Source organism: Geothrix sp. PMB-07 (assembly GCF_030758935.1).
In the GTDB taxonomy this organism is placed as follows: Bacteria; Acidobacteriota; Holophagae; order Holophagales; family Holophagaceae; genus Geothrix.
On the sequence record NZ_CP132333.1, the window covers coordinates 2444913 to 2558550 of the forward strand.

Genomic DNA, 113638 nt, shown 5'->3' on the forward strand with positions numbered 1-113638 from the left:
CATCCGCATCGTCACCCGAAGGGAGGAGGCCATGTCCCACGCGGCCAAGGCCTTTCTCCAGCTCATCCGAACCACTGATTTCACCCGCAGCGCCGCTCCCCCCAGGAGGAAGAAACCATGAGTCCCCGCACCCTCTACGACAAGATCTGGGATGAACACCTCGTCGCCACGCGCACCGATGGCACCAGCCTGCTCTACATCGACCGGCACCTGGTCCATGAGGTCACCAGCCCCCAGGCCTTCGAGGGCTTGCGGGAAGCGAAGCGTTCACTCCGCCGACCCACGGCCATTCTCTCCGTGGCGGATCACAACGTGCCGACTCTCGACCGCGAGAAGGGCATCGCCGACGAGACCTGCCGCCTGCAGGTGGAGGCGCTGGAGAGCAACGTGAAGGCCTACGGCGTGCCCTACCTGCCCCTGCTGGATGAACGCCAAGGCATCGTCCACGTGGTGGGGCCCGAACAGGGCTTCACCCTGCCCGGCACAACCATCGTCTGCGGCGACAGCCACACCAGCACCCACGGCGCCTTCGGAGCCCTGGCCTTCGGCATCGGCACCAGCGAGGTGGAGCACGTCATGGCCACCCAGACCCTGCCCCAGCGCAAGTCGAAGAACCTGCGCGTGCGCTTCGAGGGAACCCTGCCTCCGGGCCTCGGCGCCAAGGATCTCGCCTTGGCCCTCATTGGCCGCATCGGAACCGCGGGCGGCACGGGCAGCGTCATCGAATTCACTGGCGATGCCGTACGCTCCCTCTCCATGGAGGGCCGCATGACCCTCTGCAACATGAGCATCGAAGCGGGCGCCCGGTCGGGCCTCATCGCCCCCGACGACACCACCTTCGCCTACCTGAAGGGTCGCCCACTCGCGCCCCAGGGTGAGCTGTGGGCGCAGGCCCTGGCCCACTGGCACACGCTGGTGTCGGATGCAGGCGCCCACTTCGATTCAGAAGTGACCATCGATGTCTCGAGCCTGGCCCCCCAAGTCACCTGGGGCACCAGTCCCCAATGGGTGACCGACATCAGTGGCCGCGTGCCCGACCCCGAAACCGCAGCGACAACCGAAGATCGGCAGGCCATCCAGCGGGCGCTGGAATACATGGATCTGAAACCCGGCACCCGGATCGCAGACATCCCCTTACAGGCCGTGTTCATCGGCTCCTGCACCAATGGGCGCATCGAGGATCTCCGCGAGGCCGCCGCCGTGGCCAGGGGCCGCAAGGTGGCCTCCGGCATCCGCGCACTGGTGGTGCCTGGCTCAGGCTTGGTCAAGCGGCAGGCCGAGGCCGAGGGGCTGGACCGCATCTTCCTCGAGGCGGGCTTCGAGTGGCGCCAGCCCGGCTGCAGCATGTGCCTGGGCATGAACGATGACCGGCTGGCCGAGGGCGTGCGCTGCGCCAGCACCAGCAACCGCAATTTCGAGGGCCGCCAGGGACGGGGTAGTCGCACCCACCTCGTGAGCCCCGGCATGGCCGCCGCCGCCGCGGTGACCGGCCACTTCACCGATGTCCGCAGCCTGATGGGAGTTTGAGATGGAGCCCTTCACCACCCTCACCGGCACCGCCGCACCCCTGCTCCGCGCCAACATCGACACCGACCTCATCATCCCCAAGCAGTTCCTGAAGACGCTGGTGCGTTCAGGCCTGGGCCGGAACCTCTTCCACGAAATCCGATACGACAATGCGGGTGTAGAGCGTCCGGACTTCGTGCTCAACCAAGCGCCCTACCGTGGCGCTTCCATCCTGCTTGCTGGTCCCAATTTCGGGTGCGGCTCCAGCCGTGAGCACGCGCCCTGGGCCCTGAAGGATTTCGGCATCCGCGCCATCCTGGCCCCCAGCTTCGCCGACATCTTCTTCAACAACTGCTTCGCCAATGGTCTGCTCCCCCTCATCCTCCCCATGGAAGCCATCGAGGCCCTCGCCGAAATCAAAGGCCCGCTCACCGTGGATCTACCAGCCCAGCAGGTGCGCGGGGGCGACCTCTGTTTCGCCTTTGCCATCGAGCCCGCCCGCAAGGCCGTGTTGCTGGAGGGCCTCGATGAGATCAAGCGCACCGAGGCCAACCTGGAGGACATCGCTGCCTATGAGTCCCGTCGCCGTCTAGAGGCGCCCTGGTTGGAGATCCAGGCCCACTAGGCTAAAGGGCGTGACCGCGGTCGAAGCCGAACGCCGCGCTATTCTGGGAGAACTGTTCCCTGGATGGTGCTGATGAAATCCATGACCGCTTTCGCCGAGATCGTCCGCCCCCTGGAGGCCGGACAGCTGCGGCTCACCCTTCGCAGTGTGAATTCGAAGACGCTGGACCTGAGCCTGCGGCTGCCGCCTGCCCTGTTCCCGTTGGAGGCGGGCCTTCGCGCGCGGGTTCGCGAGGCGGCCCAGCGCGGCAAGCTGGATCTGGGCATCGAGGTGCAGGACGAACCCTCGCTGGAACCGCGCATGAACCGGGCCCTGCTGCGGGCCGTGGCCAAGAGCTGGCAGGAGGATGCGGAATGGCTGCACCTGCCGCCGCTGACCGCCGAGGCTTTCTTCCGCCTACCTGGGGCCTTCCAGGCACCTGCCTCGGATCTGGCGGAACGGCTTGAAGGCCCTGTCCATGAGGCTCTGAGCACCTTGCTGGGGACCTGGAACGAAGGCCGCAACCGGGAGGCGGAGCGCCTCCGTCCCTTCTTCGCCGACGGACTGGCCCGGCTCCAGGCGCTGCGCGAAAAATTGAAGGCCGAGGCCGAAGCCCAATCCGCAGAGCTGCCCGGCCTCTATCGCCAGCGCATTGAACAGATTCTCGAGGAAGCCCGCCTCGCGGGGGCCCTTCCCGCGGAGCGGCTGCTGGCCGAAGCCGGAGTGTTGGCCGAGCGACAGGATGTGCGTGAGGAATTGATTCGTCTTGCCGCCCACCTCGAGGATTTCGCCGAGCGCCTCGCCAAGGGCCGCTTGGAAGGCAAGGCCGTGGACGTGTGGTGCCAGGAGGTGCTCCGCGAACTCAACACCACGGGCAGCAAGTGCAAGCGCATCGACATGACTCGCGCGGTCATGGAGGCGAAGGGTGTGCTGGACCAGATCCGCGAGCAGTCTGCCAATCTGGAATGAGGATTCGGGAGATCATCCCGGACAGCCTCGGAGGAACCATGCGCCTGCCGCTGCACCAGATCGACGCCTTCGCCTCGCGTCCCTTCGAGGGCAACCCCGCAGCCGTCATGCCCCTCGACGCGTGGCTGCCCGATGCGCTCCTGCAAAGCATCGCCGCGGAGAACAACCTGTCCGAGACCGCCTTCCTGGTGAAGGAATCCTCAGGCTGGCGGATTCGCTGGTTCACGCCCGCCAACGAGGTGGATCTGTGCGGCCACGCCACCCTGGCCAGCGCCTGGCTCGTCCTGAATGAATTGGAGCCGGGTTCAGCCCGGGTGACCTTCCAAAGCCAAAGCGGGGTTCTCACTGTGGATCGTCAGGGCGAAGCCCTTGTCCTGGACTTCCCTTCCAGGCCCGGGCGCCCCGCCCCGGAACGGGTAGACCAAGTCGCCGCAATCCTCGGCTGCCGTCCCTTGGAAGTCCGGCAGGCCCGAGACGTGCTGGCCGTGCTGGAGGATGAGACTGCCGTTCGCGCCGTGGCGCCCGACTACGAGGCCATGAAGGCCATCCCTGGCATGGGCCTCCTCATCACCGCCCCGGGCCGTGAACACGACTTCGTGTCCCGGTGCTTCTTCCCAGCCGATGGAATTCCCGAAGATCCGGTCACGGGCAGCGCTCACTGCACGCTGATTCCCTACTGGGCCGAGCGCCTTGGCAAGAACCGCCTGCGCGCATTCCAGGCCTCTCCACGGGGCGGTGAACTGACCTGCGAGTTGACCGGGGAGCGGGTTCGCATCGGAGGCCAAGCGGTCAAGGTGCTCGAAGGGCACTTCCTTCTCTGATGACGTTTCGCGTTCAATCGGGAGGGATGCACCGCGGAGGGTGGACGCAGATGGAATGGTGTGAATCCGCGGCTTCCATCGCTTTTCATGACGATCCTGCCCCATGAAATGGGGGCCATGGGTGCCAAGCCTGGACACAAGGGAAAGACGCTCAGACCCACCCATGCCATCTCCGCGGTCTCGGCAGCCGTGATGGATCTCTATCGCCGAAGGTGAATGGGGACGGAAATCCTCAAAGCTCCAGCGGCCCTCAAAGACCCAGGGGATCGTAAGGCAGGTCCATGGCCCCCTTCCACACACCGAAGAGTCGGGTGCGGGTCCAGTCGTCTGTTTGGGGCCTTAAGCGCCGCAGGCGACGGGACAGGAACCAGACGCTGCCGTCCTTCAGGCGCAATTCGTCATAACCGGCCAATCGCACCTTGGCCATGTCCTCGGGCGCGATGTGGCCCGGGAAGACCGCCCAGGCCCAGCGGCCCGAAGTCAGGCCCTGGGCCCACGCGTGGCTTTCCAGGAGGGCCGGATCAGAGACAACGGACAGCCCCGCGATGCCGCTCCGCCCGGCTGTGAACCCCTCGAAGCGCGTGAGGGTGTGATCCCGCCGGAGGAAGGGCCCGCTTCCGGGAATGCGCCACCGCGCGAGAAGCTGTGGCACGTCCTCGCGGCGCTGTTTGAAGCGGAGCTCAAGCGTGGCGGAATCGATGACCCGCAGGTCCGCACCCACACCAGCAGCTTCGCGGGCCAGGACCTCGCCCACGCGAGAAGCCTGGAGCTGGCTGCCATCCTGCAGGCGCCAGGGGGATCGCAGGGTCATGCGCCAGCGGCGACCGTGCCGCGAGGTCTGCAACGCCGTGAGCAACTGGCCGACCCAAGCCTCTGCCGCATCCTTCTCCAGCAGCGTGAGGTCGGACTGGTTGGCGAGAAAGGCTTCCAGGGCCGGACTCGCGGGAAGCAGTGCCTCCAACTGGGCGCTATCCTCGCCGAACTCGGGATTGGCCGGAACGAACAGCCCCTGCCCTGTTGCAAGAGGCACAGGCACGAGGGTGTCTTGATAGAGCACGAAGCCGCCCACCCCCAGCAGGACAGCCAGCAGGACGGCGGCGACGGCCAGGCGTGCTTTCATGGTCAGGCGCTCCGCAGAAGGTGGGCCACGGGTTCCATGCGGCGAAGGGCCTCTTCGATGTCAGTCAGTGCCAGATCGCGGTGGGGGATGAAGCGGATGGCCGAGCCCACGGGCAGCGTGCGCACACCCACGGATTCGAGCGCCGCGAGGGCCGCAGCGGCATCGGGCACCGGTACCAGCAGGATGTTGGTCTCAGGATGAGGGGCCTGAACGCCCAGATTCCGCAAGCCCTCGGCCAGGCGCTGGGTCTTGGCGTGGTCTTCGGAAAGGCGCGGCAGGTACTCCAGGGCCACGAGCCCTGCAGCGCCCATGACGCCGCCCTGGCGCACGCCGCCGCCCAGCATCTTACGCAGGCGCCGGGCCTCAAGGATCGCGGGCTTCGAGCCACCCAGCAGCGACCCCATCGGGGCGCCCAACCCCTTGCTCAGGCACACCTGTACGGTGTCCACGCCTTCCGTGAGCGCTGCGGGCGGCAGGCCCTGGGCCGTGGCCGCGTGCCAGAGCCGGGCCCCATCCAAATGCACCGCCAGCTTCGCCGCCTTGGCCGCTCCCACCAGGGCCCGGTGTTCGCTCCGTGGTGTCACGGTGCCGCCAGCGAAATTGTGGGTGTTTTCCAGACAGAGCAGCGTGGTGCGAAGGGTGTAGTACGGGCCCTGGGAACCGGCGGCCTTCGTCACCTGGGCTGCGGTGGGCCGACCCGGGCCGCCCTCCCAGGCCAAGGCTTCGGGCATGCCCCCCGCCAGCCAGGCGCCGGTGCCCAGCTCCGAACCCAGCACATGGGCCTGGGCGGGCGCCAGGAAACGGTCGCCTCGCTTCAGGTGCAGCATCAGGGCGATGAGGTTGCCCATGCAGCCCGAAGGCACCCAGAGGGCGGCCTCCATGCCCAGCAGATCGGCCACCCGCGCTTCCAGGCGGGCCAGGGTCGGATCCTGCTCCAGCACATCATCGCCCACTTCCGCAGCGGCCATGGCGGCACGCATCTCCGGGGAGGGCTGGGTCACGGTATCGGAGCGGAGATCGATGGATCGCATGGGGAGATTCAACCATGCATGGCACACTCTTGGCACAAGGAGCCTTGAATGAATCTGCTGCACGCCATCCTCCTGGGACTCATCCAGGGCCTGACGGAATTCCTGCCGGTGTCTTCGACGGCGCACCTCACTCTGGCGGAACACCTGATGTTCGGTGGCCGCCCCATGCCCCTGGCCTTTGATGTGCTGCTGCACGTGGGCACGCTCGTGGCCCTCATGATCTATTTCCGGCGCGAGCTCATCCAGGTGGCCATGGGCTGCTTCGGCCGTGATAAGGAGGGCCGCCGCCTGGCCATCTGGCTCTTCGTGGCCATGATCCCCACGGGCATCTTCGGCATGGCCACCCGTGGCATCAAGGAAGCTGCCAAGGAGCACCTGTGGGTCTACGGCATCGGCCTGCTCTGCACGGCCGTGCTGCTCTTCATCGCCAACCACCTCAGCCGCGCGCGGGCCAACCTCAACCAGGAGGATCTCGCCGGTCGTGACATCCAGGATCTGCGGGCGATGGATGCCCTTGCCGTGGGCACCATCCAGGGCATCGGCGGCGGGTTCGGCCTTTCGCGATCAGGCTCCACCATTTCCGTGGGCGTGTTCCGCGGCCTCAAGCTGCCGGCCTCGGCCCGCTTCAGCTTCCTGCTGGGCATGCCCACCATCGCCGCCGCGGCGGTGGTGGAACTGCGCGGTCTGCTGAAGCCCCTGCTCAAGCACCAGCCCCTGCCCGCGGACATGGCTTTCCCGGCGGGATCCGCCGCGCCGGTGCTGCTGTGCGTGGTGGGGGTCGTGGCTGCGGCCATCTCTGGCTACCTGGCCATTGGCCTGCTGGACCGCTTCACCCGCAAGCCCCGCCTGAACGGTTTCGCAGTCTACTGCCTCGGCGCGGGCCTGGTGATGCTGGCCCTGGGCCTGACCGGAGCCCTGAACCACCCTTAGAACGGACGCCTGCAGAACAAGATCATCCTGAGCTGTTGTCTCCGCTTTTCGCTGATTGATTCTTTCTTTTCGACGAGTTTGAACGGCGTGCTTGGTACGGGAGCCAACCTCTCGATCCCCGCCTGTTCCCGTTCGCCGGTGCCTCCCCTCCATTCGCCGATGGACGGGGCGATTCTCCTGAACCCATCCGTAAACTGTTGCCTTCTCCCCCGGAGGTCCTGGTGATCCAGCTCAACGAGGTCCACAAATCCTTCAGCGTGAAGGATCGCAAGACCCGCACGAACAAGCGCATCGACGCCGTGCGCGGCATCTCCCTGACGGTGAAGCCCGGGGAGATCTACGGCCTGCTCGGCCCCAACGGCGCCGGCAAATCCACCACGCTGCGGATGATTGCCAGCCTCATGGATCCTGATAGCGGCAGCATCCAGGTCTGCGGCCTGGACACCCGGCAGCAACCCGAGGCCGTGCGCGGCTGCCTGGGCTACCTCAGCACAGACATGGGCGTCTACAACCGCTTCACGCCCCGGGAACTGCTGCGCCTCTTCGGCGAGTTCCAGAGCGTGGATCCCCTCGTGGCCGAGCGGCGCGGCCTGCACCTGTTGGAGAAGCTCCAGCTGGCGGATTTCGCCGACGTCAAGATGGATGGCTTCTCCTCCGGTCAGAAGCAGAAGGTGAGCATCGCCCGAGCCCTGCTGCACGATCCCAAGGTCGTGATCTTCGACGAGCCCACCACGGGGCTGGACGTACTGACTGCCAAGACCGTGCTGGACCTGCTCCGCATCATGAAGGAGGAAGGCCGCACTGTGATCGTGTCCACCCACGTCATGCCCATGGTGGAAGACATCTGCGACCGAGTGGGCATCATCTTCGACGGCAAGCTGCACGGTGACGCCCCCCCGCACCAGATCCTCGAATCCCGACGCGCCAAAACCCTGGACGAAGTCTTCTTCCAACTTGCTGCTGAATCCGAAGGAGGCCACTGATGCGCGGCGCCCTGCTCATCGCCAAGAAGGAGTTCCTGGAGCTCTCCAAGGACCGGAAGACCCTGTTCATGGTCTTCGTGCTGCCCTTCTTCATCTATCCCGCCATCTTCACGATGATGTCCAAATTGGGCAAGCGAGACGAAGCCCAGAACCGCAACAAGGCCAGCCGGGTTTATCTCGTCGACCCTTCCAGCGCCCTGGCGCCCATGTTGAAGGCCGAGCCCAAGCTGTTCGAGCTGGTGGCCAAGCCGGAAGGCGATCTCAAGCAGGCCATCCGCGATCAGAGGCTGGAGATGGCCCTGGAGGTGGCGCCGGAAGCGGCCACCGCCCTGCAGAAGCACGAGACCTTCAGCGTCGCGGCCACCATGGATGAGAGCGAGCGCGCCTCGGAACTGGCCCTCAAGCGTCTCAAAGAAAAACTTGAACCCCAGAAGAAGGCCTGGGTGCTGAGTCGACTTCAAAGCCTGGGCGCTTCCACTCAGCTGGCCGAACCGCTGAAACTGGATGTGAAGAATGCGGCGGATGACGCCTTGGAGATGGGCAAGGTCATCGGCATGATACTGCCCTACATGCTGATGATCATGATGTACACGGGCGCCATGCAGCACGGCATCTACGCCACTGCCGGCGAGAAAGAGCGCAACACACTGCTCAGCCTCATGGCCACAAGGCTGCCCCGGATCCAGATCATCCTTGGCAAGCTGCTCTACATCTTCTGCATGGGCGTCATTTCCGCCCTGCTGAACCTCACGAGCATGGGCCTCTCGCTTTCCCTGATGGGCAGCGGCAGTGGCAGTGGCGGCCTCATGCAAGCCATGGGGACCATCGCCAACCCCATGACCCTGGGCCTCACCTTCTTGATCATGGTGCCCCTGGGCCTCTTCTTCGCGAACTTCATCCTGTTGATGGGTGTCCAGGCCAAGAACACCATCGAGGCGGGCACCTCCATAACCCCGGGCATCTTCCTGGTGATCATCCTGGGCATGTTCAGCTCGGCCCCCGGTGTGGACAAGATGGCCTTCCTGGCCTACGTGCCGGTGCTGAACGTTTGCATGACCCTCCGCAAGCTGTTCAGTCCACAGTTCAGCTGGCTGGAATACCTGGTGTCTTTCGGGATGACGGTGGGCCTGGCTGGCGTCATGACCCTGGTCTCCACCCGCATCCTCAACAAGGAAAAGGCCCTGTTCAAGATGTGATAAACGTCCCCGTCGCCATGCGGACCCGGATTTGCGGGAGAAACCCTGTCACTCTATAGTTTCTCAAAAGCATCCAGAGGATCCCGCATGGCGACGAAGGCCAAGACCGATACCGCACCCAAATCCGCCCCGGCGCCCGCCCAGTCCGCGCCGTCCCCGCTGGCCCTGGCTTTCAGCAAGGCTGTGAAGCTGGTGGATTCCGGCAAGCACGCCGAGGCCGCCACCGCCCTGGAAGCCCTGGCGAAGGATGCCGAGGCCGCCAGCGACTGGACCATGAAGCGCCGGGCGCAGGTCTACCTCTCCTTCACCGATGGCAAGCTGCATCCGGCCAAGGCGGCTGCCGCTGATCCCGTGACGGAAATCCAGGCCTGCCTCAACCGCAACGAGACCGAGGAAGCCCTCAAGCTCAGTGAGAAGGCCATCAAGAGCCACCCCACCATGGGTTCACTGCACTACCTCCGTGCCGTCGCCTTCGCCCAAGTCGAGAACGTCGAGGGCGCCGCCGAAAGCCTGAAGAAGGCCGTGGAACTCGATGGCGATTTCGTCTACCAGTGGCACATGGAGCCCGATTTCAACGCCATCCGCAAATCGCCCCTCTTCGCCTTCACCGAAGGCCGCTGAGCCAGGAACCCACCCGTGGCTGCGCAGGAAGGCCCCCAGGCTGGCCTCATCGGTGGCCTGAGCGCGGACCAGCCGCTTCGGGTGGCCGCCCTCGGGGGCGGCACCGGGCTGGCCGCCCTCCTGCGTGCCCTCAAGCGGGAAGCCGGGCGGGGCCGTGATCCCTGGAAGCTCACGGGCATCGTCACCGTGTCCGACAACGGCGGCTCTTCGGGCCGCCTGCGGGAGGAACTGGGTGGCCTTCCCCCCGGTGACCTGCGGAACTGCCTCTCGGCGCTGACGCTGGAGGATTCGGCCCTATCCGACCTGCTGAACTATCGGTTCCAAGGCGAAGGCAGCCTCGCAGGCCACTCCCTGGGCAACCTCATGCTATGGGCCCTGGCCGATCTCACCGGCGACTGGGTGCGGGCCATCCGCCAGCTCTCGGGCATTCTGGTGACCCAGGGACGCTTGTTCCCCTCGACAGTGGTGCCCGTCACCCTCTGCGCCGAGGATATGGAAGGCAAACGCTACGTGGGTGAGACATCCGTGGGCTCCTGCAAACCGCCCCTGGCCAAGCTCTGGCTGGAGCCCCAGGATGCCGATCCTCTGCCCGAAGCCGTGCTGGCCATCCTGCGCTCAGACCTCATCCTGCTGGCGCCGGGGAGCCTTTACACCTCCACCATCTCCAACCTGCTGCTGCAGGACCTTCAGGAAGCCATCGAATCCTCCGGTTCCCCCGTGGTCTACGTGGCCAACCTCATGACTGAGCCAGGCGAGACCTCCGGTCTGGATCTGGAAACCCATGTGGCCGCCATCTCCGCCTTTGGCCGAACCCGCATTTCCGCCATCATCGCCAACGCGGCCACCCTGCAGCCCGATATCCTGGCCAGGTACCGGGCCGAGGGCGGCGAGCCGCTGCTCACGGCAGCCCACCACATGCTGGGCATCCCGGTCTACCAGTTCCCCTTGCTGGATCCGGAAGAGCCCAAGGCCCGGCACCACCCCGACTTGCTGAACCACGCGATTCGGGAAGTGCTGCCCAACCTCTGAGGCCAAACCCACCCAGTCCATGCTCCTTTTCTTTGTTGGAAGGAAGGTTCCGGAATGGGCTACAGGAGCCCCGTTCCGGTGCCGATAAAACTCCCAGGGTGGTCCGGGCGATTGTATTTTTCTGAGTATCTGGCATTCAGGACAAGGATCGGGTTAGGCTTGATCTGATGGGAGGCGGCACTTGGCGCTGAGCGGCGATCTAGGCACCATGGGGTTGGAAGACATCTTCCAATGGCTTGCCGTGGGCAAAAAGACCGGCGTGCTGGAACTCAAGGGCCCCCTGCACACCAAGCGCGTGGCCTTCCACGAAGGACGCATCACCAGCATCTGGTCGTCCGATCCCCGCGAGTATTTGGGCCAGTATCTCCTCGCCTTCAACCGGATCACCGAGGAGCAGCTGCGCGATGCCCTGGCCACCCAGGAAGATGAGCAGCAGCTGCTCGGCCGCATTCTCATCAACCGGCAACTTGTGACGGAGGCCGAAATCCGCCGCATCGTTCAGCTGAAGGTCGAAGAGAGCATCTTCGACACCTTCCTCTGGAATGTGGGCAGCTTTGAATTCCACGATGGCGCGGCCTCGCACCAGAAATCCATGCTGCTGAGCCTCGATGTCACCGGCATCGTCCTTGAGGGCGCGCGGCGCCTGGACGACTGGAAGCGCATCCGCCGGGTCATCAAGGGCGGGGATGCGGTGCTTTCCGCCATATCGGAAGCCATTGCCGAACGCCTGCCCCTGGCCCCTGAGGACGCGGACATCCTCGCGCGGCTGGACGGCGCCAAACGCGTGGACCAGCTGGTCATCGACATGCGCTTGCCCGAGTATAAGATCAACAAGCTGCTCTTCGATCTCCACGAGAAGGGCCTCGTGCGCATCGTGAACGCGGGCGGCAACCTGGGCGAGAACCCCAGCCTCCAGCTCCAGCGGGCACGAGCCCTGGTGGAGAAGCAGAAGCTGCAGGAGGCCCAGGAGGAACTGCGCCGCATCCTCAAGGACCAGCCCCGCCACCTTGATGCCAACAAGATGATGGCGGTGGTTCAGGACATGCTCGAGGAGAAGAAGCTCGACCAGGACCTGGTGCCCGATCTGGCCGTGAGCCTCGATGAACTCATGACCACCAACCTGGGCCCCAACGAGGCTTTCCTCGCCAGCCGTGTGAACGGCCTCTGGACCATTCGCGACATCCTGTCCATCGCACCCTTCGAGCCCACCGAGTGCCTCGCCATCTTCTCCCGCCTGCTGAAGCGTGGGATTCTCAAGGCCTCGAAACCCGCCCAGGGAGGCGATCAGCCCATGGCTCCGCGCTGAACCCTCCCTTTTCCGGAGGTCTCATGCGCCTTGCCCCATCCATGCCTCTCGTGGCCCTGCTTCTGGTGGCCCTGCCCCTCGCTGCCGCGGCCCCGAAAAAGCCCACCGCCGCCCAGCTTCAGGCGCAGGTCAAACGGCTTACGGAGGAGCGGGACGAACTCAAGCTGCGGCTGGCCTCCACCGAGGAACTCCAGCAGGAAGTCGCCAGCGCCAAGAAAGCCAGGGAACTGGCCCAGTCGGAATGCGAAGCGGCCCGGAAGGAAAACGATCAGCTCCGTGCCGCCCTGAAGGAAAACCAGGGCGGCAGCGACACCATCCTCAGGGATCTGCAGGAATCCAAGCAGGCCGCCGAAACCGCCAAGGCCGAGGCGACCCGCCTGCGCTCAGAGAATGAGGCCCTCCAGCAGAAAGCGAACGCCGTTCCTGCGGAAGGCGACCTGGTGCAGTTGAGCGAGGACATCCTCCCGGCCCGGGCCATCAACCTCAACCGTGCCACCCCGAGGATCAAGTCCGGCAGCTTCCTGGGTGGGCGACCCAAGGGCGTGGTGGTGGTCCACGTCCTCGTTAGCGAAAAGGGCGACGTCCTCGCCGCCCGCCTCATCCAAGGCCTGCCCGGCGATTCCGCCGAGGCCAAGGAAGCCGGAGAGGCCTGCGTCGAAGCCGCCAAGCGCCTTGTCTTCGACCCCGCCACCTCCAAGGACGGCAAGACCAAGTTCAAGGTGTGGCAGGGGGTGGGGTTCTACCTGGACTAAACCAGGGGAGCGGTCGGCAAACCACACCCAACGACCGGCCCCACACCTGCCGACAAACCCAATCCCCGCTCACCACTGGCCACAACAAGCGCCAGGGACGAGCGGGGATGATCACATCACTTCAGCACCGGCCCAGGGCTGAAGCCCTGGGCCGATGAGGCATCCATCAAGGCAACTGCAGAACCACGCGGAAGCCGGCGTTGTTATTTAAAGCATCATTATGGTTGTAAGGCCCACGGAACTTGGACTGGGCCTGCCAAGGTGCGCCGGCCCAGGATCCACCCCGGTAGACACGACCCGCGGCACGGGGGGAATCCACCCAGGCCGAACCATTGACGGGAAGTGCAGGAATTCCAGGTCCAGATGCCGCGTAGTCGGCATGCCAGTCGTCCTGGCAAAGCTGCCAGATCAGGCCAGACATATCGTAGAGACCCCAGGCGTTGGGCAGCAGAGCACCAACAGGATGAATCGCCCCAGCACTGTTGCTGTTCGACCATACAAAGGTGTCCACCACCGACTGATCCGCGGGAACCCCCGTGTCATAGCTTCCGAAATAGAAGTTCGTGGTGGTTCCGGCTCGAGTGGCGTATTCAAACTCGGCATCCGTGGGCAGACGGAAGGTGCTTCCCGTCGGCTTGGCAGAAGCGGCCGCGTTCAGACTGTCCAAAAAGCCGGTGGTCGGCGCCGTGATGTCATCGAAAGACACGTTTGTCACGGGGAAGGTCGGGCCAACGAAATCCGACGGATTATTCCCACTCATCAGCGCACTCCATTGGGCCTGAGTCACGGGAACCTTGGCCACATAAAAAGCCTTGGCCAGGGTTACGGAATGCGGTGGCAACGCCACTGCCTCAGAACCGATAGTGGTCTCCGATTCACCCATCGTATACGTGCCGCCGGGCACCAAAACCATATCGATGGAGGTACTGCCCGCAGCCACTGTCAGGGTCGCAGCTGGATAGTTCGCCACAAGGGTGGCGGTGGCCGGATCACTGCCGGCGGCGCTCAGGGCCTGAGTCTGCACACGAACCAAGGGGTAGCGCTGCAGGTGGGCGGAACCCAGCGCGCCACCGAGACCGGGCTGGCTGAGATCGGTCACCGTCGCAGCGGTGATGGTGTAGGTGCCATCCTCCAGCCCATTGAAGGTCTGATTGGCGGTCAGGTGCTGATTGAAGCCATTGGGCCCCGTGACGGTCACATCGCCAGCCAAGGCGCCAAGCCCCGTGATGTTCACGGTGAGGTCGTTGCCCACGGTCACGGTGGCAGTAGGATGAGAGACTGCAGCATCTCCGGCCGCATTCGTCACCGTTAAGGTGAAGACAGTCGTGGTCGAAAGTGCGTTGGTGGAAAGAGGGGTGCCGTCTCCGACGATGGCGCCGAGGCCACTGACGGAACCGGTTCCACCCGTGAAATTGGCAATCAAGGTCGTGCTACCGGAAGGAACAACACGCGAGGCAGTGGCGCTGAAACTTGTGATGCTCGGGAGAGGCACCACAGCACTGGTGTGCGTTCCAGCGGTGGCGGCATCGCCGGCGGCGTTCGTCACCGTGCAGGACAGCACGACGGAACCGCTTGCAGGGGCAGTCCAGGTAATCGAGTTGGTGGTCGCACCGGCGGTGATCGTCGCTCCCCCGGTCTGACTCCAGGCATAGGTGCAACCCGACTGAGTAGGCACGGAAGCCGTCAGGCCTGTCTTGGAGGCCGTCACATTGGCAGGAGCCGTTACCGTAGGCTGGGTGGCAGCCGCCACCACAGCACTGGTGTGCGTTCCAGCGGTGGCAGCATCACCTGCAGAGTTCGTCACTGTGCAGGAGAGCACCACGGAACCACTTGCTGGGGCAGTCCAGGTGATCGAGTTAGTGGTCGCACCGGCCGTGATCGTCGCGCCGCCGGTCTGGGTCCAAGCGTAGGTGCAGCCTGTCTGGGCAGGCACGGATGCCGTCAAGCCCGTCTTGGAGGCCGTGACACTAGCCGGAGCAGTCACAACCGGCTGGGTGGCGGCCGCAACCACCGGAATGGTGGCGGTACCAGGCGTCGCGGAAACACCAGCCGAGTTGGTCACGGTGCAGGAGAGCGTCACGGAACCGCTCGCAGGCGCAGTCCAGGTAATTGAATTGGTCGTCGCGCCTGCAGTGATCGTTGCACCACCGGTCTGGGTCCAGGCGTAGGTGCAGCCAGCTTGCGTCGGCACAGAGGCCGTAAGCCCCGTCTTCCCGGCTGTTGCTTTGGCGGGAGCGGTCACCACCGGCGTGGTGGGCACAGCCACCGCCGCCAACACGGTGACCGTGGTTGTGGCCGTCTTGGTGGGATCATCCACGGAGGTGGCTGTGATGGTGACCGTTCCGGGCGTGGCGGGTGCCGTCCAGACATTGCCGGCGAAGCTGCCCGCGCTGGCAGACCAGGTTACGGTGTTGAGGGCGCCACCGGTCACAGTGCTGCTGAAAGTCTTCGTGGTGGAAACCGTCACGGAGGGCGCCGCTGGGGTGATGGCCCCCACGCTCACCACCTGAGGAGTCACCACGGCGGTGGTCGTGGCGGTGACATTGGCCGAGTTCGTCACGGTCAGGGTGAAGGTCTTCGCGCCTGCCCAGTTGGCCGTGATCGCTGCAGAGGGCACACCCGTGGCTGGGCAGGTCACGCCGTTGTCGATGGCCCCCGTTCCCGCGGTGTAGACAGGGGTAAGGGTGAAGGTGCTGCCGAAGGCCGGAGCCGCGGCACTGGCGGTCAGGCTGGTCGCCACAGGTGGGGGCACCACGGGAGTGGTGCTGCCACCACCGCCACCGCCTCCACCGCCGCAGGCCAGGGCCAGAATCAGGGCCGAAACCCCGAGGAATGCCTGTGCGAAACGCGAACGAAGGGTGGCTGGACCACTCCTGATGGACAAAGGTGGGGCGAGTACTGCCAGACTCATAAGTGTCTCCTTGACCTTGTGGATAACAGTGATGAAACCCTCGAGTTCGTGTCAAGAAGTGTTAATAAAATTAATAAATTATAGATGGCATGAAATTTCCTTGCATACCAATAAATCATTTGGAAGTATTTTGTAATTCATCGACCTAAAATGCTCTACGGCCGGATTTTAAGCCTCCGCCACCCGGCCAAGAATGCCGCCTCAAAAGAGGTTTCAGACGGCCAAGTCCCCATATCCCGACCCTGCCTCGAAACATGAATTCGCCCCTCATCCGGGGTCTGCCTCTCAGAATCTGCAATCCCCCCGCATTGACATGGACCGAGGTTCCTGAGGATTCTGACGCCAGACTCGAGGGAGGGCGGTTTTATGCTTGGGGCAAGATTGCGCAATTGGGGTTTCTGGGCTCAGGACAGGTTCCACGGCTCTCCCATTCGGCGGCACTGCCAGGACATCGAAACCCGCCTGAGGTCAGGCCAGCCTTCGACAGACCTCCTGGAAGGCATTCTCGGCTTCGCCGTCAAACACACACCGTTCTATGCACCCTGCAAGGGGTTCAGCTCACTGCAGGACTTTCCTGTCATCAACAAAAACACCATCAAAGGGCACTATGCAGACTTCAAGTCTGACGCTTTCCCCGGGGTCCACCTGCACAGCATGCACACCAGTGGGTCAACCGGAACCCCTTTCGAGGTGCTGCAGGATCCTGAGAAGCGGCGCCGTGTGCAGGCGGAGGTCATTGTTTTCGGGCAGAGGGCTGGCTACGAATTGGGAGATCGGTTCGTCTACACGCGCGTTTGGACGGACCTCAACCGCAAGTCCTGGAGTTCGGCCCTGCGGGACAACATGATCCCCTTCGACATTTCCTCCATGGAGGATTCGCGCCTGGAAACTCTGCGGACCCTTCTGAAGAAGAACAAGAACATCAAAAGCATGCTTGGCTATCCATCCACCTACGGGCCACTGGCCTGGTACCTCGAACGCATGGGGGATTCGCCAGACGCATTCCATTTGGAAACCATCATCGCCATTTCCGAAAAGCTCCCCACGCCGGTCCGGGAGTCCCTGCGGGCACGCTTCGGCTGCAAAGTGGTGGCCCGGTATTCCAACCAGGAAAACGGCATTCTCGCGCAGCAGTGCCTGGACCACGACGAGTACCACCTCAACACTGCGAGCTATGCCTTCGAGTTCCTGCAGCTGGATTCAGATCTTCCCGCGATGGTAGGTGAGCCTGCGCGCATGGTGGTCACCGACCTATTCAACCGAGCCATGCCGATGATTCGCTACGACACGGGAGACGTGGTGATCCGCCAAGCCTCATCCACCTGCGGGTGGGCGACTGAAACCCTGAGCGACATCGAGGGCCGCCGGGAGGATTTCATCTACGACACCCAGGATCGCCTTCTCTCTCCATCGGTACCGGGTCTGTACTTCTGGCGCTTCACTCAGCTGAAGCAGATCCAGTTCATTCAGGAAGGCAAGGGGCAATACCGGATCATGCTGAATGGGGCCAGCGAACATTACCGCGACCAGGAGTTCATCGACCTCGCCAAGGGGTTTCTGGGCCAGGATGCGGTTGTGTTCGTGACGCATGTCGATGAGATCCCCATGCTCGCCTCAGGGAAATTCAAGGCGATCATGAGCCGGTATACGCCCACCGCGGAGCCATCCACCCTGGCAACCTCGTCTAAGTAATCAAAGAAGGATCAGGTTCGCGCGCCAAATGGGGAGATTTCTCCCAAACCCCATTTTGCCTCATACCAGACCTTTTCCAGGCAGAGCCCGTGCGGCGGCGCGGTCGGCCCGGCCAGCCGCCTGTCTTTGGCCTGCAACAACCCGGCCAGCGAATCCGGTGACCGTCGACCTCGGCCCACATCCACCAACGTGCCGGCCATGATGCGCACCTGATGCATGAGGAAGCTGCTGCCTTCGAACACCAGATCAATACCACCTTCCACGTCCACCAGCCCAATGCCGTGGAGGCTGCGGATGGGTGTTTTCGCGACGCACTCGACACACCGGAAGCTGGAGAAATCATGTGTCCCGAGGAGAGGCTTGATCGCCAAGGCCATGGCATTCAAATTCAGAGGCATCGCCTGGTAGATGTGCCAGCGGAAGGCCGCTTGCAGCGGATCCGCTGCCGGTCCGAACCCGAGCCGATAGACATAGCGTTTGGCCACCGCATGCTGGCGGGGGAAAAAACCCGGTGCTGCGGGCCGTGCCTCCATGACCCGGATGTCATGGGGAAGATGGGCATTCAGGGCGGCCAGCAAACGGTAGGGCTCCCATACCCTGGTGACATGTATCAGAACACCCTGGGCCCTCGCGTGTACCCCGGCATCCGTCCGGCCGGTGCCTTGGGGCAGGGGCGCCTCTGGGTCCAGTCGGCGCAACGCCTCCCATAGCACCCCCTGTCCGCTGCGCAACGTGGACTGGACCTGCCAACCATGAAACCCCGCCCCGGCATAGGCGACGGTGAGGAAGAAGGGGATCGACATGCTCCCATCTTAGGATGACAAGGCCCTGTCTGGCCTTGGCCCCAGCGAACCGCCTTACACTCAAGTTCTACAAGGATCTGAGCCATCCATGGGACTTACAAACGAGATTTGACAGTGGTTTCCATGTTCCATGGTTCCTCAAACCCCCTACCTGTGGGAATCCGCCTTTTTTTATGAAAGAAAAACCCTTGACCACACTGGATCTGCGGCGTAGTTTCTTGGCAGTTTAGAAAGCACCAGGATTCATGGGCTTCTACCGGCCCCTTTGTCAGTAGGACCCTTTGGCGATCAGTGTTCGCACTCAGGGAATCCTTTATTTACCATCCACGGGGAACCAATCCCCCTTTTTTGGAGGTTTTCATGAACAAGGCTGAACTGGTCAGCTCCGTTGCCGATAAAGCCGGAATCACCAAGGCTCAGGCTGCTGCCGCACTGGATCAGGTGCTGGGCGGTATTGCTAACGCTCTGCGCACTGGCGACAAGGTCACTCTCGTGGGTTTCGGAACGTTCTCCGTGGCCAGCCGCGGCGCCCGTACGGGGCGCAACCCCCGCGATAACAAGCCCATCAAAATTGCCGCCAAAAAGGTGGCCAAGTTCAAACCCGGCAAGAAGCTCGCCGATGAAGTCAACGGCAAGGGCGGCAAAAAACGGAAGTAGCATTTAATTCATGATTTGATCGACAATTCATAGAAGAGAAGGGGCCCATTCCCGTGGGCTCCTTCTTTTGGTAAATGTCCCCATTTTTACTTTATGAGATAGGCCCAAGCCAACCCATCCAAGGATCATTTGGAGCGACTCTCCGCCCATTCACCCACGGTAAACCCCATGTTTCCTGGGCAGCGCGATCACAACCCGGGTGCAGTCCCCGATTCAGGGTCTTCTGCTAGCCTTCCGATGAAGGAGCATCCAACGAGGTTGCCATGTCCGACGAAGCCGGTCCGAAGAAGAGCCCCATGAAGCTGATCATCATCATCGTTGCAGCCCTGGTAGTCCTCGGCGGCGGCGGTGCCGGAGCGATGATGTTGATGAAGAAAAAGGCCGCCGCCAAGACCGCCGAGGAGGAGAAAACCAAGGTGGCCGAGGCGAAACCCCATGAGGAAGCCGCTTCGGAAACGCCTGCCCATGGGGGGGAGGATTCCGAGGACTGCGAAGACACCGGCGAGAAGCACGAAAGCGGCGGCCACGGGGGCCCGGAAGCCGCCCCCGTCATGGTGCTGACCCGCACCGTGAACCTCACCGGCCCGCGCCGCAACGCCTTCCTCCGCTGCGAACTGAACATCCTCTTCTGCGACAACGAACTGGGCAAGCTCGTCTCCGGCGACAAACCTTCCCCGGAGAAGAGCCTCATTCAGTCCATCGTGCTGGGAACGCTGTCCGGCAAGAGCGTGGAAGAAGCCACCGATGCCGAATCCCGCGAGGCCCTGCGCAAGGAGATGCGGGACAAACTGAACGAGCAGTTCAAGCCCCATCCGCCCAAGGCGGGGGAAAAGGAAGATCCCAAGCACAAAAAACCCAAGAAACCCATCAAGAGCGTGCTCATCGTGGATTGGGCCATCCAGCAGTAGGCGCCTCGGGTTCGGGGCCACTGGCATGGCCGTTGCGATGCCAATGGCCTGAGTCCATGCTTTGACAGGACCGGCGGGAGGAACATGGCCATCAAGCGGGGGGATCGCATCGAGAGTGACCGCGTGCTCAGTTTCGAGCAGGTGGTGGCCGAGGTCATGCCCTTCATTGACACGCCCCTGAAGCTGGAGATCCAGCTGGGCCAAGCCCGCATGACCATTCGCGACCTACTGGAGCTGGAGCCTGGCTCCCTGGTGGAGCTCAAGAAGAGCGCAGGAGAGCCCATGGATGTCCTCTGCAAGGAACGGGTCATCATCCGCGGAGAAGTGACTGTTCTGGAGGACAGCCTGGGCCTCCGCGTCACGGAGATCGTGGATTCCGATCGGAGGGTCTAGGCCGCAACCTATGGCATTCTGGGAGTTCCCATGAGTGCCCCCCGCCCCGACGTTCCGCCGCTCACGCCTCCGCTTGGTCTTTGCCTGGGCGGCATGGATCCGTCAGCCGGAGCGGGCCTGCTCCGCGATGTCCAGGCGCTGGCTGAATTGGGCTGCCAGCCCATGGCCGTGAGCTTGGCCGAAACCCTCCAAAATGGCCTGGGCTGCACCCGCATCGACCCTCCGGCCATGGATCCCATCACCCGGGTGGAGACTCTGGCACCGCATCTGGTCGGCCGCTGGGGCCTCAAGCTAAGCCTCTGCGCCATGGAGGCCGCCGCCTTCCGGCGCCTGTGTGCCACCCTCCGCCACTTGGCGCCGCCACGATGCATATGGGATCCCATCCTGGCGCCCAGCGCCGGGGTGGGCCTCCATGACGGGAGCGATCTCCGACGCATGGCCGCAGACCTCCTCCCCACCGGCCGCTGGGTGGTGAGTCCCAACCGGGGCGAAGCGGCGGCTTTCGCTGGATTGCCCCCGGAGGCCATACGGCATGCCTCGGTGGAAGCCCTCACCAACCCCTGGCTGGAGGTCGGCGCCGAAGCCGTCTGGCTCAAGGGTGGCCACGCCAGCGGAGACCAGGTGCAGGACGTCTGGGTCACCCAGCAAGGTGTCACGCTTCTTCCGCCATCCCCCAGGCTTTCTGGTGAGCGCCGAGGCACCGGCTGCCTCCTGTCCGCCACCTGGCTGGGACTGCGGCTGCTGGGGCGGGATGACCTTCAGGCCGCCGCCGAATCCGCTCATCGATTGAGGGAGCGGTGGGACCGGGCCTTCAGTCCGGGAGGCATCGGGCGGCCCATGTTCTCGCCAGCGCCTGTCCTCGTGGAGCCATCGTGACCGCACAGGAGGGACGGGGCTTTGTGCTGCGGGCCACCCAGGACTGTCCTTGGGCAGGCTGGGCCGGGTCCCGTTTCCTGGAGGAGGGCCTCGCCTCGGTCCACGCCGCCCCGGGCCGGGCCCTGGCCCGGCTCATGAACCTGGCCGCCCTGCTTCCTGGTGGCTTCGGGCTCATCTGGGACCATCCTCCAGCCTGGATGCAATCCCTGCCCCCGGAATCCCGCCAGGGCTGGTGGGAGGCCATCACGGCCATCCCGCACCTCACCCTGCATCTCGGCCCTGAAGCGGCCCAGGCCCTGCCCGGGGGCGCGTTCCGCGGCTGGGTGCACGCGCCAGACATGCCCGATGGCAACCTCGGTGAACACTGGCGTCAGGGCGTGCTGGGTTGGGTGCCCGCCACCGGAAAGACTTGGCAGCTTCCCGATCTGGGTGTGACGGCCGCGGGCGACGAGGTTCCCCCAGGTTGGCTCTGGGGCGAGGTATCGCTCGCCCTGGGTGCCCTGTCAACCTTGGGTTCGGGCGAGGCCCTGGTCGCGGCCATGTCCGAAGCCCAGGGCCTCGCCGAACGTGGCCTTGCCCAGCGCCTGTCCTCGGGCGCCTGGGTGGACCTGCCCTTCTCCCGTCGTGCCGTGGGCTGGCGGCTATCGCTGGTGGGAGGCGCTGAATTCCTGCGGGCCGGTGGCACCTGGCCCCAGGCCCTGGGCCAACTGCGGGCCCTCAAGGCTCTGCTCCAGGAACGCCTGCGCACACCGATCCATCTCGGCGCCTGCAGCTCCTTCCAGGTGGCAGCCCAGTTGGGACGCCAGGCCCTGCGCGAAGGCCTGCCCTGGCGGGCCAGCCTGCCCCTTCCGCCTGCACCTGGCGCCTTTACCCCTGGACTGGCGGCGGATCCCCGCGACCCTGTGCCCCTGGAAGCCCGGACCATGCAGCCGGCAGCTTGGTCGGCGACCCTGGATCACCCGCCGGTGGCTCTGCTGCGGGTGCCGGCGGTGCCCTCTGAAGCGGGCGCCCAGGCGCTGCTGGGCCAGATTCAGCCAGCTCCGGCCTGGCGTTGGTTGCCTCCAGACCTGCCCCCTCCCGGCCCCTTCGATCCCGATCGGCCCTGGACCTCCGCCGCTGCTTTCCCCTTCCCCGCCGATCCCGGCAACGGTGTCCAGCGCGGCCTCTTCGAGGACTTCGGCTGATAACCTCTAGGTGAGGAACTGCCATGTCTGCCGCCGAGCACCTTCAACAAAAAGCCAGAATCCGCCTGGCCCTGCTATCCATCGCAGCCGGAGCCGGGCTCCTGGGCCTCAAATACCTGTCCTTCGTCCTGTCAGGCTCTGTGGCTTTGAAATCCGATGCCATTGAAAGCATCGTCAACGTGGTGGCGGCGGTCTTCGCCCTGGGCGCCGTGATCTTCGCTGGTCGCCCCGCCGACAAGGAACACCCCTACGGCCACGGCAAAATCGAGCATTTCAGCGCTGCCTTCGAAGGTGGCCTCATCTCGCTCGCGGCGGTGTTCATTATCCTGGAGGGCGCCCGAGGCCTCATCTATGGCGTGGAACTGAAAGACCTGGGCAAGGGCCTTGCCGTGAACTTGTTCGCGGGCAGCCTCAACGGGCTGCTGGGCTGGTACATGCTCAAGCAGGGGCGGAAGACCCGGTCCCGGGCCCTGGAGGCGGACGGCCACCACATCCTGTCGGATTTCTGGACCACCATGGGCATCGCCCTGGGCCTCCTTGCCGTCAAGCTCACGGGCATCCACTGGCTGGACCCGCTCATGGCCCTGGCCGTCGGCCTGCTGCTGGCCCGCACCGGCTTCCGCCTCGTGAAGGAATCCTCTCAGGCCCTGCTCGACATGGAAGATCCAGACGTACTCCACAAGGTGCTCACCGCCATGAACGGAGTCCGCACCTGGGACATCCTCGCCGTCCACGAGATGCGCACCTTCCGCAGTGGCCGCTACACCCACGTGGACGTGCACATCGTCGTGCCGGAGTTCTACCCGGTGCGCCAGGCCCACGATCTCTGCGAAGGCTTCGGCGAAAAGGCCCTGGAGGCCGCGGCCATCGAAGGGGAAGTCCACACCCATGTGGATCCCTGCGGGCGCCTCTACTGCTCACGGTGCCCTGCAGAGCCCTGTTCCATCCGCGTGGCGCCTCGGTCCACGGATGCGACCTTCACCCTGGAAGAGGCCACGGCCGCAGGGCCTGCCTGACCTGCACCGACCCTAGGGTCTGTTTTCAAAGTGGGGTGTGGCCGCGCAAGGGGCGCCACCCAAGCGAGGCCAGGAAAGCGACGAAGGCGATAGAGGTGCTATCGACGAGGAGCTTGACGCAGCATCGCGCCGGGCGCCGCCCCTTGCCCTCCGGGACGTCGCCCAGCCGCACCCCTGGCTGCGTTGGCGGCCTCGAACGATGTCCCGCATCGCCCTTCGGCCCCCGCCTTGCCAGGCGCGCGGCTGGACGGCGTCGCGGCTCGCATCCACTTTGAAAACAGACCCTAGGCCGCCCCGGGATGCCTCAGGGCATCGATGGCTGTCATCAGGGCCTGGGCATCGCTGGCAGCGTGCAGGTTCTGGCGGAAGCCACTGCCGCCAGGCACCCCCTTGGTGAACCAGGCGCCGATCTTCTTGATTTTGTGCAGGGCTTCCCGGGGCTCCAGCAGATCCAGCAGGATCTGGAAGAGCCGCAGGGTGGCGTCGATGCGCATTTCCGTGGTCACGGCGAACTCGGGGTCCACGATCTGCCGGAAGAGGAAGGGATTGTAGAGGGCGCCCCGCCCGATCATCACGGCGGCACAGCCGGTCTGCTCCACCATGCGGAAGGCATCAGCAGATGTGTTCACATCGCCATTGCCGATGATGGGGTACGAGGTTCCCGCATCGACGGCGCGGGCGATGATACTCCAGTCGGCGTTGCCTTCGTACTGCTGGGCGCGAGTGCGGGGATGGATGGCCAGCGCCTGCACGCCCACGGCCTCGAACATGCGAAGGAAGTCGAGGAATTCGCCGCGTTCCTTCTGCGAGGCATCCCAACCGGCGCGCATCTTGACCGTCACCGGCACCTTCACGGCCTTCACCATGCCTGACACGCAGCGCTCAGCCAGGCGGATGTCGCGCAGCAGCGCCGATCCGGCGCCGCCCTTGGTGACGTTGCTGGCGGGACACCCCATGTTGAGATCCACCAAATCCGCACCCGCGGCCTCGCACAGCACCGCCCCCTCGGCCAGGGCCTCTGGGCGTCCGCCAGATATCTGCATGGAGAGCGGCCGCTCGCCCGTGGCGGCCATCATCCGTTCGGCCTTCACCGCGTGGCGGATCAGGGCCTCGCTGCTGATCATTTCCGACACCACCAGCCCCACCCCGCCCACCTCGCGGATGAATTTGCGGAAGGGCTGGTCGGTGATCTCGTGCAACGGGGCCATGACGAGGCGGTTGGGCACCTCGACGTCGCGGATTTGAAATGGCGTGTGGGGAAAGGTCATGGTTTGGTCCGACCTTCCAGTTTAACCGCTGGCCCGGATTCAGCCTGCTGCGAAATTCAAAGGGCCGGGTTCAGCGGTCCCGTCGCGCCAAACGGGATTCGTAGAGGCGAGCCAGGAATTCCATGAGCACCCACTCGGTTTCCCGGTGATCCCTTCGCAGCAGTCGGTTGAGGTGCATGTGGGCGAGGCTTCCCGCCAGGCTGGGCAGATCCACCTTCAGCTTCCCCTGATCAAAGGCCTCCCGGATTCGGCCTAGACCGGCGCGGTTTGGAGCCTCTGAGCTGGGGATCAGCGATTCCAATTCCTTTCGCCGTGGCCGGAAAGCGGCGCCGATCCGCACGGCCCCCTCGCCCGCATCACCGAATTCCTTCCGGAACGCTTCTCGGGAAGCCTGAGCCAGATCTCTGCGCGCCTTAAGGTCCAGGCCCAGTGAGCCCCAGATGGCGTCCACCTCCGCCAGGCCCGCCTTCCAGCGCGCCTCCAGAGAAACGCCCGCCACCAGGCGGTCCAGCACACGCCCGCTGTCCTCGTGGAACCACGCCTCCGCCAAAGAGAATCCCACCTCGCCACCGTAACGCTCCAGCTCCGGCATGAAGGTGTCCACTTGCCATTTCCAGAGCAGCCCCTGGCCGAGGCCTTCATCCAGGTGCCGGGCCAGACGGGGCAGCAGCTCCGTGGTGAGGCACAGCGGTCGGCCATGGAAGCGCAGGCGAACGTGATGATCCGGATCGCGGTAGCGGACGAAGTGCCAGCGATCCCAAATCGCCTCTTTGCCCGTTTCATGAAGGAAGGTCTCCAACTCGACCAGGAGCCGATCCGCGCTGGTTGGGCCGCAGTAGATTTTGAGGTAGAGCCATTCGGAGCCGGGGGCATGCACGCGAAGCGAGGTTGGCGCACCCAGCAGCGCCAGTGGAGCAGCCTGTGGCAGAGCTGGCTCCGTGGCCTCAAAAGGAATCACCAGCTCGTGGGCAAAGCCCCCTTCGGGTGCCGTGACCAGGGCCTGGTCCGGATCCGGAAAACACTCCGTGAGCGTGAAGGCCGACCGCCCCGAAACGAGATGATGCAAAGCCTCCACCCAGACCGCCTGATCCAGATCCACCAGCAGGCTGTTGTCCGCATCGGCCAGCACCACGAACCGGGGCAGGCCCCGCTGTTCTCTCAATCGCTGGAAAGCAACCCAGGCATTCTGCCCCGAGGCTGCCAAGGCCTGCGCCAATTCAGCCTTTTCAATCCGCCAGCGGGCCTTGCACATCACATGGCGACCACGGGTCACCCGCGGCAGGAAGGACAGCTCGTCCAGCGCACCCCAGGACCACCCGCCCGAACGCCCGTCCTGGTCCTGCAGATGAGCCAGGAATCGGTACACCGCTGGCCCATGGGCAAAGTTGTGGGCGGAAGACAGTCGCGGCACCACTTCACGCCGCAGGCTCGCGGAGGCCAGATGGATGCGATCACCTCTCACAGCCACCTGCAAGTCGGCGGGCCAAATGGTCTTGCCTGGCGCCACCCCCGGCGCCGCGAGAAATGGAATCTCATACTCGCGAAGCGAGGGCCGGGCCAGCACATTGCCCATGCGACCTTCGGGCACGTGGACCACTTCCGCAAACACCACCTCGGGGCGCAGGGCTTCTTCCTTCAGCAGGTGCTGGCAAAGCGAAGCCTTCAGATCCGCATCGCCGGAGGCGAAGCGCCCCAGCCACCGCGCGGCGGTGGGGCCCGAGTGGTGCTCCATCCAGAAGTGGAAATCGCCCTGGTCCAGGGCGGTCACGCTGTCAGCGCCCAGTACCGCCAGGGCTGCAAAGGAATGAGGGAACGGCTGAGGCCGGGGATTGGCCAACGCCTCGAGGTCCGCATCATCCAGCTCCCAGGCCTGAGAGCCCTGCCATTTGGGGAGACGTGCCAACAGGGCGCGATCCCGCTCCGTCAGTTGGCGCGGGCCCGCGAACCCCGGGAAGGCCAAGCCTTCGAGCAGGGGCGATTCCATCGGCGTTCCACCGTCAAACCCGATGCCGCTCTCCTCGTCCAGCACCTCCAGAAGCGGCATCCATCGGGCCTCATAGCGTTCCAGGAAGGCGGCGCGGAAGCGGTCCAAGGGCCCTTCCAGCGGGGCAGGTGTGAGTCGACGGAGCGTCTCTGCACCCTCCTCCAGAGCACGACGAACACCTGCCGAGAGCGCCAGCCCAGGGCCCGGACGGAAGAGGTCCACCTGAAGGACATCCCGCATGCCGGGTGGGAGTCCTGCGGCGACCAGCGGAGGGATCAGATCCAGGTAGCCCTCGGGATGGGCTCCGAGCGGTGCGACCTGAATGGCCTCCAGCGTGTGGTTGAGGGCCACCAAGGGTGTGGCCTGGATGGCGGTCTCTGGACGGGATTGAAGGATGGCGATCAGCCCAGCCAGAGGATCAGGGTGAGTCAACGCAGGCGCCAGATCTCCACACAGCAACTGGGAAGCGATCACCTGCTCCAGGAAGTCCCGGGCCTCGGCCTGATCGGCCCCAACCTGCCTGACGAGACCAGTACACAGATCGTCAAGGTGCGCACCTTCCTTTGCCTGGTGCAGCACTGAATCGAGGTGGGCCGTGGCCTCCACCGCTTCCAAATGGTACGTCCGGGCCTGGGCTCCGGCCTGCTGGCGGCGCTCCATGTACCGGTACCAGCCGCCGCGGGCATAAGCGCTCGTATTCGGTCGATAGGTCCGCGCACTGCGTACCTCAGGTTCCTGTTCGAGGCGAGCCACCAACTCTTCCAACACACCCCAATCCAGGCGCACCGATTTGCGAGATGCCCGCCAGGACCCCACGGCAAGGGAACTCACAGAACCCCAACGCCCCGTGGAAACACCCGCAAAAAGGCCAAAGGGCGTCGAGCGGCTGCTCAGCCGACTGAGGTACTTCAGCAGGGCGCGTTCCATATTCTGGGCCGCGGTGCGATCCAGGGAACCGTCCAGCCATGCATCAATCCTTGTCGCCAGATCCGGCGACGCCAGGGCCAGGGCTTCCCGCACCAGTGCATCCTGCGCCAGATCACGCAAGCGCTGACGGGTTGCCCCGCGGTCTCCTGCCGCCTCAGCCTCCGAAGGCGACGTATTTTTCTGGGTATAACGTTGAAGGAGCACGGCCTGCGGCAAGCCGGGGCTGCGGAGCACAAAAAAATCAGCAGTCTGGCAAGCGGGCCGGCGGGACATACAGGGGCTTCATCCTTGGATGCTGAAGCATAGCAAACCAAACATTCCTCATGTCTTGCGCGGCCAGGAAACCCTCGAACGGTATCAGAAATGGGGTTTAACGGTTGAAGGTGTGTTTAGATACCGTTCATGGAAAGAGCTTGGTTTTCAGCTTGGCAGGCCTCAAAACCAGTGTCGCGCCGCGTGGCGCTACCTGGGAGCCCCCGTGAACAGCAGCCTCTCCTTCCGCAAAGAATCCATTCAGCGCTCCAGCAGCGCCAGCGAGACCATGAACCGCGCCCTGCAGGCCCAGAATTCCGGGGCCACCCGTGAGCAGCGGCCCATCTCCATCACGGTTATTTCGACGCTCACCATCAAGTAGGCATGACCAATCAAGAATCGCTGCATTCGACATTGAACATGCCCCCACATCGGTGACGCCCTGGCTATCGTGGTTTCCGCTCGTCAAGAACTGGCGATCCATCGGGGTTTGTTACGCCCTTTGGGTGCTTTCGTTCCTATATGAGCATTTGACATCACATCACCTTGGACTGGCGTGGGTCTGGGCCTACTCACTTCTTTCTCCACTCGCACACATTGGTGCATTTGCCTTTCTTGCCCCACTTGCCTGGATTCTTCCACGTCGAATTTCTTCCCCTTGGAATTTCATCCTCGGGTTTGTTCTTTCGGTGATTGCTTGTGAACTGGTCTCAGCGCTTCTTCCGTACATCGATGCCTGGATGCTTTCCCATGGGGACCTTGAATTCAACCTCAGTAAGTTGGTGGGTCTCTACATCTCCTTCGTGGGTCCAACCATGATTCTGGTCGGTGGATTGGTCGCTTCCCGGGCTCATTCTGATGAGCTCCGGGAGGCATCCGAAGTGGAAGCCCAGATCGCCAAGAACCGATTGCTCCAAAGCCAGATCCATCCCCATGTGCTGTTCAATGCGCTCAATGGCCTGGCTGAACTCGTCTACAAGAACCCCAAGGCGGCTGAACGGGCCATCCGTCACCTATCCGACCTGCTCCGGCGCATCATGCGGGCCTCTGAGCACATGCGCCTGCCCCTGGGGGAAGAACGGAAAATCATCTCAGACTTCCTGGCATTGGAAGCCATTCGCCTGGAGGGCCGACTCCGGGTGGTTTGGGACTGGGACGAAGGGCTGGATGCCATCGAAGTGCCTCCTCTTCTTCTGCAGCCCTTGGTGGAGAACGCCATCAAACACGGCATTTCACCCAGCATTCCCGGTGGGGATCTGGTGCTTCGCGCCAGAGCTGAAGACGGCGTGATCCTGCTGGAAGTCTGGAATTCCGGCGAACCGTATCATGAGCACCAGTCGCCAAGTGGCATTGGTGTGAAGAACCTGTGTCTGCGGCTGGCTCTGCATTTCGGCAGCGGAGCTACCTTCTCGGTAGGCCCTTCGGATCACGGCACGCTCGCCTCCATCCGGCTTGAGGCGATGCAAGTAGAATGAGGCCATGAAAGCCCTCAAAGCCCTGGTGGTCGATGACGAGCCCCTCGCCCGGGAGCGGCTGTCGCGGCTGCTGCAGGAGGCTGGCTGCGACGTGATCGGCGAACTTGGAGATGGTTTGTCCCTTCTGCGCTGGCTGAAGGAGCCCCGCGCAGTCGATGTCATCTTCCTGGATATTCAGATGCCAGGGCCCAACGGCATGGAAGTCCTGGCAGAAGTGTCGGACTGCCCCCCGGTGGTGTTCGTCACGGCCCACGCCACCTATGCCGTCCGGGCCTTTGAACTCGCTGCGGTGGACTACCTGCTCAAGCCGGTTTTCGACGACCGCCTCGCCAAGTGTTTGCAGCGCCTTCAACAGCAGCTGGTCCGCCGTCTCAGCCCACTGGAGCTGAAAACCCTCCTCCCGCCCCCGACGAGGTTTCCGATCCGTGCCGGAGATGGAGAGGTTTTCATGGAGCTGGAGCTCATCACGCACTTCGAACTGGAGAATGAACGCGTCTGGGCCTGCCGGGGCCTGAACCGATACGTCACCCGCTGGAACACCCTGGCCGAAGTGGAACAGGCCTTCCCCGAGGACGGCATGATCCGGATCCAGCGCCACCTCCTGCTTCGCCCCCAGATGGTCAAAGGGATCCGCCCCACCAGCGTGGGACGCATCAAGGTCATGATCGCCCCCAAGGTGGAATTGACTGTGAGCCGCGCCATGACGCCACGGACCAGGGACTGCCTCCGTGCCCAGAACATCCCCATTTGAAAACAAAAGGCCGAAGGCCTAACCGTTCGGAGGTGAAAATGACACCGTTCGGCGGAATCAGGAACCAGAACTCCGCGCCACGCCTATGATTCCTGGATCTAGACCCTTGCCTCTCCTGCAGGCCGCGTCGAGATCCAGGAGCCATTGATGGGAACCCCCGTATTGAACACCTGTCCGGGCATCGGGGTTTCGCACACGCCAATAGTCAGAGGTGTCTCGCGTGGTTCGCAAAGCCAGCCGGATCCTTGTGCATGGAGGCCCAAGCCATGGGACCTCGCGGCATGAGCGGCAACAGCATCGACCGGCTGTCTCAGGCTGTTCTGCCGGAACGCGCACTCATGGCCGCCTTGGACCAGGCCTTTGAGGCCATCGCCCTGCTTGATGCGAAGGACGGAACCATTGTCCACTCCAATGCTGCCTTTGCCAGAACCTTCGGTGATTCCAGCCAGAAGGCCCCTCGTCAGCGCCTGCTGGATCTGTTCCAGCTGGACGAGGCGGGCCAGGTATTAACCACAGCCCTCCAACAGGCGCGCTCTGGCCAGACATGGATGGGTTGCACCCCACTGAAGACCCTCACGGGCAAGGCCATCCACTTCGAGGTGGCCCTGTCTCCCGTTCGCGGCGACGATGATGCCGTCCGGTCCTTGGTGGTGAGGCTCAGGGACCTCACCTTGGATGTGGAAACGAATCGTCACCTCCGCCTGGCCCAAAAAATGAACAGCCTCGGTGTCCTGGCCGGGGGCGTTGCCCACGACTTCAACAATTTGATCGGAGCCATTCTCAACACAGCCGAACAGATCGAGATGCAGGTCGAACCGGACAGTCCCGTGAGGCGGAAGCTCGAGACCATCCAACGGATCGGCGACCGGGCCAAGGGACTAACCTCGCAGATCCTGAACTTCAGCGGACACTCTGAGGGCAAATGGTCCCTCATCGACCTCTCCGACCTGATCATCGAAGTCACCAATGTGCTCAAGACCACTTTCCCTGAAAACGTGAAGGTGCGGACCGATCTGACCAAGGGGACCAAGATCTATGGCGATCCCTCCCAGTTGCACCAGGTCGTCTTGAACCTGGGCATCAATGCGAGCCAAGCCATGCAGCCCGCGGGCGGCATCCTTTCCATCCACCTCCAGCCAGCGGTCGAGAACCACGGCACCTCCCAGGGATCAACGGAACCCTGCGTGCTGTTGACCGTGGAGGATTCCGGCTGCGGCATGGATTCCCGCACCTTGGAACGAATCTTCGAACCCTTCTTCACCACCAAGGAAGCAGGCCATGGAACAGGCCTGGGCTTATCGGTGGTGTACGACATCGTCCATGCGCATGGCGGCAGCCTGCAAGTCTCTAGCAAACCCGGACAAGGGAGTTCCTTCCAGATCCTGCTTCCCCTCAATCATGGGAAGGTCAAGGTTTGGGCTAGTTGAGGCGGGCAATCGATCGAAATTGATCTGGCGCCTAAGGCACACACCCTGCGCGCCAAGCCACTCCTGCCAGATCGCCACCCCATCCTCGCTCCCCGCTGACACCGCCTTTGCAGCGACAGATTGGGCTCGGCGCGGCGCTTAACGCTCGCGGCATGCACCGCTACCCACTCATGCCTGATAGCCGCTCCATCCTCGCTCCCCGCTGACACCGCCTTTGCAGCGACAGATTGGGCTCGGCGCGGCGCTTAGCGCTCGCGGCCTGCGCCGCTACCCACTCATGCCTGATAGCCACCCCATCCTCGCTCCCAGCTGACACCGCCTTTGCAGCGACAGATTGGGCTCGGCTCGGCGCTTAACGCTCGCGGCCTGCACCGCTACCCACTCATGCCTGATAGCCGCCCCATCCTCGCTCCCATTTGACGCTGCCTTAGCAGCGTCAAATGGGGCTCGGCGCGGCTAACGCCGCGGGGGCGGCTCCTGTAGGTTGGCGAGGAACTCGTCGTTGGTTTTGGCTTTGCCGAGGCGATCCACAAGCAGCTCCATGCTTTCGCTGGGGCCGCTGGCGGTGAGGATCTTCCGCAGCACCCAAATCTTCGCGAGCTTGGCGGGTTCGATGAGCAGGTCCTCCTTGCGGGTGCCGGACTTCTGGATGTCCATGGCGGGGAAGATGCGCTTGTCGCTGAGCTTGCGGTCCAGCACGATCTCACTGTTGCCGGTGCCCTTGAACTCCTCGAAGATCACATCATCCATGCGGCTGCCGGTCTCGATGAGGGCCGTGGCGATGATGGTGAGGCTGCCGCCCGCCTCGATGTTGCGCGCTGCGCCGAAGAAGCGCTTCGGTCTTTGCAGAGCATTGCTGTCGACACCACCGGAAAGCACCTTGCCGCTGGGCGGCACCACGGTGTTGTAGGCGCGTCCCAACCGGGTGATCGAATCCAGCAGGATCACCACGTCCTTCTTGTGCTCGACCAGACGCTTGGCCTTCTCGATGACCATCTCGGCCACCTGCACGTGCCGGGTGGCGGGCTCGTCGAAGGTGCTCGATACCACTTCGCCCTTCACGCTGCGTTCCATGTCGGTGACTTCTTCCGGGCGCTCGTCGATGAGCAGCACGATGAGGAATACTTCCGGGTGGTTGGCGGTGATGGAATTGGCGATGTTCTGCAGGAGCACGGTCTTGCCCGTGCGCGGCGGCGCCACGATGAGGGCGCGCTGGCCCTTGCCCAGCGGCGTCATCAAATCCATGACGCGGGTGCTCAGCTCCTGCGCATCCCGCTCCATGCGGAGGTGATGCTTGGGATACAGCGGCACCAGGTCATCGAAATGGGCGCGCTCCTTGGCCGTGGCGGGCGGATCGAAATTCACCGCGTCCACGCGCAGCATGGCAAAGAACTTCTCGCCCTCTTTCGGCGCGCGGATCATGCCCGAGAGGGTGTCGCCCGTGCGCAGGTTGAACTTGCGGATCTGGCTGGGCGAGACGTAGATGTCCTCGGGCCCCGCGAGGTAGTTCTGATCAGGGCTTCGGAGGAAACCGAAGCCTTCCGGCAGCACCTCCAGCACGCCCTCGGAGAAGAACTGGCCTTCGCGTTCCGCCTGGGCCTGCAGCACCCTGAACACCAGTTCCTGCTTCCGCATGCCGAGCGGATTCTCGATCTGGAGTTCCTTCGCCAGCTCGGCAAGCCTGCCGATAGAAAATTCCTTGAGCTCTTGCAAACTCAAAACGGTCGGAGGCTGAGAAGGGGTGGCCATAGGTCACCTCAGGGGCTGGCGAGTCAGGAGTGGCTCGGGGATTCTGAAAGGATAGGTCAGTTTCGCTTATCGGCCAAATCCCGGAGCGGCTTCAGATATGAATTCGCGCACCCGGGCGACGAAGCGCTTGGGCGCTTCCACGGGGAAAGCGTGGCCGATGCCCTGGATCACTTCGAAGCGGCTGTGAGAAATCCGCCGTGCCGTTTCGAGGCACTTCCAGGGAGGGGTGAGCAGGTCCTCAGCGCCGCATAGAAGCAACAGGGGGGCTTCGATGCGGCCCAGGCGGTCGCGGATGTCCCATCCCTTCGTGCCCCTGATCTGGTGGAGATTCCCGTGCTGGGGCCGATCCGCCCCCGTCACCACCTGGTGGTAGGCCCTCAGAACGCCATGCCGCGCCTCCAGGAAGCTGTCGCCCCAGAGGAACGGCGCGACCGCATCGAATTGCATGAGAGGCCCTCCCACCTCCAGGCAGTGGGCCCAGTGTTCGGCCTTGAGATTCAGGGCGAAATCAAAGCAGGGCATGGCACTGGTGAGCACGGCGCCCGCGAAGGCATCCGGACGTCCGCTCAGCAGCTCCAGGCTCATGGCGCTGCCGTTGGAAAGGCCCACGAGCCATGGCCTCACCACGCCCAGGACTTGGAACAGCTCCCAAGCCTCCTCGGCCAGGAGCGCTGTGGCATAGGGCCCTTCCAGGGGCGCATCCGAGCGGCCCTGGCCCCGGCTGTCGAAGGTGAGCACGCGGAAGTGATCCGTGAGGCCCGGCAGAACGCCCGCCCACATGGTGGTATCGGAAAGCAGGCCGTTGAGCAGCACCATCCAGGGGCCTTCGGGGTTGCCCTGAACGCGGTAGTGCAGTTTGACGCCGGAGGCCAGCGTGGCGAAGGTGGGCTGGGCACGCATGTCAGGCCCTCAGTTCCGAGGGCTGATACTGCCGCTCGAAGCGCCAGGCATTCCCCGCCCATTGGATCACCGTGCAGCTGGCCTTCTTCACGTCCATGTCGCGGCCGGTGAGGTGAAAGATCAGATCACTGAGAAAGGGCTGATGGCTGATGAGGGCCAAAACGTCAGCAGCTCCCGCCTCAGCCACGAGTCCCCGCAGCCAGAGATCCGCCTGGGGAGGATGGCCTCCCGGCACCAGTTCCAGGCTGGTTTCCATGGGGAAGGCCCCCGCCGCCTCTTGTAGGCAGGTCATGGTCTCCGCAGCACGCCGGTACGGGCTGTTGAAGCCCCGCGTCGGCACCTGCCCCAGCGCCACCAGCCCCTTCATGGCCGCACGGGTTCGGAGCCAGCCCTCCTCGGTGAGGGCCCGGTCCATGTCCCTCTGCCCGGGCCTGGGGTCCTCGGCGATGCCGTGGCGGATGAGAAGCAGCGTCGTCATGCCTTGATGTTACCGCTGGCGGAATCAAACCGCCGCCCCATCGACGCAGCAATTTCCCTTGTGTTTCAAGGGCTTCCGCGCGATACTTTCCGTTTGGGCCCCTCCCGGCTGGCGCTGTTCGCCATGAAGAGACTGCCACTTCGGCACACTCACGCAGGGATAGCCCCGGGAGATACCAGTGAGTGATACGACCTTTGCAGCCCTAGGCTGCAGCGAAGCCCTGTTGGCCGCCCTGGCCAAGCGCGGCTTTGAAGCCCCCATGCCCGTCCAAGAACAGACCTTCAAGCCGGGTCTCGAGGGACGCGACCTGCTGGTGCAGAGCCGCACGGGCTCGGGCAAGACGCTGGCCTTCGGCCTGCCCCTGCTGCACCGGCTGACAGAAGCGCGCCATCCCCAGGCCCTGATCCTGGCCCCCACGCGCGAACTGGCACAGCAGGTGGGCGCCGAGCTGCACAGCCTCGTTCCCAAACTGCCCATCGCCTCCCTGGTGGGCGGCGTGGCCTATCCACCCCAGATCCGCTCGCTTCAACTGGGCGCCCAGGTCGTCGTCGGCACCCCCGGTCGCATCATGGATCACCTGGAGCGCGGCACGCTGGACCTTGGCAAGGTGAGCATGATCGTCCTCGACGAGTGCGATGAGATGCTCAACATGGGCTTCCTCGAGGATGTGGAGAAGATCCTCTCCAAGGTGCCCGCGGGACCCCAGACCTACCTGTTCTCCGCCACCCTGCCCGCCCCCATCGCCAAGCTGGCCAAGCGCTTCCTCAAGAACCCCGTCCAGATCTCACTGGCCGAGGCGGGTGAGCATGCCGTGCATGCGGACATCGCCCACACGCCCGTCCTGGTGCCCGACCATCAGCAGGTGCGCGCCCTGGTGAACATCCTCCTGAAGGATCAGCCCAGCGCCGCCCTCATCTTCACCAAGACCAAGGCCCAGACCGAGGAAGTGGCGGAAGAGCTCACCGTGTCGGGCCTGCCTGCGGCGTTCCTGCACGGCGACCTCGCCCAGGCCACCCGCACCCGCATCCTCGGCCAGTTCAAGGAAGGCAAGTTACGCTACCTGGTGGCCACGGATGTCGCCGCCCGCGGCCTCGACATCGGCGGTCTGCCCCTCGTCGTCCACATGGGCATCCCCACCCAGCTGGAGAGCTACATCCACCGCAGCGGCCGCACCGGCCGTGCCGGCGCCAAGGGCAGCAGCATGGCCCTGGTGGGTTGGAAGGAAAGCCGCATCCTCCTGGCCTGGAGCCGCCGCGGCGGCCTCACCCTCGATTGGCGTGCCGTGCCGACTCCAGCCGAAATCCGTGAAGCCCAGGCCGCCAAACTGCTGGATGGCATCCAGGGCTCCGCCAGTGCCGCCCTGCTCCACCAGGCCACCCAGATGCTGAAGGATGCCGATCCCGTGCGCCTCGTGGCGGGCCTCCTGGGCCTTGTCCAGGCCGATCAGGCCTCGGGATTCGACCTGCCCAATGAGCCGGAGAAAAAGCCCAAGTCCCGCTTTGATTCACCCCGAGAGCGCAAGGAAGGTGGCCCCCGCCCCCAGCGCACGTACGCCGAGCGCGCTGCCGCACGGGGAACGGATCGCCCGGATTCCGCCTTCTCCAAGACACGACCCGATGGCAGCTTCAAGCCCCGCAGCGAATTCGAGGACCGGCCCCGGCCCTACGCCAAGCCGACCAAGCCCCGCCCCGACAGCGCGGAACGGCCCCGGAAAACCTGGGAGGATCGCGCCGCCAAGCCTGAGGTGAAGGACACGCCGCGCCCCTGGAAGCCCAACAAACCCGCCGCCAAGCACGCGGAGGACAGGCCCGCAAAGACCTGGAAGAAGAAGTAGTCCAGACGTGCCTACTTCCAAAACGAAGGGCGCCTTTTGGCGCCCTTCGTTTTGGAGCAATCGACCCTCTCGATCCGTGCTAAACCGGCTCAGGCGTTGGGATCCGTGGCGTTCAGGTCCACGGGTTTGGGCTCTTCCACCTGCTTGGGTCGACCCCACACCTTGTTCTCCATGGGCTGGCTGGCAGCCTTGTCGCGGGCCTCCTTCACCTTTTGGATGGCCTCGGCATCGCTGCCGGATTTGGGTACCGTGCCGGGCTTGAAGGCCAGGTGCAGCACCCGGTCCGCCGTGGCGGAGGTCGCCAGCAGGCCCGTGTAGCGGTCGACGTCCGCCCACTCCATGCCCTCCGGCGCCTTGAATTCCTCCTTCTCGCCCGTGGTGGGAAGGGCCGCCTTCATGAAGTCGATCCAGATGGGCAGAGCCACCTTGGCCCCATCGGCGCCGCGGAAGATGGTCTTCTTCTCATCCAGGCCCACCCACACGCCGCAGACTACCTTCGTGGAGAAGCCGATGAACCAGCCGTCGGTGTGATCGTCCGTGGTGCCGGTCTTGCCCGCGATGGGCCACTGCAGTTCCGCGCCCGCCCGGGCCCCGGTGCCCGCATAGGCAACCCCCTGAAGGCACTGGATGAGCTGGAAGTTGCTCATGGGATCCAGCACCTGTTCGGTGGCGGCGCCGCCATGGGTTTCCAGCACACGGCCATTGCGATCCGCCACCTTCTTGATGAAGAAGGGAACCGGCGCCTGCAGGCCGCCATTGGCGATGGTGGCGTAACCCCGGACCATCTCCCTCAGGGTGAAATCGCCGGAGCCCAGGGCCATGCTGGGATAGGGCGGAATGCTGCCGGTGAGGCCGCATTTCCGCGCGAAATCGATGACATTCAGCACGCCGGTTTCCTCGAGCGTGCGCACCGCGGGCACATTGCGCGAATCCCGCAGGGCTTCCCAGATGGGAATGGGGCCCCAGAAATCGCGCTCATAGTTCTTGGGCTCATAAGGTTTCACGCCGGGCCGCAAGGGCTTGAAATCCGTGGTGCCATCGGGGTGCGTGACGGTCAGGTAATCCACGGTATCAAGGAAGCGGGTGGGCACATCCTCCACCATGGTCGCGGGCGTCTTTCCGGCGGTGAAGGCCGCACCGTAGACAAAGGCCTTCATGGTGGAACCAACTTGGCGCAGGGCCTGGGTGGCGCGGTTGAATTTCGAGCGGTTGAAATCGTAGCCGCCCACCATGGCGCGGATCTCACCCGACCTCGGATCCACGGCCATCAAGGCGCCTTCCACGGATGGATCCTGGTCGAGCTCCAGGGTTTTCGGAGTGCCATCGTCAGAGGTCTTCACCGTGAACAAGGGCGCTGCGCCCCTGGGCAGCAATTTCTGGATATCCTTCCCCGCCCAGGCGAAGGCGCTCTCAGGCACATCCAACTGGGTCTTGCCGATGCGCACCTGGGCTGCGCCGGCCTTCCAGCCAAGGATCACGCCGCGCACGCTATCGCCCACTTCAAAGTAGCGCTTCCAACCGTTGAGCTGAGTCGTCTCCGGGTCGCTGACGAACTGCACCGCCTCTTTGCGGAAACCCCGGCGGCGGTCCACGGCCTTCAGACCTTTGCGCACAGCCTCGTTGGCGGCCTCCTGCCAGTAGCTGTCCACGGTGGTGGTCACCTCGAGGCCGCCGTTCAGCACCTGTTCACGGCCGTATTTCTCGTAGAGGTACTTCCGAACTTCCTCCACCACGTAGGGCGCCACCGCTTCCTCGTGGGCATTCTCCCGGGCCAGCCGGATGGGTTTCTCCACGAGCAGGCTGGCCTCGGCCGCCTTCAGGTAGCCCTCTTTCACCATGCGGATGAGCACGTGGTTGCGCCGCGCCTTGGCCGCAGCCCGGGCCTTGGGATCGGGGTTGTAGGGGTTGTACCAGTTGGGATTCTGAACCAGGCCCGCCAGCATCGCGCACTCTTCCGTGTTGAGCTGCGGAGCGCTCTTGCCGAAGTAGAATTCCGCCGCAGCTTCGATGCCGTAGCGCCCGCCGCCGAAGTACACCTCGTTGGCGTACATCTCGATGATCTGTTTCTTGGAGTAGGCCTTTTCGATCTTGCGGGCGAGGATGATCTCCTTCAGCTTGCGGTCGAGGCGTTTCTGCCGCTTGGCCGTCACCGTGCGGATGAGCTGCATCGTGAGGGTGGAAAAGCCCTCGCGGCGGCGGCCGAAGCTGGTCACCAGGTTCTTCACGGAGCGGAGGGCGCCCCAGGCCGAAACCCCGCCGTGCTCCCAGAAATCCGCGTCCTCCGTGGCCACAAGCCCGTTGATGTAGGCCTTCGGGATGTCGCCGTAGGGGATCACCACCCGGTGCTCTTCAGCAAAGATGCCGATGACGTTGCCGTTCTGATCCAGCACCTTGGTGATGGTCTTGGGCACCCGCATGGCAAACAGGGTGAGGAAGCTGTCCGCGTCCCGCGACAGCACCGACCAGGACACGGCAAGGGTGGCACCCCCCAGAACCACCAGGGCCAGAAGGGCCCAGGCGGCGCGGCGGAACCAGCTGCGGCGGAACCAACTGCGGATGGGAGAGGAAGCCGTCTTGGAAGCCATGGCTCTAGGATAAGCGGTCACCCTCGAACCACCCTTCCCGAAAATCAGGCCCGCCTGCTGCCGCGCCTCTGGCCAGTGGCGTTAGAGTGGTGCCATGCCCCAGCGATTGATTCTCGTGGCCAAGGTCAAATCCCCGCACCTGGGTTCCACCCTGCGCGAAGTCATGCCCCTGTTCCTGGACCGGGGCTGGAGCGTCACTGGAGAACCGGGCCTGGAAGAGGCCTGGCGGCTGGCCCGGCTGGACCCCGCGCGGCTGGCCATCGACCTGGACCTGGGCATGGCCGAGGACCGGGCCGATCTCTGCCTGGTGCTGGGCGGTGACGGCACGCTGCTCTACGCCGCCCGCCGGGTGGGCCAGCGGGGCACGCCGATTCTGGGCATCAACCTGGGCTCCCTGGGCTTTCTCACGGCCCATCCCGTTTCCGGGGCCAAGCTGGCCGTGGAGGCCTTTCTGGCGGGCACCCTCGTGCCCGATGTGCGGCCCCTGCTCGAAGTGGAACTGTGGCGCCAGGGCCTGCTGCTGGCCCGCCAGAACGTGCTCAATGATGCGGTCCTGGCCAAGGGCGCCCTGGCCCGCATCATGGACATGCGGCTGTCCATCGGCGATCAGCAGGCCGGTCCCATCAAGGCCGATGGGCTCATCGTCTCCACGCCCACGGGATCGACCGCCTACGCCCTGTCCGCAGGCGGCCCCATCATGCATCCCAGCCTGGAGGCCTTCGTCATCGCCCCCATCTGCCCACACACGCTCACCCTGCGCCCCTCGGTGGTGCCTGCGGCCATGCCCATCACCATCACCCTCATGGATGCCGAGGATGCCCATCTGACGCTGGACGGCCAGGTGGGACATCGCGTGGTGCCCGGGGACGAGGTGAGGCTGCGCCAGGCGCAAACCCGCATCACGCTGCTGCAGAGACCGGGCCTGGATTTCTTCGCCCTGCTCCAGCAGAAGTTGCACTGGGGTGATCGCTGAGCGCCTGAATCCGCAATCGAGGCGGAACGCTGCGCAAACCGCGCTTCACTTCGGGCGATTCCGCCGGTCCAGGGTCCGAACCAGCCCTTTTGGCGGGCCTCAGGGTCTTTCGCGGTTCACCGGGATGACAGACTGCCCATCCCGCAGACCATTCCAGACCTATTGGTCGGCGGCGGTCTGCGCCAATCCCCGCTTGTGACCCCAGGCACATGGGGCCAGGGCGACACTTCACCGCAAGTAGGACTTGTGTCCCTTCATGGAGGCCCCATGGCCCTCAAAGAACGACCGAAACCGTTCCTTCTCCCAGATTTTTGCAAGGGCTGCGGCCGTTGCCTCGACGCCTGCGCCAAGGACTGCATCACGCTCAGCGATCAGATCAATCCCACGACGGGTCTGATTCCCGTGGAGCTGGATCTGGCCAATTGCAATGCCTGTGGCATGTGCATGGACGCCTGCCCTGAGCCCTACGGTCTGCGCCCCACCCACGAGGGCGAGATCCAGGAGTTCGAGCTGGAGGATCCCGCCCAGCTCTTCGGCGTGAAGCCCAGCGATGCGCCCGAGCCCACGGACATCCCCAACGAAGTGCTGCCCCTGCCCCGCACGGAGCCCCTGGTCATCAAGGGCACGTACGCTTCGGCCGTGGGCGCCATCCTCGCGGGCTGCCGCCACGTCTACGGCTACCCCATCACGCCTTCCACCGAGGGCGCCGAGCTCATGGCCAAGTTCCTGCCCAAGCTCGACGGCACCTTCATCCAGGCCGTCTCTGAAGTGGCCGCGGTGAACATGATGTACGGCACCGCCGGCGCCGGTCTGCCCACCATGACCTTCACCTCCTCGCCAGGCTTCAGCCTCATGCTGGAAGGCGTCTCCTACATGATCGGCGCGGAACTGCCCGGCGTGTTCGTGGACGTCATGCGCGGCGGCCCCGGCCTGGGCAACATTGCGCCCGAGCAGTCCGACATCAAGCTGGCCTGCCACGGCCTCGGCCACGGCAACACCCAGGCCATCACCCTGGCGCCCTCCACGCCCCAGGAAATGCTGGACCTCACCATCCTGGCCTTCGAGCTGACCTTCAAGTACCGCAGCCCCGTGGTCCTGCTGGGCGACGGCTACCTGGGCCAGATGACGGGCAAGGTGCAGCTGCCCGAGACCATGATCAAGCCCGGCATCCCCAAGTGGGCGGTCTACGGCGACGCCATGCACCGCAAGAACCTCATCTCCTCGATCTTCCTCACGGAAACCGAGCTCGAGGCCCACAACCACCACCTCAACCGCAAGTACGAGGCCATGCAGGTGGAGGCCCGTTCCGAATCCTTCCTCTGCGACGACGCCGAAGTCGTGCTCATCGCCTGCAACACGCCCGCCCGCACCGCCAAGGGCGCCGTGCAGGATCTGCGCAACCAGGGCATCAAGGCCGGCCTCTTCCGCCCCATCACCCTCTGGCCCTTCCCCGTGGAAGACCTCAAGAAGGCCATCAAGAACGCCAAGCGCATCGTGGTGGTCGAAGCCAGCGCCGGGCAGCTGGAGGATGAAGTCCGCCTCGCCCTCAGCAAGGCCGGTGTCCGTCAGTTCCCCGAACTCGAGAACGTCCGCCGCATGGGCGGTGTGCTGCCCCAGCAGACCGAAATCATGACCCGGGTCCTGGGCCAGAAGGAGGTGCTCGCATGAGCAAGACCAGCGTCATTTACGACAAGTTCGAGCGCCATGCCCAGGGTCAGGGCCTGAAGGGCCACGCCACCCACTACTGCCCCGGCTGCGGCCACGGCCTCGCCCACAAGTTCCTGGCCGAAGCCATCGACGCCCTGGGCATCCAGGACCGCACGGTGGCCGTGAGCCCCGTGGGCTGCTCCGTGTTCCTCTACTACTACTTTGATGTGGGCAACACACAGGCCGCCCACGGTCGCGCGCCCGTGGTGGCCCTGGGCCACAAGTTCGCCAACCCCGAGAGCGTGGTCATCAGCTACCAGGGTGACGGCGATCTGGCCTCCATCGGCCTGGCCGAAACCGTCGCCACGGCCCAGCTCGGCGCCCCCATCACCGTCATCTTCATCAACAACGCCATCTACGGCATGACCGGCGGCCAGATGGCCCCGACCACCCTGATGGGCCAGCAGAGCTCCACCAGCCCCGCGGGCCGCGACCAGTACAACGGCCAGCCCATGAAGATGGCCGAGATGATCGCCGGCCTCGACGGCCCCGTCTACGTGGAGCGGGTGGCCCTCTTCGACGCCAAGCAGCGCATCAAGGCCAAGAAGGCCATCCAGAAGGCCCTCAAGCTGCAGGTGGAAGGCCGCGGCTACTCCTTCATCGAGGTGCTGGCCGAGTGCCCCACCCACCTGAAGATGAGCCCAGAGGAAACCGAGAAGTGGGTCAAGGAATGCATGGAGCCCATCTATCCCCTCGGCGTGAAGAAGGACATCACCGTCGAGCCCTGGTTCGACCGCAAGGCCCCCTGCTTCAAGGGCGAGAAGATCCTCTCCCTCACCGGCGCCACCACCGAGCACCCCGAGCGCTTCTGCAAGGGCTTCCCCACCCAGCTCGACCTGAATGACGTCTCCCTGAAGCTGGCCGGTTCCGGCGGCGACGGCGCCCAGACCGCCGCCATGCTCATCGCCCGCGCCGCCATCAGCGAAGGCTTCGACGCCACCCACATCCCCAGCTACGGCCCCGAAAGCCGCGGCGGCACGTCCTACGCCGACGTGCATGTGGCGGAGACGGAAGTGCTGAATCCCGGTTCGCCCGATCCCCAGATCCTGCTGGCCTTCAACGCCCCCAGCCTGGCCAAGTTCGGCCCGACCGTGCGCAAGGGCGGCTACGTGATCTACGACAGCTCCGTGGTCACCGAAGCCCCCGTGCTCGATCCCAGCATCAAGGTCTTCCCCGTGCCCTTCACCGGCATCGCCACCGACCTGGGCAAGGCCGTGGTGAAGAACATCGTGGCCCTGGGCGCCCTCCAGGCCGCCACGAACATCTTCCCCAAGGAGACCTTCCTCAGCGCCATCGGCGTGGCCCTGAAGGACAAGTGCGCCCTGATCCCTCTCAACGAAGAAGCCTTCGCCTGGGGCGTCAAGTCGGTGGAAGCGCTCAACAACTGATTCACCACGGAGACACGGAGGGCACGGAGAGTGCCGATTGCTTTCTTCTCCGTGATTCCTTCGTGCCCTCTGTGCCTCAGTGGTGAATCCTTTTCTTCTCGAGGAGCCCCATGATGGACACCACCATCCAGACCACCCTCAATGCCGAGGAATGGAAGATCATCATGGCCCTCCGGGAGATCCCGGACAGCCCGCTGCGCAAGAAGGTCTCCGGCCTGCTGGGCGAACTGGCCCGCTTCATCCAGCAGCCCCGCTGCCTGGGCATGCAGGGTGATGGCTTCCCCTGCGGCACACCCCACACCAGCTGCGAAGAATGCCAGCACATGCTCAAGGTGCTGGATGATCTGGCGGCGCGCCTTCCCCAGGAATCCTGAACCTCCGAACCCGCCCTTCGTGGCGGGTTCTCCGTTAGGCTTTTGGTGGCCGTTCCTCGAATCGACGAGGAACGGCCACCAAACGTTTCCCCTCTTTCCGACGGTGTGATGAGATCTCTGAAAGCCATGGCCCAGACTGACGGCCTGCTGCTCCTGGTGGCCATCATCTGGGGCTTCGCCTTCGTGGCGCAGCGCAACGGCATGGAGGCCATCGGCCCCTTCGCCTTTGGCGCCGCGCGGTTCGCGCTGGGCGCGCTGTCGCTGATTCCGCTGTTGATCCTCCAACGCAAGCGCGAGGCCCGCAAAGGCGTGCCTTCCCCGCGGCTCAGCTTTCGACAGCGAAGCCTCTGGGCCCTGGGGGCCGGCACCGTGCTGTTTGTGGCGGCCTCCCTTCAGCAGGTGGGCCTGGTTCACACCACCGCCGGCAATGCGGGCTTCATCACCTGCCTCTACGTGGTGCTCGTGCCGCTGGCTGGGCGCTTCCTGGGGCGTCCGGCGGGCTTCCATATCTGGCTTGGCGCGGGACTGGCCTTGGGCGGGCTCTACATCCTCAGCATCGGCACGGGCTTGAAACTGGCTCCTGGCGATTCGCTGGAACTGCTGGGCGCCTTCTTCTGGACCCTGCACATCCTGATCATTGCCCACGTGGGAGCGCGCATCGACACCCTGGAACTGTCCATTGGGCAATTCGCCACCTGCGCAACGCTGAGCTTCTTCGCGGCCCTGGCGCGGGAGCCCCATGCCTTCCGGGGCCTGCCTGCAGCTGGCCTTCCAATCCTCTACGGGGGCCTGCTGTCTGTGGGCGTGGCCTACACCCTGCAGATCGTGGCCCAGCGCAGGGCCCACCCGGCCCACGCCTCCATCATCCTTTCCATGGAAGCCCTCTTCGCGGCGGTGGGTGGCGTGCTCCTGCTGCACGAACCCCTGTCCCTGCGCCTGATCCTCGGTGGCGGGCTGATGCTGGCTGGCATGGCGGCTTCTCAGCTGGCGCCCAAGAAGGCGGCCTAGGGGCGCTTCTCCGCTGAGGTGCGCAGCAGCGCCTCCATGCGGTCCAGCCGTTGCCGGAAATCATCGGAGAGTTCCTCCACCTTTTCGTGCAGGTGGGCGATTTCCAGCTCGGCCTTCACGTTGATTTCGTATTCCACATCATCGCGGATGTGGTCTTTGGCCGCCTGCCGGTTCTGGGCCAGCAGCACGAGGATCGACAGGATGATGGCCTCCAGTGACACCACCATGGTGAGGAATCCGAAGGGATAGGGATCGAACGAGGCCCGGCCGCTCACGTTGAGGTAGATCCACACCGCGAACCAGCCCGCATTGATGAGCAGGAAAGTCATGCTGCCCGAAAAGGCGGCGATCCAGTCGGTGAGTCGCTCCAGCAGTGAGCGTTGGTCGTCGATCTCATCCTGCACGTTGCGGGCCACGCGGGTGCGCAGCAGCAGATCGGCTTTGCGGGTCATGGCGCCCATGGCCCCCAGCAGGTGCAGGGCTGCTTCGGGTTTCCGGGTGACCAGCAGCAGCAGGTCCGCACGGTCCAATTCCAGCAGGTCCGTGGGGATGATGGCCGTGGCCGTGGCCGTACGGGTGCCCTCATCCAGCATGGCCAGTTCGCCGAAGACATCGCCGCGGTGGCGTCCCGTGAGCACGATCTTCTGCCCGGCCCGGTCCACGACTGAGATTTCGATTTCGCCGGAAACCACGATGTACATGGCCTCGCCGGGATCCCCCGCCTTGAAGAGGGTCTCGCCGGGTTGGAGGCGCCGCAGATCCACTGCCTGGGCCAGGAGGTCCAGTTCCTCGGGCCTCAGGGCTGCGAACAGGGGAAGGTCAGCCAACAGGGCGGCATCGGCGGCCATGGGTGTCTCCAAAAGGGGATGGAGCCAACCTATCGCACTCGGGGCCTCTCTGCCGATCCAAAAGACGCGGGGTTCAGTCTATTCGGCTCGAGGAATGGCGCAGTCACCCATCGAGGGCATGGAGGCTGAAGCAGACTTCATTGCCCGCCTCGTTGAAGGTGAGATCCTGGCCCAGGGCCTTGAGCAGCAGCAGCCCCCGGCCTGAAAGCTTGTCCGGGGTGTCCGCCATGTCGGCAAGGTACTGGCGCCAATCGAAACCCCGGCCTGGATCCGCCATGCGTGCCAGCAGGTGGGAGCAGACCCCATCGGGCCGGATGTGCAGGCTAACCTGGAGCTCAAGCGCCTCATGGCCACAAGCCTTCAGGCGGGACCTGCGCTCCAGGTCGTAGCGCTCGAAATCCACTTCCTTGAGAGCGGAATCCAGTTGAAGCACGCCGTGATCCACGGCATTGATGATGGTTTCCGACAGCAGCAAGGCCAGGTTCTGGGCCATGCTCCTGGAAACGCCATGGCGCCCCAGGAAGCCCACCAGCGTCGAGCCCATCTCCTGGTAGGCCGGTACGTTGGGGTGGAAGCGCAAGCACAGATCCAAGGTCCGTCCCTCAAGAACCTCAGGGGTCGTTCTCTGCTCGGATGCAGCGGGAACAGCCCAATCGGGTTCAAAGGGCCAAAGGCACCAGCTCACGTCGTCGGCAAGATCGAGGTTCCCGATCCTCTGTTCCACCAGGGCGCGCAGGCGGCCGGTGAACCCTTCGAGCCCGCCGGACCGGAAGGTATCCAGGATCTGCGCTTCGTCCACGATGTCGGTGAGGCCATCGCTGCAGGCAAAGAAGCAGTCGCCAGGGGCCATCCGGACCCGCCCCACCGCGGGTGCGCCAAGATCCTTCTGGATGCCCAGAGGGATGCCCGTGGAAGGGAATTTCACCACAGCGCCATCGCCACGGAGCACAAAGGCATCGGGCATGGCCGCGTTGATCACGAAGAACTCTCTCGTATGCCAGTCCATGCGGAAGAGAACGGCGCACGAGAACCGCCCCAGGGGAAGCAGGTGGATCAGCTTCTCGTTGATTTCCTCAAGGATGCTCAGAAGCGGGAAATTCCTGGCCGCCAGCGCGTTGAACACATCCAAGGTCGGAATGCCGGAGATGCCCGCCATCAGCCCGTGTCCCATGGGATCGCAGACCATGCCGAAATGGATGCCGGGCGCACCCGCCCGGTAGGTGCAGATATCTCCATTGATGCGGCGGGTGGCCAGGGTCTCCATCACAAAGCCCCGCGGCAGTGATGCTTTCCCTGGCTCCAGCAGCCGGTTCAACACATGCTTGACCACGGCGATTTCATCACGTTCTTCGGCCTCACGCGCGGCCTGGCTCGCATGGGCCGCCACCAGCTCCGCCGTGGCCCGGATGCGGATGCGCAGTTCCGGGATGGTGAAGGGTTTGATGAGGAAATCCTCGGCCCCGGCTTCCAGGCAATCCTTCAGCACCTCCACCTCGCCATGCCCCGTGAAAACCACCACGGGGACGGTGGTCCGCGTCTGGCCCTCGGCCGACAAGGCGCGGATTCTCTGCGTAAACTCGGCGCCGCTCATTCCCGGCATCGAGTAGTCGGTCAAGACCAGATCAGGAGCCTGGGCCTGGAAGAACGCCAACCCTTCTTTGCCGTCCCGGGCCAGGATCACCTCGAACCCATCCATTTCCAGGGCCGCCCGGACAAGCCTGCGCGTGATGGGATCGTCATCCACCACGAGGATCTTCAGGCCATGCGCAGCATTGAGAGGGGCAGCCGTCATGAATCGCCTTTCGGCGGCGGGAGGCGGGTTCGGCGCCTCGCCAGGCCAGAGGTCAGGAAAGAATGGGCACCAGCTTGCTGAAGTTCACGATCTTGAGCACTTCATCCACCTGGGCCGAGGGCCGGACAATGGCCAGTTCCTTTTGAGCCGCCTGCGCCCTCTGCCTGAAGTAGAGGATCATCCCCAACACGCTGGAATCCAGAAAGGTCACGCCGGACATATCAAGCTGGATGCGTGTGGTGGAAGGGTGATCGAGCGCGGCGAGGGTGGCGGCCCGGAATTCGGGGTAGACACCATAGGCCAACCGTCCGTCGAGGAAAACGGTGGCGCAGCCTGCATCCACCACAGTCTTGTAATCCATGATCCCCCCTCAGAACAATTCGACGTCGCCTGAATCCATGGATGCGGCTTGCACGGAGTTGTGGGCATTCACCCCAAAAGCCTCGAACTCCACCGCGGCCTGGGTGAGGAGATCCACCAGTGGCAGCTCGCCCCGGTCCACTTCGTTGGCGAGGGCTTGAAGCTTCGCTGCAAGCACCGCCAGCTGCCCCGACCCCACCCCCACGCGCTGCAGGATCTGGCGCACCATGTCCTCAAATTGCAGGGCCTGGATGGAGCGCCCCACTTGGGCCGTCACCGCCTTGCCAATGTCTTCCATGCGGGCCACCAGGGCCTGGGCTCGGATCTCACTCTGGCTGATGGCGGTCACCATGGTTTCAGCCAACTGCTTGGACCGGATGATCTCGTTGAAATCATTGGAAGCGATGAGACTGGCCTGGGCCGAGGCGCGGCTCAGGACCTCCTCGGTTTCCCGCACCTGTGCGGAGATCTGATCGCTGATCCGCCCGCTGCGGTCAGCCAGCTTCTGCACCTCGCCGGCCACCACCGAAAACCCCGCGCCGTACTTCCGGGCGTGGGCCGCTTCAATGCTGGCGTTGAGCGCCAGCATGTGGGTGCGGGTGGCCACTTCTGCCAGTTCGCCCAGCGACCCGCTCATGGAGGCGGAACGCCCCCGGATGCCTTCCATTTCATCCACCAGCTGGAAACTGGATTTGCCGATCTCCATCATCGCCTGCACGAAAAGATCCAGCGTGCCCCGAATGGTCGTGGCGAAAGCCTCCACGGATTGGGTTTCCGTCTGGCCTTCCAGGCTCACCTCCAGCACGCGGTGAAGCTCCATGGCCAGCTCGTACTGATCGCGGGCGAGGACATCCAGCTCTTGAAGGGCTTCCCCAAAGCCCCGGACGGCCTCTCCCATCAACCCTTCGGCTTGCTGGAGTTTGAGACCCTGCTCCCGAACAGCCTCCTCAAGCACCCCTGCCTGAATTCTCAGAAAGGCCGCAAGGGGCCCGTTCAGCGTCTCTGGCGGATTGCCCTGGGATGGCGGCGGGAAGTCCACGGCCTCTGCCCCTGCCACCTTGCTCCGGAAAAATCCCACGCCAAACTCCAAATCCTTGCGGTTGATGGTTTCCCGGGTAGCCCCGGACAGGGCTCGCGGGCCAGGACGGTTCCTCTTCATCGGAGGTTTCCATCCTCGGCATGAAGATGGAGAAGGCTTAAAACCCCGGTTTCGCCATCAGGTCCGTCACCATGCGCAAAATGGTGAATGCCGGAGTGCCCATGACCAAGTCTGCCCCCCTGCGCGTCGCAATCGTTCAACAGCCCCCGGTCTTCCTCAACCTGGAGGCCAGCCTGGCACGGGCCGAGACCCTCGTGGCGGAAGCAGCCCGGGCCGACGCCAAACTCGTCGCCTTTCCCGAAACCTGGCTGCCCGGCTACCCCGTGTGGCTGGATGAGGCACCCGATGCCGCCCGCTGGGACCATCCCGGCGCCAAGGCGCTGTACCAGCTGCTGGCGGAGCAATCCCTGCAGATCCCCGGTCCCCATGTCGACCGGCTGCGAGCCCTGGCCGCCCGGTATCGGGTGGACCTCGTCATGGGCGCCCACGAGCGCCGGGGCGGCACCCTCTACAACGTGATGCTCTTCCTGTCCGCCGACGGGGAGCGCCACGCGCTGCACCGCAAGCTCACGCCCACCTACACGGAGCGTCTCATCTGGGGCCAGGGCGATGGCAGCACCCTGGCCACCCTCGACACGGACCATGGCACCCTGGGCGGGCTCATCTGCTGGGAGCACTGGATGCCCCTGGCCCGCGCCGCCATGCACGCCAAGCACGAGGTGGTGCACGTGGCCCAGTGGCCCGCCGTGGGCGAGTTGCACCAGCTGGCAAGCCGTACCTACGCCTTCGAGGGCCAGTGCTTCGTGCTGGCGGCGGGCTGCGTCCTCAGCAAGGCGGATGTGCTCGATGGCCTGGCCAGTCTCAGCCAGACGTCAGGCCCCGCCTTCGAGATGCTGGCCAGCATGCCCGGGGATGCCGGGCACCTCTACAAGAACGGCGGCAGTGCCATCATCGCCCCGGATGCCAGGTACCTGGTGCCCCCCAGCCATGAAGCCGCCATCCTCCATGCGGATCTGGATCCCAGCCTCGTGACGCAGGGGCACCTGGTGCTGGACACCGCCGGACACTACGCCCGCCCCGATGTGTTCCAACTTAGTGTGGATACCCGATCCAAGGAGGGCGTGACTTACACCGCATAGAGGAAGTCACGGATTCACATAGACGGACACTGATCAGACTTGCTCTTGCCCCTTGTTCATCCGTGGCCGAAAAATAAAGGAATTTTGAAAGCGGAGGTGAGCGGAAGGGCTGAGGAAAGCTGAGAAAACCACATGCAGTTCTCAGCTCTCCTCCGCCCCTCGGCCACCCTCCGCTTATTCCATTCCTTTTCTACCGGTGGGTCCGAAGGAAACGCATGAGCCGCGGGTTCACGCGGATGGAACCAGACCGATATTCATCCGTTTTTCATCCGCGTGAGCATTTGGATCATCATTCCCCGTGAGTGGAACCGCCGAACCGCGGCACGGTGCGGATGTAGCTCCGCTTGGCGACGACCAGGCCCTCGCGCAACTGGATGTGGTCGATGCCATGCCGCACTTCACGCACCTCGGGCCGATCCCCCGGCGGCACGGGCCAATCCAGGGACCACTCGAAGCTGAAGGCCTGACGAACCTGATCCACGCAAAGCGCCTTCAGGTCGAAGCGGAAGTCCCCGTGCGCCTCGAACCAGGGCCCCCACGCCTTGACCAAGGCCGCCTTGCCCCGTACCACGCGGCCATTCCAGTGCTCGAACACCACCTCCTCGGCCATGCTCTGCAGCACGCCCTCCAGATCATGGCGGTTCCAGGCCTCCAGCCAGGCACGCAGGAAGGTTTCGATGCCGCTGGCGTCAAGCTCCTTGCCGGCCATGGGGTCACCTCCAACGGCGCGCTACAGCCCGCCGCGCAAATTGGCGAAGGTGCGCCATCCATCCTCGACGGGCTTCAGCAGGGCCACCAGGCGCCCTTCATGCAGGGCCCGCAGCGGCGCACCCGGATCAGGGAAACCCTCCGGCAGCGTCCAAGTGGGAGGATGGGATTCGCCTGCACCGATGGCCCGGCCGTGGCCCAGATGATCCGCCTCGTCGTCGGTGAGTTCCCGGAAGGGGCACCATGGCAGCAGGTCGGTGCCCTTGATCAGCCATTCCGCGCCTGCTCCGGGGTCGGTCCAGGGGCCGATGGCCGTGCGGCGCAGGGCCGAAAGGTGGGCTCCGCAGCCCAGGGCGCGGCCCAGGTCCCGGGCCAGGCTGCGCACGTAGAAGCCACCCCGGCAGGTGATCTCCAGGCGGCTGGTGCGCGGCAGATCGTGGCTGAGCCAGCGGGCCGACAGCAGGAAGACGCGGCTGGGCTTCATGAGCACGATCTCGCCGCGGTGGGCCTTCTTGTAGGCGGCCTCTCCATCAATCTTCTTGGCGCTGGTGGCTGGGGGCACCTGGTCGGTCCAGCCCAAGAAGGGCGCCAGCGAGGCATCGAGGGCCTCGGGGCTCAGCTCAGGCAGCACGGGTTCTCCCAGAGGCAGCCCCTGATGGTCGCAAGTGTCGGTCTCCTGGCCCCAGGCCACTTCGGCCACATAGGCTTTTGGCAGCGGATGCATGAGCTCCATGAGCCGCGTGGCCTGGCCCGCCAGCACCAGCAGCAGGCCATCGGCAAAGGGATCCAGGGTGCCGCCGTGCCCCAGGGCCAGCTTCTTCTGCCCGGCCTCGAAGGCCCGGCGCTTGAAGCCCCGGATCACGTCAAAGCTGCTCTGCCCCACGGTCTTGTGGACGAGGTGGATGCCGGATTCGATCATCAGGCTTCCGGTTTTCCCGAGGTGGCTTCGGTTTCTGCTTCAGGTTCCACCGGCCGGGCGGCCCGCTCCTTCTCGATTTCCGAAAGGAGTGTCTCCATGTGGTTGCCCTCTTCCAGAGTGCCGTCAGGGAAGAAGCGCAGCTCGGGCACCCGCTTCATCTTGAGGCGCGAAGCCAGCTGGCTGCGGAGGAAGCCCGCCGCGCGGCCCAGGGCCTTGCGGGTGAGGCCATCCTGGGCTTCCTGGTCGCCGCCATTGGCGGGCAGCACGGTGAAATAGACCCGGGCCACGCTGCGATCCGGCGAAAGGCGCACCGCGGTGAGGGTGAGGAAACCCAGTTCCGGGTCGCGCAGCTCCCGCTGCACCAGCGTCGACAGAAGGAAATGGATTTGGTCTTCAAGGCGTTCAGGGCGTTGCATGAGGTTCCTTTGCAACATCCATTCTACCCGACCCGTCCCCCTTCCCCTTAGGTGGAGCGCCAGGCCGCATCCTTGGATACCCTGGGGTATTCGAAGGGCAGTGACTTGGCCGAGTGGTTTGAAGGGTGGTTTGACGAGGACTATGCGCAGCTCTACGCCCACCGGGACGCTGAGGAGGCGCGGGTGGCCGTGGGCCGCGCGCTGCGGGTGGCCCCGGAGCTGAGCGAAGGCCCCGTGCTGGATCTCGCCTGCGGGGCGGGTCGCCACCTGGAGATCCTGCGCCGGGCCAACCCCCTGGCCTTCGGCATGGACCTGTCCCGGGTCCTGCTGGGCATGGCGCCCAGCGGCCTCCGGCCCTGGCTGCTGAGGGGCGACATGCGGCATCTGCCCGTGAAGCCCGGCTCCCTCCGCGGCATCTGCCTCTGGTTCACCCCCTTCGGCTATTTCTCAGATGAGGAAAACCGGGCCCTCATGTTGAACCTGGGCGCCACCTTGGGGGCTGGCGGGGTGCTGATCATGGATTATTTCAACGCCGACCTGCTGACGCGGACCCTGATTCCCGAAAACACGATTGAGCGCGGCGGCATCCGTGCCCAGAGTCGGCGCACGCTGGAAGGCAACCGTCTGGTGAAGCGCATGGTGCTCACCCGCCTGGACACGGGCGAAGTCCGCGATGTCCAGGAGAGCGTGCGTCTTTACGCTCCCGATGAGCTGCAGGAAATGGCTGTCCGCGCGGGCCTGCGCCTGCGCCGCGTCCTGGGCACCTATGCGGGCGAGGCGTTCACGGAAGACAGTCCACGCTGGATCGGCATTTTCGAAAAGGCCTGGTGAGGTTTCCCGCCTGCCATCCATAGCCGACCCGCCGATCTTCCGTCAGAATGGAACCAACCTTGAACTCAGGAGCAGCCATGGGCTTCCAATCGGTGCGTGATCTCAATGTGAAGGGCCACCGGGTCTTCCTTCGGGCGGATCTGAACGTGCCCTTGAAGGAAGGGAAGATCACCGATGCCACCCGCATCAAAGAGACCCTGCCCACCCTAAAGTGCCTGCTGGATGGCGGCGCCTCCGTGGTGATGGCCTCCCACCTGGGGCGCCCCGAGGGCAAGGGCTTCGAGGCTGCCTACAGCGCCGCCCCCGTGGCCGCCTGGTTGAAGGAGCAGGGCTTCGACTGCACCCTGGCCGCCTACGTGAACGGCCCCGAGGTGGAGGCCCAGGCCGCGGCTTTGAAGCCCGGCCAGGTGCTGCTGCTGGAAAACCTGCGCTTCGAGAAGGGCGAGACCAAGAACAAGGAGGACTTCGCGGCGGACCTGGCCAAGCTGGCCGACACCTACGTGAACGACGCCTTCGGTTCGGCCCACCGCGCCCACGCCTCCGTGAGCGGCATGGTGTCCCACTTCCCCAAGGACCGCGTGGCCGCGGGCTTCCTCATGGAGAAGGAACTGAAGGCTCTGGGCAAGGTCACCGACAACCCCGACAAGCCGTTGGTGGTGATCTTCGGCGGCGCCAAGGTGAGCGACAAGATCGAGCTCATCCAGAACTTCCTCGGCAAGGCCGACGCCATCCTCATCGGCGGGGCCATGAGCTACACCTTCCTCAAGGCCCAGGGCTTCCAGATCGGCAAGAGCCTCTGCGAGGACGACAAGCTGGAGATGTCCCTGGATCTGCTGAAGCAGGCCCAGGCCAAGGGCACCCGCCTGCTGCTGCCCCTCGATCACGTCGCCGCCAGCGAGTTCAAGGAGGATGCGGACTGCGCCATCACCACGGATCAGAACATCCCCGCGGATCGCATGGCCCTGGACATCGGCCCTGAAACCGTCGCCGCCTACGCCGCGGAGATCCGGGCCGCCAACACGCTGCTATGGAACGGCCCCATGGGCGTCTTCGAGATGGCGCCCTTCGCCAGCGGCACCCTCACCATGGCCGAGGAACTGGCCGAAGCCGCCGGACGCGGCGCCTTCGTGCTGGTGGGGGGCGGCGACAGCGTGGCCGCCGTGAACAAGGCCGGCGTGGCCGCCCGCATGAGCCATGTGTCCACCGGCGGTGGCGCCAGCCTGGAATTCCTCAGCGGCCTCGAGCTTCCGGGTGTGGCCGCGCTGCAGCGCTAAGCCGCATCAACCCATCATCCCAATACGCACTGCTCGAACCGCCATCAAGGCGCCTCGGGCAGTGCGTATTCCAGCACATAGCTGTGCTGTCCGTCCTTGATGGTGATGGTCAGCTGTCCGCTGAGGCCCTTCAGCCCCTCGGTGCCGGAATCCGGGATCACGGCGACTCGCCACTCTCCGGGCACCCCCTTGGACATCACAGCGCTGTGCTGAAGCAGGAAGGATCCGCTGCGACCCTGCAACGTTCCGCGCACCTGCTCGATGGCCGTGTAGCCGCCGGAACCCTTCACCTCGGTCATGGCCGCGATCATTTCGCCCTGGCTCGTGCCCTCGAGATCGCCCTGGAACCGCTTGTCGATGGACATGCGCTGGGGGCTCCATACCCCACTGCGAACGCCTTCTGTGAGAGGAACCACTTTCACGTCAAAGGTGCCTTTAGCCAGGTGATTCACCTGGACCTCCTTTCGTTGGGGGATGGGGATGTGGGCCGAGAGAGCCGACACCATGAGGGGGGAGAGCGGCCACAGACAGGCAGCCCGGAGAAGGGTTCTGGCCGGCATGAAAACTCCGTCGAATGGATTTCCCCTCAAGAATGAGACCGAGGATCGAGGCAGTATTGTAGAAACGCGACAGCTGGAGAATGGGCCGGAATCAGGGAGGATCCAGGGTGGTAAAGCCTGTGGCATGGCAGCCGAGAGGGGTGGTGGGCGCCGAATCCGTGCGACACCAATCCCCCGTGGAGCGGTTCCTGCCCGAAGGCCCGCTTGCGGCCGTGGTGGAGCGGTTCTGGACCATCTCCTGGGATCTCCGAGGAAAGCCCACCCGAACCGGGGAGACCCTGCCCCACCCGTCGGTCTACCTGGTGGTCGAAGCTGGGCGATCCGGTCTCGCAGGCGTCAACACAGGCCGTTTCCAACGCCTGTTAGAAGGCAAAGGGCGCGTCTATGGCGTCAAGTTTCATCCCGGCTGCTTCCGCCCCTTCTGGCCCGGTCCCGTGCGAACCATCACAGACCGAATCCTCCCCCTGGAAAGCGCCTTCGGCCCAGAGGGCGCCGAACTCGAGGGGGCGGTCCTCCGCTGTGGGGATGATGTCGGCGCAGCGGTGGCACTTCTGGAGGCTTTCCTCCTGAAGCGCCTCCCCCCGCCCGATCCCAGGGCCCAACTGGCGCGGCAGGTGGTGGCCCGGATTCTCGAGGACCGGAACCTGATCCAGGCAGAAGCGGTGGCTCGGGAAGTTGGCATGAGCCTTCGCTCCCTGCAACGGCTCTTTCTGGATTATGTCGGCGTGAACCCCAAGTGGGTGATCGAGCGGTACCGGTTGCACGAGGCCATGGAGCGGCTGGAGAAGGATCCCTCGCTGGACCTGCCGGGATTGGCCCTCGCTTTGGGCTACTACGACCAGGCCCATTTCATCCGGGCCTTCAAGCGTCTCTTGGGGAGAACGCCCGGCGGGTATGCCAAGGCCTCCGAAGGCTGATAGCCTCAAGGTTTCCGCCCACGGACCGCGGCCCTGCCAACGGCTGGCGCTGGTGCGGCCCATCAGGAGATTCTATGCGTTGTGTCGTCGCCAACTGGAAGATGAACCTGGCCTCTGAAGAGGCCCGCTCCTTCTGCGAGGATCTGCTCGCGCACTTCACACCGAGTGCAGGGACGGAGGTGGGCATTGCGCCCCCGTTCACCCTGCTGCACCTGGTGAGCGGTCTCATGCGCCCCAAGGGCATCATGGTGTTCGGCCAGAACGGCCATGCGGAAGCCAAGGGCGCCTTCACGGGCGAAGTCTCCATGCCCCAGCTGCGGGATGCGGGCTGTTCCGGCGTCATCCTGGGCCACAGCGAACGCCGCCAGTTCTTCGGCGAAACCGATGCGGCCCTGGCCAAGAAGATCAAGGCCGCCTGGCAGTGGGACCTGCTGCCCCTGCTTTGCATCGGCGAAACCCTCGACCAGCGCGATGCGGGCCAGACCCTGCAGGTGCTTGGACAGCAGCTGTCCATCCTGGCCGAGACCGGCCCCGGCCCCCTGTGGGTGGCCTACGAGCCCGTGTGGGCCATCGGCACCGGCCGCCGTGCTGAAGCCGAACAGGTGCGCGAGGCCCACGCCTTCATCCGCGCCGAACTGAACCGCCACTTCGCGGGATCCGAGTACCAGGTGCCCATCCTCTACGGCGGCAGCGTCACCCCCGAAAGCTTCCCCGAGCTGCTGGGCATTCCCGAAGTGGCCGGCGGCCTCGTGGGCGGCGCCAGCCTGGATCCCAAGAAATTCGCGCAGCTGGTGAAGCAGGCGAGCTGACCTCAGCGATTTCCTTGGCCACAGATGAACACGGATGAACTCAGATCAGGTTCGCCCCTGACCCGTGTTCATCCGTGTTCATCTGTGGCGAAAACTCACGTCCGATCCAGGAACAGCTCCGCCACTTCCGCGGCCAGTCCCAGCAGGCCCACGGTGCTGAGCCAGTGGCCCTGCGCGTTCATCTGCTGACGGAATTCGTAGGAGGAGGAGGGGTGCAGGGGCACCTGCACCGCCGCCTGGCGCTTGGCCTCCTTCAGTTCTTCGAGCTCCAGTTCCCGGGCCCGGTCCAGGCCGCCGTCGGCGACAAAGGCCAGCACGCGCCGCAGCTCATCCTTGTCGAACCACACGCCATGGGCCTTGCAGACATCCAGCACCACGCCGGAGCGCCGGGCATAGTTCACGCGGTTCATGCGCTGGGCGCAGGCGGGACAGGGGCGATACTGCACGGCCTCCAGGTGGGTCACCGGCGGGGCCGCGGGCGCTGGCAGCGCGCCCAGCACCGCGCCCTGGCGCTCCCGGCTGGCGCCCAGCTGCTCGAAGATGGTCCGGTCCAGCCAGAGACCGCCGCAGGCCAGGCATTCCTGCAGATCCAGTTCCCCCACCTTGGCCGAAGCCAGAGGCTTGGCGCAGGCAGGACAGGCCGCGCCGGCCGGAACCGCACTGGCCCGAGGCGCCACTGCGGCGCCACAGCCAGGGCAATGGGTGGCCGAGAGTGGCACCAAGGCGAAGCAGGAAGGGCAGGCCACGGTGGCCAGCTGAGCTTGGCAGTAGGGACACTGGATGGCATCCGGGGGGACCGAAGCGCCGCAGCCGGAACAGCGGAGGACCTGGGCTTCCATCAGTCGTTTTTCGGCTGGACCGGGGTGCCTGGCGCGGGCGGCGGGGGCGGGTCCACCGGGGGCGGCGGAGGCGTCATGCTCGGCGCGGGGGTGGGCGGTTCCGCTGGCCTGGCCGGGGGTTCCGCGTCGCGCGGAGGGGCTGGCGCAGACGAAGCATCGCCATAGAAGCGCTGTTCCGTGAACCGCGTCCACTGGAAGTAGGCAGACAGCTTCTGCACCACCACCCGGGCGAAGCCCTTGGCCTCTTCTTCCCGGATGCGCCCATCATCGTCACGGTAGCCCCGAGGCAAAGGATCCATGGCCTCCACCACCTCGATGGGCTCGATGGATTCCACCCAGAGCGGCTCGGGATTGCCCTGCTGCCGCAGGCTCACTTCAGCCCGCACCACCTGGGGCCGGTAGCCCAGCCGGTCGCGGACCCGCTCCTGATGCATGGCCGCGTGGCTGCCTGCCCAGAGACCCCAGAAGAGGCCATCCACGGCACCCCAACCCCGGTTGCCGGAGATGGCGCTGAGGGTTCCCACCGCAATGCCCGTGGCCACCCCGACGGCGGCGGGGGAGGCTTCGCCCGCCGCCGGGGCGATCTCACGAATGACCACCTGAAGTTCAGCCGCGCCCACGGGAGGAGTCACCCCTTCGGGCACCACCACCACGCGGGTGGCCAGTCGGGCCCGCAGCGCCGAGCCGTATTCCTTCTGGTAGCCGTCACGATCCTGAAGCTGGGCGGGCATGGTCACGGACACGCGCACCGGCGCGGGCCGCTGCCGGAAAGCCTCCACATCAGGCCGGGTGCAGCCAAAAGCCAGAAGGATGGGGATGACAAGCAACCAGGAAGCGCGCCTCATGGGAGACCTCCGGGGCCTAGTGTGCGACCGGGGGCAGGGGGTGTCCAGGACCCCCGCCGTGCTCCCGGTAGAATGATGACCCGAGGCCCACATGCTGATTCTCATGGAACCCCACGCCACGCCGGACCAGGTGCAGGAAGTCCTGGCCCTGATGGAGGCCTCGGGCATCCGCTGCCAGGTGAACGAGACGCCGGAATCCCTCAGCATCGTGGCCCCCAACGCTTCCAAAGCCCTCAAGCCCGACCGCATCGAGCCCATGGCCGGGGTGAGGCGCGTGGTGCCCATCACCAGCCCCTACAAGCTGGCCAGCGCCGATGCGGTGGCGGATCGCACCGTGGTGCACGTGCGGGGCGTGAAGATCGGCGGACCGGACCTGGCCCTGGTGGGGGGCCCCTGCGGCGTGGAAAGCCGGGAACAGCTCTTCACCGTGGCCCGCTACGTGGCCGAGGCCGGTGTGAAGCTGCTGCGGGCCGGCGCCTACAAGCCGCGCACCAGCCCTTACGCGTTCCAGGGCCTCGGCCTCGAAGGCCTGCGCCTCCTGGAAGAGGCCCGGGCCGAGTTCGACCTGGGCATCGTCACCGAGGCCACCGAGGTGGAAACCTTTGACGCTGTGGAGCGCAGCGCGGACATGGTGCAGATCGGCGCGCGCAACATGCAGAACTTCGCCCTGCTGCGCCGGGCCGGGCGCTGCGGCAAGCCGGTGCTGCTCAAACGCGGCCCCTCGGCCACGCTCGAAGAGTGGCTCTACGCCGCCGAGTACGTGTTGGGCGAAGGCAACCGCAACCTGGTGCTGTGCGAGCGCGGCATCCGTACCTGGTCCGATCATGCCCGCAACACCCTGGATGTGAGTGTGGTCCCCGCCGCCAAGGCCCTCACCCATCTGCCGGTGATGGTGGATCCCAGCCACGCCACAGGGCGCCGGGATCTGGTGATCCCCTGCGGCCTCGCGGGCGTGGCGGCCGGGGCGGACGGCCTGCTGGTGGAGACCCACTGCCACCCGGAGAAGGCTCTCAGCGATGGCCCCCAGGCCCTGCTGCCGTCGGACTTCATCCGCCTGGTGGCCCAGGCCGGGGCCGTGCATCGGGCCCTGCAGGCCCCCAGCCTCACTGGGCTCTGGATGTAAAGCTCCGCCCATGGCAGACTAAGTGGTTCGGAGTTTCCATGAACGGCCTTGCCATCACGTTCCTCATTCTTTTCGGCGTCCTCCTCATCGGGACGGTCCTTCTGCAGCCCGGCACCAAGGGCGGCCTGGGGGCTTCCTTCGGTGGCGGCGGTGCCAACTCCGCCTTCGGCGCGCAGGGTGCCACGCCCTTTCTGTCCAAGGCCACCTACTGGCTGGCCGGTGGCTTCCTTGCCACCACGCTGATGATCGAAGTGCTGATCATCCGCCAGAACCGTTCCGTGCTGGAAAAGACCTCCGACAAGCCCGTGGCCGCGGCCCCCGCACCTGTGGTCCCCACGCCTGCCCCGGCCACCGTTCCCGTCCCCGCTCCCGCGAAGAAGTAGTCACCGCGAAACGAGTCATTGACCGGCTCCGCGCTTTGCGAGACACTTGGTATTCCACGTTGCCCGCGTGGTGAAATTGGTAGACACGCCATCTTGAGGGGGTGGTGGCCACAAGCCGTAGCAGTTCGAGTCTGCTCGCGGGCACCAAACGAAAGAGCGCCGGAAACGGCGCTCTTTTTTGTCTTCATTTGTGAAAACAGCAGGAACGCAGAGATCACAGAGAACCGCCACGAGCGATTCCATCCATTTTGCGGCTCTTTTCCTCTGTGGCTTCTGTGTGAGCTCCGTGCCCTCTGTGTTCTGCTTGTTCTGCTGCGAGAACTGATAGCGTCAAAGCATGTCCTGGCCTCTCGCATCTGACCTTCTGGCTCCACTGGCACCCTGGTTTGATCGGGTGCGCCGCGACCTGCCCTGGCGCGCGGCAGATCTGGATGTGCCCCATCCAGATCCCTATGCGGTGCTGGTGTCGGAGCTGATGCTCCAGCAGACGCAGGTGGCCACGGTGGTGCCCTATTTCCACCGCTGGCTGGAACGCTTTCCCACGGCCCGTTCCCTCGCCGAGGCGGAGGAAGACGCGGTGCACAAGGCCTGGGAGGGACTCGGGTACTATCGTCGGGCCCGTTTCCTGAAAGCCGCTGCGGGTACCATCGCGGCCGAGGGTTGGCCCACGGACCTGGAGGGCCTGACCGGACTGCCCGGACTTGGTCCCTACACCGCCGCGGCGGTGGGCGCCATCGCCTTCCAATGGGCGACCCCCGCCCTGGATGGCAATGCCTTCCGCGTGCTGGCCCGTCTGCTGCTCCTGGAGGGAGATCCCAAGGAACGGGCGGCGGAGCTGCGCACCTGGCTCAGCCCAGCCATGGCAGTCCTCGGCCCCTCTCGCCTCACCCAGGCCCTCATGGAACTGGGCGCCACGGCCTGCCTGCCCAATCCAACCTGTGCGCAGTGCCCGCTGAGCCCATCTTGCGAGACACGCCTCGCCGGACGCACCGCCGAGATTCCTCCTGTGGCCAAGCGGGCCAAACCAAAGGCAGCGACGCTCTGGTTGCTGGCCATCGAGGCCCAGGGCCACTACCTGCTGCAGGCACCGTCGGCCAAGGGACTGCTGGCGGGTCTCTGGCGCTGGCCCACGGTAGAGGCTGCCGAGGCGGCACCGCGACCCCCATCGCCCAGTGATTCACCCATCCTCGCCTGGCCCGGTTGGACCCAGGTCTACACCCACCGGCGGGAGGCGGTCAGCCCCCTGCACCTAAGGCTGGGAGAGCGCTTTCCCGCAGCCGAAGGCCTGCAATGGGTTACTGGCCCCGATCTTCCTGCCCTGCCCCTGGGCAAACGCGATCAGCGGTTGCGGGACCTGCTGGAGACCCCAGGCCAAGTGCCATTGGAGATCCCCGATGTGGAGTTGATCCTGAGGCCATTCCGCACCACCAACACCTGAGTGATCGACTGAACCGGCGGATCAACCTCGAAGGGTATGATGGCGGCGATGATGACATTTTATTAACTACACTTAAAACAAAAACTTAAATGCAAATCATCAATCAGATTGCCTGCCCATGCCTCTTCCTTGAGCGCCCAGGTACAGGCTCACCGCCAGGACACCCAAACGCCAAGAATGGCGAAAAAGTCGCCTTCTGGTTTTCTTCGCGCCTTCGAGTCTCGGTGGTGAACCTTATCTTAATAAATTCAGATCCGGCCCTCAGAGCCCCAGATCGCTCAGTTCCTGCTGGGCGGTGCGGGCCTCGGCGCTGCCTGAGAAGCCGTCCACCAGCTCCCGGAAGGCCTTCACAGCCGCAGGCTTCAGGCCCAGCTTGAGCAGGCACTGGGCCCGCTTCAACTTGGCGGGTAGGAACTGGGGCGAGGCCGCGTGCTCCTTGATGATCCGATCAAAGGCCAACTGGGCCTTGTCGAAGGCGCGCAGGTTGTAGTGACAGAGACCCAGGAAGAACAGGGCGTCCGGCCGCTTGGGACTCTGCGGATAGGTCGTGAGGAAGTGATCCAGGCCTTCGGAAGCCAGTGGGTAGTTGCCGCGGTTGTAGTCCAGCACCGCAGCATTGAAGGCTCGCTCATCTTCCGCAGCGGCTGCGGCAACGGCCGGCTGCGCATCGATGGATGGCCGGGTTCCGGCCTTGGGAAGGCTGGTGAGGCGGTTGTTCATGACGCGGGTGGTCTCCTGCACCTGCCTCAAGCTCTCCTGCAGATCGGCCTGGAAGCGGCGGTCCTGGCCCCGGGCTTCCGCGGCGGCCTGCTGATCGGCCTGGGCCTTCTTGTTGCCCTCTTCCACCACCTGGCGGAGCTTGAAGACCTCCACCTTGAGGTCACCCACTTCCTGCTCAACCCGGCGCAGCTGGTCTTCGGAACCGCAGCCCACGGTCAACACAGCGGCCAGGGTGGTGAGGGCGGGAAGCATCATCGTGCGGGCGCTCATGCAGACTCCACAGCAGTGCTTCTTATCCTAAACGAAAAGCGGGGGCCTTCGCCCCCGCTTCGCGTGATTCCGTGCAGACTACTTGAGCTTGAATTCGCCGCGGCGGTTCTGGCTCCAGCAGGCTTCCTTCGCTTCCGTGCAGACGGGCTTTTCCTTGCCATAGCTGATGGTGGTGAAGCGGGCTTCGTCCACACCCAGAGTCTTCAGGTAAGCCAGGGCAGCGGCGGCGCGCTTGTTGCCGAGGGCGAGGTTGTACTCGTTGGTGCCGCGCTCATCGCAGTGACCTTCGATCTCAACCTTGGCGGCGGGGAAAGCCTTCATGAAGTCGGCGATGCCCTGCAGGATGGCGCGATCCTTTTCCTTGATCTCGGACTTGTCGTAGTCGAAGTGGATGGTGAGCAGGGCCTTGGCAGCGGCAGCCTTGAAGGCAGCGGCCTTCTCGGCCTCGGCGGCCTTGCGGGCAGCTTCCTCAGCGGCGGCGCGATCAGCGGCGGCCTTCGCGTCGGCAGCGGCCTTCGCATCGGCAGCAGCCTTCTCGGCGGCGGCCTTGTCAGCGGCTTCCTTGTCGGCCTTGGCCTTGTCCCAGCCATCGAACCAGCCCTGGGCCTTGTGCGGGTTGTCCTTGTCGTTCACATAGGGATTCGTTTCGCGACCCTTGCCGTCCTTGAACGCCTGGACGCCCTCATTGAAGGCGGCCTGCGTCTCCTGCTTGATCTGCTCAGCCGTCTTGGGGGGCTTGCAGGCCAGGCTGCCAAGGGTGAGCACAATGGCCGCAGGGACGAGGTAGGTTCCGTATCGCATGGGATGATTCCTCCTGGATGTACCTGAGTATAGATGGACGGCGCTCAGGGAATCGCCATTAATTTCAACGTCCGCGGATCCAGCGCGGACTCTGGCAGCCCGGAAGCTCCGTCAAACGGCGGATCTGGCGGCCTGAAAGATCGGTGGTGAACAGCTGCAGCGGGCCGAACCGGTTGCTCGTAAACACAAGCAGACGCTCATCCGGAGACCAGGCCGGGGACTCCGAGGTACTCACCCCGGTGGTGATCTGGTAGGCCTTTCCCTCTCCCAGCTTGTAGACAAAAAGATCAAACTTCCCTTCAAATCGGGAGACATAGGCGATCATGGCGCCGTTGGGACTCCAGGCGGGGCTCCCGTTGTAAAGTCCTTCTCCGGTCAGTCGGCGGAGGTTGGAGCCATCATCCTGCATGAGGAAAACCTGGGGCCCCCCCTCCCGGTCTGAGGTGAAAGCAATCTGACTTCCATTCGGATTCCAGCATGGTTCGGTGTTGATGCCAATGCCATCCGTCAAGCGGCGAACCCGGTTATTGACCATGTCCATGACCATAATATCTGTGTTTCCCCGACGGTCACCCTGAACAAAGGCGAGACGATTACCATCGGGCGACCAGACGGGGGACGAAAGCATGCTGCCTGAAGCACCGCTCGGGTAGAGCTTCTCGTGGGGACCGTCTTTACGACGCTGGCCCCAAATTTCTGGTGCACCACCTTTGTAGGTCAAGTACGCCAGGCGTCCATCTCCGGCTACAGAAGGAGCAAGGGTCAAGCTGCCGTGATGTGTGAGTTGCACCAGGCCCATGCCATCTCGGTCCACCTGGAAGATTTCTTTCACATTTCGTGAAACTTCGCGCACGAATACGATTCGGCTGGAGGCCACTCCCTTTTCACCCGTGAGACGGCCCACCAGATCATCGGCCAGATAGTGCGCGAGGTAGCGCAGAGGCACGATCTTGTTGGCATTGTAGGTGCGCGTGAACACGCCCTTTTCCGCGGCGGTGTCGAGAGCCGAGGCCTCCAACTGCAGATCGCCGTTAGGGGCCTTGGTCAGCTTTGCGCTCAGCAGCCACTGGGCACCCGCTTCCTTCCAGGCCTTGGCCGGTGCCCCATCGGCGGGCAGCCGCTCGGCGAGCACGGCGATGACGCCCGTTTCATCCAGATCCTTCTTGAGCACAGCGGTGAAATCCGAGGCCACGGTGGCACCATCCAGACCCGTGGTTTTGGGCGACGTCATGGCCAGCACAAGCTTGGCGCTGCTGGTGGCGCTCAGCACCACCTCGGTCTGCTGGGCCTGAAGCCCTGTAACCAACCCCGACGCCGCCAGGGCGAACAGGAAGGTCCGAATGAGGAATCGCGGCATGGCATCTCCGGGCCTGGGGGGACTTCCAGGGTATCAGATGAGTGGTTCCAGGCCGTGTCCGGGTTCCCCGTCCCATTTCTTGAGCCAATCAAGCAATGCGACATTCAATGGCGGAATGGGCAAGCGGGCAATCTCAGTGGCGCGGAACCACCCCCAGGCCAGCTCCGTTCCAGGCAGGCCCTCTGCCTCCACGACGTAGGCATGCATGCGCACAGAGCCTTCGAGCGTGGGCCCCGCTTCGAGGCTTGTGAGTTCCGTTCCGGTTTCCTCACGCCACTCGCGACGAAGGGCCTGTTCCGGGGTTTCACCGGTCTCCACCTTGCCGCCTGGGAATTCCCACAGACCTGGGAGCACCGGATTACCGGGGTCGCGGCGCTGCAGGAACCAGCGGCCATCGCTGCACAGCAGCGCCACCGCGACGTCCTTCATGCGTCCTCACCGGCCAGGCCGCCCTCCGCAGCCAGCTGGGCCAGACGATCCGCATAGCGGCGGCGGAGGGTCTCCACCCAAACCGGCTTGAGGCGCCCGTAGGCAGGCCGGAGCTCCGCTTCCACCCAGGCTCTCAGGGCTTCCATGGAGACGCAGGCATCGAGGCTGTGGCGCAGCGAATCCCGCAGGCCTTCGTCCACTTGTTGAAGCGCGGCCACTGGGGCGTAGCTGATGCGATGCACCGGGCTCACACCCAGCGCTGCAATCTGGGTGCGGTGCAGCGCAGTGCCATAGCCCTTGTGCTGGGCGAACCCGTAGCCCGGGTGGCGTTCCTCCAGCTCGATCATCCTCGCATCGCGGTGCGCCTTGGCCAGGATGCTGGCCGCGCCGATGGCGCAGCTGAGGGCATCGCCATCCACCACCAGGCGCTCGGGCAGCCCGGTTTTCGGCCCCCGGTTGCCATCCACGAAGAGGATCCGCGGGCGAAGGGACAGATTCGCCACGGACTGTCGCATGGCCATCAGCGTCGCCTCCAGGATGTTCTCCCGGTCGATGGTCATGGCATCCAGCTCCGCGATGCCGTAGGCGGGCAGGATGGCCTTCAGCTCCTGGGCCAGCACTTCCCGCCGCTCGGGTTTCAACTGCTTGCTGTCCCGCACGCCCCTCAGCACATGGCCCCATTTCTTCACGGTCTCAGCGTCCAGCACCGCGCAGGCCGCCACCACGGGACCGGCCCAGGCCCCGCGGCCGGCTTCATCCACGCCGCCCCAGGCCACGCCGGGCGGCACATTGCCGAGGTCCCAATCGAGGGGATTGATCACGACTGCCATCGTCCCCCCTTCAACATTTCAGGGACTCCCAGGCAATGAGCCAAGTCAACCCGGATCCGGATCGAGCTTGGCGCTGCGGGGCAGCGTCAAGTGACCAGGCCGGACCGGGTTGAAGCCAGTTCAGCATTTCAGGGATTCCCAGGCAATGAGCCAAGTATCCATCACTCCGCGAAAATGGCTGCGGTGCGGCCCAGGACGATAGATGGCCTGGATGGGGATATGGGCCCAGCGCAGCTTCCAGTCAGCGGCTTTCATCGCAATTTCCATCTCGATGGCAAAGCCCGTGGCGCGCAGATCCAGCCGGTCGAGCACCTTCTTGCGGATCAGGCGGAAGCCGCTCTGGCTGTCCTCCCAGGTCACGCCCGCGATGCGGCCCAGGGTCCAGGTGCCCAGGGCATTGGTGCGCCAACGTTTGGCGGGGATCTTTGCGCGATCCAGGAAGCGTGAGCCGATGAGGAAATCCGCGTCGGGGCGGACCATCAGATGATCCAGGAAGCGCTGGAAGTCTGCCGGGTCGTGCTGGCCATCAGCATCGAGGAAGAGGTAGAAATCGAAGGCATCGCTTTTAAGGTGCGCGATGCCGGCACGCATGGCCTGGCCCTTGCCCCCGCCCTTGCCGGGCTCCAGACGCAACACCTCGGCCCCTGCAGCCCTGGCCACGGCGCCCGTGCCATCGCTGGATCCGTCATCCACCACCAACACGCGATGAAGGCCGAAGGGCTTGAGGCCCTCCAGCACCGGAGCGATGTGGTCGGCTTCGTCGTGGGCGGCAATGATCGCGGCGATCCTCACCGGCGACCGCCCCGCTTCAATGGCCCGGGCCAAGGCTGTCCATAGGAAGCCGCGAAAGCCGAACGCTGGCCAAGGCTGGCACGAACCTCCGGCACCAGTCGGTAACTGCGCTCTGGGCTTTCGGCCACGTCCACGGTGGTTTCAAACACGCGTCCCCGATCCGCCGCCAGCACCTGCACCTGGCCGCCAGGACCCGGCTCCGCCAGCCCCCGCTGAACATCCGAGGAAGATGTGGTACGCCAGCCATCCACCGCGAGGATCTCCATGCCGTAGCTCAGTCCGGCTGCGGCGGCGGGGCTGCCTGGAATCACGTTGAGGACGCTGGCGCCCTGCGGGGCCACGACCAGGCCTGTCCAGGCCTTCGCGCGCCGGACGGCGGCAGGATCCTCACGATCTTCGGGAGAGAGCTTCTCCCAGGCGGCCTGAGCCTCCAGCTTTATACCGAAGGCGCGCGTGAGAAGGGCACCGTCCAGTTCTGCGCGACCTGAAATGTAGGCGCTCCAGAAGGGTTCGGGAGCCTTGCCGGAGAGTTCCTGGAAGGCTTTTCGCACATCACCGTCACAGAGGCCGTTTTCGCCATGCCTTGTCCAAAGCAGGCGGAAGAGCTCCGGCAACCCGGCTTTGCCGCGGCTGCCTTCGCGCAGCGCCGCATCCATGAGCCAGGCCACCATCTCGCCCTTGTCGTAGTAGCTGATGGAGCTGTTGGGGCTGAATTCGTGGGCCTTGTAGAGGCGGATCCAGGCGTCCCAGCTGGATTCCTCCAGGCTCTGCTCCAAACGGCCAGGGCGTTGCGTTTGCTCGCTCCAGCAGCGGGCCAGCTCTTTCGAGGTGTGGCTCCATGGCACCACCCCGGCGCGCAACACGATCAGGTGTTCCATGTACGAGGTGAGACCCTCGTGGAACCAGAGCATTTTCGTAGGGTTTTCCTGGCTGTAATCGAAGGGGCCGAGCACGGTGTCGTGCAGGCGCTTCACGTTCCAGGCGTGGAAGAATTCATGGGCCGCCAGCTGGTAGAGGCTGTAGTAGCCCTCGGGCTTGTCGAAGGCGTGGCTGTCGGCGATGAGGCTGGTACAGTCCTTGTGCTCCAGCCCGCCCCGCAGCCTGGGCGTGAAGGTGAAGAGGAACACATAGCGCTTGAAGGGGAAGCCGCCAAAGATGGCGCCTGCGGCTTCCACGATCTTCTGGGTGGCCGTGGTGATGCGGCCTTCGTCGCCGTTATGGTCACCCGTGAAGGCCAGCTCGAAGGTGGTGCCACCGCTCTTGAAACGCCGACTCCGGAACGAGCCCAGCTCAAATGGTGAATCGATGAGGGTGTCGAGGTCCGCAGCCAGGCAGGCGCCCTGCTTCTGCGGGAGCGAGGAAGCCACTTTCCAGTCGGCGGGGAAACCCTCGAAGCGCACCTCGTAGGGCCGGTCCGGCTGCCCCTCCAGGTAGAGGAAGGTCGCGGCGGGGATGATCTGGGCGTGGGTGGCATCCACATGGTTGGTGCGCACGGTGAGGTCGTTGCCGTAGACGCGGTAACGAAGGGTCAGATCGCCTTTTGATGCGGACAGCTGCCAGCGCTGCTTGTCCAGCTTCTCCAGGGGCTGCTCTCGGCGGCCATCCTGGCGACGCACCCGGTCCACAAATCGCGCGTAGTCACGCACCAGGTAGGAGCCCGGCGTCCAGGCCGCCATGGCCGCCACACCGCCCTCCCGCAGGGCTTCCGCGGGAAGGACGAGCTCCACTTCAACCAGATGCTGGGCCAGGTCCAAGGGACGCAGGGTGGCCCGGATGGGCGCAAGTTTGCTCATGGACCGCCTCAGCCCAACGCGCCGTGGAGCCAGCGCCGCGTGGCCCAGGCGATCTCCGCATCGGTGATCTGGTAGTTCGGATCGCGGAGTTTCTCCTCGATGAGCGAACCCACCAGGGACGTGAACAGCAGCACCTCTTTGCGGGCCATGTCCAGACTGGTGCCGAAGACGTGGTTCATGAAGAGCCCCAGGGGACTGAGGCCCCGCTCCACCAGAGGCATGAGGTCGCGGAAGTTGGAATCCGGGGAAGGCACGGCGATGGAGCGCAGAATGAAGCCGGTGAACTCCTGGCTTTCCAGCAGCAGGCCGAGGTAGGAGCGGGACAGCTGCAAGCAGGCGGCTTCAACGGCCTCCCGGCCCTTCACAGGCTCCGCGAGGAGGGGCGCCACCATGGCCTGAATGCGAGCGGCCATGCTGGAAAGCGAGACCAGGCAGAGCTGCCGGAACAAGCCCTCCTTGCTGCCGAAGTGGTAATAGAGGGTCGGCTTGGATACACCGGCTTCCTCGGCGACTTCCTTCACCTGGACACCGTCGTAACCCTTGGCCGCGAAGTGCGACAAGGCGGACAGCAGCAACCGGGCCTTGAGGTCTCCCTGAGCGCTGAGGCGCTCCAGGGCCGCATGGAAGCTGCCGTGGGCGCCCACGCCAAGGGCCTCGGGCCCGAAGACGGGCACCATCTCTTTGAGACCATGGTCTGGAACGGTGGACATAAGCTGCCTCTGAAGTGCCTTCAGCATGCCACGAATGGACTTACTGGGGGTCAAACCACCTAGTGGACCGCAGACCGCCAGGGCAGGGATTGGATGACCTCCGCCTCCCGGTCCAGCCACCAATCCAACCGGGTGGCGGCCTCCGCGCCAAAGCGCTCCTCGGCCAGGCTGCGATAACCCAGGGCGTGCCCGGCCTCGCAGCGCTCCAGTTCCAGCAGAAAAGCCAACCAGGCCGTGGACCCCAGCTCGGGATGGCTGGCTCCGGCCCGTTCCAGCAACCACAGGCGTTCGCAGCTGCGAGCCTCGATGAGGGCGGCGATGAGCAGCCGGTCCAGCAGGCCCTTGGCCGCCTGCTGGTGCAACGCCTTGGCGTAGGCGTTGCCGCCATCGGGCCGCAGCGGCCAGCCGAAGGCCATCAGCGCTTCCAGCACCCGCCGGTAGTGGTTCAGTTCCTCCTCCGCCAGCCGCGCCAGCAGCACCGAGGCGCGCGGGATCTCAGCGAGGTGCAGGCTCAGGTTCAAGGCATTCAGCGCCGCCTTCTTTTCATTGTGGGCATGGTCCGACAACAGGGCGGCGGGATCGGCCAAAGCCGCCTCGGCCCAGGCGGCGGGCGTTTCCGCGCGGAGCGGCAGGGGCGGTTTGAATCCAGTCATGGTCGTTCTCCCAGCACGGCATTCAGACCCAGGGCCAAGGCGATGACCGAGCCGCCCACCATGAGCCGCGACCAGGCCACCGGCTCATGGAAGATGAGGCCCGAAGCCAGAATGGCCAGGGGAATCTTCATGTTGTTGAAGATGGCCAGGGTGCCCAGATCGGTGCGGCGGGCCCCGGCATTGAACAGGAAGAAGCCCAGACCCGAGGCCACCACGCCCAGGTAGACCAGCACCCAGCCCTGGCGGAGCGTCAGGCCCAGCACTTGATGCCAGTGGAATGAGGGCGCCGCCATGGCCACCGCCACCGCGCTCGCCCCCAGGTAGAGCAGCCCCATGAGCTGATGATCCGATTTGCCCGAGGCGGGCGCGACCCGGCGGTAGAGCACCTGGCCCAGGGCGAAGCAGAAGTTCGCGCCCTGCATGAGGAGAAAGCCCCACAACAGGCCAGTGCGTCCCAGTCCCGTCCAGACGCAGATGCCCGTGCCGAGAACGGCGATGGAGGCCACCACGAGGAAGAACCAGGAGCGCCGCCCTTCCAGCAGATCGCCCACCAGGGTGACGAAGAGCGGCGTGAAGATGGTGAACAGCGCCACCTCCGAGGACTGCAGCCAGCGGAAGGAGGCGATGTAGAGCAGGTACATCAGGCCGAACTGCAGGGCGCCGATGCCCAGGAAACCGAGAATCTGACGCGGTTTCAGCCCCCCCACTCGGAGAAAGGGCAGAAACACCAGGGCCGCCAGGAGGGTGCGAGCAGCCGTCACGAAGGGTGCCCCAAGACCGCTTACCTGGGCCGTGAGGCCGAAGGAGAGGGCCCAAAGCACGGAGACGAGAAGAAGCAGCAGCATGATGAATCCGCCCGTGCTAGCCGAGGCTGCGCCCCAGCCGGAGGAAGATCTCCCGCCAGGGTTCCGGCAAGGCCTCGGCATCCCGGGCGATGGTGGCCTCGTCCCCCCGCACAAAGGGACCTGTGCGGCCCGCGAGGCCCCGCTCCGCTACGTTGCGCAGGGTGGCCTCCGCGAGGGGCAGCAGGCCCCGCCCTGGCAGCGCCACGCCCTGGGCGCGCAGGAGCGCTTCCGCCCCGAGCCACAGGGTGGCCGCGTGGCCCGAGGTGAGTACTGCGGCCGCGTGGTAGAGGGGCTTCAACTCCCCGGGCAGGTCGAAGGCTGCGAAGCCCAGGTCGCCAAAGGCCCGGCGCAGATCATCGGGCACGGCTCCGGTCATCGCCACGGGGGTTCCAGTCCAATCTCGGGCGCGACCATCAAAGCTGGTGAGGGGGTGCGCGCAGGGCACATCCGTCAGATGCAGGCTTCCCGCCAGATGCACACAACGCCCGGGGAAGTGGGCCGCCAGTTCGGCCACGGCCCGGTCCGGCACCGCCAGTAGCACCAGGCCCTGAGGCCGGGCCTCATGATCCAGCAGCATCGTCCGGTCACCCCAGGCCTCCGCCAGTGCGCAGCCCGCGCGGCCCCGGCCCAGGATGGTGAAGGCGACACTCATGGCAACAGTGTTGCGTACATCCGCCCCTCCCTCCTCTGGACTGACATTCTCTACACTCAGCCCATGCCACAGCCTTCCCGTCAAACCCCGTCCACGCATTGGGCCCTGCCGCCCGAGGTGCCCTGGCCGCGGTTCCTGCGCCTGCTGAGGCAACCGGATCCGCCCAGGGGCTGGCTCGAACTCGCGGCGGACCTGCCGGACCTGCGGAAACGCCCCCTGCTGCTGCGGTGGATCGCCCAGCATCCCAAGGCCCCGGCCCACCTGCGCTCACGCCTGCTGGCACGTCTGCCCTGGCGCGCCCTGGCGGCCGTGGCCACGGATGCCGCCGCCCACCCCCAGGCGCGGCAGCAGGCCACGGAAAAGCTGCAGCAGCTCTGGGCCGTGATGACCTCGGGCGAGCGGCGCAGCCTGGCGCTCCATGCGCCCAGGCCTTTGTGGCACCTGGTGTGGAAGGCTCCGTCGCTGGGCGTTCTTTCGGCCTTCCTGCAGAACCCAAAGCTGGGCTTGGAGGCCCTGGTGGCACTCATCCAGCCGCCGTTGCGGCCTGCGCAGGCCGAGGCCCTGGCTGAGTCCCGCTGGCGTGAATCCGGCCCCGTGGCCGGGCAGGTGCTCCAGGCCCTGGACCGCAGCCTGGGCCTGCCCGACTCCGGCCTCGCCCTGGGCCACGCTGCCCCGTGGATCAAGGCCCTCGACGAAGAGACCCGCATCCTCGTGGCCAGCCGCATCCTGACTCCCGCCCTGCGCCGCATGGCGCATCCCCGGCGCGAAGAAACCTGACCACAGAAAAGAGCAGATTGGCCGCAGATGAACACAGATTCACACGGATAAAAGACCGATTAGCCGTTCATCCGTGTTTATCGGTGTTCGTCCGTGACAAAAAAGCATGGCTGAACATGGACGTTGAATCCGCCTCAGGCGCGCTTCAGCACCTCGGCCACGCAGCGCTCGATGCCCACGAAGACATCGCTCAGGCGCGCATCGTCGAACATGTAAGCGGGGGTGGTCACCAGGTTGAGCGATTCATCCACCACGATCTCCCGGGCGCTGGGGGTGTCCTGGTGCAGGTGGCCCAGGCGGCGGATGGCGTCGGCGCAGCCAGGATCGCCCCCCAAGGTCAGGCGGGCGGTGCGGTGGCCCGCGAGGGCGATGGCCACCAGGGCGGGCGCGACGCAGATGGCGCCCACGGGTTTCTTCGCATCGAAGAAGGCCCGGATGAAGGCCACCACGTCGGGGCGGGCCTGGGCTTCGGGCCCCTTGAAGGCGAAATCGCAAAGGTTCTTGGCCACGCCAAAGCCCCCGGGCAGAACCAGGGCATCGTAATCCTGGGCATTGGCCTGGGCCAGATCCAGGCACTGCCCCACCCGGGCGATGCGGCTGGCCTCCTCCAGAATGTTGCGGGTGGCCCCGGGCGTGGGCTGGCCCGTGACATGGTTGATGACATGGTGCTGGTCGGCGTTGGGAGCGATGCACTGGAAGGCCGCGCCGTGCTGATCGAGGGCCAGCAGCGTCAGCACCGCCTCGCGCACCTCGGCGCCATCGAGATGGCCGGAACCGGCCAGCAGCACCGCAACCTTGAGCGTCTTCGCCATGGGAGCCTCCAGATGGATGGGTCGATTATCCATCGAAACCCATCCATCTAAACGGGCGGCCGCGGGGTGTGCACCTTTTCGATTAACCTGCCTCCATGCGCCTTTCCTCCCGCCTGCCGCAGGGCTTTGAGCCCAACGCCCTCTCAGCCACCTTGGCCCACCTCAGGGCGGAGGGCAGGCCGGTGCTGGATCTCACGGGATCCAATCCCACCCGCTGCGGTTTCGACTACCCCGAGGAGGAGATCCGCGCCGCGCTGTCGCAGCCTTCGGTACTGGCCTACGATCCCGATTCCCGCGGGGCGCGGAGCGCCCGGGAGGCCATTGCCAGGCATCACGGCCAGGGCCTGCGGGCGGATGAGTTGCAGCTGACCGCCTCCACCAGCGAAGGCTACGGCCTCCTCTTCAAGCTGCTGGGCGATCCCGGCGACGAGGTGCTGGTACCCAGCCCCAGCTATCCCCTCTTCGATTGGCTGGCGCGGCTCGAGGGCCTGAGCGCCCGCACCGTGCCCTCCTACTTCCATGAGCGCTGGCACCTGGATCTCGGTGCCCTGGAGGCGGCGGCATCCCCGCGCACACGGGCCCTGGTCGTGGTCAATCCGAACAACCCCACTGGACATTTCCTGTCCATCTCGGAATGGCACAGCCTGACGGAGCTGTGCGCCCGAAGGGGCCTGGCCTTGCTGGTGGATGAAGTCTTCGCCGACTACGCACTGGAACCACCCGCCGATCGGCTGGCCTCGGCCCTGCTCGAAGCAGAGCCCCCCTGCCCCGTGTTCCTGCTCTCAGGCCTCAGCAAGGTGGCCGCCCTGCCCCAGTTGAAGCTGGGCTGGATCGCCGTGCGCGGGCCCGGAGCCGCGGCGCATCTGGAGGCCCTGGCCTTCCTGGCCGATCAGTATCTATCCGTGTCGGCCCCGGTGCAGACCGCTGCGCCCCGACTGCTGGAGTTGGCCCCCGGCATCCGCCAACAGATCCGCCACCGCCTTCAAGCGAATCTCGCCAGCCTCGATCAGGCCCTGACAGCTCATCCACGCCTGTCCCGGCTGCCCGTGGAGGGGGGCTGGTCGGTGCTGCTGCGACGGCCCGCCGTGGATGCCGACGAGGTCTGCGCCTTGCGGTTGCTGAACGAGGCCGGGGTCCTGGTGCATCCGGGCTCCTTCTTTGACCTGCCTGGCGACAGGCATCTGGTGCTCAGTCTGCTGACCGGGGAAGGGAGCTTCCGTGAAGGACTGGCCCGCATCCTGGCCTTACTCTGAGCTAAATCACCAGCCCTCTGACATAATCACCGGCATCCCATGAGCCCCCTCGCCTCCTGCCCCAGTTGCGGTGCCGCCCTGAGCTTCCGGCCAGGGACCATGGTGGCCGTCTGCTCCTACTGCAAGGCCCTGGCCGCCCGCCGGGACCGCGACCCCGAGCTCATCGGCAAGGTCGCCGATCTCGTGGACACCGGTTCGCCTCTCGGACTGGGGACAACGGGAACCTACGCGGGACGCACCTTTTCGCTGGCGGGCCGCGTCCAGCTCAAACATGCCCTGGGAGGCGTGTGGGACGAGTGGTACCTGGCCCTCGACGATGGCCGCTGGGGTTGGCTGGCGGAAGCCCAGGGCCGCTTCTACCTCACCTTCACTCAGACGCCCCACAGCGCCCTGCCCGCCGCGGACAACCTCCAGGCCGGGGCCCTGGTAGACCTGGGCTCCGACGGCCTCTGGACGGTGGGGGAGATCAGCACCGCCAGCTTCCACAGCGCCGAAGGGGAGATCCCCTGGACGGTGGAACCTGGCGCCACCTACCGCTTTGCCGACCTGTCCGGGAAGAACGGCGCCTTCGCCACGCTGGATTATGGCGAGGATCCGCCGCTGTTCTTCCTGGGCCGCGAGATTCCCCTGGTGGATCTGCACCTCCAGGGCGGCACGCGGAAACCCGCCAAGGTGGGTACGCAAAACCTCAACTGCCCCAAGTGCGGCGGAGCCCTCGCCCTGCATGCGCCGGACCAAACCCAGCGTGTGGGCTGCCCCAGCTGCGGCAGCCTGCTGTCCGCGGAAAACGGCAAGCTGGCCTTCCTCAAGAGCCTCAAACAACCCCACGCCGACGTGGCCATCCCCCTAGGGGCCGAGGGCACGCTGAACGGCGAGAAGGTGCTTTGCATCGGCCAGCTGCGCCGCAGCTGCAGCTTCGACGGCACCGTCTATCCCTGGATGGAATACCTGCTCCTGGACAGCCAGCATGGCTTCAAGTGGCTGGTGGAAAGCGAGGGCCACTGGAGTCTGGCCGTTGCCGTGCCGCCGGGTGAAGTCCCACAGGTGCAAGGATCCCAGCGGAACCTCTGGATGCAGGGCCGCAACTGGCGCCGGTTCCAGGATGCTGAAGCGGCGGTCGAGGGGGTGTGGGGCGAGTTCTACTGGATGGTCGAACAGGGCGAACGGGTGACCGTCACTGAATTCGTCGCGCCACCCCTCAGCCTCAACCGCGAGTGGCAGCGCCACAGCAAAGGTGGCGAAGAAGTGAACTGGAGCCTCTCCACCTACCTGCAGCCGGAGGCGGTGTGGTCCGCCTTCAAGCTGAGCGGTGCGGCCCCCGCGCCGCGAGGCATCGCCTCCTTCCAGCCCAACCCCCACAAGGCCGCCCTGTCGAAATCCACGCTCTGGCTGGTGGGCGCCCTGGGTCTGCTGCTGGCCCTGGTGATGGCGGAATCTGTCACACATCGCAACGAGCAGTTGTTCAGCAAGCGGCTCGACCTCTATGAATTGACGCCGGGCCTTCGTCGGGAGGCCGCCGACGCTCTGCGCAAGAACATCCCCACCCGCCGGCCCGCAGCCAGTGCAAACCCAGAGGCTCCTCCGCCGGAGACCCAGGACCCGGTCTTCTTCTCAGATCCCATCGAGATCAAGGATGGGCGAAGCAACCTGGCCGTCACCCTCAGCGCCCCGGTAAACAATGGCTGGGTGAGCCTGGAGGGCGCCCTGGTGAGCGAAACCACCGGCGTGGCCGAACTCTTCCTGCTGGAAAGCAGCTACTACCACGGCGTGGATGGCGGCGAATCCTGGTCCGAGGGCGATCAGACGCAGGAGGTCTTCCTCAGCGCCGTGCCGCCCGGCACCTACGTGCTGCGCCTGGCCCCCCAATGGGACGGCAAGGTGCCGCCCGTGGCCGCCATCGAGGTGCAGCTGCGGCAGGGCGTCATGCGCTGGCTCTACCCAGGGCTGGCCCTGCTGGCCATCCTGGTGGTGCCCCTGCTCATGGTCTTCCGCATGGCGGCCTTCGAGACCCGCCGCTGGCAGGAGAGCATGTATAGCGCGAGTACTTCTTCATCGGATGGAGGTGATGATTGATGCGGATCCTCTACATCCTATTCCTGGGCGGCGGGTTCAGCCTCATGGTCGCCAACGCCTTCTTCGGCCGCGAATTCTTCGGCCAGCGCCGCCGCGCCGACCTGCCCCCCAGCGTCCGTCAGACGCCGGGCGCCTACCGCACCTTCCTGCACAACAACGGCTTCCACGGAGGTAAGTGATCCAACAGGATCCGTTTACCGCTAAGCCCTTTAATTTGTGCCATTGGAGCTTTCCAGGCAGTTCCGAATTGACGGAATTACGACGAAAATAGAGAGAATATTTAGGGAAAATCGGGAACGGAATACACAGATCTGAACACACCCATTAATTACCCAAACATCAGGTAGTGACCGATGTCACACCAAATCTTTTGTCAGGATTTGCAGGTCGTTTGAGATCCCCAGGCTATCCCAGAGAGAGCAACTATCGGACTAAGCACCAACCCCAAGCTTGGAAAAGTGCTCCAGCAAGGGGTCCTCCATTTTTGCGCAGGTTTGCAATCCGTCCGAAACCGCCAGCCTATCTGGGTGGGCAATTGTCTATCTCTCTGATCCGTCTCACTAGGTGCCCAGGGAATAGCGGTTTTCCATCAGTGATTCTCGAATCCTACGGAGAGATTTCTAATCGAACTTCCTGTCAGCCAAGAGGCAGAAATTCCGGTCCAAGACAACTTCAGTCGGCAACTCAGCCTAGTAGAAGGTCACATAGGAAAGAAGAAGGAGAATGGCAGGGATTCGGGAGCCTACATCAAACTGTGAATCAGATCAGGCAAAAAGCTATTTAAGTGAAAGCATCAATGAAACACTCGGACCAATCTTTTGGGTTGATTTTGTGTTTTTAATGTAAATGCCATTCATATACAGGAATATGTTCGTTATTCATAATTGCTTCAATAGTGACGTCTTTGAATCTATTTTCATTTTCTGGATATTCGTCTATCAAAAAAAATTGCCTCCTAAACCGTGGAAATTGGTCAATTGTTAATTTATTTTCTTTGTTTATATATTCAATTTTTTTAATTTTTTCTTCTTTTGTAATATTAAGCTTCTTTATTTTATTTATCATTCTGTTTTTCCTTATAATACCAAATCTTCTTGTCTGATGGATCATATATGTTTTGTATAACGATTGAAACAAGAATAAGCTAGATACATACATTATTTTATCTCCATATTGTTTAATAATGTTTTTAGCCACAACATCAAATCTTTTATTTGTCATCAATTCATTATAGAAATCTCTATAGAAATTCATTAAATCATAATTATTAATATTTGAACCTGGGCCAAAAATACAATAAAAAGGAGCTTGATCGTAAGGTTTTAGCATCTCCATAGAATAACCACCCTTGCATGTTCCCATTATTACAACAAGTTGAATATTAGATATTTTTGATAGCTGTTGACAATATGTGGAAAACTCTTCCCAGGTAAACATTTCTCCATTTCTTGTTTTGAAGCCATTTTCACTACCATGTGCATCAATATGCAGAACGATTGGTGGACATGGTTTGCCCAATTCTCGCATTTCAAAATAAGCATCATTAAGAAGCTTCGTTATTTCGTATTTGTCTTTTGGTTCTGCTACTGATATAGCCACATTCTCTTGCTCCGCTCTCGGGTAGATAAACCGCTCAGCACATTGAATACCAATTTGATCTTCTTTCCTTGGGTCAATACATTCAATGATATAGACCTTGATCATGGTCTTCCATCCTCCATTCGCTTTAGACTCATCATTCGCCAACTCGACTAAATTAACAAGGCCATTAAGTTTCCAAGAATTGTTGATGCGATGGGCATAAGATGACCTGGCAAACTTGCAGTAGGGGTAAGCCTCCGCTCATCTCTCTGTCAGCCTGCATCGCCATCAGGACTCTCTCAGCATTTCGCTAACTCGGCTCCGCTCATCGCCTCGGTGCAGGCGTGGCCGCTTAGCTGCTTTCGTAAGTGTTCCCATGGCGACATGGCCAAATAAACGCGAAAGTTTGCACAACTAAGCCACTTTCAACGCCCGTCGTAGCAATCTCTTGGTATGACTCTTCCAACTTGATTTAGCCTGAGATAACCTCTCTGACTTTTCATTGAAGTTAGGTATTCTTGACACATACTCTAAATATTTATTTTCATTATTAAACAAGCAAGTCATTACGAATAGTCTCTTATTCCAATCACCATCTTCAATTATGACCTGTTCGGGTTCTGCTGGTTTGAACTTCTTGGTTTTTCGGTTGGATTTCCATTCTTCAAGCTCTGAAACGATCTTTCGACAAAACTCGAAGGCAATACCGGCGGCCCGATAACTCTTTGCCTTCTTCCCGGGTTGATAGGAACTGCTGACTAGCCTTAGCAATCCCTTTTCTTCAAGACTTTTAATTGCCTTACAAACACCCTTAATTGAAATTTCTCTATTGAATGTCTCAGAAATATAGGTGGAAGGAAGCTGAATACCGCTAAGGAACATGCTTCTATAAGCAGAACCAAACACAAACCGAATTACCATCTTCTCCGACCTATTTAGTTTTATTTTACTTGAAACACACTCAATGCTTCTTGTATATATTTTCCATTTGTGTTTATCCGCCACTAAAATATGTGTTTGTTCAGGATTTAAAGTATGAACCTTCGTAGCTGGTAGACTCTCTGATAGAACAGTTGCAGAATCCCAATCCAGGAAAGTGCAAGTCATCGCTGAAACACTGTGGTCTAAATTTGAATAGTATTCAGGCAGAACAGATTTCAGAAAGGAGAGACCTTCAGACTGGGTCAATTTCCCATGCACTGGAAAGGCCGCTTTGACCTTCCTAGACGATGAAAAGAAAACAACCGCATCATTGCCTAGTTTTTCTTCCAGATCTTTTTTAAGAGCATCGTAGGAAGAAAAGCCAAAATCAGAAGGTGGTAAATCAAAATCAGCAAATATAAGGCTATCATAAGATTTATTGCCATACAATAATAGTTTTCCCTTTTTACTATTGCTCGATAAAGCTTTATAATGCCTAATAACTGGTGATTTCACTAAAGCCGAATCTGATTCCCAGCCACATCTAAAATATAAATACACTCCAGTAGATAATTTGAACTGATTTTTAAATATTGGTAATTGATCTAATGATATATAATCCATTAAATTAGCATTGTCTAAACTAATGGCTGATTCATCTATTAAAATAGCGTTCATATGGTGCTTCCGTTATAGCATATTTGGTGCCATCCTTGAGCAAGGAAAAGCATCCAATATTCATTTCTATAAATGACTACGAATACATATCGAGCGTAGAATTGAAAACAAAAATATATTTTTAAGCCATTTTAGATCAACAATGATCTCCTAACTTAACATAACGCTACAACAATCATTAAACCCGATCATACAAATATTTGGTTCAACAATGTTATATACCTGAGTTGATGGTTTATATACACAATATACACATCAAGAATACATAATAGTGTAGATGCAGTTATTACAACGTAAAATAATAGTGAATGCTATAACAGTATCCATTCATCGTTCAATTAAAACCTATAATCTAACCAAATAATACCTGTAGTTTGGCTGGCTTGATCACATTTTTACTATATGACTCATCAATGTTTGTAATCAGTTTATACTTACTGTCTAACTCTCGCTTTACACCATCCTTAACAGGTTTAGATATTTTGTTGGCAACTGCCCGTTCAATTTCAGGTGGGGTGAGTTCTCCATGGATGGAAAGCTCGTCCAGAATCTCTGAACAATGTTCCTCCAGTGATTCCCTAACCTGTTCTCTCAGAATCATAAAAACAGAATTACTGATAGCTTCAATCTTTGCCAACTCTAAGTTAGCTTCCAAAGCCTCACTATTAATGGTTATATCAGAAATACGACTAACAAGTGCATCTGTGTATGGTGTTTCTTTCATTTTTTAATCCTTTATTTATAAAATATTAATACCATTTCACTTAGTAATAAATTCATTCAAACTTAATTCAAATTTTTTGTTTTGTAAAAAATACGTATGGCATCAATAAAATTCGATTTATATCATACCATCTAAGTTAGGACCTTCCAATATAAGCTGGGGGGTCTCTTTGTGAAAAAATTTCGCGAATAATATGTTCGAATAATATTGTAGGAGTTTTATGTTAGAGTGTTTGGTTCCTTCCGTTTGCGCTTCAGAGTGTAGGGCAAGCTAGACCAAACTGTAAGGACTTAGCACTCCAGCCGATTCATTGATCCTCGCCTACTCTTGGTCAGATCACGTTGGTAGCCAGCACATTTGAACCACATGGTTACATGCACATCATTAACTAAATTTATATCAGCAAAAAGACTGACGCATCTCTCTTTGAGATGAATTCTAGTACCCATTAGTTCAGCCCCTGCCCGTAGAGTGTTGCCCTCCAGAAAGGGTCATGCTGGGCGTAGAACTACGAGCTACTTCCCTGCCCTCTCTTTCATAACCCTATCGAGTGTTTCCTGAATGGTTTCCCAACGAGCTTCTGGGACAACTCCCTTCTGAAACCAAAGATTTACTGCCTTCTGGGTAACCCCAAGAAGGCGACTGAGTGCGCTTTGACTCAGCCCCAGTCTCACCATTTCTCTCTTGAGGTAGTGGATTGAACGCCTATCAGTTCCTGAGATGCTCCCCGGTCTAAACACTGGTTGCCGGTCAACCGGAAGTGTTGCCTGAATCACTTCATCAAGAACGACTCCAGTTGTCACCCCACGCCTGGCAGCTACTACTCGAAGACGTTTAGCAGAATCAGGGCTGATTCGAGCAGTAATGGCTTCCCACTCTTCCTTGCGCGGTCCACGGCCCATTCCACCCCTCCGCCACGAATGGCAATGTCACGGGTGGATTCTTTCCAACGTAGAGCCATTTCTATATTTTTGACATTTCAATGTTGCCAAGAAGTGTCTACCATACCCATTGAGCCCAATATTTTCAGCTCACATGGCGCCATCTTGCTACACCACTCCAGATACAACCTTCCTACTTGGTAGAAATGGATAAACAACAAACGCAATGAAGTCCGAGAGAAACAATAGTCTCAGCCCTTCCCAAGCCCTCGAATGACAGGGAGTTCTGTTCCAACCCGCGTAAACCCACCTTCTGGCGATCCAGAAGACAACCGCGAGAGATTGACAATGTCTCATAAAACAGAAATGGCTTTGTTAGCCGTAAAAGGACACCCACCCATGCTCACCAAAATCACCAGGGAACTCTTGAATGGACTTTGAACCGACCAATATGCACCATGAAGATTCTAAACAATTCACATGACATCACTATAGACGTTCCATAAGTTAAGCTCAGGCACTAGACCCCACTAGACACAGCACTCAAGCAGCAAAATGCTTAAACAATTATTAATATATCATATATTTTAAAATTTTAATAATAAGGAGGTAAGTATGAATAGTCGTTCAACCAAGATTTTTGGGCTTGCAGCTATAGCCATAGTTATTGGATTTGGGCTTGGTTTTTATGTTAAGCAGCTAAACCATAAGAATAAACAACAAGAGCTTATAATTGCAAAAACAAACCAAACTAAAAATGAAATCAATAATATTGACGTAAAATTATTACAAATATCATCAGACCAACAAGACTTGATGCAGAAATGGAATGATTTTATTGCAAATGGCTTTCCAGATGACGCCCTAATTCGAACAACTACTGATGACGGTAGTTTCAAAATGATTACAGTCAGCGAAAAGAAAGATGATCTTAGAAGGAAATACGCCGCCAATGAAGCTGAATCAAAATCACTTAATCAAAGAAGATTAGAATTGGCGTCAACTATACCTGGCGAATTAATACCAACTCAAGCTAAAAACAATCAAGACCAATCAATACATATCTCACTAGAAAGCAACACTATTTATAAACAAACAATGAGTGATATCGGATGTCCTATCTCGACTGGAAACAGACTTTATTTAAACAATGTAACATTTAAAATTTATGTAGACTCAATTATGGCAATGAAAAATCAACGCGAACAGGCATCTAACAATTTTCATATACCCATCCTACCCGATTCAAATGAGATTAATAATATTTACGAAGCTAGAAAAATCGTTATGATGGAGAATTCAAAATAGTTCATTACATTTTAAGATTAGATCAGATGCAACCGTATATCCCCGGCATGGCCCGGGGATATATTTCGTGAGTCACTTAAAGAGGAATTACTAGGGACCATCATTGTCTTTAAGATCGAATGTCGTTGACGATGAGGACAAAAGGCGTTCCCAAACGAATAACTTTGGATTGCCTGATTCACCTGGAAGAGTCAGAACACTTTCCGGGACCTCGCCAGAGACGTTTCCTGGCTTAAGCGCAGGCAATTAGACCCTTCTAGAGGCAGGTAGCCACCGGTAGAGAGTTGGAACAGAGATGCCGAGGTTCTTTGAGACATCTTTAGGTGGCATACCAGTAGCCAAGAGTTTTTTTGCGGATTCGATCTTGCCGTCAGACATCTTCCGCTTCCGACCTCCCACCCTTCCAAGCTTCCTCGCAACCTCCAGTCCTGCCTTTGTCCTCTCCCCAATCAATTCACGTTCCATCTGAGCCATACTGGCCATGACATTAAAGAAGAACCTCCCTGCAACAGTGGAAGTATCAATCTGATCAGTGATGCTTTGGAAGTGGACCTTTCGATTTGCCAGTTCTTCCACCAGATCGACTAAGCCCTTCACGCTACGACCTAGCCGATCTAACTTCCAGACAACAAGGACATCACCTTCCCTCAGATGGGAGAGTGCGTCTATTAGACCTGGCCTATCAGCCCGGGCCCCTGACATGAAATCTTGGAAGACCTTTTCACACCCGGCCTTTGCTAAGGCATCTTCCTGTAGATCCAAGTGCTGATCCTGGGTTGAAACTCTCGCATAGCCAATCCGCATGTGATCTCCGATTCTCGAAACTCATCCAAGTATATGTAATCGAGAATTGAGAATCAAGAATGGTTTTCGAGAATGCTATTTCCTTGATAACTGGTATCCCTCGTTTTAGGTATTTGGGCTCTCAAATACCTTGGTTTTCAAGAAGAGATCTGTGGATTCTAACGACTTGTCGAGCATCGTAATTGCTCAAAAGGGCGTCCACTAGGAGTCTGGGGACGTTTGTGAAATCTGCCGGAAAGATGTTTGATGACGAATTGCTTCCTGTGGCTTGGTTGATGTGATATGACGGAACATGAATTGGCTATTCGAGCGTCTTCATTGGGAAGTAGGATCTAGCAAGTTCTACAGGCGATCACATGCCCGATCAATCATTCAGCCCTAAGAATCTGTTGGCGATGCTTAAGAAGGCCGATTTCCGATCCGTGCCGAGTCTTACTTGGGCGGCCTATCGGAAGTTATGCGTTGAGGAAGCTATTCAATCTTCCACCAGCAGATTCAATGGAGTTAACCCCATAACTAGATTTCATCTTAAGAAGAAATCAGCTTATCGAATTAATAATATTGGCAATATGCTTGTCATCAGAAAGTTGAATTACAATTTAATAAATATATTTAATATAAAATATGCATGTCGTTCCACTATAATTTCAAATTTAATACATTTTATAAAAGAAGGTATTCCTTATCGTATATACAGATTGGATGTATCACAATTTTATGAATCATTTGACCATTTAGATATTAAAAATAGAATATCAAGCTGTAAAAAAATCAATCCAATTACAAAAAATCTGACATTTGCATTTTTAGACTATTCCCTTGGTGCTGGTTCGGCGGGTTTGCCCCGAGGTATTTCGTTGAGCTCTACTATATCTGAGATGATGATGGAGGACTTTGACAAAGAAATTAGGTCATGCAAATCAATATATTTTTATTCTAGATATGTTGATGATATTGTTATAATTACAAATGCATCGGAAGAAAGAGAAGATTTTATAAATTTTGTTCAAAACATACTACCACATGGTTTGCGTTTAAATCCAAAGAAGCAACAAGTTTGTGAAGCACTTCAAGTTGCTCCACAAAAAACATCAAAGCGTCCTTTGATTAAACGTATAATATGTACGTTTGATTATTTAGGCTATCAATTTACCATTTCTGACCCAGCGAGAGCAGACATTGATACAGAAGACAAATACAGAAATGTTGTTGTTGATATTTCAAATAATAAAATAAATAAAATAAAGACAAGAATAGCGCGATCAGTTCGAGACTATTTAGTTAACCCTAAAAGAGATGAAAAACTGTTGATTGATCGCATTAAATATCTAACCAGTAATTTTTATATTTTTAATAAAAATTCAGGGATGCGCAACCTGGCGGGTATATATTATGGTTTTCCGGCTTTGAGTAAAAATGCAAGCGGTCTATTAATTTTGGATGCATTTTTAAGAAATTTAATACTTTCCAGATCTATTAGAATATATATTGGTTCATTGCGTATTATTGATTCGAATTTAAAACGTAAATTACTATCTCATAAATTTTGCCTTGGCTTTGAGATGCGTAGATTTATTTACTTTGCTCCCAAACGTATGCAAGAAATCCAGGAGTGTTGGAAATATGAGTAGAAGAGGAAATAAGCGAAAAATTAAACGCAGTGATTACACGCGTGTAATCTTAACAGAGACGTTACCATTTGAAACGCCAGTTATATTTTCAAACGATGGACTATATGGACAAATTAATGACTTGAACTCGGCTTCACTTCTTCGCCAAAATTTATTAAAAGCACTTATATTTGGAGAAGGAGAAGGAGATAGATCAAGGCCGACTGTGCCACATATTTTTAAAATTAAAAAAAATTCGACTGAATTTAGAAGATTAGCCTTGGTTCACCCAAGATCTCAATGGATTATCAAAGAATTCTATCAAAAATATGAAACACTTATGTTGTATCACTGTGCGCACAGTCCAGCTTCAATTCGTTCACCTGAAAAAATTGCTAGTGCTTTTTTCATGCGCAGTGACATGGAGAACCTTCACCAATACAAAACTGGTCATGTTGGACTGCAAAAGATCGATGAAATAACTAAACATGTCCCAAGCTTCTTCTCTTATCGCGGATTTGATAGATTATATAAATTTTTTGAATCTAGAGATTATTTTTTATTAGAGAAAAAATATTCATTCTTTCAGTCTCTTGATGTTTCAAAATGTTTTGACAGTATATATACACATGTTATGTCGTGGTCTGTTAAGGATAAAGAATTTACAAAAAAACATGTTACTGTTGAATCAACATTTGCACAAGAATTTGATTGGGTGATGCGCCATTGCAATCACAATGAAACCAATGGCATTGTGATAGGTCCAGAAATAAGCCGGATATTTTCAGAAATTATATTTCAAAAAATTGACTTACTTACTATAAAAAAAATAAAAGAAAAGAAGGGGATGATTTACGGTGAGCACTATGAATTTAGAAGGTATGTAGATGATGTTTACATTTTTTCCAACAAGCAATTAGATTGCAAGATCGTATATGATGTATATTCAGATGTGTTGACAGAATTTAATCTTAGATCGAATTCTTCAAAATCTATTTTGCTTTCACGCCCATTTATTACGAACAAATCAAGATTAATACATGAAATAGGTATTGAAGTTGATGATTTTATTGATAAATTCCTAGAGTCAAGTGAAGATGGGAAATATCTAATTCCAAAGCGCATAAATTCTGTTTGGAAATTAACACAAAAACACATAGAAGTAATAAAATCGACTTGCTCTTATAATGATATTAATTATGATGGTGTTTCCGGTTATTTGATTGGCGTTTTTGAACAAAGAATTAAAAAAATAGTGTCAATATCAAAATTTGATAACTCAGATCATTCGCAGATGATTTATAGGGATGCAATTTTTGTTTTACTTGATATAATGTTCTTTCTTTATCAAATTTCGCCATCTGTGAGCGCGTCATACAAAATTTGCACGTCAATCATTTTGTTAATAAGATTCTCTAGAAAATTTTTACCTGAATACAAAGATAATATTGCACAGCGAATATATGAACTGTCTGGAGATCTTTTGTCACGTAGTAAGAATGACGAAATTGATCATGTAGAAGGGTTTTTGCCATTAGAAGTTTTAAATATTATATTGGGCATAAGGGAGCTTGGGCCTGGTTTTTTGTTACCATGCGATATTCTGGAAAAAGTATTTATTAATCAAAAATCAATATCATATTTTGATGCCATAAGCTGTTTATTTTACATTAGAAATGATGCTGAATACAAAACATTGAAAGATAAGGTTATTTTTGCAATCAATGAAAAGCTTATGAATCTAAAAGATATTAGAGTTAATGCTGAGAAAGCCTATCTATTACTCGATATGCTTGGTTGTCCTTATGTATCTCGACGAAAGAAGACGATTTGGTTGAATCGGGCCTGTAAGGCCTTAGACGTTGTAATCCCGGGCCCCTCAGTCGAAGCCCTCTTTTTCGATGAAGAAGATAAATGGCATGCTCACATCGACTGGGCGGAAGTGGATCTTCTCAACGTGCTGGAAAAGAAACTATTGAAACAAGTTTATTGACAGGATATTGTCATTGCGGAAGGTGGCAAAGATCCCTCTTCGGATGACCTTTTGGTCATCCGCTTCTCTGGGTGAATGGCAGGAAAGGGTTTAAATCTGATCCTTGAGTGCTGGAAACCCATGAGCACCGAGATTCGTCTCGTTGCACACACTTTGCGGAGATTGTCACCTTCCACCTGTTTAGCGAGAAAGGCCTGCCGAGAGACAATCTCGACGAAAGTAGTTATGGACTTTCCATTCTTATTTTCTGATCCCTGAGAGTCGGCAATACTCTTCAGTTAGCATGTGAATTCCAATAGACAAAAGGCTCTGGATTGCTCCAGAGCCTTTTGATATTCATACAATCTATTTCTTATTCTTACGAAATTTCTCTAATGCCCTCAAAGCATTTGGATTTCCTTTACGAGCTGAGGTCTTGGTGAAACCAAGGGCAGATTTCCCAAAGTTCTTTTGGTAAGCAGAGATGATATCTGTGACTTCGCTGTGGAACTCCCTGCTATTTACAACGGTTAAGAAGGCTTCCACCATTTCAATTGGACTGCCCTTGAATCTCTTACAGATGCTCTTGGCTACCGCTTCTACTGTCTTTTCAGCTTTCCCAGCCCTCTGGCCGGTCCTCTGACTCTTTACAGGCCGAATCTCCTTCATCATGGTCAGAGCCTGGAAGTATTCAATCCCTGCTTTGTCCAATGCCTCTAGGAAGCTCACGTAGTTTTTCTCAAGCTTCCCATACAGAATAAAGGCTTGTTTGAAATCAGGCTTGTCTTCAGCTTCTTTAAAGATTCGACTCATCACGGAAGCAGGAACAGAAGCCCTACCGAGCTTGTATTCCGCTTTGTTTTCCTTTCCAGTCCCCTTTTCATAGGTGAAGGGATTCTTGGTAGGAGTAGCCATGTTCATTACCTCTGGGTTAGTGGCTGGTTCATCAGCCAAGGTTGGTAGGAGAGTAGCAGGTGATTCTGAAGGGATGATTATAAATTTGTCCCTCTTCTTTCTGAACGGCCCTGTAAGGCCAGTCTTGATATCTTTGAAGATACTATTCATAACTCAATTCCTCTCACCACGCAACATATAAATGTAAAAATTTAGATCAATCAACCATCATTCTTACATTATAAATCTACAAGCACTCAACATCCAGTCAACCTCTTTTTTAAAATAAATTTAACCATATTGCTACGGTTACATGTTTTATCTATATGAACTTGTTGTGATTTTCTATTTCAGAGGATGCTAGTAGCGAAATCCTTATGCACGCTCCGCTCTCCGACTTTTACCTAGAGTTCAGTGGGGCTCCATCCGATATGTAGGTGGAGAACGGGTGTGAAACTAATGAACCAGAGGCAATTAAAGGAATACTTTATTACTATTCGCGGCAAAAAACTATCAAGTGAAGCTTTAACAGCTTGCTTAATAAAAGGAATGCCATATACAATTATTGGCAAAAGAAAGCACTTCAACCCAATTTCAGTTGTAGATTGGCTAGAAAAGCAAGAAACAGTATCTAAATATTATATTACTAACAAATCAAGACAAATAAGAAGAGGTTGAAATGTCTCGACACAAAAACATATATCTTCGTGGTTCCGTATATTATTATCGCTTCGTTGTTAATGAGATGTTGTACCATAACTCAACACACTGTAAGGATATCGAATCCGCTATTCAAGTATACGAACAGATCTACAAAGAAACTATATTAGGTAATGTTGGCATTAAAAAAATTCCTACTTTTAATTTCATTAAGGACAAGTGGCTTGAGAAGCATTGCCACTATTCAGATACGCACATTCGAACGGCTAAAATTTTTTACGATAAACACATTTGCCCAGTTTTTGGCAATAAATCTCTAAATCGTATTGACACAGAAATCATATCTGATCTAGTAAATGATTTTCTAAAAACACACTCTAAAGGAAGTACCAATTCATTAATAAAATACATTAATATTGTATTCAATTATGCTATAGAATTAGAATATATTAAAATCAAACCATACAAAATTAAAAGGCAGAAGCCAGACAAGAAGCCAAAACAATTAGTGCATATTGACGAAATTAAATCATTTATTGATTTTTGCTATAAAAACCACAAAAGCAAACAAACTCCATTAATGATTACATTAGGTTTACTTACAGGAATGCGAGAAGGTGAAATTTTAGGTGCTGAATGGTCTTGGTTCAACGAATTAGAGCAAACCCTTACTGTTCATAAATCTAAGACTGGTGGTTTCAGAAAGATATTTCTAGATAACTACCTGTTCAATAAAATAAAAACATATAAGGCAGAATCAGCTAACTCCCTGCCCACACCGATTCTCATGTTTCCAGCTAGAGACAAAGGCCAGCATCCCAGAAGCTTTATCACTTGGGCACTTAGGAAGCTTTCAAAGAAATACGGCATGACTGGTAAGTTCTCTGCGCACTCTCTGCGTCACTCGTACATATCTAATCAACATGCCAGCGGAACAGCCCTGGCAGACATTCAAGAAATCGTCGGACATGAAAACCTAGAGACTACGGCTGGGTACATCCATGCAAATGTCAAAAGACAGAAGGAAGCACAAGACAGACTTTCCAAGCTTGCTAACCTTGCATGAACACACCAGACAAAGACACTTGCAGATCTGAACACACCTTGTCTCCCGTCCAGCCTTAATACTTGAAAACAAAGGTGCTAACTTAGGCGATCATATTCCACGGAGGTAAGTGATGTTCACGAACCAGCTGCTGCACCAGCTCCTCGTCGCTGCCGTCTTCTCTGCCCTGGGTCTCGTCATTCTGGGTGTGGTGTGGCTGATCCTCATCAAGGTGCTGCCCTTCTCGCTCCGCAAGGAGATGGAGGATGACCAGAACACGGCCCTGGGCATCGTCCTGGGCTGCCTCATCCTCGGCATCAGCATCATCATCGCCGCCGCAATTCATGGGTGATAGGCCACAGATGAACACGGATGAACACGGATTGGATGCCGTGTGTGAAGCCGTGATCGGGGCGGCATTCCAGGTGAGCAACACCTTGGGGGCAGGATTCCTAGAAAAGGTCTATGAGAACGCTCTCGCTCATGAACTGAGGAAATCGGGGCTCCCCGTGGCGCAGCAATACCCGATCAAGGTGATGTATGACGGGGTGGTCGCAGGAGAATATGTCGCAGACCTGTTGGTGGCGGGCTCCATCCTTGTGGAACTGAAATGTGTCAAAGCCATCGAGGATATTCACCTTGCTCAGTGCATCAACTATCTACGTGCAACGGGTCTCAGGCGCGGTCTGATCCTCAACTTCCAATTTCCCAAAGTCGGCATCAAGCGAGTCTCTCTATGACCCATCCGTGTTTATCCGTGTTCATCCGTGGCTAATTCGGTTCTTAACAATCCCGCACCCCAGCCCACGCTCAAGGCGCCGCTGCTCTTCATCAGCGTGCTGCTCATCGCCTCCTGCGGGCTGATCTACGAGCTGGTGGCGGGGACGCTTTCCAGCTACCTGCTGGGGGATTCGGTCACGCAGTTCTCCACGGTCATCGGCGTCTACCTCAGCGCCATGGGCCTGGGCTCCTGGCTGTCGAAGTTCCTGCAGCGCGGTCTGGCCCGACGCTTCGTGGATCTGGAATTGGCCGTGGCCCTGGTAGGTGGTTTCTCGGCCCCCATCCTCTTCCAGGCCTTCGCCCACACCCATGCCTTCCGGGTGGTGCTCTATGGCGAGGTGATGGCCGTGGGCACGTTGGTGGGCCTGGAGATCCCCATCCTCATGCGCATCCTGCAGGACCAGGTGCGTTTCAAGGATCTGATCGCGGGCGTGCTTACCCTCGACTACATCGGCGCCCTGTTCGCCTCGCTGCTCTTCCCCCTGCTGCTCATGCCCAAGCTGGGCCTGGTGCGCACCAGCCTGCTCTTCGGCCTCCTGAACGCCGCCGTGGGGCTCTGGTCCACCCATCTGCTGCAGTCCCAGCTGGGCCCCACGCGCATGATCCGCCTGCGCTGTGCGGTGGTGATGGCATTGCTGGCTGTGGGCCTGGTATTCGCCGGGAAATTCACTCTGGCCGTGGAAGAGGAGATCTTCGCGGACGAGATCGTCTACGCCAAGGACAGCGCCTATCAGCGCATCGTGCTCACCCGCGGCCGGGGCAGCTTTCAGCTCTTCCTCAACGGCAATCTGCAGTTCTCCAGCGCCGATGAATACCGCTACCACGAGGCCCTGGTGCATCCTGCCTTCGGCCTGCGCCCGGAGGCGAAGCGCGTGCTGATCTGCGGCGGCGGCGATGGCCTGGCCGTGCGCGAAGTTCTGAAGCATCCCTCCGTGCAGGAGGTCGTGCTGGTGGATCTCGATCCAGCCATGACCGACATGGCCCGCAAGCAGCCCATGGTACGCCAGCTCAACGGCGCCGCCCTGGAGGATCCCCGGGTGAAGGTGGTGAACGCCGACGCCATGGTGTGGCTGCAGGAAGCCACCGCCGCGCCCTTCGACCTCGCCTACGTGGATTTCCCCGATCCCAACACCTACGCCCTGGGCAAGCTCTACACGTCGCGCTTCTACCGTCTCCTGCAGCGCCGCCTGACGGAGGACGCCATGATCACGGTGCAGAGCACGTCGCCCCTCATGGCGCGGCAATCGTTCTGGTGCATCGCCGCCACCATGGAGTCGTCCGGCCTGAAGGTGCGCCCCTACCACCTGGCCGTGCCCTCCTTCGGCGTCTGGGGTTTCGCCTTGGCTTCGAAACGCGATTTCGACGTGCCCACCCATGTGCTGCCGGGCCTTCGCCACCTCTCCGATGAAGCCACCACGGCCATGTTCGCCTTCCCCAAAGACATGGACCGCGTCCCCACGGAAGTGAACCGCCTGGACAACCAGGTGCTGGTGCACCTCTACGCCCGGGAATGGCGGCGATGGTCGTGAGTCCAAAGAGAAAGATGGGGTCCACGGATTTCACAGATTCCACAGATGAACACGATCGCTTCTTCAAGCCCATCAGGACCCAATCCCCCATGCGGAACCAGCAGATCAAGCGACGACTCCTGCATCTGAATCTGTGTGAATCAGTGGAATCTGTGGATCCATCCTTTTTTTCATCGGCACCATCTGTGGTTTCAAATTTCGCCCATCGGCTTCAGGCTTTGCCATGAGGCGCCGCGACTTCCTTGCATCGGCGGCCCTTTCTGCGGTTCCCCTCGCCTGCCGCCGCAAGCCCGAGTTTCCCTTCTCAGGCGAGCTGGTAGGCCCGGATCTGCCCCTGGGCCACTGGGTGCGGGGTGGCGCCTTTGCGGAGCCCAAACAGTTCGAGCCCATCTCCGTGCTCGTGGTGGGCGGCGGCGTGGCAGGCCTCAGCGCGGGCTGGCGGCTGGCGGGCGCGGGCTTCGAGGATTTCAAGGTGCTGGAGCTGGAGCGCGATCCCGGTGGAACGTCGCGCTCGGGCCGCAACCACGTGAGCCCTTTTCCCTGGGCCGCCCACTACCTGCCCGTGCCGGATCGCGGCAATCACGCCGTGCTGCGCCTGCTCGATGAGTGCGGCGTGCTGGAAGGTTTCAATGCCAAGGGCGATCCCCGCTTCGCGGAAGAGGCCACCGTGCGCGCGCCCGAAGAGCGCATCTTCGCCTTCGGCCAGTGGTGGGAGGGCCTCTACCTGCGCGCCGGGGCCAGCGCCGAGGACGAGCGCCAATACCACGCCTTCTTTGCAGAAGTGGATCGCTGGGCCGCCTTCCGGGATGCCCAGGGCCGCCCGGCCTTCAGCATTCCGCGCTCCCGCTGTTCCGATGCCCCCGAGGCCCGGGCCCTCGATGGCCTCTCCATGGCGGCGTGGCTGGATGCCCGTGGGCTCACCTCGCCGCGCCTGCGCTGGCTGCTGGACTACGCCTGCCGTGACGACTATGGCTCCCGCCTCGACACCACCAGCGCCTGGGCTGGGCTCTTCTATTTCGCCGCTCGCAAACAGGGGCCCGGCGAGGATTCGCGCCCCCTGCTCACTTGGCCCCAGGGCAACGGCTTCCTGGTGGAGCATCTGCGCCGGGCCTGCGGCGAGCGCCTCCACTGCGGCACCCTGGCCACTGCCATCCGTCAGGAGGGAAATGATCTCCTGGTCACCGCCTGGGACAACCTCCAGCAGCGGCGCCTCGGGTGGCGCGCCAAGCGGGTGATCTTCGCGGGCCCCCAGCATGCGGCCCGGCACGTGATCGAAGGCCTTGAGGCGGCGCGCCCCGCTTCGACCCGCATCCACAACGCGCCCTGGCTGGTGGCCAACCTCACCCTCCGCGCCCGCCCTGCGGAACCGGCCTTCCCGCTGGCCTGGGACAACGTGCTGCGCGACAGCGAGGCTTTGGGCTACGTGGTGGCCACCCATCAAAGCCTGCGCGACTACGGGCCTAGCGTTTGGACCTGGTACCGGCCTTTCGCCGGTCCGGATTGCGAGGCCGAGCGCGCCCGTTTGCGGGCCATGGATTGGGCCGCCTGCGCGCGCATGGTCATGGCGGATCTGCGCCCCGCCCATCCCGATCTGGAAGGCCTGGTGGCGCGTCTCGACGTCATGCGCTGGGGCCACGCCATGGTGCGGCCGGCACCAGGCCTGCTGTGGGATCCCGCCTTCCTGGCTCTGAGCCAGCCCTTCGGCGGCATCCATTTCGCCCACACAGAACTGAGCGGCGTGGCGCTCTTCGAGGAGGCCCAGGATCACGGCATCCGCGCCGCGGAGGAAGTGCTCTCAGCGCTGGGTCGGCCCGGGGGCAGCTGGCGCTAGGTTCTGCGGGCGCTCCTCCAGCGTGGGCTCGCCCTTGGCGGGAATGCGAACCAGCCAGAGCCGGTCATAGGTGTCCAGCGACCAGTAGGGAATGGGGCCTTTCACGCCGAGGCCACGCACCAGCTTCTTCATGAGGTCGTGGTGCCAGCAGATGATGACGGTGCGGCCGCGAGGGCCCCGCAGGATCTCCGCCGCCAGCTCCTCCGAGGCGCCCTTGCCGTGAACGTTGGGCGTCAGCTTGAGGCTGGCCGCGAGCGGGGCCAGCGTCTGCTGGGTGCGCTGCAGGTCAGAGCAGTGGAGTTCCTGGGGCTTGAAGGCCTGTAGCTGCGGAACCAAAGCCTGGGCGCGGCGCAGCCCTGCCTCCGAGAGGGGCGAGTCACCATCCAACAGGGATTGTCGCTCCGCATGGCGCAGCAGGATCACCGTGGTGTCCTGGGCCCAGAGATTGAGAGCCATCGCCATGAACGCGACGAACAGAAAACGACAGAAGCGCAGCGTCATGGAACCCCCGGACTCCCAGCCTAGCGGCCCTGGCGCAGCCTGTGATCCCCGACACATGCCGCCAGCCCGACTTTCCAGTCGGAGCCACCTGGCGCCACCGATTTTCTCTCATTCACGTCTGACAGAGCGGAGGATGCACACGTCAACCACGTCACGACACTTTACATTCTCACCTTCATGAACCCATTGGAATACCGCTATTCCCTTGACCTGCCCCTTCCAGAAGCGTGGCATTGAATCCACTTTCTTCGTCCATTCCGATACGTGCCATGAGCCTCTCCGCCCCTGCGGGTGGAGATGCCGAAGCCATCCATCAGTGCCGGAGGTGCAGCCATGAACCACCGCCTGACCATCACCGCGTTCATGAGCCTGTTCCTGCTGGCGGTCCACGCCGCCGCCGTGGAGCCCAAGCCAAAGGGCGAACCCGCAGCCCAGGAGGGCATCCAGGTGCCCAAGCCCCCCTTTTCCGAGGGCGTTTTTCCCTGCACTGCCTGCCATGACGGCAAACAGTTGAAGGTGAACCCGCAGCGGCGCGACCTGGCCATGCATGACGAGATCAAACTGAACCACGGCCCCGAAAGCCGCTGGTGCCTGGACTGCCACGATGCCAACAACCGCGACAACCTGCACCTGGCCAGTGGCGAGAAGGTGCTGTTCACCGAATCCTACAAGCTCTGCGGCCAGTGCCACGGCGACAAATTCCGGGATTGGCGCGTGGGCATCCATGGCAAGCGCACCGGGAGCTGGAACGGCGCCAAGCAATATCTGCTCTGCGTCCACTGCCACAACCCGCATGCACCCCACTTCGCGCCCCTCAAACCCATGCCGCCCCCCACCCGGCCCGAGGCCATTCAGCTCAAGAAAGGGGGCGCCCTATGACGGATCTGACACCCATGCAGCCCCAGGAGGAAACGGGCCCCAGCCGTCGCCAGTTCCTCGGCACCGCCGTGGCTGCCATGGCCACGGCCCTGACGGGTTGCGGCAAGCTCAGCAAAGAGGAATTCCTCCAGCACAACTTCCGTGAGCTTTCCAAGGATGAAATCCAGACCATCATCGCGAGGCTCGAAAGCGAGTACATGGAGAAATTCAAGAAGGCGGTGAAGGTCACCAACGAACCCGCCCTGCCCGGCGTGATCTTCGGCTACGCGCTGGATCTCAGCCGCTGCGTGGGCTGCCGCCGCTGCGTGCATGCCTGCGTGAAGGAGAACAACCCGTCGCGGGATCCGGAAATCCAGTGGATCCGCGTGCTGGAAATGGACAAAGAGGAAGGCGTCAACCTTCAGCATGCCGAGCCGTATTACAACCCCGCCGAAGTGCCCCGTGAAAGCCACTTCTACATGCCCGTGCAGTGCCAGCAGTGCAAGAAGCCGCCCTGTGTGAAGGTATGCCCTGTCGGTGCCACCTGGAAGGAGAAGGACGGCATCGTGGTGGTGGACTACAACTGGTGCATCGGCTGCCGCTACTGCATGGCCGCCTGCCCCTACGGCGCTCGCCACTTCAACTGGGGCGAGCCGCACCTCGACAGCAGGGACGTGAACCCCGATACCCACTACCTGGGCAACCGGCCCCGCCCCAAGGGGGTGGTGGAGAAGTGCACCTTCTGCGTCCAGCGCACCCGCAAGGGCCTGTACCCCGCCTGCGTGGAGGTCTGCCCGACGGGCTCACGCAAGTTCGGCAACCTGCTGGACCCCAAGAGCGAGATCCGCCAGGTGCTGGAGCACAAGCGCGTCTTCAAGTTCAAGGAGGACCTGAACACCCAACCCACCTTCTTCTACTTCTACGGGGTGTGAAACCATGTTCACGCTCATGAACTTCGAACAGTTCATCACCGACACGATCGGGCTCATGCTCCAAGGCAGCCGTCTCTACTACGCCTGGGTGGGCTTTCTCCTGGTGCTGATCCTCGTGGGGGGACTCGCCTACGCCAATCAGTTGAACCACGGACTTCTCGTCACAAACATGCGCGATCAGGTGTCGTGGGGCTTCTACATCGGCAACTTCACGTTCCTGGTGGGCGTGGCCGCGGCCTCCATCATGCTGGTGATCCCGGCCTACATCTACGACTGGGCGCCCATCAAGGAGATCACCATCCTGGGCGAGATGCTGGCCGTTACGGCCCTCATCATGTGCCTGGGCTTCGTCATGGTGGACATCGGCCGGCCCGACCGCTTCTGGCACATCATGCCCCTGGTGGGCCGCCTCAACTGGCCCCAGTCGATGCTGGCCTGGGATGTCATCGTCCTGAACCTGTACCTGCTGCTGAACTGGTTCGTGGTCACCTACCTGCTGTTCAGTTCATATGCAGAAAAGCACTACAACAAAAAGATCGTGCTGCCCCTGGTGCTGGCCTCCATCCCCATGGCCATCAGCATCCACACGGTGACGGCCTACCTCTACAACGGCCTGGCCTCGCGTCCCTTCTGGAATTCGGCCATCCTGGCCCCGCGCTTCCTGGCCTCGGCCTTCTGCTCGGGCCCAGCGGTGCTGCTCATCCTTCTGCAGGTGCTGCGCCGCACCACGCGCCTGAAGATCACCGATGAGGCCATCTTCAAGATCGCCGAATTGATGGCCTACACCATGGGCTTCAACCTCTTTCTCACGGCGGCGGAATCCTTCAAGGAGCTCTACTCCGGCACCGAGCACACGGTCTACTTCCAATACCTGCTCTTCGGCCTGGAGAAGAGCGGCGTGCACTACAACACCCTGGTGCCCTTCGCCTGGGCTTCGATCATCACAGGCTTCGTGGCCTTCCTGCTCTTCCTCATCTCCAAAACCAGGATGAACTGGACCGCGCTCAACATCGGCTGCGTGCTCATCTACGCCAGCGTCTACATCGAGAAGGGCATGGGCCTCATCATCCCCGGCCTCACGCCCGATGCCCTGGGCGAGATCTATGTCTACCGGCCCTCCTTTACCGAGATCGCCGTGGCCGTCGGCATCTTCTCCCTGGGCGCCCTGATCTTCACCATCATGCTCAAAGCCGCCGTGCCCATGATGCTGGGCGAGTTCACCATCACCAGGGGCCGCAAACCCGCGAAAACCCCAGAGGCGGAGCTCATCGAGGCTTAAGGGGTCGATAGAACTTTTCACCACCAAGACACGAAGACACCAAGAAAAACGCAAGAACATCCTTTTCGGTTCTTGGTGCCTTGGTGTCTTGGTGGTGAATCCTTTTTATGATGCGTTCGATATCACCACCGCTCCTGGTCCGTGGCAGGCGCCATGGGCCAGGGATCGGAGGCCTGACCATTGATGGTCGCGCCACTCTGCATCACGTGCTTGGTGTTGGCCAGGAATGCGTGGGGGAATACGGGCACCGGCGCGCTGGCGGCGTTCAGCCGGGCGATCAGATCCTTGGGAAGGTCCAGATCCAGGGCCTGCAGGTTGCCCTCCAACTGGGACAAGGTACGGGCGCCAAGGATAGGGCTTGTGATGCCGGGCCGCGACAGCACCCAGGCCAGCGCCACCTGGGCCATGCCCGTGCCCACTTCAGAAGCGACGGATTCGGCGGCCTCGATGATGTCGTAGTTACGCTCGGTGAGGCTCTTCGAGACGCCCGGCACGTGGCGGCCTTCGCCCTGGGGTTGGCGGTTCCGCCCGTACTTGCCGGAGAGCAGCCCGCCCCGCAGAGGGGACCAGGGCGTGATCCCCAGACCGTGGGCCTGCGCCATGGGCAGCAGATCATGCTCGACACTGCGCTCGATGAGCGAGTATTCGATCTGCAACGCCACGAAGGGGGACCAGCCCCGGAAGCGGGCCTCCACCTGGCCCTGCGCCACCACCCAGGCCGGCGTATCGGAAACGCCCACGTAGCGGATCTTTCCGGCGGCCACCAGGTCGTCCAGGGCCCGCAGGGTTTCCTCCATGGGTGTGTGGGGATCGTGGAAGTGCATCCAGTAGAGGTCCACGTAATCCGTCCGCAGCCTCCGCAGGCTTTGCTCCAGCTGCTGGTGGATGGCCTTGCGACCGGCGCCGCCCGCATTGGGATCGCCCCGGTGGAGGCTGCCGCAAAACTTGGTGGCCAGCACCACCCGTTCACGTCCGCCCCGCTCGGCGAAGTAGTCGCCCAGGATGGCCTCACTGTGCCCCTTGGTGTAGATGTTGGCGGTGTCGATGAAGTTGCCCCCGGCGGACAGATAGCGATCCAGCATGGCCCGGCTCACGTCCACCTCGGCACCGAAAGTCCAATCGGTTCCGAAGGTCATGGTGCCGAGACACAGGGGACTGACCCGCAAGCCCGAACGCCCCAGGGTGCGATAGTCGGTGAGTTTCATGGCGGCCTCCCAGAGCCACCAGCCTACACCCGCTTCAGATCCCGGGATCTTCGCTGTGGGCCTCGTCCGGGTTGGCCCTGAGGATGTCGCGGAACACAGCCAGGTTCGCCAGGAACAAGTCAGCAAGCTGCGGATCAAAATGGGAGCCGCTGCCCTGGCGAATCAGCTCCACCACCTTTTCTTCAGGCCAGGCGGGCTTGTAGTGGCGACGGTTGCTCACGGCGTCATACACATCGACCAGGGCCGTGATGCGGGCCTCCAGAGGGATGGCCTCGCCCTTCAGGCCCTTGGGATACCCGCTGCCATCCCATTTTTCGTGGTGGCCGATGGCGATGCGCGCCCCCATCTGGATGAAGGGCACGGTGGAGCCCTTCAGGATGGTGGCGCCCATGGTGGTGTGGCGCTTCATGAGCACCCACTCCTCGTCTGTGAGGGAACTGGGTTTCTGGAGCACCGCGTCTGGCACACCGATCTTGCCGATGTCGTGGAGGGGCGCTGCGGCCCGGATGGTGTCCACCCGCTCCTGATCCCAGCCCAGGAGCCGCCCCATCTCCGTGGCATAGAGGCCGATGCGGCGCACGTGCATGCCCGTTTCGTTGTCGCGGTGCTCGCTGGCCGTGATGAGGCGGAAGGCGATCTCTTCGCGCGAATCGCGGATTTCGATGGTCTGCTCCCACACCTTCTGCGCAAGTTCAGCCTCGCGGTCCCGGAAGGCGATCTCCAGCATGCGGCGCCGCAGGGCGCCGTTCACCTGCACGAGAATCTCCCGCGGCTGGTACGGCTTCAGCACGAAGCCGAAGGCGCCATGCTGCAGGCACTCGATGGCCGTTTCTGTGTCCTCCAGGGAACTCACCATGACCACGGAGGTATCGGGAATCCGCCATCGGATGGCCTTCACGAGATCGAGGCCCGAGGCCCCGGGCATCTGAATGTCGCAAAGGATCAGGTCGATGGTGTCTTCGTCCAGAATTTCGAGGGCGCCCCGCACATCCTCCGCCAACCGGATGCGGTACCCCGATTTCGCCAGGATCCGCTGAAGCGACAGGCGCACGATGGCCAGATCATCCACGATGAGGATGCTGGTCTGGTCCGGCACCACCTGGTTGTCCTCGCTCATGCCCTTCCCTCTTCCACCTCAACGACCACTTTGATGGCTTCATGAAGTCTGGCCATCGTTCCGCAAAACAGGATTAATCCTCGGCGGCTCATCGTCTTGGTAATTTTTGATGTAACGTGTTTTTTTACACCAGACCTGTCCCCACACCCAATGCAGTCCCCACCCCTAGGACCTGATGCCCGCTGCGTCTTCCCGTTTCTCCCGCCGACTCTTCCTCGACGTGGCCCTCCCCTCCCTTGCTGGCCTCGGGCTCCTGCTCGTGCTGGGATGGGTGGGCGCGGCCTTCCTTCGCCGCTCCCAATTAGAGAACCTGGCCGCAGATCGCGTATCAGCTCTGCAGAAGAACCTGGCCACACAGGGGGAAAACCTAGACAGCCTCGGGCAAATGCTCGCCCAGTCCTGGGTTGCCCAGGGCGGACATCCAACGGAGCCCGTCGCGGCCATCCAAACCGCCCTGCCGCTGCTGCGCCACCTGGACTTGGTGTCGAACCTGATCCTTTGTTCACCTGACGGCGATTTCGTCACTTTGGTCCGCACCGCGCGAGGCTGGGACCTCGTGGAAGGAGGCCGCGCCTACCCCTCCGGCGAAGGCCGCCTCACCAAACAGGTGGGCACGGCCGTCAGCGAAGTCCAGACCATCCGCCTGCCCCCGCGCTATCCCATGGACCGGCCCTGGTTCCTGGAGGGCATGTCCCTCGACCAGGCAAGGTGGATGAAACAGGCCTACCCCTTTGTGGAAACCGCGCAGGGGGGCCTCTCCTACCTGATGCCCGTGTTGGATCCCGATGGCCGCCGGCGGGGTCTCATCTGTATCGACAGCACCCAAGCCCGTCTCTCCGCGATCCTTGAAGCCGACCTGGGCAATCCCTTCTGCCGGGCCATGATCACCGACGCATCTCAGCGGGTGGCTGTGCCAGCGAGGTGGCCGTTGGGACCAGAAAGCGCGGATACCTTCACCAGCCCTCGCATTGAGGACATCCCTTGGGCCCAATCCCTCCTGCCTTTGCGGCCTGAAGGCCGTCCGGCCATGGCCACGGTGGCCATCGGTGGCCTCGATTTCCTCACCCTCCGCAGCAGGATGGACCTTGGCCCCGGATTTCAGGGCGACCTTTGGGTGGCCTTTCCCATCACCCATCCCCCGACTCCCCTGCGGGGCTGGGGGTTGGTGGGCACCCTCATCCTCAGCCTGCTGATGCTGGCTTGGCTGATCTACCTGCGCTGGATGAGCCACCGCTACGACCTCCCCTTGCAGGGGCTGCTCCACTCCGCAGAGGCGGCGAGAACAGGTGCTGTTGTTCCCGATCTGGACTCGAACATCTGGGAACTCCGACAAATGGGGCACAGCCTGAAGCTGGCCGGGGAAGCCGTGCGGGAGCGGCAGGATCTGGAGGACCAGCTCATCCGGAGCCAGCGCTTCGAGATCATGTCGGCCCTTTCCGCAGGCGTGATCCATGACGCAAACAACGTGCTTTCCATCGTCATGCTCCGCATCGAGCGGGTGCTGACGCGGGGATGGCAAACCAAGTCGGTGGAGGATCTCCAGGAAAGCATGGCGGCGGCCCGTCAATGCGCAACCATGAACCGGCAGTTGCTCAGCCTTGGGAGAACCGAGGAGGACGCAGTCCAGGTGATCGATTTAAACACCTGCGTGACTGACACGAGCCACCTGATCCGGCCCGCCATCGGTCAAACCGTATCCCTGGAGCTGGACCTTGCAGATGTGGCCCTTCCCATCGCGATCCGTCACATCGAACTCACCCAGGCCATTCTCAACCTAGCACTCAATGCCCGGGACGCCATGCCTGAAGGCGGCCTGCTTCAGATTCGCACCTTCCATGACAGCGGCGAGGTCTGCCTGGAGATCGAGGACAGCGGGGACGGCATTCCGGCGGCCATTCAGGACCGCATTTTCGAACCCTATTTCACGACCAAGAGCAAAGAAAAAGGCACCGGACTGGGCCTGGCCGTGGTCAAGCGTGTGGTGGAGCGGCACCAGGGTCGCATTGAATTGTTCCGGCGCCCGGAACGCGGCCAGGGCTTCCGGATGGTCTTCCCATGGGCGCCTGGCGGCGAGACATCCTAGCGGGCCCACTCCAGGGAATCCCGCTTGGCCGTGAAGTGCGCCCCGAGCCCCAGGGCGATGGCCTTCTCACACAGTTCCAGCGCCGCATGAAAATCGCCCAGTTCGCTGTGGGCCTGGATGCCGCGCTCAAAGCAGGTGAGGCCTTCCAGCATCCGCCGGTACTCGTGCGGGAAGGCGGCCTCCAGCTCAGGCAGGTAGCCCAGTACCTGCGCCACGGACTCCGCGCAGGCCTCCCACTGACCGCTCTGCCCCTGGGCATCGGCGCTCAGGTCGTAGGCCACGGCCTTCACCGCATTGGGCAGGCTGCCCTGAGCCTCAAAAGTGCGGCGCAGGTATTTCAATGCAGATTCGGGCCCGCTGAAGGCCGCCTCGCGGTGGCCCGCCAGCAGATCGTCCAGGACATCCTTCACCGACTTGCGGACGGGCTCGTTGCGCTTGGCCATGACGTTCCTAAGAGAAAAGAAGGTCCACAGATTTCACAGATGACACAGATGACACAGACAAAAAAACAACAGAGCGGCCCATCCAGAAGATACGAACCCCTGCTCTTGAATCTGTGTGGCTCTGTGAAATCTGTGGATGGATTTCTATTCGTACTCGATGGTCGCGGGCGGCTTCGAGGTGATGTCGTAGACCACGCGGTTGATGCCCTTCACTTCGTTCACGATGCGCTGGGCGATCTTCTCCAGCAGCTCATGGGGCAGCCGCGCCCAGTCGGCGGTCATGAAATCCTCGCTGGTGACCGCCCGCAGGGCGCACATCCACTCAAAGGTGCGCTCGTCGCCCATGATGCCCACGGTCTGCACGGGCAGCAGCACGGCGAAGGCCTGGCTGGTCTTGCGGTACCAGCCGCTCTCCTTCAGTTCCTGCATGAAGATGGCATCGGCATTCTGCAGGATGGTGGCCCGCTCCCGCGTGATGGCGCCGGGCAGGCGCACGGCCAGGCCGGGGCCGGGGAACGGGTGCCGCTGGTTCATCTCCTCGGGCAGACCCAGGGCCAGCCCCGTGGCGCGCACTTCATCCTTGAACAGCTCGCGGAGGGGTTCCACCAGCTTGAGTTTCATGCGCTCCGGCAGGCCGCCCACGTTGTGGTGCGACTTCACGAGGATGGCCCCGCCGATGCCGCTGCTTTCGATCACGTCGGGATACGTGGTGCCCTGGCCCAGGAAATCGGCCTTCACCTTGCCGGCCTCGCGCTCGAAGACTTCGATGAACTTGCCGCCGATGATCTTGCGCTTCTGCTCGGGATCCGTCACGCCTGCCAAAGCCCCGAGGAACTCCTCCGAGGCGTCCACCCAGATGACGTTCAGCTCGAAGGGCGCGAAGTAGGTCTGCACCTGCTTCATCTCGTCCTTGCGCATGAGCCCGTGGTCCACGAACACGCAGGTGAGCTGCTTGCCAATGGCCTTGTGCAGCAGCAGGGCCGCCACGCTGGAATCCACGCCGCCGCTGAGGCCCAGCACCACGGTGCCACTGCCCACCTGGGCGCGGATGGCCTGCACCTTCTCGTCGATGAAGTTGCCCGCGTTCCAGTCGAGGGCCATGCCGCAGTGCTTGAGAAAGTTCAGCAGCAGGGGCGTGCCCTGGGTGCTGTGGGTGACCTCGGGGTGGAACTGGATGCCGTAGATCCGGCGCGTGGCATCCTCCATGGCCGCCACGGGCACGCTGGGGGTTTTCGCCGTCACCGTGAAGCCAGCAGGTGCGGCTTCCACATGGTCACCGTGGCTCATCCACACCTGCTGGGCGTGGGGCAGCCCCTCGAAGAGCATCGAGTCCTCGGGCGTGGCCTCGATCTCGGCCTTGCCGTATTCCCGGCTGGTGGCGCGGTGCAGCTGACCGCCCATGTTCCGGGCCATGACCTGTTGGCCGTAACAGATGCCCAGCACGGGCACCCCCAGCTCCAGGATGGCCATGTCCAGCTCAGGCGCGCCGGGCTCCAACACCGAGTTGGGGCCGCCCGACAAAATCACGCCCTTCAGGTCGGCCCCGGCGATCTCCTTCGCCGTGGCGCTGCTGTTGTAGACCAGACCGAAGGCCCCCAGCTCGCGCAGGCGCCGCGTGATGAGCCGGGTGTACTGGCTGCCGTAGTCGATGATGGCAATGCGCTCGTGGTGCATGGGTGCTCCTACTGCCAGAGACTGAAATCGGCCAGGCGCAGGAAGGCCTGGCGCAGGCGGTGGAGCAGGCTGAGGCGCGCGGCGCGCAGGGCCGGATCCTCGCACTTCACCATGACGGTGTTGAAGAAGGCCTCAAGGGGGCCAGCAAGATTCGCCAAGGCTGAGAGCAGTGAAGCTTGATCCGGTGCAGACTCCAGCTCCATCAGGAACTCTGCAAGCAACTTCTCTTCGGGCAGCTCCAGCAAGTTGCCATTGAAGGCGGCCTCGGGGGTCTCGTCCTTCAGGATGTTGCCGATGCGCTTGGCGCTCTGGGCCAGCGAGGCGAAGCGGGCATCCTCGGCGAAGGCCGAAAGGGCCTCGCAGCGGGCCTTGAGGTCCGCCAGGTCGGCCCAGCCGGTGGCCAGGGCCGAGCGGCGCACGGAACCGGCATAGCCAGCCAACTCCAGCTGGTAGGCCACGCGGTCCTTGAAAAAGGCCAGGAGAGCTTCCGTGGTTTCGGCCGCGGGCTTGGTGGCCTTGCTGCCCACGGCGCCCAACGCGGCGCTGATGAGGTCGGCGGGCGTCAGCGCCCAGCCTTGCTCCCACAGGATGCGCACGATGCCCTGACCGGCGCGGCGCAGGGCGAGGGGATCCTTCGAGCCCGTGGGGATGAGGCCCACGGCGAAGCAGCCCACCACCGTGTCGAGCTTGTCGCAAAGGGACAACAGGCCGCCCAGAGGTGTGCCGGGGATAGCATCGTCGGCGCCGATGGGCCGGTAGTGCTCCTTCACGGCCTTCCATACTTCCTCGTGGGCCCCCTCGTGCTTGAGGTACTCGCCGCCCATGACGCCCTGCAGCTCGGGGAACTCGCCCACCATGAGGGTGCGCAGATCGCACTTGGCCTGGCGCGCCGCTTGCACGGCGCGCCCGATGTGCGCTTCGTCGGTGGAAAATCGCTCAGCGAGGCCTTTCACCAACGTCTCAACCCGCTCTGACTTATCAAAGTAACTTCCTAGTTCCCTCTGAAAGGTCAGCGCCTTGAGCTTTTCCATTCGGGCCGAAAGCGCCAGCTTTCGGTCCTCTGCGAAGAAGAAGCGGGCATCGTACAGCCGCGCCTTCAGCACCCACTCGTTGCCGGCCTTCACGAAGCCCGCGGGATCATCCACGCGGTTGGCCGCCGTGAGGAAGAAGGGCAGCAGGTCGGTGCCATCCGGCTTCTCGATGCAGAAGCTCTTCTGGTGCTCGCGCAGGGAGGTGACCAGCACCTCCTTGGGCAGTTCCAGGAAGGCCGCCGGGAAATCGCCCCGCACGATCTTGGGGAACTCCACGATCTCGGCCAGGGTATCCAGCAGCTCCGCATCGGCCACCACGCGGCCGCCCACTTCGGCGGCCAGTTGGTCCAGCTGCTGGGCGATGCGCGTGCGGCGGGCCTCCAGGCTCACCACGACACCGGCGGCCTCCAGCGCGGCCTCATAGGCGGCGGGGTTGGCGATGGTGATCGGGGCGGCGTGCTGCCGGTGGTAAAGGCGGTGGCCCCAGGTGGTGTTGGTGGCGGTGACGCCATCCACCGTGATGGGCACCACCTGCTCCCCGAAGAGGCAGAGAATGTTGCGGATGGGGCGCACGAACTCGAACTCTGATCGACCCCAGCGCATGGCCTTGGGCACGTGCAGCCCCGCGATGAGCCCAGGCAGGGCCTCCTGCAGCAGCTCGGCCGTGGGCCGCCCTTGCTTGGTGAGCGTCACCACCGCGCAGGGTTCCTTCTTGCCCGCGGGCTGCTCGAAGCGCACGGCGGAAAAGGGCACGCCCCACTTCTCGGCGAACTTCTCACCCTGGATGGTGGGCTTGCCCGACTCATCCACGCACATGCGCTGAGGTGGACCCACCTGGGTTTCGGTCTGGTCGGGCTGGGAGACGGGGAGGCCCGCCCCACGCCAGGCCAGCTTGCGGGGCGAGTAGAACACCTCAAGGGCCGAGGTGGCCAGGCCCTGGCCGTTGGCCCAGGCGGTGAAGGCGGTGGTGAAGTCGCGGGTGAGCGGCTCCAGGAATCGCGCCGGAATCTCTTCGCAGTGCAATTCCAAAAGGAAGGTCTGAGTGGCGCTCACTTCACACCTCCCTGCAGCTTGCTTTTTGAATCTGTGCCATCTGTGGAGTCTGTGGATGATCCTTCCTCGTGTTCCAGGTACGCCTTCGCGCAAGCGCAGGCCAGGTCGCGCACGCGCTTGATGATGCCGGGGCGCTCGGTGGTGCTCACGGCGCCGCGGGCATCCAGCACGTTGAAGGTGTGGCTCATCTTGAGGGCCTGCTCGTAGGCGCTGAGGAAGTGACCGTGGTCCTTGAGCAGGCGCCAGCCTTCCTTCTCGAAGGCCTCGAAGAGGGTGCGGTGGAGGTCCAGGTCCGCGTGCTCGAAGCTGTAGGCGCTCAGCTCGAACTCCTCGCGCTGGCGCATCTGGCCGTAGGTGACGGGGAAGACGCCGTCGTCCGTTTTCACCTCGCCATGCACCAGGTCGAAGATGTTGTCGTAGCCGCCCAGGAACATGCAGATGCGCTCAATGCCGTAGGTCAGCTCGGCGCTCACAGGGCGGCAGTCCAGGCCACCCACCTGCTGGAAGTAGGTGAACTGGCTGATCTCCATGCCATCCAGCACCACCTGCCAGCCCACGCCCCAGGCGCCCAGCGACGGGGATTCCCAGTTGTCCTCCTCGAAGCGCAGGTCGTGCTTGGAGAGGTCGATGCCCAGGGCTTCGAGGCTCTCGATGTACATGTCCTGCACCTTGGCGGGGCTGGGCTTGAGGATCACCTGGAACTGCAGGTGCTTGTAGACGCGGAAGGGGTTCTCGCCGTAGCGGCCGTCCGCCGGGCGGCGGGAAGGCTCCACGTAGGCCACGTTCCAGGGCTTGGCGCCCAGGGCGCCGAAGAAGGTGAGCGGATTCATGGTGCCCGCGCCCTTTTCCAGATCGTAGGGCTGGCCAACGAGGCAGCCCCGGTCGGCCCAGAACCGCTGCAGGCGGAGGATGAGTTCCTGGATATGCATGGGGGCTCGCCAAAACGAGTATTCTAGCGGGTTTTCAGGGCTTTGATAAGCTGAGGACATGCAGATACGGCCTGCCCTTCCCACGGATGCCCAGGAGCTGGCGCTGCTGGGTGAGCGCCTCTGGCGCGAGACATACACCGGGCTCATCCCCGCCTCCAACCTGGAACTTCACCTGGCCGCCACCTTCGGCCCGGCCCAGCAGGCCGTGGAATTGGCGGAGCCGATCAACCTCACCTTGGCCCTTGAGGTCGATGGAAGGCTCCTGGGCTATGCCCTGCTCCGGGCTCACGGACCTGAACCCGATCATCCGGGCTGCTCCTTCTCCCGGCCCCTGGAGGTGGCCCGTTTCTACGTCGACAAGTCCCTGCATGGCAGTGGGGCTGCCGCGCAGCTCATGGCCGCAGTGTTCGCCCATGCCGCCACCGCAGGCCACGACGGCGTGTGGCTGCAGGTCTGGGAGCAGAACCCCCGGGCCATCCGCTTCTATGCCAAGGCGGGCTTCCTCGATGCCGGGGATGCCACCTACCGCATTGGCAAGCAGGTGGACCGGGATCGCCTGCTGGTGCACGCCCTGATGGTGCGGGAGCTCTGACCAGCGGAGATCAGGCCTTGATCACGTGCGTGTCGGCGAAGAGGTCGTGCAGGCAGCGGCGGGTGGGCTGGAAGATGAACACCACGTCCAGCAGGTGGATGAGCCCCCCGCTGCCCTGCACTTTCAGCACCAGCTGCACCACGGCGGCCACCACCGCAAAGGGGAGCCAGCGGAGGAAGAAGACCCGCCAAATGCTGGGGGTGCTGCCATCGCTGGTGATCATGCGGATGCCCAGCACCTTCTTGCCGATGGTTTGGCCGTGGCCCGCCAGCAGCACGATCTGGGTGATCAGCACGCCCAGGGCAACGACGGCGGCCACCACCAGCACGCCCAACAGGGCGCCCAGTTTCCCACCCAGCAAGGCAACGGGCAGCAGGACGGCCACGGCCCCCACGGGCGCGAAGGACACCAGCCCATCGATGAGGGCAGCGCCAAGGCGGCTCAGGCGGGTCGCCGCCTCGACGTCATAGGTCTGTTGATCGGAATGGGGGTCCATGGCCAACGCTCCACCTTGACAGGGTGCAAAGGTTCGGGCGCCGGAACAAGGGTTCTGTGGCCTCCCGGGGACTCTGTGACTTCGATCCTTTGATCCGTCCGGGCGACCCTGTATGCTCCTCGTTTTGCGGGGTACGGCATGACCCGAAAAATCGCACTTCTCGCCATCGGCGGCAACGCGCTGCTGAAGGAAAAAGAACGCGGGCTCCAAGAGGAGCAACTGGAAAACGCCCGGGAAACCTCCGAGATGCTGGCCAAGGTGGTGGCCGAAGGCTACTCCCTGTGCGTGGTGCACGGCAACGGCCCCCAGGTGGGCAACCTGCTCATCCAGCAGGAAGCGGCCTCGGGCCAGATCCCGCCCTACAGCCTGGATATCTGCGGCGCCATGACCCAGGGCTCCATGGGCTACATGATCGAGCGGATGCTCATCAACCGCCTGCGCTTCCTCAAGATTGATGCCCCCGTCACCTCCGTCCTCACGGAAGTGGTGGTGGACAAGGAGGACAAGGGCTTCCAGGACCCCACCAAGCCCGTGGGCCCCTTCTTCCCCGAATTCCGCGCCCTGGAGCTGATGCGCACCAAGAAGTGGAAGATGAAGGAGGATTCGGGCCGCGGCTGGCGCAAGGTGGTCCCCTCGCCCAATCCCATCGAGATCGTGCAGCTCGACGCCATCAAGACCCTGCTGGAATCCGGCAGTTCGGTCATCGCCGGCGGCGGCGGCGGCATCCCCGTCATCCGCGATGCCAGCGGCTTTCTGGTGGGTGTGGAAGCGGTCATCGACAAGGATCGGCTCAGCGCCCTGCTGGCCACCCAGCTGCAGGCGGATCTCTTCATCATCCTCACGGGTGTCGCCAAGGTGGCCCTCGACTTCGGCAAGCCCACCCAGCGCTGGGTGGACCGTCTTACCGCCAGCGAGGCCCGGAAGCACCTGGCCGAAGGCCAGTTCCCGCCCGGCAGCATGGGGCCCAAAATCGAAAGCGCCCTGGGTTTCCTGGACGGCGGCGGTCACGAGGTGCTCATCACCACGGCCGAGGCTCTGGCCACCGAGGATCCCGCCACCGTGGGCACGCGCATTGTGAGGGACTGACCCGCGCCACAAGGCTTTTCATCGCCCCTCTTTCATGTTCACCTGGGGGCGCACCGGAGGGCCCATGTACGCCATGATCATTGATCATTGTCCGCTACCGCAAGCCGCTGGCCGAAGTCGAAGCGGTCACCGAGGCCCACCGAGCCTACCTGCGCGACCTGCAGGCCAAGGGCGTCCTGGTGGCTTCCGGGCCGCTGGAACCCCGCTTCGGCGGCATGTGGATGGTGCGGGTGCAGGACGAGAATCCCCTGGCGGATCTGGATGCCCTGCGCGATGGCGACCCCTTCTACCAGCACGGCTTGGCCAACTACGAACTGCTGCCCTGGAAGGTGATGCAAGGCAAGGATGGCCTCGACGCCATCTGAGCGCGGTACCGTTATCGCCGCGGCTGATCTTTCAAGAAGGCCACGAAGCGCATATCGGCATCACAGATGTGCTGTTTCAGCCACTCCAGGAGAAAGATCGCCACGTCCATGGTCACCACCTTGCCGCTGGCTTCTTTATCCTGGAACGCCCTCAACCGTGAAACCAGGTTGGCGTGGTCGGAGGCGTGGGCCGCGAAGGCTGGGTATGTCGCTTCGCGCATGAAGCGCTCTTCAGCCTGGAAATGCTCGACGGTGTACCGCGCCAGAAAGGCGAGGGATTCCCGTGCCTGGGCCTGCGAAGAGCCCCCCTTGAAGGACTCTGCCAGGTCGTTGATGGCCGCGAAGAGGCCCTTGTGCTGGGTGTCGATGGCCTCAATGCCGGTCTCGAACCGGCTGCTCCAGATGGCAATGCTCATGTGGCGCCTCAGGAAAGGCCAGCCTCGGGCTGGTAGGGAGTCACAGGGAAGGCTCGGGATCGCGGATGGGCCGGATGTTTAGATCTGCAATGGCCCGCTGGATTTCCTTCAGGCTGAAGGGCTTCCGCAGGCTGGATACGCCTGAATGCGCCTCCAGCAACGGCGCCACTTCCTGGTCGCTGTAGCCCGTGGCCATGAGCACCCGTAGTTCCGGGCGAAGCGCCAGGATCCTCGGCAGAGCCTCAGCCCCGCTCATGCCCGGCATGTTCATGTCGAGCACCACCAGATCCGCCTTCTGGCCTGACTCCAGCCAGCGGATGGCGTATTCGGCACCGGGAGCCGTGGCCACGGTGTGCCCAAGCACCTCCAGCAAGGGTGCGACCGATTCGCGGATCAACTCATCGTCATCCACCAGGAGGATCCGCAGGCGTTCCGGCTCATCCGGAGCCCCGGCGGAGGGGGCTTCGATCACCGGGGCCATGGCCTCCACCCGCGCCGCAGGGAAGGTCAGGATGGCCTCCGTTCCCTGCCCTGGCTGGCTCTCCAGACGGAAGGCCCCGTCGTGGGCCTTCATGGTGCCATAGACCATGGACAACCCCAGCCCTGTGCCCTTGCCCAGGGGCTTGGTGGTGAAAAAGGGCTCCATGGCCTTGGCCAGCACCTCGGGCGGCATCCCTTCTCCGGTGTCGCGCACACTTAGTCTCAGCCCGCCATCCTCGCTGGGGGCGGTGCGAATGCAGAGGGTTCCACCGCCGGGCATCGCATCCATGGCGTTCACGCAGAGGTTCATGAGGGCGTGGCTGAGCGCGCCCGGGTCCCCGCGCAACAGCCCAAGGCCCTCCTGCAGATCCAGTTTGAGGAGGACGCGCTTCAGCGTGGTGTGGCTCAGCAGCTGGCTCATCTCCCGGACCAGGTCATTGAGGTCGATGGGCCTTTCCTCCTGCAAATCCTTTTTCGCGAAATAGAGCAGGCTCTTCACCACGCCTCGTCCGCGCATGCAGGCCGTCATGATGGTGTCCAGGCTCTTCACCTCCGGGGCAAAGGGCTCGGCCTTTTCACGCAGCGCGGAGGCCAAGCCCAGGATGGCGCCCAGCACATTGTTCATATCATGGGCCACGCCACCGGCCAGGCTGCCGAGGCTTTCAAGCTTCTGGGATTGGTGCAGCTGGAACTCCAGCGAACGGCGTTCCGCCTCCTGGTGCTTCTCGCGAGTGATGTCTTCCTTGATGGCGATGTAGCTCACCAACGCCCCGGATTCGTCCCGCACTGGAGCGATGGTGGCGCGTTCGTAAAGGGGTTCGCCGCCCTTCCGGAGGTTCTCGAACTCGCCCACCCAGGTTTCGCCCCGGGTGAGGGTTGCCCACATCGTGCGATAGGCGGTCTGAGGCGTCCTGCCGGATTTCAGGATCCGCGGATTCCGGCCAATGGCCTCCTCTGCCGAGTACCCCGTCACCGTGGTGAAGGCAGGATTGACGTACTCGATGATGCCTTCAGGATTCGTAATGATGATGGACAGAGGGCTCTGCTCGAGGGCCACCGAGATTTTCCGCAGGGACTGCTCTGCCGCTTTCCGCTCCGTGATGTCCTGGATGATGCCCACCATGACCGTGGGCTGCCCCAGGCTGTCCCGGTGGATGTCACCCTGCCCGTGGACCCAGCGTCTCAAGCCATCCGAGGCTCGCACGATGGGATAATCCAGGTCGAAGCGCTCGTGCCGCTGAATGATTCCGGCCACGTAGGCGCCCAGCTCATGGCGGAACTCGGGAGCGACGATGCCGATCCAGCCCGCCATGTCCCGCGGATAGTCGGGGCCGATGCCAAAAATCTGCTCAAGGAAGGGGCTGCACTGCCAGTGGTCCTCCTGAATGAGCCAGGTATAGGTCCCCACGCGGCCCGCCTCCTGGGCTTCCATGAGCAGCCGTTCACTCTCCAGGAGCGCCACTTCCGTGTTGCGCCGGTCATCTTCCAGGGCCAGGTGGTCGATGGCGAAGGAGATGTCCATGGCTGCTTCTTCCAGCAGCGCCACTTCGGCCGCCCCGAAAAACCCCACTTGCTTGGAATAGACTGCGATGGCCCCGATGACGGCTCCAGCGCGGCGGATGGGGAAGGCCGCCACGGATTGGAAGCCGGAGGCGTTCGCCTCATCCCACCAGGCTTCGCAACCTTCCGCGGTGAGAAAGCCATTCTCCACATAGGCCGTTTCGAGCTGAATGGCCCGCCCCATGGGGCCTGCGCCCAGCGGTGAATCGCCGCATTCCACACGGATGCGGTCGAGGTAGCCCGTCTGGTCGCCATGGCGGGCCGCCACCATCACCCGTTGCGAATGGGCCTCCCGCAGGCCGATCCAAGCCATGTCGAACTGGCCGAAAACCACCATGACTTCACAGATCTTGTCGAACAGCGCCTCCTGGTTGGGTGACCACACGATGGCCTGGTTCACCTGGCTCAGGGCCGCGTAGAGCTGGGACATCTTGCGGAGTTCCGCCTCCTGGGCACGGCGCTCGGTGATGTCACGGATGAACGCGATGACGCACAGTTGCCCATCCAGGTCACGCGCCCGTGCGCTGACCTCCACTGGGAAGGGGCTGCCGTCCTTCCGGCAATGGATCGATTCAAACCGGAGGGAACGGTGGGCCTTGGTCATGTCGAACAAATCGATACCCGCCTGCCGCGATTCCGGCACACGCAGGTCCAGCACGTTCATCTGCAGCCATTCCCCACGGCTGTAGCCGTAGCAGGCCTCGGCCTGGAGGTTGGCATCGAGGACGCGGCCTTCGCTGTCCGTGAGGAGGATGCTGTCGTTGGCTTCGCGCATCAACCACTCGAAGCGCTGGGAGAGATCCAGCTGCTTGCGCACCATGCGGGCCTCGTGGCGCCAGATCAGCAGCCCCAGGCCCACTCCGAGCAGCATGAGGGCGCCCACGAGCCCCAGACCGCCCGCCCAGACCCGCTGGCGGAGGGGCCCGTAGACCTCGGCCGTATCCACTTTGGCCACCATGTGCCAATCAGTGCCCGGCACCCGCTTGAGCACAGAGAGAACAGGTATGCCCCGGTAGTCGATGCCATCCAACAGGCCCTCCCGCCCCTGGATGGCCAGCGCGGCGGGCAACTTGGGATGGGCCGCCAGGGGAAAACGGAGCTTCAGGGCTGTGCCGGTCTGATGGCGCAGTTCGCTCAGAAAGAGGACATCGCCGCCATCCTGTCGGACCAGCAATGTCTCGGCCGTGCGGCTGCGGGTAGGCCAGGACTGGATCAACGGGTACAGGAAATGCCGGGGATCAATCCGAAGGGCCAGCATGCCTTCGGCCCTGGAACCGGTGGACCCGCTCCTGATGGGGATCCAGAGGCTCATGTGGACTTCCCCCTGGCCATCATCGCGGTGCAGGTCCTGCAGGACCACCTTCCGTTCGGAATAGGCCTGCTTCATGGCGGCGACGTCCCGATCGAGTTGCGGCGGCTCCAGGCGCGCCTGGGCAGAGGGATCTAACCCAGCGGGTGCAGATGACCGCACCTGCCCCTTGGCATCGTAGAGCACCACCTGAGCGTAGGTGTCGTGCTGAAGCAGACCTTGCATCCAGCCCACGACCTCCCGCTCGGATGGCGCTGCGGGCGAGTGCGACAAGTAGCGGTGCAGCTGCTCCTGCATCATGGCGTTTCTGTGAATCTGCTCGGCGTCGGCCCGCCGTTCCTCCATCCACTCGGCGATCTGGCGGGATTTCAGTTCGGCGATGGTGGCCAATTCCTCCCGGGCCCGCCCCCGGGCCTCCTCCACCTGCCAACGCATGATGTAGGAGCCCGCGAACAAAACCAGAGTGCTGATCGCCAAGAAGAGCAGCAACCCCATGGCCGAAAGCCCGAACACCGTCCAGGTGGGATCCCGACGTCCTCCGGGATGGAAGGCGGCCAGCGGCCAAGTGTCCCGGCCGCAATTGGAGAGCAGCGCAAGGCCCAGGAACATCCCGCACAAGGCCATCGGAAGGGACATGGGAATGCTGTCCGTCCCATAAAGGAGCGGCACACCCACTGCATAGCTGATCAAGACCAGCAACCCCATGCCCAGAGGCACCAACGCCACCAAGGCCGAGACCTGCCGGGCGCCCCGGGAGGGGAAAGCTGCGGTCCATCTTCCGAGATGGGACAGGGCTGCCGCAAATAGCGCGACCTCTGTCAGCGGCGAGGACATTTGCACGCCCGGTCGGTTGAGCGCCAGCCAGCGCTCGAGGGGAAAGGCGCCTCCGGCCGGGTGACCCACGATAAGACCGAGGTTTATGGCAGCCACGAAGCCAGCCATCCAGCAGGAGAGGCGGCGAATGATCGGCACGGGGGGCTTGCAGTCCAGGATGAGCAGCGCGACGGCAAGGAGAAGCACGAGAACCACCGCTGCCGGAGCCATGGGGACCGCGTCCCGGCTCAGCGCGGCAAGGGTGGACCTGCCGATCACCGTGCCCAGAAGTGACAGCAAGGCCACGAAGCCGGCAATCAGACAAAGCACCACCCTCAGACGAAGGGCTGAAGGAAGCGGTGGTGTTCCCTCGCGGGTGGGCGATTCATGCATCGGTTGCGGTCCACCCAGTCTTTCGGACGAAAATTCTGAACACTGAACCTTGGTTAACTTGGATTTTTCTCAAGTTTCATTCATTAACCACCACATTGAAGGGACTGGGCATCTCAGCTGTGACTGCCATCACACCTGGGGCAGCCATTGCTTAGTCCCCTCCCTGCTGCGCCGATGAAGGTTGAGCTGTGATTGATGCAAGTGATGGTGATTTTCCAGCCTAGCCTCATCGACGAAGGTAAATTTTCGATAAAGAATAATGAAAAATACTCGCACTCATACCCCACCCACAGGTCGTATAAATTGAACCACCTCCACTTCCGGCATCAAATGGCAAAGGTTGCTCAACT

At 61.8% G+C, this 113638-nt stretch carries 104 protein-coding genes and 1 tRNA gene (1 of these 105 running past the window's edge); 58 read left to right on the forward strand and 47 right to left on the reverse strand.

Annotation, left to right across the window (positions count from 1 at the left end; translation table 11 throughout):
* The 5 genes from Q9293_RS10860 to Q9293_RS10880 form a co-directional block, all read left to right on the forward strand.
* Positions 1–121, forward strand: partial view of a LysR family transcriptional regulator gene (locus tag Q9293_RS10860; RefSeq protein WP_306246340.1) — the final stretch only. Its footprint begins 800 nt before the window's first position; 121 of the gene's 921 nt are visible here — the last part of the coding sequence; its start codon lies beyond the left edge, outside the window; the stop codon is at positions 119–121.
* The gene (leuC, locus tag Q9293_RS10865) at positions 118–1527 is read left to right on the forward strand and encodes a 3-isopropylmalate dehydratase large subunit (protein WP_306246342.1); all 1410 of its coding nucleotides are present in this window, start codon (positions 118–120) and stop codon (positions 1525–1527) included. Before Q9293_RS10860 ends, leuC begins: the two co-directional genes overlap by 4 nt.
* Position 1528: 1 nt before the next feature.
* Positions 1529–2131 carry a 3-isopropylmalate dehydratase small subunit gene (gene leuD / locus Q9293_RS10870; RefSeq protein ID WP_306246344.1) on the forward strand — a complete coding sequence of 201 codons (603 nt, stop codon included), beginning with the start codon at positions 1529–1531 and terminating at the stop codon, positions 2129–2131.
* Positions 2132–2203: 72 nt separating this feature from the next.
* Positions 2204–3079, forward strand: a complete 876-nt coding sequence (locus Q9293_RS10875; protein WP_306246346.1) for a YicC family protein — start codon at positions 2204–2206, stop codon at positions 3077–3079.
* A gap of 38 nt (positions 3080–3117) precedes the next feature.
* The gene (locus tag Q9293_RS10880; RefSeq protein ID WP_306246348.1) at positions 3118–3900 is read left to right on the forward strand and encodes a PhzF family phenazine biosynthesis protein; all 783 of its coding nucleotides are present in this window, start codon (positions 3118–3120) and stop codon (positions 3898–3900) included.
* Positions 3901–4150: 250 nt separating this feature from the next.
* On the opposite strand, the gene Q9293_RS10885 is transcribed toward Q9293_RS10880, so the two are convergent.
* Complete coding sequence (locus Q9293_RS10885; RefSeq protein ID WP_306246349.1) at positions 4151–5020, reverse strand: hypothetical protein; 870 nt, start codon at positions 5018–5020, stop codon at positions 4151–4153.
* 2 nt (positions 5021–5022) lie between these two features.
* Complete coding sequence (locus tag Q9293_RS10890; protein WP_306246351.1) at positions 5023–6051, reverse strand: low specificity L-threonine aldolase; 1029 nt, start codon at positions 6049–6051, stop codon at positions 5023–5025.
* A 48-nt stretch (positions 6052–6099) separates the two neighbouring features.
* On the opposite strand from Q9293_RS10890, the gene Q9293_RS10895 reads away from it, so the two are divergent.
* The 7 genes from Q9293_RS10895 (at position 6100) to Q9293_RS10925 (ending at position 12868) form a co-directional block, all read left to right on the forward strand.
* Entirely contained in the window at positions 6100–6981 is an 882-nt protein-coding gene (locus Q9293_RS10895; protein WP_306246352.1) for an undecaprenyl-diphosphate phosphatase, read from the forward strand.
* A 221-nt stretch (positions 6982–7202) separates the two neighbouring features.
* Complete coding sequence (locus Q9293_RS10900; protein WP_306246353.1) at positions 7203–7964, forward strand: ABC transporter ATP-binding protein; 762 nt, start codon at positions 7203–7205, stop codon at positions 7962–7964.
* Positions 7964–9160, forward strand: a complete 1197-nt coding sequence (locus tag Q9293_RS10905; RefSeq protein WP_306246355.1) for an ABC transporter permease — start codon at positions 7964–7966, stop codon at positions 9158–9160. Before Q9293_RS10900 ends, Q9293_RS10905 begins: the two co-directional genes overlap by 1 nt.
* A gap of 87 nt (positions 9161–9247) precedes the next feature.
* Complete coding sequence (locus tag Q9293_RS10910; protein ID WP_306246357.1) at positions 9248–9781, forward strand: tetratricopeptide repeat protein; 534 nt, start codon at positions 9248–9250, stop codon at positions 9779–9781.
* Between the two features lie 15 nt (positions 9782–9796).
* Positions 9797–10810, forward strand: a complete 1014-nt coding sequence (gene yvcK, locus Q9293_RS10915; RefSeq protein WP_306246359.1) for a uridine diphosphate-N-acetylglucosamine-binding protein YvcK — start codon at positions 9797–9799, stop codon at positions 10808–10810.
* Positions 10811–10991: 181 nt separating this feature from the next.
* Positions 10992–12116, forward strand: a complete 1125-nt coding sequence (locus Q9293_RS10920; protein WP_306246361.1) for a DUF4388 domain-containing protein — start codon at positions 10992–10994, stop codon at positions 12114–12116.
* A 23-nt stretch (positions 12117–12139) separates the two neighbouring features.
* On the forward strand, positions 12140–12868 hold the full coding sequence (locus tag Q9293_RS10925; RefSeq protein WP_306246363.1) for a hypothetical protein: 729 nt from the start codon (positions 12140–12142) through the stop codon (positions 12866–12868).
* Positions 12869–13034: 166 nt separating this feature from the next.
* On the opposite strand, the gene Q9293_RS10930 is transcribed toward Q9293_RS10925, so the two are convergent.
* A complete protein-coding gene (locus tag Q9293_RS10930; RefSeq protein WP_306246365.1) occupies positions 13035–15779 on the reverse strand; it encodes an SUMF1/EgtB/PvdO family nonheme iron enzyme in 2745 nt (914 codons plus the stop codon).
* Between the two features lie 381 nt (positions 15780–16160).
* On the opposite strand from Q9293_RS10930, the gene Q9293_RS10935 reads away from it, so the two are divergent.
* Complete coding sequence (locus Q9293_RS10935) at positions 16161–17471, forward strand: hypothetical protein (RefSeq protein ID WP_306246367.1); 1311 nt, start codon at positions 16161–16163, stop codon at positions 17469–17471.
* An 11-nt stretch (positions 17472–17482) separates the two neighbouring features.
* Here Q9293_RS10935 and truA read toward each other — a convergent pair whose 3' ends face one another.
* Entirely contained in the window at positions 17483–18274 is a 792-nt protein-coding gene (truA, locus tag Q9293_RS10940) for a tRNA pseudouridine(38-40) synthase TruA (protein WP_306246369.1), read from the reverse strand.
* Positions 18275–18634: 360 nt separating this feature from the next.
* On the opposite strand from truA, the gene Q9293_RS10945 reads away from it, so the two are divergent.
* From Q9293_RS10945 to Q9293_RS10970, 6 genes are all read left to right on the forward strand, one after another.
* Positions 18635–18931, forward strand: coding sequence for an HU family DNA-binding protein (locus tag Q9293_RS10945; RefSeq protein WP_306246371.1), 297 nt, complete (start codon positions 18635–18637; stop codon positions 18929–18931).
* 263 nt (positions 18932–19194) lie between these two features.
* Entirely contained in the window at positions 19195–19839 is a 645-nt protein-coding gene (locus Q9293_RS10950; protein WP_306246373.1) for a flagellar basal body-associated FliL family protein, read from the forward strand.
* Positions 19840–19923: 84 nt separating this feature from the next.
* The gene (gene fliN / locus Q9293_RS10955; RefSeq protein WP_306246375.1) at positions 19924–20232 is read left to right on the forward strand and encodes a flagellar motor switch protein FliN; all 309 of its coding nucleotides are present in this window, start codon (positions 19924–19926) and stop codon (positions 20230–20232) included.
* 30 nt (positions 20233–20262) lie between these two features.
* Positions 20263–21108, forward strand: coding sequence for a bifunctional hydroxymethylpyrimidine kinase/phosphomethylpyrimidine kinase (locus Q9293_RS10960; RefSeq protein ID WP_306246376.1), 846 nt, complete (start codon positions 20263–20265; stop codon positions 21106–21108).
* Entirely contained in the window at positions 21105–22292 is a 1188-nt protein-coding gene (locus tag Q9293_RS10965) for a hypothetical protein (RefSeq protein WP_306246378.1), read from the forward strand. The genes Q9293_RS10960 and Q9293_RS10965 overlap by 4 nt, the downstream gene beginning before the upstream one ends.
* Before the next feature lie 23 nt (positions 22293–22315).
* The gene (locus tag Q9293_RS10970) at positions 22316–23308 is read left to right on the forward strand and encodes a cation diffusion facilitator family transporter (protein WP_306246380.1); all 993 of its coding nucleotides are present in this window, start codon (positions 22316–22318) and stop codon (positions 23306–23308) included.
* 284 nt (positions 23309–23592) lie between these two features.
* Here the strand turns inward: Q9293_RS10970 and dusB are convergent, their stop codons facing one another.
* Together dusB and Q9293_RS10980 are read right to left on the reverse strand one after the other, a co-directional pair.
* Positions 23593–24576 carry a tRNA dihydrouridine synthase DusB gene (gene dusB, locus Q9293_RS10975; protein ID WP_306246382.1) on the reverse strand — a complete coding sequence of 328 codons (984 nt, stop codon included), beginning with the start codon at positions 24574–24576 and terminating at the stop codon, positions 23593–23595.
* Between the two features lie 70 nt (positions 24577–24646).
* Positions 24647–27580 (reverse strand): lantibiotic dehydratase, encoded by a 2934-nt coding sequence (locus Q9293_RS10980; RefSeq protein ID WP_306246384.1) that lies wholly within the window; start codon positions 27578–27580, stop codon positions 24647–24649.
* Between the two features lie 385 nt (positions 27581–27965).
* Here Q9293_RS10980 and Q9293_RS10985 point away from each other — a divergent pair, with 385 nt between their 5' ends.
* The 4 genes from Q9293_RS10985 (at position 27966) to Q9293_RS11000 (ending at position 31392) form a co-directional block, all read left to right on the forward strand.
* Positions 27966–28121, forward strand: a complete 156-nt coding sequence (locus tag Q9293_RS10985) for a hypothetical protein (RefSeq protein WP_306246386.1) — start codon at positions 27966–27968, stop codon at positions 28119–28121.
* A 148-nt stretch (positions 28122–28269) separates the two neighbouring features.
* Positions 28270–29214, forward strand: a complete 945-nt coding sequence (locus tag Q9293_RS10990) for a sensor histidine kinase (protein ID WP_306246388.1) — start codon at positions 28270–28272, stop codon at positions 29212–29214.
* A gap of 4 nt (positions 29215–29218) precedes the next feature.
* A complete protein-coding gene (locus tag Q9293_RS10995; RefSeq protein WP_306246390.1) occupies positions 29219–29965 on the forward strand; it encodes a LytTR family DNA-binding domain-containing protein in 747 nt (248 codons plus the stop codon).
* A 266-nt stretch (positions 29966–30231) separates the two neighbouring features.
* Complete coding sequence (locus tag Q9293_RS11000) at positions 30232–31392, forward strand: nitrogen regulation protein NR(II) (RefSeq protein ID WP_306246392.1); 1161 nt, start codon at positions 30232–30234, stop codon at positions 31390–31392.
* Positions 31393–31848: 456 nt separating this feature from the next.
* Here Q9293_RS11000 and rho read toward each other — a convergent pair whose 3' ends face one another.
* The 3 genes from rho to Q9293_RS11015 all read right to left on the reverse strand — a co-directional run bounded on the left by rho (position 31849) and on the right by Q9293_RS11015 (position 34519).
* Positions 31849–33111: a transcription termination factor Rho gene (gene rho / locus Q9293_RS11005; RefSeq protein WP_306252438.1), complete on the reverse strand. Its 1263-nt coding sequence runs from the start codon at positions 33109–33111 to the stop codon at positions 31849–31851.
* Positions 33112–33207: 96 nt separating this feature from the next.
* Positions 33208–34041, reverse strand: coding sequence for an alpha/beta fold hydrolase (locus tag Q9293_RS11010; RefSeq protein WP_306246395.1), 834 nt, complete (start codon positions 34039–34041; stop codon positions 33208–33210).
* A 1-nt stretch (position 34042) separates the two neighbouring features.
* Positions 34043–34519, reverse strand: a complete 477-nt coding sequence (locus Q9293_RS11015; RefSeq protein WP_306246397.1) for a histidine phosphatase family protein — start codon at positions 34517–34519, stop codon at positions 34043–34045.
* A gap of 178 nt (positions 34520–34697) precedes the next feature.
* Between Q9293_RS11015 and Q9293_RS11020 the strand changes: the two genes are divergently transcribed.
* On the forward strand, positions 34698–36353 hold the full coding sequence (locus Q9293_RS11020; protein WP_306246399.1) for a DEAD/DEAH box helicase: 1656 nt from the start codon (positions 34698–34700) through the stop codon (positions 36351–36353).
* Positions 36354–36442: 89 nt separating this feature from the next.
* Here Q9293_RS11020 and Q9293_RS11025 read toward each other — a convergent pair whose 3' ends face one another.
* On the reverse strand, positions 36443–38938 hold the full coding sequence (locus tag Q9293_RS11025; RefSeq protein WP_306246402.1) for a penicillin-binding protein 1A: 2496 nt from the start codon (positions 38936–38938) through the stop codon (positions 36443–36445).
* Between the two features lie 94 nt (positions 38939–39032).
* On the opposite strand from Q9293_RS11025, the gene Q9293_RS11030 reads away from it, so the two are divergent.
* From Q9293_RS11030 to Q9293_RS11050, 5 genes are all read left to right on the forward strand, one after another.
* Positions 39033–39911 (forward strand): NAD(+)/NADH kinase, encoded by an 879-nt coding sequence (locus Q9293_RS11030; RefSeq protein WP_306246404.1) that lies wholly within the window; start codon positions 39033–39035, stop codon positions 39909–39911.
* A 267-nt stretch (positions 39912–40178) separates the two neighbouring features.
* Positions 40179–41579 (forward strand): 3-methyl-2-oxobutanoate dehydrogenase subunit VorB, encoded by a 1401-nt coding sequence (gene vorB / locus Q9293_RS11035; RefSeq protein ID WP_306246406.1) that lies wholly within the window; start codon positions 40179–40181, stop codon positions 41577–41579.
* The gene (locus Q9293_RS11040) at positions 41576–43006 is read left to right on the forward strand and encodes a 2-oxoacid:acceptor oxidoreductase family protein (RefSeq protein WP_306246409.1); all 1431 of its coding nucleotides are present in this window, start codon (positions 41576–41578) and stop codon (positions 43004–43006) included. Before vorB ends, Q9293_RS11040 begins: the two co-directional genes overlap by 4 nt.
* 110 nt (positions 43007–43116) lie before the next feature.
* Positions 43117–43380 carry a hypothetical protein gene (locus Q9293_RS11045; protein ID WP_306246411.1) on the forward strand — a complete coding sequence of 88 codons (264 nt, stop codon included), beginning with the start codon at positions 43117–43119 and terminating at the stop codon, positions 43378–43380.
* 108 nt (positions 43381–43488) lie between these two features.
* Positions 43489–44388, forward strand: coding sequence for a DMT family transporter (locus tag Q9293_RS11050; protein WP_306246413.1), 900 nt, complete (start codon positions 43489–43491; stop codon positions 44386–44388).
* On the opposite strand, the gene Q9293_RS11055 is transcribed toward Q9293_RS11050, so the two are convergent.
* The 4 genes from Q9293_RS11055 to Q9293_RS11070 form a co-directional block, all read right to left on the reverse strand.
* Positions 44385–45236, reverse strand: a complete 852-nt coding sequence (locus Q9293_RS11055; protein WP_306246415.1) for a DUF1003 domain-containing protein — start codon at positions 45234–45236, stop codon at positions 44385–44387. The two genes, Q9293_RS11050 and Q9293_RS11055, sit on opposite strands and share 4 nt — an antisense overlap.
* A gap of 103 nt (positions 45237–45339) precedes the next feature.
* Positions 45340–47028, reverse strand: coding sequence for a response regulator (locus Q9293_RS11060; RefSeq protein ID WP_306246417.1), 1689 nt, complete (start codon positions 47026–47028; stop codon positions 45340–45342).
* A gap of 52 nt (positions 47029–47080) precedes the next feature.
* A complete protein-coding gene (locus tag Q9293_RS11065; RefSeq protein ID WP_306246420.1) occupies positions 47081–47389 on the reverse strand; it encodes an STAS domain-containing protein in 309 nt (102 codons plus the stop codon).
* A gap of 9 nt (positions 47390–47398) precedes the next feature.
* The gene (locus Q9293_RS11070; protein WP_306246422.1) at positions 47399–48466 is read right to left on the reverse strand and encodes a methyl-accepting chemotaxis protein; all 1068 of its coding nucleotides are present in this window, start codon (positions 48464–48466) and stop codon (positions 47399–47401) included.
* Positions 48467–48648: 182 nt separating this feature from the next.
* Here Q9293_RS11070 and Q9293_RS11075 point away from each other — a divergent pair, with 182 nt between their 5' ends.
* The gene (locus Q9293_RS11075) at positions 48649–49626 is read left to right on the forward strand and encodes a carbon-nitrogen hydrolase family protein (protein ID WP_306246424.1); all 978 of its coding nucleotides are present in this window, start codon (positions 48649–48651) and stop codon (positions 49624–49626) included.
* Positions 49627–49915: 289 nt separating this feature from the next.
* On the opposite strand, the gene Q9293_RS11080 is transcribed toward Q9293_RS11075, so the two are convergent.
* From Q9293_RS11080 to rbfA, 3 genes are read right to left on the reverse strand one after another with little or no spacing between them, the layout of a single operon-like run.
* The gene (locus Q9293_RS11080; RefSeq protein ID WP_306246426.1) at positions 49916–50335 is read right to left on the reverse strand and encodes a nuclear transport factor 2 family protein; all 420 of its coding nucleotides are present in this window, start codon (positions 50333–50335) and stop codon (positions 49916–49918) included.
* A 21-nt stretch (positions 50336–50356) separates the two neighbouring features.
* Positions 50357–51253, reverse strand: a complete 897-nt coding sequence (truB, locus tag Q9293_RS11085; protein ID WP_306246428.1) for a tRNA pseudouridine(55) synthase TruB — start codon at positions 51251–51253, stop codon at positions 50357–50359.
* Positions 51253–51669, reverse strand: a complete 417-nt coding sequence (gene rbfA / locus Q9293_RS11090; RefSeq protein ID WP_306246430.1) for a 30S ribosome-binding factor RbfA — start codon at positions 51667–51669, stop codon at positions 51253–51255. Before rbfA ends, truB begins: the two co-directional genes overlap by 1 nt.
* Before the next feature lie 72 nt (positions 51670–51741).
* Between rbfA and Q9293_RS11095 the strand changes: the two genes are divergently transcribed.
* Positions 51742–52500, forward strand: a complete 759-nt coding sequence (locus Q9293_RS11095; protein WP_306246432.1) for a class I SAM-dependent methyltransferase — start codon at positions 51742–51744, stop codon at positions 52498–52500.
* Positions 52501–52577: 77 nt separating this feature from the next.
* A complete protein-coding gene (gene pgk / locus Q9293_RS11100) occupies positions 52578–53774 on the forward strand; it encodes a phosphoglycerate kinase (RefSeq protein WP_306246435.1) in 1197 nt (398 codons plus the stop codon).
* 44 nt (positions 53775–53818) lie between these two features.
* Here pgk and Q9293_RS11105 read toward each other — a convergent pair whose 3' ends face one another.
* Positions 53819–54226, reverse strand: a complete 408-nt coding sequence (locus Q9293_RS11105; protein ID WP_306246437.1) for a DUF3224 domain-containing protein — start codon at positions 54224–54226, stop codon at positions 53819–53821.
* Positions 54227–54492: 266 nt separating this feature from the next.
* Here Q9293_RS11105 and Q9293_RS11110 point away from each other — a divergent pair, with 266 nt between their 5' ends.
* Together Q9293_RS11110 and tpiA are read left to right on the forward strand one after the other, a co-directional pair.
* Positions 54493–55251 (forward strand): helix-turn-helix domain-containing protein, encoded by a 759-nt coding sequence (locus Q9293_RS11110; RefSeq protein ID WP_306246440.1) that lies wholly within the window; start codon positions 54493–54495, stop codon positions 55249–55251.
* A gap of 74 nt (positions 55252–55325) precedes the next feature.
* A complete protein-coding gene (gene tpiA, locus Q9293_RS11115; RefSeq protein ID WP_306246441.1) occupies positions 55326–56060 on the forward strand; it encodes a triose-phosphate isomerase in 735 nt (244 codons plus the stop codon).
* A 95-nt stretch (positions 56061–56155) separates the two neighbouring features.
* Here the strand turns inward: tpiA and Q9293_RS11120 are convergent, their stop codons facing one another.
* Positions 56156–56899: a zinc ribbon domain-containing protein gene (locus Q9293_RS11120; protein WP_306246443.1), complete on the reverse strand. Its 744-nt coding sequence runs from the start codon at positions 56897–56899 to the stop codon at positions 56156–56158.
* Complete coding sequence (locus tag Q9293_RS11125; RefSeq protein ID WP_306246445.1) at positions 56899–57744, reverse strand: hypothetical protein; 846 nt, start codon at positions 57742–57744, stop codon at positions 56899–56901. Before Q9293_RS11125 ends, Q9293_RS11120 begins: the two co-directional genes overlap by 1 nt.
* A gap of 91 nt (positions 57745–57835) precedes the next feature.
* On the opposite strand from Q9293_RS11125, the gene aroF reads away from it, so the two are divergent.
* The 4 genes from aroF to Q9293_RS11145 all read left to right on the forward strand — a co-directional run bounded on the left by aroF (position 57836) and on the right by Q9293_RS11145 (position 60688).
* Positions 57836–58867, forward strand: coding sequence for a 3-deoxy-7-phosphoheptulonate synthase (gene aroF / locus Q9293_RS11130; RefSeq protein WP_306246447.1), 1032 nt, complete (start codon positions 57836–57838; stop codon positions 58865–58867).
* A gap of 38 nt (positions 58868–58905) precedes the next feature.
* Positions 58906–59250, forward strand: a complete 345-nt coding sequence (gene secG / locus Q9293_RS11135) for a preprotein translocase subunit SecG (protein ID WP_306246449.1) — start codon at positions 58906–58908, stop codon at positions 59248–59250.
* Positions 59251–59311: 61 nt separating this feature from the next.
* Positions 59312–59397: transfer RNA gene (locus tag Q9293_RS11140), tRNA-Leu, on the forward strand.
* Between the two features lie 190 nt (positions 59398–59587).
* Positions 59588–60688 (forward strand): A/G-specific adenine glycosylase, encoded by a 1101-nt coding sequence (locus Q9293_RS11145; RefSeq protein ID WP_306246451.1) that lies wholly within the window; start codon positions 59588–59590, stop codon positions 60686–60688.
* A gap of 261 nt (positions 60689–60949) precedes the next feature.
* Here Q9293_RS11145 and Q9293_RS11150 read toward each other — a convergent pair whose 3' ends face one another.
* From Q9293_RS11150 to Q9293_RS11200, 11 genes are all read right to left on the reverse strand, one after another.
* Positions 60950–61678 carry a tol-pal system YbgF family protein gene (locus Q9293_RS11150; protein ID WP_306246453.1) on the reverse strand — a complete coding sequence of 243 codons (729 nt, stop codon included), beginning with the start codon at positions 61676–61678 and terminating at the stop codon, positions 60950–60952.
* Positions 61679–61756: 78 nt separating this feature from the next.
* Positions 61757–62479, reverse strand: a complete 723-nt coding sequence (gene pal, locus Q9293_RS11155) for a peptidoglycan-associated lipoprotein Pal (protein ID WP_306246455.1) — start codon at positions 62477–62479, stop codon at positions 61757–61759.
* Between the two features lie 64 nt (positions 62480–62543).
* Positions 62544–63836, reverse strand: a complete 1293-nt coding sequence (locus tag Q9293_RS11160; protein ID WP_306246457.1) for a hypothetical protein — start codon at positions 63834–63836, stop codon at positions 62544–62546.
* A 33-nt stretch (positions 63837–63869) separates the two neighbouring features.
* Positions 63870–64265, reverse strand: a complete 396-nt coding sequence (locus Q9293_RS11165) for an NUDIX domain-containing protein (RefSeq protein ID WP_306246459.1) — start codon at positions 64263–64265, stop codon at positions 63870–63872.
* A complete protein-coding gene (locus Q9293_RS11170) occupies positions 64262–65095 on the reverse strand; it encodes a ribonuclease HII (RefSeq protein ID WP_306246461.1) in 834 nt (277 codons plus the stop codon). The genes Q9293_RS11165 and Q9293_RS11170 overlap by 4 nt, the downstream gene beginning before the upstream one ends.
* A gap of 120 nt (positions 65096–65215) precedes the next feature.
* Positions 65216–65887 carry a glycosyltransferase family 2 protein gene (locus Q9293_RS11175; RefSeq protein ID WP_306246463.1) on the reverse strand — a complete coding sequence of 224 codons (672 nt, stop codon included), beginning with the start codon at positions 65885–65887 and terminating at the stop codon, positions 65216–65218.
* Positions 65884–67680, reverse strand: coding sequence for a M61 family metallopeptidase (locus Q9293_RS11180; RefSeq protein ID WP_306246465.1), 1797 nt, complete (start codon positions 67678–67680; stop codon positions 65884–65886). The genes Q9293_RS11175 and Q9293_RS11180 overlap by 4 nt, the downstream gene beginning before the upstream one ends.
* 8 nt (positions 67681–67688) lie before the next feature.
* Positions 67689–68390, reverse strand: a complete 702-nt coding sequence (locus Q9293_RS11185) for a TetR/AcrR family transcriptional regulator (RefSeq protein WP_306246467.1) — start codon at positions 68388–68390, stop codon at positions 67689–67691.
* A 59-nt stretch (positions 68391–68449) separates the two neighbouring features.
* The gene (gene miaE, locus Q9293_RS11190) at positions 68450–69043 is read right to left on the reverse strand and encodes a tRNA isopentenyl-2-thiomethyl-A-37 hydroxylase MiaE (protein WP_306246469.1); all 594 of its coding nucleotides are present in this window, start codon (positions 69041–69043) and stop codon (positions 68450–68452) included.
* Positions 69040–69888: an EamA family transporter gene (locus Q9293_RS11195; protein ID WP_306246471.1), complete on the reverse strand. Its 849-nt coding sequence runs from the start codon at positions 69886–69888 to the stop codon at positions 69040–69042. Before Q9293_RS11195 ends, miaE begins: the two co-directional genes overlap by 4 nt.
* 16 nt (positions 69889–69904) lie before the next feature.
* The gene (locus Q9293_RS11200; RefSeq protein WP_306246472.1) at positions 69905–70540 is read right to left on the reverse strand and encodes a DUF2520 domain-containing protein; all 636 of its coding nucleotides are present in this window, start codon (positions 70538–70540) and stop codon (positions 69905–69907) included.
* Positions 70541–70603: 63 nt separating this feature from the next.
* Between Q9293_RS11200 and Q9293_RS11205 the strand changes: the two genes are divergently transcribed.
* Positions 70604–71317 (forward strand): hypothetical protein, encoded by a 714-nt coding sequence (locus tag Q9293_RS11205; RefSeq protein ID WP_306246474.1) that lies wholly within the window; start codon positions 70604–70606, stop codon positions 71315–71317.
* Positions 71318–71451: 134 nt separating this feature from the next.
* On the opposite strand, the gene elbB is transcribed toward Q9293_RS11205, so the two are convergent.
* A complete protein-coding gene (gene elbB / locus Q9293_RS11210) occupies positions 71452–72129 on the reverse strand; it encodes an isoprenoid biosynthesis glyoxalase ElbB (protein ID WP_306246475.1) in 678 nt (225 codons plus the stop codon).
* A 95-nt stretch (positions 72130–72224) separates the two neighbouring features.
* Here elbB and Q9293_RS11215 point away from each other — a divergent pair, with 95 nt between their 5' ends.
* From Q9293_RS11215 to Q9293_RS11225, 3 genes are read left to right on the forward strand one after another with little or no spacing between them, the layout of a single operon-like run.
* Positions 72225–73382, forward strand: coding sequence for a pyridoxal phosphate-dependent aminotransferase (locus tag Q9293_RS11215; RefSeq protein ID WP_306246477.1), 1158 nt, complete (start codon positions 72225–72227; stop codon positions 73380–73382).
* A 39-nt stretch (positions 73383–73421) separates the two neighbouring features.
* The gene (locus tag Q9293_RS11220) at positions 73422–75455 is read left to right on the forward strand and encodes a DUF4178 domain-containing protein (RefSeq protein ID WP_306246479.1); all 2034 of its coding nucleotides are present in this window, start codon (positions 73422–73424) and stop codon (positions 75453–75455) included.
* A complete protein-coding gene (locus Q9293_RS11225) occupies positions 75452–75634 on the forward strand; it encodes a hypothetical protein (protein ID WP_306246481.1) in 183 nt (60 codons plus the stop codon). The genes Q9293_RS11220 and Q9293_RS11225 overlap by 4 nt, the downstream gene beginning before the upstream one ends.
* A gap of 658 nt (positions 75635–76292) precedes the next feature.
* On the opposite strand, the gene Q9293_RS11230 is transcribed toward Q9293_RS11225, so the two are convergent.
* The 3 genes from Q9293_RS11230 to Q9293_RS11240 all read right to left on the reverse strand — a co-directional run bounded on the left by Q9293_RS11230 (position 76293) and on the right by Q9293_RS11240 (position 79359).
* Positions 76293–77159, reverse strand: a complete 867-nt coding sequence (locus Q9293_RS11230) for a hypothetical protein (RefSeq protein WP_306246484.1) — start codon at positions 77157–77159, stop codon at positions 76293–76295.
* Positions 77160–77450: 291 nt separating this feature from the next.
* Positions 77451–78635 (reverse strand): hypothetical protein, encoded by a 1185-nt coding sequence (locus Q9293_RS11235; protein WP_306246486.1) that lies wholly within the window; start codon positions 78633–78635, stop codon positions 77451–77453.
* Between the two features lie 352 nt (positions 78636–78987).
* Positions 78988–79359, reverse strand: a complete 372-nt coding sequence (locus Q9293_RS11240) for a hypothetical protein (protein ID WP_306246488.1) — start codon at positions 79357–79359, stop codon at positions 78988–78990.
* Positions 79360–80855: 1496 nt separating this feature from the next.
* Here Q9293_RS11240 and Q9293_RS11245 point away from each other — a divergent pair.
* Positions 80856–81548, forward strand: a complete 693-nt coding sequence (locus Q9293_RS11245) for a hypothetical protein (RefSeq protein WP_306246489.1) — start codon at positions 80856–80858, stop codon at positions 81546–81548.
* A 246-nt stretch (positions 81549–81794) separates the two neighbouring features.
* Here the strand turns inward: Q9293_RS11245 and Q9293_RS11250 are convergent, their stop codons facing one another.
* A complete protein-coding gene (locus tag Q9293_RS11250; RefSeq protein ID WP_306246492.1) occupies positions 81795–82352 on the reverse strand; it encodes a recombinase family protein in 558 nt (185 codons plus the stop codon).
* Between the two features lie 356 nt (positions 82353–82708).
* On the opposite strand from Q9293_RS11250, the gene drt3a reads away from it, so the two are divergent.
* Both drt3a and drt3b read left to right on the forward strand, forming a co-directional pair.
* Entirely contained in the window at positions 82709–83983 is a 1275-nt protein-coding gene (drt3a, locus tag Q9293_RS11255; RefSeq protein WP_306246493.1) for an antiviral reverse transcriptase Drt3a, read from the forward strand.
* Positions 83976–85955: an antiviral reverse transcriptase Drt3b gene (drt3b, locus tag Q9293_RS11260; protein WP_306246495.1), complete on the forward strand. Its 1980-nt coding sequence runs from the start codon at positions 83976–83978 to the stop codon at positions 85953–85955. Before drt3a ends, drt3b begins: the two co-directional genes overlap by 8 nt.
* A gap of 345 nt (positions 85956–86300) precedes the next feature.
* Here the strand turns inward: drt3b and Q9293_RS11265 are convergent, their stop codons facing one another.
* The gene (locus Q9293_RS11265) at positions 86301–86999 is read right to left on the reverse strand and encodes a hypothetical protein (protein ID WP_306246497.1); all 699 of its coding nucleotides are present in this window, start codon (positions 86997–86999) and stop codon (positions 86301–86303) included.
* A 279-nt stretch (positions 87000–87278) separates the two neighbouring features.
* On the opposite strand from Q9293_RS11265, the gene Q9293_RS11270 reads away from it, so the two are divergent.
* The 6 genes from Q9293_RS11270 to Q9293_RS11295 all read left to right on the forward strand — a co-directional run bounded on the left by Q9293_RS11270 (position 87279) and on the right by Q9293_RS11295 (position 92673).
* Positions 87279–87506 carry a hypothetical protein gene (locus tag Q9293_RS11270; protein ID WP_306246499.1) on the forward strand — a complete coding sequence of 76 codons (228 nt, stop codon included), beginning with the start codon at positions 87279–87281 and terminating at the stop codon, positions 87504–87506.
* Position 87507: 1 nt separating this feature from the next.
* Positions 87508–88554: a site-specific integrase gene (locus Q9293_RS11275; RefSeq protein ID WP_306246501.1), complete on the forward strand. Its 1047-nt coding sequence runs from the start codon at positions 87508–87510 to the stop codon at positions 88552–88554.
* 112 nt (positions 88555–88666) lie between these two features.
* Positions 88667–88885, forward strand: coding sequence for a DUF350 domain-containing protein (locus Q9293_RS11280; RefSeq protein ID WP_306246503.1), 219 nt, complete (start codon positions 88667–88669; stop codon positions 88883–88885).
* 10 nt (positions 88886–88895) lie between these two features.
* Positions 88896–89273, forward strand: coding sequence for a GxxExxY protein (locus tag Q9293_RS11285; RefSeq protein ID WP_306246505.1), 378 nt, complete (start codon positions 88896–88898; stop codon positions 89271–89273).
* A gap of 27 nt (positions 89274–89300) precedes the next feature.
* A complete protein-coding gene (locus Q9293_RS11290; protein WP_306246507.1) occupies positions 89301–90842 on the forward strand; it encodes a polyamine aminopropyltransferase in 1542 nt (513 codons plus the stop codon).
* Between the two features lie 223 nt (positions 90843–91065).
* Positions 91066–92673 carry an FAD-dependent oxidoreductase gene (locus tag Q9293_RS11295; RefSeq protein ID WP_306246509.1) on the forward strand — a complete coding sequence of 536 codons (1608 nt, stop codon included), beginning with the start codon at positions 91066–91068 and terminating at the stop codon, positions 92671–92673.
* Here the strand turns inward: Q9293_RS11295 and Q9293_RS11300 are convergent.
* Entirely contained in the window at positions 92638–93174 is a 537-nt protein-coding gene (locus Q9293_RS11300; protein ID WP_306246511.1) for a histidine phosphatase family protein, read from the reverse strand. The genes Q9293_RS11295 and Q9293_RS11300 overlap by 36 nt on opposite strands.
* Positions 93175–93507: 333 nt before the next feature.
* Here Q9293_RS11300 and Q9293_RS11305 point away from each other — a divergent pair, with 333 nt between their 5' ends.
* From Q9293_RS11305 to dsrP, 3 genes are read left to right on the forward strand one after another with little or no spacing between them, the layout of a single operon-like run.
* Entirely contained in the window at positions 93508–94053 is a 546-nt protein-coding gene (locus Q9293_RS11305; RefSeq protein WP_306246512.1) for a cytochrome c3 family protein, read from the forward strand.
* The gene (locus Q9293_RS11310; protein WP_306246514.1) at positions 94050–94964 is read left to right on the forward strand and encodes a 4Fe-4S dicluster domain-containing protein; all 915 of its coding nucleotides are present in this window, start codon (positions 94050–94052) and stop codon (positions 94962–94964) included. The genes Q9293_RS11305 and Q9293_RS11310 overlap by 4 nt, the downstream gene beginning before the upstream one ends.
* Before the next feature lie 4 nt (positions 94965–94968).
* Entirely contained in the window at positions 94969–96243 is a 1275-nt protein-coding gene (gene dsrP / locus Q9293_RS11315; protein WP_306246516.1) for a sulfate reduction electron transfer complex DsrMKJOP subunit DsrP, read from the forward strand.
* A 122-nt stretch (positions 96244–96365) separates the two neighbouring features.
* Here the strand turns inward: dsrP and Q9293_RS11320 are convergent, their stop codons facing one another.
* Together Q9293_RS11320 and Q9293_RS11325 are read right to left on the reverse strand one after the other, a co-directional pair.
* Entirely contained in the window at positions 96366–97448 is a 1083-nt protein-coding gene (locus Q9293_RS11320) for an aldo/keto reductase (protein WP_306246517.1), read from the reverse strand.
* 34 nt (positions 97449–97482) lie between these two features.
* Positions 97483–98565, reverse strand: coding sequence for an HD-GYP domain-containing protein (locus tag Q9293_RS11325; protein WP_306246518.1), 1083 nt, complete (start codon positions 98563–98565; stop codon positions 97483–97485).
* Positions 98566–98740: 175 nt separating this feature from the next.
* Between Q9293_RS11325 and Q9293_RS11330 the strand changes: the two genes are divergently transcribed.
* Complete coding sequence (locus tag Q9293_RS11330; RefSeq protein ID WP_306246519.1) at positions 98741–100648, forward strand: sensor histidine kinase; 1908 nt, start codon at positions 98741–98743, stop codon at positions 100646–100648.
* On the opposite strand, the gene Q9293_RS11335 is transcribed toward Q9293_RS11330, so the two are convergent.
* From Q9293_RS11335 to Q9293_RS11350, 4 genes are all read right to left on the reverse strand, one after another.
* Positions 100645–101091, reverse strand: a complete 447-nt coding sequence (locus tag Q9293_RS11335; protein WP_306246520.1) for a hypothetical protein — start codon at positions 101089–101091, stop codon at positions 100645–100647. The two genes, Q9293_RS11330 and Q9293_RS11335, sit on opposite strands and share 4 nt — an antisense overlap.
* 144 nt (positions 101092–101235) lie before the next feature.
* Positions 101236–102765 (reverse strand): glutamine-hydrolyzing GMP synthase, encoded by a 1530-nt coding sequence (gene guaA / locus Q9293_RS11340; RefSeq protein ID WP_306246521.1) that lies wholly within the window; start codon positions 102763–102765, stop codon positions 101236–101238.
* 8 nt (positions 102766–102773) lie between these two features.
* Positions 102774–104849, reverse strand: coding sequence for a glycine--tRNA ligase subunit beta (glyS, locus tag Q9293_RS11345; protein ID WP_306246522.1), 2076 nt, complete (start codon positions 104847–104849; stop codon positions 102774–102776).
* The gene (locus Q9293_RS11350; RefSeq protein ID WP_306246524.1) at positions 104846–105778 is read right to left on the reverse strand and encodes a glycine--tRNA ligase subunit alpha; all 933 of its coding nucleotides are present in this window, start codon (positions 105776–105778) and stop codon (positions 104846–104848) included. Before Q9293_RS11350 ends, glyS begins: the two co-directional genes overlap by 4 nt.
* Before the next feature lie 58 nt (positions 105779–105836).
* On the opposite strand from Q9293_RS11350, the gene Q9293_RS11355 reads away from it, so the two are divergent.
* Positions 105837–106370, forward strand: a complete 534-nt coding sequence (locus Q9293_RS11355) for a GNAT family N-acetyltransferase (protein ID WP_306246527.1) — start codon at positions 105837–105839, stop codon at positions 106368–106370.
* A 10-nt stretch (positions 106371–106380) separates the two neighbouring features.
* Here Q9293_RS11355 and Q9293_RS11360 read toward each other — a convergent pair whose 3' ends face one another.
* The gene (locus Q9293_RS11360) at positions 106381–106866 is read right to left on the reverse strand and encodes an RDD family protein (RefSeq protein WP_306246529.1); all 486 of its coding nucleotides are present in this window, start codon (positions 106864–106866) and stop codon (positions 106381–106383) included.
* Positions 106867–107004: 138 nt separating this feature from the next.
* Here Q9293_RS11360 and Q9293_RS11365 point away from each other — a divergent pair, with 138 nt between their 5' ends.
* Positions 107005–107952 (forward strand): carbamate kinase, encoded by a 948-nt coding sequence (locus tag Q9293_RS11365; protein WP_306246531.1) that lies wholly within the window; start codon positions 107005–107007, stop codon positions 107950–107952.
* Between the two features lie 80 nt (positions 107953–108032).
* The gene (locus Q9293_RS11370; RefSeq protein ID WP_306246533.1) at positions 108033–108317 is read left to right on the forward strand and encodes a YciI family protein; all 285 of its coding nucleotides are present in this window, start codon (positions 108033–108035) and stop codon (positions 108315–108317) included.
* 11 nt (positions 108318–108328) lie between these two features.
* Here the strand turns inward: Q9293_RS11370 and Q9293_RS11375 are convergent, their stop codons facing one another.
* Both Q9293_RS11375 and Q9293_RS11380 read right to left on the reverse strand, forming a co-directional pair.
* On the reverse strand, positions 108329–108733 hold the full coding sequence (locus Q9293_RS11375) for a bacteriohemerythrin (protein ID WP_306246535.1): 405 nt from the start codon (positions 108731–108733) through the stop codon (positions 108329–108331).
* A gap of 40 nt (positions 108734–108773) precedes the next feature.
* Positions 108774–113225: a PAS domain S-box protein gene (locus tag Q9293_RS11380; protein ID WP_306246537.1), complete on the reverse strand. Its 4452-nt coding sequence runs from the start codon at positions 113223–113225 to the stop codon at positions 108774–108776.
* Positions 113226–113638: the final 413 nt, after the last annotated feature.

What these genes read in the sequence shown, in the direction of transcription:
- leuC (WP_306246342.1), top strand. Translation starts at nt 118, where the DNA reads ATGAGTCCCCGCACCCTCTACGACAAGATCTGGGATGAACACCTCGTC.
- leuD (WP_306246344.1), top strand. Translation starts at nt 1,529, where the DNA reads ATGGAGCCCTTCACCACCCTCACCGGCACCGCCGCACCCCTGCTCCGC.
- Q9293_RS10875 (WP_306246346.1), top strand. Translation starts at nt 2,204, where the DNA reads ATGAAATCCATGACCGCTTTCGCCGAGATCGTCCGCCCCCTGGAGGCC.
- Q9293_RS10880 (WP_306246348.1), top strand. Translation starts at nt 3,118, where the DNA reads ATGCGCCTGCCGCTGCACCAGATCGACGCCTTCGCCTCGCGTCCCTTC.
- Q9293_RS10885 (WP_306246349.1), bottom strand. Translation starts at nt 5,020, where the DNA reads ATGAAAGCACGCCTGGCCGTCGCCGCCGTCCTGCTGGCTGTCCTGCTG.
- Q9293_RS10890 (WP_306246351.1), bottom strand. Translation starts at nt 6,051, where the DNA reads ATGCGATCCATCGATCTCCGCTCCGATACCGTGACCCAGCCCTCCCCG.
- Q9293_RS10895 (WP_306246352.1), top strand. Translation starts at nt 6,100, where the DNA reads ATGAATCTGCTGCACGCCATCCTCCTGGGACTCATCCAGGGCCTGACG.
- Q9293_RS10905 (WP_306246355.1), top strand. Translation starts at nt 7,964, where the DNA reads ATGCGCGGCGCCCTGCTCATCGCCAAGAAGGAGTTCCTGGAGCTCTCC.
- Q9293_RS10910 (WP_306246357.1), top strand. Translation starts at nt 9,248, where the DNA reads ATGGCGACGAAGGCCAAGACCGATACCGCACCCAAATCCGCCCCGGCG.
- Q9293_RS10925 (WP_306246363.1), top strand. Translation starts at nt 12,140, where the DNA reads ATGCGCCTTGCCCCATCCATGCCTCTCGTGGCCCTGCTTCTGGTGGCC.
- Q9293_RS10930 (WP_306246365.1), bottom strand. Translation starts at nt 15,779, where the DNA reads ATGAGTCTGGCAGTACTCGCCCCACCTTTGTCCATCAGGAGTGGTCCA.
- truA (WP_306246369.1), bottom strand. Translation starts at nt 18,274, where the DNA reads ATGTCGATCCCCTTCTTCCTCACCGTCGCCTATGCCGGGGCGGGGTTT.
- Q9293_RS10945 (WP_306246371.1), top strand. Translation starts at nt 18,635, where the DNA reads ATGAACAAGGCTGAACTGGTCAGCTCCGTTGCCGATAAAGCCGGAATC.
- Q9293_RS10950 (WP_306246373.1), top strand. Translation starts at nt 19,195, where the DNA reads ATGTCCGACGAAGCCGGTCCGAAGAAGAGCCCCATGAAGCTGATCATC.
- fliN (WP_306246375.1), top strand. Translation starts at nt 19,924, where the DNA reads ATGGCCATCAAGCGGGGGGATCGCATCGAGAGTGACCGCGTGCTCAGT.
- Q9293_RS10960 (WP_306246376.1), top strand. Translation starts at nt 20,263, where the DNA reads ATGAGTGCCCCCCGCCCCGACGTTCCGCCGCTCACGCCTCCGCTTGGT.
- Q9293_RS10970 (WP_306246380.1), top strand. Translation starts at nt 22,316, where the DNA reads ATGTCTGCCGCCGAGCACCTTCAACAAAAAGCCAGAATCCGCCTGGCC.
- dusB (WP_306246382.1), bottom strand. Translation starts at nt 24,576, where the DNA reads ATGACCTTTCCCCACACGCCATTTCAAATCCGCGACGTCGAGGTGCCC.
- Q9293_RS10995 (WP_306246390.1), top strand. Translation starts at nt 29,219, where the DNA reads ATGAAAGCCCTCAAAGCCCTGGTGGTCGATGACGAGCCCCTCGCCCGG.
- Q9293_RS11000 (WP_306246392.1), top strand. Translation starts at nt 30,232, where the DNA reads ATGGGACCTCGCGGCATGAGCGGCAACAGCATCGACCGGCTGTCTCAG.
- Q9293_RS11010 (WP_306246395.1), bottom strand. Translation starts at nt 34,041, where the DNA reads ATGCGTGCCCAGCCCACCTTCGCCACGCTGGCCTCCGGCGTCAAACTG.
- Q9293_RS11015 (WP_306246397.1), bottom strand. Translation starts at nt 34,519, where the DNA reads ATGACGACGCTGCTTCTCATCCGCCACGGCATCGCCGAGGACCCCAGG.
- Q9293_RS11025 (WP_306246402.1), bottom strand. Translation starts at nt 38,938, where the DNA reads ATGGCTTCCAAGACGGCTTCCTCTCCCATCCGCAGTTGGTTCCGCCGC.
- Q9293_RS11030 (WP_306246404.1), top strand. Translation starts at nt 39,033, where the DNA reads ATGCCCCAGCGATTGATTCTCGTGGCCAAGGTCAAATCCCCGCACCTG.
- vorB (WP_306246406.1), top strand. Translation starts at nt 40,179, where the DNA reads ATGGCCCTCAAAGAACGACCGAAACCGTTCCTTCTCCCAGATTTTTGC.
- Q9293_RS11040 (WP_306246409.1), top strand. Translation starts at nt 41,576, where the DNA reads ATGAGCAAGACCAGCGTCATTTACGACAAGTTCGAGCGCCATGCCCAG.
- Q9293_RS11045 (WP_306246411.1), top strand. Translation starts at nt 43,117, where the DNA reads ATGATGGACACCACCATCCAGACCACCCTCAATGCCGAGGAATGGAAG.
- Q9293_RS11050 (WP_306246413.1), top strand. Translation starts at nt 43,489, where the DNA reads ATGAGATCTCTGAAAGCCATGGCCCAGACTGACGGCCTGCTGCTCCTG.
- Q9293_RS11055 (WP_306246415.1), bottom strand. Translation starts at nt 45,236, where the DNA reads ATGGCCGCCGATGCCGCCCTGTTGGCTGACCTTCCCCTGTTCGCAGCC.
- Q9293_RS11060 (WP_306246417.1), bottom strand. Translation starts at nt 47,028, where the DNA reads ATGACGGCTGCCCCTCTCAATGCTGCGCATGGCCTGAAGATCCTCGTG.
- Q9293_RS11065 (WP_306246420.1), bottom strand. Translation starts at nt 47,389, where the DNA reads ATGGATTACAAGACTGTGGTGGATGCAGGCTGCGCCACCGTTTTCCTC.
- Q9293_RS11075 (WP_306246424.1), top strand. Translation starts at nt 48,649, where the DNA reads ATGACCAAGTCTGCCCCCCTGCGCGTCGCAATCGTTCAACAGCCCCCG.
- Q9293_RS11080 (WP_306246426.1), bottom strand. Translation starts at nt 50,335, where the DNA reads ATGGCCGGCAAGGAGCTTGACGCCAGCGGCATCGAAACCTTCCTGCGT.
- truB (WP_306246428.1), bottom strand. Translation starts at nt 51,253, where the DNA reads ATGATCGAATCCGGCATCCACCTCGTCCACAAGACCGTGGGGCAGAGC.
- rbfA (WP_306246430.1), bottom strand. Translation starts at nt 51,669, where the DNA reads ATGCAACGCCCTGAACGCCTTGAAGACCAAATCCATTTCCTTCTGTCG.
- pgk (WP_306246435.1), top strand. Translation starts at nt 52,578, where the DNA reads ATGGGCTTCCAATCGGTGCGTGATCTCAATGTGAAGGGCCACCGGGTC.
- tpiA (WP_306246441.1), top strand. Translation starts at nt 55,326, where the DNA reads ATGCGTTGTGTCGTCGCCAACTGGAAGATGAACCTGGCCTCTGAAGAG.
- Q9293_RS11120 (WP_306246443.1), bottom strand. Translation starts at nt 56,899, where the DNA reads ATGGAAGCCCAGGTCCTCCGCTGTTCCGGCTGCGGCGCTTCGGTCCCC.
- Q9293_RS11125 (WP_306246445.1), bottom strand. Translation starts at nt 57,744, where the DNA reads ATGAGGCGCGCTTCCTGGTTGCTTGTCATCCCCATCCTTCTGGCTTTT.
- aroF (WP_306246447.1), top strand. Translation starts at nt 57,836, where the DNA reads ATGCTGATTCTCATGGAACCCCACGCCACGCCGGACCAGGTGCAGGAA.
- secG (WP_306246449.1), top strand. Translation starts at nt 58,906, where the DNA reads ATGAACGGCCTTGCCATCACGTTCCTCATTCTTTTCGGCGTCCTCCTC.
- Q9293_RS11145 (WP_306246451.1), top strand. Translation starts at nt 59,588, where the DNA reads ATGTCCTGGCCTCTCGCATCTGACCTTCTGGCTCCACTGGCACCCTGG.
- Q9293_RS11150 (WP_306246453.1), bottom strand. Translation starts at nt 61,678, where the DNA reads ATGAGCGCCCGCACGATGATGCTTCCCGCCCTCACCACCCTGGCCGCT.
- pal (WP_306246455.1), bottom strand. Translation starts at nt 62,479, where the DNA reads ATGCGATACGGAACCTACCTCGTCCCTGCGGCCATTGTGCTCACCCTT.
- Q9293_RS11160 (WP_306246457.1), bottom strand. Translation starts at nt 63,836, where the DNA reads ATGCCGCGATTCCTCATTCGGACCTTCCTGTTCGCCCTGGCGGCGTCG.
- Q9293_RS11165 (WP_306246459.1), bottom strand. Translation starts at nt 64,265, where the DNA reads ATGAAGGACGTCGCGGTGGCGCTGCTGTGCAGCGATGGCCGCTGGTTC.
- Q9293_RS11170 (WP_306246461.1), bottom strand. Translation starts at nt 65,095, where the DNA reads ATGGCAGTCGTGATCAATCCCCTCGATTGGGACCTCGGCAATGTGCCG.
- Q9293_RS11180 (WP_306246465.1), bottom strand. Translation starts at nt 67,680, where the DNA reads ATGAGCAAACTTGCGCCCATCCGGGCCACCCTGCGTCCCTTGGACCTG.
- Q9293_RS11185 (WP_306246467.1), bottom strand. Translation starts at nt 68,390, where the DNA reads ATGTCCACCGTTCCAGACCATGGTCTCAAAGAGATGGTGCCCGTCTTC.
- miaE (WP_306246469.1), bottom strand. Translation starts at nt 69,043, where the DNA reads ATGACTGGATTCAAACCGCCCCTGCCGCTCCGCGCGGAAACGCCCGCC.
- Q9293_RS11195 (WP_306246471.1), bottom strand. Translation starts at nt 69,888, where the DNA reads ATGCTGCTGCTTCTTCTCGTCTCCGTGCTTTGGGCCCTCTCCTTCGGC.
- Q9293_RS11200 (WP_306246472.1), bottom strand. Translation starts at nt 70,540, where the DNA reads ATGAGTGTCGCCTTCACCATCCTGGGCCGGGGCCGCGCGGGCTGCGCA.
- Q9293_RS11205 (WP_306246474.1), top strand. Translation starts at nt 70,604, where the DNA reads ATGCCACAGCCTTCCCGTCAAACCCCGTCCACGCATTGGGCCCTGCCG.
- elbB (WP_306246475.1), bottom strand. Translation starts at nt 72,129, where the DNA reads ATGGCGAAGACGCTCAAGGTTGCGGTGCTGCTGGCCGGTTCCGGCCAT.
- Q9293_RS11215 (WP_306246477.1), top strand. Translation starts at nt 72,225, where the DNA reads ATGCGCCTTTCCTCCCGCCTGCCGCAGGGCTTTGAGCCCAACGCCCTC.
- Q9293_RS11220 (WP_306246479.1), top strand. Translation starts at nt 73,422, where the DNA reads ATGAGCCCCCTCGCCTCCTGCCCCAGTTGCGGTGCCGCCCTGAGCTTC.
- Q9293_RS11230 (WP_306246484.1), bottom strand. Translation starts at nt 77,159, where the DNA reads ATGATCAAGGTCTATATCATTGAATGTATTGACCCAAGGAAAGAAGAT.
- Q9293_RS11235 (WP_306246486.1), bottom strand. Translation starts at nt 78,635, where the DNA reads ATGAACGCTATTTTAATAGATGAATCAGCCATTAGTTTAGACAATGCT.
- Q9293_RS11240 (WP_306246488.1), bottom strand. Translation starts at nt 79,359, where the DNA reads ATGAAAGAAACACCATACACAGATGCACTTGTTAGTCGTATTTCTGAT.
- Q9293_RS11245 (WP_306246489.1), top strand. Translation starts at nt 80,856, where the DNA reads ATGAATAGTCGTTCAACCAAGATTTTTGGGCTTGCAGCTATAGCCATA.
- Q9293_RS11250 (WP_306246492.1), bottom strand. Translation starts at nt 82,352, where the DNA reads ATGCGGATTGGCTATGCGAGAGTTTCAACCCAGGATCAGCACTTGGAT.
- drt3a (WP_306246493.1), top strand. Translation starts at nt 82,709, where the DNA reads ATGCCCGATCAATCATTCAGCCCTAAGAATCTGTTGGCGATGCTTAAG.
- drt3b (WP_306246495.1), top strand. Translation starts at nt 83,976, where the DNA reads ATGAGTAGAAGAGGAAATAAGCGAAAAATTAAACGCAGTGATTACACG.
- Q9293_RS11265 (WP_306246497.1), bottom strand. Translation starts at nt 86,999, where the DNA reads ATGAATAGTATCTTCAAAGATATCAAGACTGGCCTTACAGGGCCGTTC.
- Q9293_RS11275 (WP_306246501.1), top strand. Translation starts at nt 87,508, where the DNA reads ATGTCTCGACACAAAAACATATATCTTCGTGGTTCCGTATATTATTAT.
- Q9293_RS11280 (WP_306246503.1), top strand. Translation starts at nt 88,667, where the DNA reads ATGTTCACGAACCAGCTGCTGCACCAGCTCCTCGTCGCTGCCGTCTTC.
- Q9293_RS11285 (WP_306246505.1), top strand. Translation starts at nt 88,896, where the DNA reads ATGAACACGGATGAACACGGATTGGATGCCGTGTGTGAAGCCGTGATC.
- Q9293_RS11295 (WP_306246509.1), top strand. Translation starts at nt 91,066, where the DNA reads ATGAGGCGCCGCGACTTCCTTGCATCGGCGGCCCTTTCTGCGGTTCCC.
- Q9293_RS11300 (WP_306246511.1), bottom strand. Translation starts at nt 93,174, where the DNA reads ATGACGCTGCGCTTCTGTCGTTTTCTGTTCGTCGCGTTCATGGCGATG.
- Q9293_RS11305 (WP_306246512.1), top strand. Translation starts at nt 93,508, where the DNA reads ATGAACCACCGCCTGACCATCACCGCGTTCATGAGCCTGTTCCTGCTG.
- Q9293_RS11310 (WP_306246514.1), top strand. Translation starts at nt 94,050, where the DNA reads ATGACGGATCTGACACCCATGCAGCCCCAGGAGGAAACGGGCCCCAGC.
- dsrP (WP_306246516.1), top strand. Translation starts at nt 94,969, where the DNA reads ATGTTCACGCTCATGAACTTCGAACAGTTCATCACCGACACGATCGGG.
- Q9293_RS11320 (WP_306246517.1), bottom strand. Translation starts at nt 97,448, where the DNA reads ATGAAACTCACCGACTATCGCACCCTGGGGCGTTCGGGCTTGCGGGTC.
- Q9293_RS11325 (WP_306246518.1), bottom strand. Translation starts at nt 98,565, where the DNA reads ATGAGCGAGGACAACCAGGTGGTGCCGGACCAGACCAGCATCCTCATC.
- Q9293_RS11330 (WP_306246519.1), top strand. Translation starts at nt 98,741, where the DNA reads ATGCCCGCTGCGTCTTCCCGTTTCTCCCGCCGACTCTTCCTCGACGTG.
- Q9293_RS11335 (WP_306246520.1), bottom strand. Translation starts at nt 101,091, where the DNA reads ATGGCCAAGCGCAACGAGCCCGTCCGCAAGTCGGTGAAGGATGTCCTG.
- guaA (WP_306246521.1), bottom strand. Translation starts at nt 102,765, where the DNA reads ATGCACCACGAGCGCATTGCCATCATCGACTACGGCAGCCAGTACACC.
- Q9293_RS11350 (WP_306246524.1), bottom strand. Translation starts at nt 105,778, where the DNA reads ATGCATATCCAGGAACTCATCCTCCGCCTGCAGCGGTTCTGGGCCGAC.
- Q9293_RS11355 (WP_306246527.1), top strand. Translation starts at nt 105,837, where the DNA reads ATGCAGATACGGCCTGCCCTTCCCACGGATGCCCAGGAGCTGGCGCTG.
- Q9293_RS11360 (WP_306246529.1), bottom strand. Translation starts at nt 106,866, where the DNA reads ATGGACCCCCATTCCGATCAACAGACCTATGACGTCGAGGCGGCGACC.
- Q9293_RS11365 (WP_306246531.1), top strand. Translation starts at nt 107,005, where the DNA reads ATGACCCGAAAAATCGCACTTCTCGCCATCGGCGGCAACGCGCTGCTG.
- Q9293_RS11375 (WP_306246535.1), bottom strand. Translation starts at nt 108,733, where the DNA reads ATGAGCATTGCCATCTGGAGCAGCCGGTTCGAGACCGGCATTGAGGCC.